The sequence below is a fragment of the Sphingomonas floccifaciens genome (assembly GCF_042681125.1).
Lineage (GTDB): Bacteria > Pseudomonadota > Alphaproteobacteria > Sphingomonadales > Sphingomonadaceae > Sphingomonas > Sphingomonas floccifaciens.
Genome location: NZ_JBHUFC010000001.1, coordinates 492367 through 603221 on the forward strand (window position 1 = coordinate 492367; position 110855 = coordinate 603221).

Annotated in this window: 119 protein-coding genes and 1 pseudogene (1 of these 120 running past the window's edge); 81 read left to right on the top strand and 39 right to left on the bottom strand. The window is 65.9% G+C overall.

Annotated features, from left to right (window positions below; genetic code table 11):
• Positions 1–2083, top strand: the 3' portion of a protein-coding gene (locus ACFSC3_RS02255; RefSeq protein WP_380938306.1) for a TonB-dependent receptor domain-containing protein. The gene continues 944 nt to the left of window position 1, outside the view; the window shows 2083 of its 3027 coding nt (coding positions 945–3027); its start codon lies beyond the left edge, outside the window; its stop codon occupies positions 2081–2083.
• Positions 2084–2167: 84 nt separating this feature from the next.
• On the opposite strand, the gene ACFSC3_RS02260 is transcribed toward ACFSC3_RS02255, so the two are convergent.
• Complete coding sequence (locus tag ACFSC3_RS02260) at positions 2168–3070, bottom strand: LysR family transcriptional regulator (RefSeq protein WP_380938308.1); 903 nt, start codon at positions 3068–3070, stop codon at positions 2168–2170.
• Positions 3071–3244: 174 nt separating this feature from the next.
• On the opposite strand from ACFSC3_RS02260, the gene ACFSC3_RS02265 reads away from it, so the two are divergent.
• The 6 genes from ACFSC3_RS02265 to ACFSC3_RS02290 all read left to right on the top strand — a co-directional run bounded on the left by ACFSC3_RS02265 (position 3245) and on the right by ACFSC3_RS02290 (position 7406).
• Positions 3245–3985: a pirin family protein gene (locus tag ACFSC3_RS02265; protein ID WP_380938310.1), complete on the top strand. Its 741-nt coding sequence runs from the start codon at positions 3245–3247 to the stop codon at positions 3983–3985.
• 69 nt (positions 3986–4054) lie between these two features.
• The gene (gene wrbA / locus ACFSC3_RS02270; RefSeq protein ID WP_380938312.1) at positions 4055–4657 is read left to right on the top strand and encodes an NAD(P)H:quinone oxidoreductase; all 603 of its coding nucleotides are present in this window, start codon (positions 4055–4057) and stop codon (positions 4655–4657) included.
• A gap of 255 nt (positions 4658–4912) precedes the next feature.
• The gene (locus ACFSC3_RS02275) at positions 4913–5704 is read left to right on the top strand and encodes a dioxygenase family protein (RefSeq protein ID WP_380938314.1); all 792 of its coding nucleotides are present in this window, start codon (positions 4913–4915) and stop codon (positions 5702–5704) included.
• Between the two features lie 26 nt (positions 5705–5730).
• Positions 5731–6381, top strand: coding sequence for an RluA family pseudouridine synthase (locus tag ACFSC3_RS02280; RefSeq protein ID WP_380938316.1), 651 nt, complete (start codon positions 5731–5733; stop codon positions 6379–6381).
• The gene (gene arfB / locus ACFSC3_RS02285) at positions 6378–6773 is read left to right on the top strand and encodes an alternative ribosome rescue aminoacyl-tRNA hydrolase ArfB (protein ID WP_380938318.1); all 396 of its coding nucleotides are present in this window, start codon (positions 6378–6380) and stop codon (positions 6771–6773) included. The genes ACFSC3_RS02280 and arfB overlap by 4 nt, the downstream gene beginning before the upstream one ends.
• Positions 6774–6920: 147 nt before the next feature.
• Positions 6921–7406: a GAF domain-containing protein gene (locus tag ACFSC3_RS02290; protein WP_380938555.1), complete on the top strand. Its 486-nt coding sequence runs from the start codon at positions 6921–6923 to the stop codon at positions 7404–7406.
• 280 nt (positions 7407–7686) lie between these two features.
• On the opposite strand, the gene ACFSC3_RS02295 is transcribed toward ACFSC3_RS02290, so the two are convergent.
• The gene (locus tag ACFSC3_RS02295) at positions 7687–8142 is read right to left on the bottom strand and encodes a universal stress protein (protein WP_205496842.1); all 456 of its coding nucleotides are present in this window, start codon (positions 8140–8142) and stop codon (positions 7687–7689) included.
• A 137-nt stretch (positions 8143–8279) separates the two neighbouring features.
• Here ACFSC3_RS02295 and ACFSC3_RS02300 point away from each other — a divergent pair, with 137 nt between their 5' ends.
• From ACFSC3_RS02300 to lpdA, 5 genes are read left to right on the top strand one after another with little or no spacing between them, the layout of a single operon-like run.
• Positions 8280–9611, top strand: a complete 1332-nt coding sequence (locus ACFSC3_RS02300; protein ID WP_380938320.1) for a pyruvate dehydrogenase complex dihydrolipoamide acetyltransferase — start codon at positions 8280–8282, stop codon at positions 9609–9611.
• Between the two features lie 29 nt (positions 9612–9640).
• The gene (locus tag ACFSC3_RS02305; protein ID WP_380938322.1) at positions 9641–9844 is read left to right on the top strand and encodes a hypothetical protein; all 204 of its coding nucleotides are present in this window, start codon (positions 9641–9643) and stop codon (positions 9842–9844) included.
• Positions 9837–10226 (top strand): acyl-CoA thioesterase, encoded by a 390-nt coding sequence (locus ACFSC3_RS02310; protein ID WP_380938324.1) that lies wholly within the window; start codon positions 9837–9839, stop codon positions 10224–10226. The genes ACFSC3_RS02305 and ACFSC3_RS02310 overlap by 8 nt, the downstream gene beginning before the upstream one ends.
• Positions 10223–10639 (top strand): hypothetical protein, encoded by a 417-nt coding sequence (locus ACFSC3_RS02315; RefSeq protein ID WP_380938326.1) that lies wholly within the window; start codon positions 10223–10225, stop codon positions 10637–10639. Before ACFSC3_RS02310 ends, ACFSC3_RS02315 begins: the two co-directional genes overlap by 4 nt.
• A gap of 16 nt (positions 10640–10655) precedes the next feature.
• Complete coding sequence (gene lpdA, locus ACFSC3_RS02320) at positions 10656–12056, top strand: dihydrolipoyl dehydrogenase (RefSeq protein ID WP_380938328.1); 1401 nt, start codon at positions 10656–10658, stop codon at positions 12054–12056.
• Between the two features lie 111 nt (positions 12057–12167).
• Here the strand turns inward: lpdA and ACFSC3_RS02325 are convergent, their stop codons facing one another.
• Positions 12168–12350 carry a hypothetical protein gene (locus tag ACFSC3_RS02325; protein ID WP_380938330.1) on the bottom strand — a complete coding sequence of 61 codons (183 nt, stop codon included), beginning with the start codon at positions 12348–12350 and terminating at the stop codon, positions 12168–12170.
• A 293-nt stretch (positions 12351–12643) separates the two neighbouring features.
• On the opposite strand from ACFSC3_RS02325, the gene rpsL reads away from it, so the two are divergent.
• The 47 genes from rpsL to ACFSC3_RS02560 all read left to right on the top strand — a co-directional run bounded on the left by rpsL (position 12644) and on the right by ACFSC3_RS02560 (position 47736).
• Positions 12644–13015, top strand: a complete 372-nt coding sequence (gene rpsL, locus ACFSC3_RS02330) for a 30S ribosomal protein S12 (RefSeq protein WP_028969180.1) — start codon at positions 12644–12646, stop codon at positions 13013–13015.
• Between the two features lie 93 nt (positions 13016–13108).
• Positions 13109–13579 carry a 30S ribosomal protein S7 gene (gene rpsG, locus ACFSC3_RS02335; protein WP_380938332.1) on the top strand — a complete coding sequence of 157 codons (471 nt, stop codon included), beginning with the start codon at positions 13109–13111 and terminating at the stop codon, positions 13577–13579.
• A gap of 192 nt (positions 13580–13771) precedes the next feature.
• Positions 13772–15865 carry an elongation factor G gene (fusA, locus tag ACFSC3_RS02340; protein ID WP_380938334.1) on the top strand — a complete coding sequence of 698 codons (2094 nt, stop codon included), beginning with the start codon at positions 13772–13774 and terminating at the stop codon, positions 15863–15865.
• A 227-nt stretch (positions 15866–16092) separates the two neighbouring features.
• On the top strand, positions 16093–17289 hold the full coding sequence (gene tuf, locus ACFSC3_RS02345) for an elongation factor Tu (RefSeq protein WP_380938336.1): 1197 nt from the start codon (positions 16093–16095) through the stop codon (positions 17287–17289).
• Between the two features lie 209 nt (positions 17290–17498).
• Complete coding sequence (locus tag ACFSC3_RS02350) at positions 17499–17999, top strand: hypothetical protein (protein WP_380938338.1); 501 nt, start codon at positions 17499–17501, stop codon at positions 17997–17999.
• A 138-nt stretch (positions 18000–18137) separates the two neighbouring features.
• Complete coding sequence (gene rpsJ / locus ACFSC3_RS02355) at positions 18138–18446, top strand: 30S ribosomal protein S10 (protein ID WP_056423578.1); 309 nt, start codon at positions 18138–18140, stop codon at positions 18444–18446.
• Positions 18447–18884: 438 nt separating this feature from the next.
• Positions 18885–19622 carry a 50S ribosomal protein L3 gene (gene rplC / locus ACFSC3_RS02360; protein WP_380938340.1) on the top strand — a complete coding sequence of 246 codons (738 nt, stop codon included), beginning with the start codon at positions 18885–18887 and terminating at the stop codon, positions 19620–19622.
• A gap of 2 nt (positions 19623–19624) precedes the next feature.
• Positions 19625–20251, top strand: a complete 627-nt coding sequence (gene rplD / locus ACFSC3_RS02365; protein WP_380938342.1) for a 50S ribosomal protein L4 — start codon at positions 19625–19627, stop codon at positions 20249–20251.
• On the top strand, positions 20244–20558 hold the full coding sequence (locus ACFSC3_RS02370; protein ID WP_380938344.1) for a 50S ribosomal protein L23: 315 nt from the start codon (positions 20244–20246) through the stop codon (positions 20556–20558). The genes rplD and ACFSC3_RS02370 overlap by 8 nt, the downstream gene beginning before the upstream one ends.
• A 5-nt stretch (positions 20559–20563) precedes the next feature.
• Complete coding sequence (gene rplB, locus ACFSC3_RS02375; protein WP_380938346.1) at positions 20564–21397, top strand: 50S ribosomal protein L2; 834 nt, start codon at positions 20564–20566, stop codon at positions 21395–21397.
• Positions 21397–21675, top strand: coding sequence for a 30S ribosomal protein S19 (gene rpsS, locus ACFSC3_RS02380; RefSeq protein ID WP_056423586.1), 279 nt, complete (start codon positions 21397–21399; stop codon positions 21673–21675). Before rplB ends, rpsS begins: the two co-directional genes overlap by 1 nt.
• On the top strand, positions 21675–22052 hold the full coding sequence (gene rplV / locus ACFSC3_RS02385) for a 50S ribosomal protein L22 (protein WP_380938348.1): 378 nt from the start codon (positions 21675–21677) through the stop codon (positions 22050–22052). The genes rpsS and rplV overlap by 1 nt, the downstream gene beginning before the upstream one ends.
• On the top strand, positions 22052–22762 hold the full coding sequence (gene rpsC / locus ACFSC3_RS02390) for a 30S ribosomal protein S3 (RefSeq protein ID WP_205496807.1): 711 nt from the start codon (positions 22052–22054) through the stop codon (positions 22760–22762). The genes rplV and rpsC overlap by 1 nt, the downstream gene beginning before the upstream one ends.
• 10 nt (positions 22763–22772) lie before the next feature.
• On the top strand, positions 22773–23204 hold the full coding sequence (gene rplP / locus ACFSC3_RS02395) for a 50S ribosomal protein L16 (RefSeq protein WP_056423592.1): 432 nt from the start codon (positions 22773–22775) through the stop codon (positions 23202–23204).
• 4 nt (positions 23205–23208) lie between these two features.
• Entirely contained in the window at positions 23209–23409 is a 201-nt protein-coding gene (gene rpmC / locus ACFSC3_RS02400) for a 50S ribosomal protein L29 (protein ID WP_205496805.1), read from the top strand.
• 12 nt (positions 23410–23421) lie between these two features.
• Positions 23422–23712: a 30S ribosomal protein S17 gene (gene rpsQ / locus ACFSC3_RS02405; protein WP_380938351.1), complete on the top strand. Its 291-nt coding sequence runs from the start codon at positions 23422–23424 to the stop codon at positions 23710–23712.
• A gap of 151 nt (positions 23713–23863) precedes the next feature.
• Positions 23864–24232 carry a 50S ribosomal protein L14 gene (gene rplN / locus ACFSC3_RS02410; protein ID WP_056423598.1) on the top strand — a complete coding sequence of 123 codons (369 nt, stop codon included), beginning with the start codon at positions 23864–23866 and terminating at the stop codon, positions 24230–24232.
• The gene (rplX, locus tag ACFSC3_RS02415; protein WP_380938354.1) at positions 24232–24549 is read left to right on the top strand and encodes a 50S ribosomal protein L24; all 318 of its coding nucleotides are present in this window, start codon (positions 24232–24234) and stop codon (positions 24547–24549) included. Before rplN ends, rplX begins: the two co-directional genes overlap by 1 nt.
• Complete coding sequence (gene rplE, locus ACFSC3_RS02420) at positions 24542–25129, top strand: 50S ribosomal protein L5 (protein ID WP_294290188.1); 588 nt, start codon at positions 24542–24544, stop codon at positions 25127–25129. Before rplX ends, rplE begins: the two co-directional genes overlap by 8 nt.
• 16 nt (positions 25130–25145) lie before the next feature.
• Positions 25146–25451: a 30S ribosomal protein S14 gene (gene rpsN / locus ACFSC3_RS02425; RefSeq protein WP_056423604.1), complete on the top strand. Its 306-nt coding sequence runs from the start codon at positions 25146–25148 to the stop codon at positions 25449–25451.
• A gap of 10 nt (positions 25452–25461) precedes the next feature.
• Complete coding sequence (gene rpsH / locus ACFSC3_RS02430) at positions 25462–25857, top strand: 30S ribosomal protein S8 (protein WP_056423606.1); 396 nt, start codon at positions 25462–25464, stop codon at positions 25855–25857.
• Complete coding sequence (rplF, locus tag ACFSC3_RS02435) at positions 25857–26390, top strand: 50S ribosomal protein L6 (protein WP_380938357.1); 534 nt, start codon at positions 25857–25859, stop codon at positions 26388–26390. Before rpsH ends, rplF begins: the two co-directional genes overlap by 1 nt.
• The gene (gene rplR / locus ACFSC3_RS02440) at positions 26390–26746 is read left to right on the top strand and encodes a 50S ribosomal protein L18 (RefSeq protein WP_380938359.1); all 357 of its coding nucleotides are present in this window, start codon (positions 26390–26392) and stop codon (positions 26744–26746) included. The genes rplF and rplR overlap by 1 nt, the downstream gene beginning before the upstream one ends.
• A 1-nt stretch (position 26747) precedes the next feature.
• Positions 26748–27515 (top strand): 30S ribosomal protein S5, encoded by a 768-nt coding sequence (gene rpsE / locus ACFSC3_RS02445; protein ID WP_380938361.1) that lies wholly within the window; start codon positions 26748–26750, stop codon positions 27513–27515.
• 6 nt (positions 27516–27521) lie between these two features.
• A complete protein-coding gene (rpmD, locus tag ACFSC3_RS02450) occupies positions 27522–27701 on the top strand; it encodes a 50S ribosomal protein L30 (RefSeq protein ID WP_380938363.1) in 180 nt (59 codons plus the stop codon).
• Between the two features lie 161 nt (positions 27702–27862).
• Positions 27863–28384, top strand: a complete 522-nt coding sequence (rplO, locus tag ACFSC3_RS02455) for a 50S ribosomal protein L15 (RefSeq protein ID WP_380938365.1) — start codon at positions 27863–27865, stop codon at positions 28382–28384.
• A 242-nt stretch (positions 28385–28626) separates the two neighbouring features.
• The gene (gene secY / locus ACFSC3_RS02460; RefSeq protein ID WP_380938367.1) at positions 28627–29973 is read left to right on the top strand and encodes a preprotein translocase subunit SecY; all 1347 of its coding nucleotides are present in this window, start codon (positions 28627–28629) and stop codon (positions 29971–29973) included.
• A 50-nt stretch (positions 29974–30023) separates the two neighbouring features.
• Positions 30024–30677, top strand: a complete 654-nt coding sequence (locus tag ACFSC3_RS02465) for an adenylate kinase (protein WP_380938369.1) — start codon at positions 30024–30026, stop codon at positions 30675–30677.
• A 470-nt stretch (positions 30678–31147) separates the two neighbouring features.
• Entirely contained in the window at positions 31148–31312 is a 165-nt protein-coding gene (locus ACFSC3_RS02470; RefSeq protein ID WP_380938371.1) for a hypothetical protein, read from the top strand.
• A 291-nt stretch (positions 31313–31603) separates the two neighbouring features.
• On the top strand, positions 31604–31972 hold the full coding sequence (gene rpsM, locus ACFSC3_RS02475; protein ID WP_380938373.1) for a 30S ribosomal protein S13: 369 nt from the start codon (positions 31604–31606) through the stop codon (positions 31970–31972).
• A gap of 103 nt (positions 31973–32075) precedes the next feature.
• Positions 32076–32465, top strand: a complete 390-nt coding sequence (gene rpsK / locus ACFSC3_RS02480; protein ID WP_066486290.1) for a 30S ribosomal protein S11 — start codon at positions 32076–32078, stop codon at positions 32463–32465.
• A gap of 101 nt (positions 32466–32566) precedes the next feature.
• Positions 32567–33628 (top strand): DNA-directed RNA polymerase subunit alpha, encoded by a 1062-nt coding sequence (locus ACFSC3_RS02485; RefSeq protein ID WP_380938376.1) that lies wholly within the window; start codon positions 32567–32569, stop codon positions 33626–33628.
• Positions 33629–33837: 209 nt separating this feature from the next.
• Positions 33838–34254, top strand: coding sequence for a 50S ribosomal protein L17 (gene rplQ / locus ACFSC3_RS02490; RefSeq protein WP_380938378.1), 417 nt, complete (start codon positions 33838–33840; stop codon positions 34252–34254).
• A gap of 129 nt (positions 34255–34383) precedes the next feature.
• Complete coding sequence (locus ACFSC3_RS02495) at positions 34384–36510, top strand: prolyl oligopeptidase family serine peptidase (protein ID WP_380938380.1); 2127 nt, start codon at positions 34384–34386, stop codon at positions 36508–36510.
• A 108-nt stretch (positions 36511–36618) separates the two neighbouring features.
• Entirely contained in the window at positions 36619–38175 is a 1557-nt protein-coding gene (gene guaA, locus ACFSC3_RS02500) for a glutamine-hydrolyzing GMP synthase (protein ID WP_380938382.1), read from the top strand.
• Positions 38172–38726: a GNAT family acetyltransferase gene (locus tag ACFSC3_RS02505; RefSeq protein ID WP_380938384.1), complete on the top strand. Its 555-nt coding sequence runs from the start codon at positions 38172–38174 to the stop codon at positions 38724–38726. Before guaA ends, ACFSC3_RS02505 begins: the two co-directional genes overlap by 4 nt.
• Before the next feature lie 70 nt (positions 38727–38796).
• Positions 38797–39219, top strand: coding sequence for a DUF4279 domain-containing protein (locus tag ACFSC3_RS02510; RefSeq protein WP_380938386.1), 423 nt, complete (start codon positions 38797–38799; stop codon positions 39217–39219).
• Positions 39220–39296: 77 nt separating this feature from the next.
• Positions 39297–39644 (top strand): ArsC family reductase, encoded by a 348-nt coding sequence (locus ACFSC3_RS02515; RefSeq protein WP_380938388.1) that lies wholly within the window; start codon positions 39297–39299, stop codon positions 39642–39644.
• 67 nt (positions 39645–39711) lie between these two features.
• Positions 39712–40152 (top strand): hypothetical protein, encoded by a 441-nt coding sequence (locus tag ACFSC3_RS02520; RefSeq protein WP_380938390.1) that lies wholly within the window; start codon positions 39712–39714, stop codon positions 40150–40152.
• 323 nt (positions 40153–40475) lie between these two features.
• Positions 40476–41336, top strand: a complete 861-nt coding sequence (gene panB, locus ACFSC3_RS02525) for a 3-methyl-2-oxobutanoate hydroxymethyltransferase (RefSeq protein WP_380938392.1) — start codon at positions 40476–40478, stop codon at positions 41334–41336.
• Positions 41337–41410: 74 nt separating this feature from the next.
• Positions 41411–42112 carry a tetratricopeptide repeat protein gene (locus ACFSC3_RS02530; RefSeq protein ID WP_380938394.1) on the top strand — a complete coding sequence of 234 codons (702 nt, stop codon included), beginning with the start codon at positions 41411–41413 and terminating at the stop codon, positions 42110–42112.
• A complete protein-coding gene (locus ACFSC3_RS02535; protein WP_380938396.1) occupies positions 42109–43440 on the top strand; it encodes a PQQ-binding-like beta-propeller repeat protein in 1332 nt (443 codons plus the stop codon). The genes ACFSC3_RS02530 and ACFSC3_RS02535 overlap by 4 nt, the downstream gene beginning before the upstream one ends.
• A gap of 201 nt (positions 43441–43641) precedes the next feature.
• Positions 43642–45012: a ribosome biogenesis GTPase Der gene (gene der, locus ACFSC3_RS02540; protein ID WP_380938557.1), complete on the top strand. Its 1371-nt coding sequence runs from the start codon at positions 43642–43644 to the stop codon at positions 45010–45012.
• Positions 45012–45242 carry a sulfurtransferase TusA family protein gene (locus ACFSC3_RS02545; RefSeq protein ID WP_380938398.1) on the top strand — a complete coding sequence of 77 codons (231 nt, stop codon included), beginning with the start codon at positions 45012–45014 and terminating at the stop codon, positions 45240–45242. The genes der and ACFSC3_RS02545 overlap by 1 nt, the downstream gene beginning before the upstream one ends.
• 47 nt (positions 45243–45289) lie before the next feature.
• On the top strand, positions 45290–45703 hold the full coding sequence (locus tag ACFSC3_RS02550; protein ID WP_380938400.1) for an Hpt domain-containing protein: 414 nt from the start codon (positions 45290–45292) through the stop codon (positions 45701–45703).
• Positions 45704–45790: 87 nt separating this feature from the next.
• On the top strand, positions 45791–46093 hold the full coding sequence (locus ACFSC3_RS02555; RefSeq protein WP_380938402.1) for a DUF485 domain-containing protein: 303 nt from the start codon (positions 45791–45793) through the stop codon (positions 46091–46093).
• Positions 46090–47736, top strand: a complete 1647-nt coding sequence (locus tag ACFSC3_RS02560) for a cation acetate symporter (RefSeq protein ID WP_380938404.1) — start codon at positions 46090–46092, stop codon at positions 47734–47736. Before ACFSC3_RS02555 ends, ACFSC3_RS02560 begins: the two co-directional genes overlap by 4 nt.
• Before the next feature lie 256 nt (positions 47737–47992).
• Here the strand turns inward: ACFSC3_RS02560 and ACFSC3_RS02565 are convergent, their stop codons facing one another.
• Positions 47993–49567: a family 43 glycosylhydrolase gene (locus ACFSC3_RS02565; protein ID WP_380938406.1), complete on the bottom strand. Its 1575-nt coding sequence runs from the start codon at positions 49565–49567 to the stop codon at positions 47993–47995.
• A gap of 159 nt (positions 49568–49726) precedes the next feature.
• Complete coding sequence (locus tag ACFSC3_RS02570) at positions 49727–53041, bottom strand: TonB-dependent receptor domain-containing protein (protein WP_380938408.1); 3315 nt, start codon at positions 53039–53041, stop codon at positions 49727–49729.
• A 243-nt stretch (positions 53042–53284) separates the two neighbouring features.
• Between ACFSC3_RS02570 and ACFSC3_RS02575 the strand changes: the two genes are divergently transcribed.
• Positions 53285–53452 (top strand): hypothetical protein, encoded by a 168-nt coding sequence (locus ACFSC3_RS02575; RefSeq protein ID WP_380938410.1) that lies wholly within the window; start codon positions 53285–53287, stop codon positions 53450–53452.
• 4 nt (positions 53453–53456) lie between these two features.
• Here the strand turns inward: ACFSC3_RS02575 and ACFSC3_RS02580 are convergent, their stop codons facing one another.
• Positions 53457–54746 (bottom strand): MFS transporter, encoded by a 1290-nt coding sequence (locus ACFSC3_RS02580; protein ID WP_380938412.1) that lies wholly within the window; start codon positions 54744–54746, stop codon positions 53457–53459.
• A gap of 154 nt (positions 54747–54900) precedes the next feature.
• On the opposite strand from ACFSC3_RS02580, the gene pgsA reads away from it, so the two are divergent.
• Genes pgsA through ACFSC3_RS02595 form a run of 3 tightly spaced genes read left to right on the top strand, consistent with a single transcriptional unit; the run spans position 54901 to position 56161 of the window.
• Positions 54901–55470, top strand: coding sequence for a CDP-diacylglycerol--glycerol-3-phosphate 3-phosphatidyltransferase (pgsA, locus tag ACFSC3_RS02585; protein WP_380938414.1), 570 nt, complete (start codon positions 54901–54903; stop codon positions 55468–55470).
• Positions 55470–55727, top strand: a complete 258-nt coding sequence (moaD, locus tag ACFSC3_RS02590; RefSeq protein WP_380938416.1) for a molybdopterin converting factor subunit 1 — start codon at positions 55470–55472, stop codon at positions 55725–55727. The genes pgsA and moaD overlap by 1 nt, the downstream gene beginning before the upstream one ends.
• Positions 55724–56161: a molybdenum cofactor biosynthesis protein MoaE gene (locus ACFSC3_RS02595; protein WP_380938418.1), complete on the top strand. Its 438-nt coding sequence runs from the start codon at positions 55724–55726 to the stop codon at positions 56159–56161. The genes moaD and ACFSC3_RS02595 overlap by 4 nt, the downstream gene beginning before the upstream one ends.
• A 207-nt stretch (positions 56162–56368) precedes the next feature.
• On the opposite strand, the gene ACFSC3_RS02600 is transcribed toward ACFSC3_RS02595, so the two are convergent.
• Together ACFSC3_RS02600 and ACFSC3_RS02605 are read right to left on the bottom strand one after the other, a co-directional pair.
• Positions 56369–57265, bottom strand: a complete 897-nt coding sequence (locus tag ACFSC3_RS02600; protein ID WP_380938420.1) for a hydrogen peroxide-inducible genes activator — start codon at positions 57263–57265, stop codon at positions 56369–56371.
• A gap of 28 nt (positions 57266–57293) precedes the next feature.
• Entirely contained in the window at positions 57294–58058 is a 765-nt protein-coding gene (locus ACFSC3_RS02605) for a sulfite exporter TauE/SafE family protein (protein WP_380938422.1), read from the bottom strand.
• Between the two features lie 157 nt (positions 58059–58215).
• Here ACFSC3_RS02605 and epsC point away from each other — a divergent pair, with 157 nt between their 5' ends.
• Positions 58216–58887, top strand: a complete 672-nt coding sequence (epsC, locus tag ACFSC3_RS02610) for a serine O-acetyltransferase EpsC (protein WP_380938424.1) — start codon at positions 58216–58218, stop codon at positions 58885–58887.
• Positions 58887–59228: a DUF2794 domain-containing protein gene (locus tag ACFSC3_RS02615; RefSeq protein ID WP_380938426.1), complete on the top strand. Its 342-nt coding sequence runs from the start codon at positions 58887–58889 to the stop codon at positions 59226–59228. The genes epsC and ACFSC3_RS02615 overlap by 1 nt, the downstream gene beginning before the upstream one ends.
• A gap of 142 nt (positions 59229–59370) precedes the next feature.
• Here the strand turns inward: ACFSC3_RS02615 and ACFSC3_RS02620 are convergent, their stop codons facing one another.
• The 11 genes from ACFSC3_RS02620 to ACFSC3_RS02670 all read right to left on the bottom strand — a co-directional run bounded on the left by ACFSC3_RS02620 (position 59371) and on the right by ACFSC3_RS02670 (position 70508).
• Positions 59371–60444, bottom strand: coding sequence for a hypothetical protein (locus ACFSC3_RS02620; RefSeq protein ID WP_380938428.1), 1074 nt, complete (start codon positions 60442–60444; stop codon positions 59371–59373).
• Positions 60445–60514: 70 nt separating this feature from the next.
• Entirely contained in the window at positions 60515–61411 is an 897-nt protein-coding gene (locus tag ACFSC3_RS02625) for an SDR family NAD(P)-dependent oxidoreductase (RefSeq protein ID WP_380938430.1), read from the bottom strand.
• Positions 61412–61611: 200 nt separating this feature from the next.
• Positions 61612–62115 (bottom strand): hypothetical protein, encoded by a 504-nt coding sequence (locus tag ACFSC3_RS02630; protein ID WP_380938432.1) that lies wholly within the window; start codon positions 62113–62115, stop codon positions 61612–61614.
• Between the two features lie 254 nt (positions 62116–62369).
• Positions 62370–63065 (bottom strand): phosphate regulon transcriptional regulator PhoB, encoded by a 696-nt coding sequence (gene phoB / locus ACFSC3_RS02635; protein WP_380938434.1) that lies wholly within the window; start codon positions 63063–63065, stop codon positions 62370–62372.
• Entirely contained in the window at positions 63062–63757 is a 696-nt protein-coding gene (gene phoU / locus ACFSC3_RS02640) for a phosphate signaling complex protein PhoU (protein WP_380938436.1), read from the bottom strand. The genes phoB and phoU overlap by 4 nt, the downstream gene beginning before the upstream one ends.
• A 110-nt stretch (positions 63758–63867) precedes the next feature.
• Positions 63868–64635 (bottom strand): phosphate ABC transporter ATP-binding protein PstB, encoded by a 768-nt coding sequence (gene pstB, locus ACFSC3_RS02645; RefSeq protein WP_380938438.1) that lies wholly within the window; start codon positions 64633–64635, stop codon positions 63868–63870.
• Positions 64632–65933 (bottom strand): phosphate ABC transporter permease PstA, encoded by a 1302-nt coding sequence (gene pstA, locus ACFSC3_RS02650; protein WP_380938440.1) that lies wholly within the window; start codon positions 65931–65933, stop codon positions 64632–64634. The genes pstB and pstA overlap by 4 nt, the downstream gene beginning before the upstream one ends.
• A complete protein-coding gene (gene pstC, locus ACFSC3_RS02655) occupies positions 65926–67302 on the bottom strand; it encodes a phosphate ABC transporter permease subunit PstC (protein ID WP_380938442.1) in 1377 nt (458 codons plus the stop codon). The genes pstA and pstC overlap by 8 nt, the downstream gene beginning before the upstream one ends.
• Positions 67299–68315, bottom strand: coding sequence for a substrate-binding domain-containing protein (locus ACFSC3_RS02660; RefSeq protein ID WP_380938559.1), 1017 nt, complete (start codon positions 68313–68315; stop codon positions 67299–67301). Before ACFSC3_RS02660 ends, pstC begins: the two co-directional genes overlap by 4 nt.
• A 256-nt stretch (positions 68316–68571) precedes the next feature.
• Positions 68572–69759, bottom strand: a complete 1188-nt coding sequence (locus ACFSC3_RS02665; protein ID WP_380938561.1) for a sensor histidine kinase — start codon at positions 69757–69759, stop codon at positions 68572–68574.
• 80 nt (positions 69760–69839) lie between these two features.
• On the bottom strand, positions 69840–70508 hold the full coding sequence (locus ACFSC3_RS02670) for an HAD-IA family hydrolase (RefSeq protein ID WP_380938444.1): 669 nt from the start codon (positions 70506–70508) through the stop codon (positions 69840–69842).
• A gap of 61 nt (positions 70509–70569) precedes the next feature.
• Between ACFSC3_RS02670 and glmU the strand changes: the two genes are divergently transcribed.
• Genes glmU through glmS form a run of 3 tightly spaced genes read left to right on the top strand, consistent with a single transcriptional unit; the run spans position 70570 to position 74112 of the window.
• Positions 70570–71925 carry a bifunctional UDP-N-acetylglucosamine diphosphorylase/glucosamine-1-phosphate N-acetyltransferase GlmU gene (gene glmU, locus ACFSC3_RS02675; protein WP_380938446.1) on the top strand — a complete coding sequence of 452 codons (1356 nt, stop codon included), beginning with the start codon at positions 70570–70572 and terminating at the stop codon, positions 71923–71925.
• Positions 71922–72233: a hypothetical protein gene (locus tag ACFSC3_RS02680; RefSeq protein ID WP_380938448.1), complete on the top strand. Its 312-nt coding sequence runs from the start codon at positions 71922–71924 to the stop codon at positions 72231–72233. The genes glmU and ACFSC3_RS02680 overlap by 4 nt, the downstream gene beginning before the upstream one ends.
• A 55-nt stretch (positions 72234–72288) precedes the next feature.
• Positions 72289–74112, top strand: a complete 1824-nt coding sequence (gene glmS / locus ACFSC3_RS02685) for a glutamine--fructose-6-phosphate transaminase (isomerizing) (protein ID WP_380938450.1) — start codon at positions 72289–72291, stop codon at positions 74110–74112.
• A gap of 473 nt (positions 74113–74585) precedes the next feature.
• On the opposite strand, the gene ACFSC3_RS02690 is transcribed toward glmS, so the two are convergent.
• The 7 genes and pseudogenes from ACFSC3_RS02690 to ACFSC3_RS02720 all read right to left on the bottom strand — a co-directional run bounded on the left by ACFSC3_RS02690 (position 74586) and on the right by ACFSC3_RS02720 (position 80524).
• The gene (locus ACFSC3_RS02690; RefSeq protein WP_380938563.1) at positions 74586–75809 is read right to left on the bottom strand and encodes a TnsD family Tn7-like transposition protein; all 1224 of its coding nucleotides are present in this window, start codon (positions 75807–75809) and stop codon (positions 74586–74588) included.
• Positions 75810–75818: 9 nt separating this feature from the next.
• A pseudogene (locus ACFSC3_RS02695) lies at positions 75819–76031 on the bottom strand (TniQ family protein); the annotation flags it as partial.
• Positions 75956–77221, bottom strand: coding sequence for a Y-family DNA polymerase (locus tag ACFSC3_RS02700; protein WP_380938452.1), 1266 nt, complete (start codon positions 77219–77221; stop codon positions 75956–75958). The pseudogene ACFSC3_RS02695 and the gene ACFSC3_RS02700, both read right to left, overlap by 76 nt.
• Positions 77218–77646, bottom strand: a complete 429-nt coding sequence (locus ACFSC3_RS02705) for a LexA family protein (RefSeq protein WP_380938454.1) — start codon at positions 77644–77646, stop codon at positions 77218–77220. Before ACFSC3_RS02705 ends, ACFSC3_RS02700 begins: the two co-directional genes overlap by 4 nt.
• Positions 77647–77719: 73 nt before the next feature.
• The gene (locus ACFSC3_RS02710) at positions 77720–78343 is read right to left on the bottom strand and encodes a type II CBASS E2 protein (protein ID WP_380938456.1); all 624 of its coding nucleotides are present in this window, start codon (positions 78341–78343) and stop codon (positions 77720–77722) included.
• Positions 78340–79491, bottom strand: a complete 1152-nt coding sequence (locus ACFSC3_RS02715; RefSeq protein WP_380938458.1) for a nucleotidyltransferase domain-containing protein — start codon at positions 79489–79491, stop codon at positions 78340–78342. Before ACFSC3_RS02715 ends, ACFSC3_RS02710 begins: the two co-directional genes overlap by 4 nt.
• 1 nt (position 79492) lies before the next feature.
• The gene (locus tag ACFSC3_RS02720) at positions 79493–80524 is read right to left on the bottom strand and encodes a CBASS cGAMP-activated phospholipase (RefSeq protein ID WP_380938460.1); all 1032 of its coding nucleotides are present in this window, start codon (positions 80522–80524) and stop codon (positions 79493–79495) included.
• Between the two features lie 115 nt (positions 80525–80639).
• Here ACFSC3_RS02720 and ACFSC3_RS02725 point away from each other — a divergent pair, with 115 nt between their 5' ends.
• Positions 80640–80954 (top strand): helix-turn-helix domain-containing protein, encoded by a 315-nt coding sequence (locus tag ACFSC3_RS02725; protein WP_380938462.1) that lies wholly within the window; start codon positions 80640–80642, stop codon positions 80952–80954.
• On the top strand, positions 80951–81814 hold the full coding sequence (locus ACFSC3_RS02730) for an ImmA/IrrE family metallo-endopeptidase (RefSeq protein ID WP_380938464.1): 864 nt from the start codon (positions 80951–80953) through the stop codon (positions 81812–81814). Before ACFSC3_RS02725 ends, ACFSC3_RS02730 begins: the two co-directional genes overlap by 4 nt.
• A 141-nt stretch (positions 81815–81955) precedes the next feature.
• Here ACFSC3_RS02730 and acs read toward each other — a convergent pair whose 3' ends face one another.
• The 3 genes from acs to ACFSC3_RS02745 all read right to left on the bottom strand — a co-directional run bounded on the left by acs (position 81956) and on the right by ACFSC3_RS02745 (position 86412).
• Positions 81956–83881 (bottom strand): acetate--CoA ligase, encoded by a 1926-nt coding sequence (gene acs, locus ACFSC3_RS02735; protein ID WP_380938466.1) that lies wholly within the window; start codon positions 83879–83881, stop codon positions 81956–81958.
• Positions 83882–83947: 66 nt separating this feature from the next.
• Positions 83948–85351, bottom strand: a complete 1404-nt coding sequence (locus ACFSC3_RS02740; RefSeq protein ID WP_380938468.1) for a porin — start codon at positions 85349–85351, stop codon at positions 83948–83950.
• A 107-nt stretch (positions 85352–85458) separates the two neighbouring features.
• The gene (locus ACFSC3_RS02745) at positions 85459–86412 is read right to left on the bottom strand and encodes a PQQ-dependent catabolism-associated beta-propeller protein (RefSeq protein WP_380938470.1); all 954 of its coding nucleotides are present in this window, start codon (positions 86410–86412) and stop codon (positions 85459–85461) included.
• Positions 86413–86528: 116 nt separating this feature from the next.
• Here ACFSC3_RS02745 and pedF point away from each other — a divergent pair, with 116 nt between their 5' ends.
• The 4 genes from pedF (at position 86529) to ACFSC3_RS02765 (ending at position 90425) form a co-directional block, all read left to right on the top strand.
• Positions 86529–86984, top strand: a complete 456-nt coding sequence (gene pedF, locus ACFSC3_RS02750; protein WP_380938472.1) for a cytochrome c-550 PedF — start codon at positions 86529–86531, stop codon at positions 86982–86984.
• Positions 86981–87832 carry a substrate-binding periplasmic protein gene (locus tag ACFSC3_RS02755; protein WP_380938474.1) on the top strand — a complete coding sequence of 284 codons (852 nt, stop codon included), beginning with the start codon at positions 86981–86983 and terminating at the stop codon, positions 87830–87832. The genes pedF and ACFSC3_RS02755 overlap by 4 nt, the downstream gene beginning before the upstream one ends.
• A gap of 140 nt (positions 87833–87972) precedes the next feature.
• Positions 87973–89703: a methanol/ethanol family PQQ-dependent dehydrogenase gene (locus ACFSC3_RS02760; protein ID WP_380938565.1), complete on the top strand. Its 1731-nt coding sequence runs from the start codon at positions 87973–87975 to the stop codon at positions 89701–89703.
• An 86-nt stretch (positions 89704–89789) separates the two neighbouring features.
• Positions 89790–90425 (top strand): response regulator, encoded by a 636-nt coding sequence (locus tag ACFSC3_RS02765; protein WP_380938476.1) that lies wholly within the window; start codon positions 89790–89792, stop codon positions 90423–90425.
• 52 nt (positions 90426–90477) lie between these two features.
• Here the strand turns inward: ACFSC3_RS02765 and ACFSC3_RS02770 are convergent, their stop codons facing one another.
• From ACFSC3_RS02770 to adh, 4 genes are all read right to left on the bottom strand, one after another.
• Positions 90478–92694 (bottom strand): hybrid sensor histidine kinase/response regulator, encoded by a 2217-nt coding sequence (locus tag ACFSC3_RS02770; RefSeq protein WP_380938478.1) that lies wholly within the window; start codon positions 92692–92694, stop codon positions 90478–90480.
• Positions 92691–93845: an FIST N-terminal domain-containing protein gene (locus ACFSC3_RS02775; protein ID WP_380938567.1), complete on the bottom strand. Its 1155-nt coding sequence runs from the start codon at positions 93843–93845 to the stop codon at positions 92691–92693. Before ACFSC3_RS02775 ends, ACFSC3_RS02770 begins: the two co-directional genes overlap by 4 nt.
• A gap of 20 nt (positions 93846–93865) precedes the next feature.
• Entirely contained in the window at positions 93866–94267 is a 402-nt protein-coding gene (locus tag ACFSC3_RS02780) for a DUF779 domain-containing protein (RefSeq protein WP_380938480.1), read from the bottom strand.
• A 104-nt stretch (positions 94268–94371) separates the two neighbouring features.
• Entirely contained in the window at positions 94372–95892 is a 1521-nt protein-coding gene (adh, locus tag ACFSC3_RS02785) for an aldehyde dehydrogenase (RefSeq protein WP_380938482.1), read from the bottom strand.
• Between the two features lie 178 nt (positions 95893–96070).
• On the opposite strand from adh, the gene ACFSC3_RS02790 reads away from it, so the two are divergent.
• Together ACFSC3_RS02790 and ACFSC3_RS02795 are read left to right on the top strand one after the other, a co-directional pair.
• The gene (locus tag ACFSC3_RS02790; protein ID WP_380938484.1) at positions 96071–96508 is read left to right on the top strand and encodes a pseudoazurin; all 438 of its coding nucleotides are present in this window, start codon (positions 96071–96073) and stop codon (positions 96506–96508) included.
• A 19-nt stretch (positions 96509–96527) separates the two neighbouring features.
• Complete coding sequence (locus ACFSC3_RS02795) at positions 96528–96827, top strand: EthD family reductase (protein WP_380938486.1); 300 nt, start codon at positions 96528–96530, stop codon at positions 96825–96827.
• A gap of 45 nt (positions 96828–96872) precedes the next feature.
• Here the strand turns inward: ACFSC3_RS02795 and ACFSC3_RS02800 are convergent, their stop codons facing one another.
• Complete coding sequence (locus ACFSC3_RS02800) at positions 96873–98939, bottom strand: TonB-dependent receptor (protein WP_380938488.1); 2067 nt, start codon at positions 98937–98939, stop codon at positions 96873–96875.
• Entirely contained in the window at positions 98936–99484 is a 549-nt protein-coding gene (locus ACFSC3_RS02805) for a rhodanese-like domain-containing protein (protein ID WP_380938490.1), read from the bottom strand. Before ACFSC3_RS02805 ends, ACFSC3_RS02800 begins: the two co-directional genes overlap by 4 nt.
• A gap of 52 nt (positions 99485–99536) precedes the next feature.
• Here ACFSC3_RS02805 and ACFSC3_RS02810 point away from each other — a divergent pair, with 52 nt between their 5' ends.
• The 3 genes from ACFSC3_RS02810 (at position 99537) to ACFSC3_RS02820 (ending at position 103832) form a co-directional block, all read left to right on the top strand.
• Complete coding sequence (locus ACFSC3_RS02810) at positions 99537–100322, top strand: quinoprotein dehydrogenase-associated SoxYZ-like carrier (protein WP_380938492.1); 786 nt, start codon at positions 99537–99539, stop codon at positions 100320–100322.
• Positions 100319–101263, top strand: a complete 945-nt coding sequence (locus ACFSC3_RS02815) for a quinoprotein relay system zinc metallohydrolase 1 (protein ID WP_380938494.1) — start codon at positions 100319–100321, stop codon at positions 101261–101263. Before ACFSC3_RS02810 ends, ACFSC3_RS02815 begins: the two co-directional genes overlap by 4 nt.
• Before the next feature lie 106 nt (positions 101264–101369).
• On the top strand, positions 101370–103832 hold the full coding sequence (locus tag ACFSC3_RS02820) for a TonB-dependent receptor (RefSeq protein WP_380938496.1): 2463 nt from the start codon (positions 101370–101372) through the stop codon (positions 103830–103832).
• Here the strand turns inward: ACFSC3_RS02820 and ACFSC3_RS02825 are convergent.
• Both ACFSC3_RS02825 and ACFSC3_RS02830 read right to left on the bottom strand, forming a co-directional pair.
• On the bottom strand, positions 103829–104500 hold the full coding sequence (locus ACFSC3_RS02825) for a response regulator transcription factor (RefSeq protein ID WP_380938498.1): 672 nt from the start codon (positions 104498–104500) through the stop codon (positions 103829–103831). The genes ACFSC3_RS02820 and ACFSC3_RS02825 overlap by 4 nt on opposite strands.
• Entirely contained in the window at positions 104497–105735 is a 1239-nt protein-coding gene (locus ACFSC3_RS02830; RefSeq protein ID WP_380938500.1) for a sensor histidine kinase, read from the bottom strand. The genes ACFSC3_RS02825 and ACFSC3_RS02830 overlap by 4 nt, the downstream gene beginning before the upstream one ends.
• Before the next feature lie 458 nt (positions 105736–106193).
• Here ACFSC3_RS02830 and ACFSC3_RS02835 point away from each other — a divergent pair, with 458 nt between their 5' ends.
• Positions 106194–107504: a TnsD family Tn7-like transposition protein gene (locus tag ACFSC3_RS02835; protein ID WP_380938502.1), complete on the top strand. Its 1311-nt coding sequence runs from the start codon at positions 106194–106196 to the stop codon at positions 107502–107504.
• A 158-nt stretch (positions 107505–107662) separates the two neighbouring features.
• Here the strand turns inward: ACFSC3_RS02835 and ACFSC3_RS02840 are convergent, their stop codons facing one another.
• Together ACFSC3_RS02840 and ACFSC3_RS02845 are read right to left on the bottom strand one after the other, a co-directional pair.
• Positions 107663–108640: a diguanylate cyclase domain-containing protein gene (locus ACFSC3_RS02840; protein ID WP_380938504.1), complete on the bottom strand. Its 978-nt coding sequence runs from the start codon at positions 108638–108640 to the stop codon at positions 107663–107665.
• Positions 108641–108750: 110 nt separating this feature from the next.
• Entirely contained in the window at positions 108751–109839 is a 1089-nt protein-coding gene (locus ACFSC3_RS02845) for an alpha/beta fold hydrolase (protein ID WP_380938506.1), read from the bottom strand.
• Positions 109840–109919: 80 nt separating this feature from the next.
• On the opposite strand from ACFSC3_RS02845, the gene cysD reads away from it, so the two are divergent.
• A complete protein-coding gene (cysD, locus tag ACFSC3_RS02850) occupies positions 109920–110819 on the top strand; it encodes a sulfate adenylyltransferase subunit CysD (RefSeq protein WP_380938508.1) in 900 nt (299 codons plus the stop codon).
• Positions 110820–110855 lie beyond the last annotated feature (36 nt).

A 110855-nucleotide genomic window follows, 5' to 3' on the forward strand; every position in this document is an offset into this window, starting at 1 on the left:
CATCAATGTGCTCGACCTGCCGAACGGGGCAGGTTGTACGACGATGGACGGCGGCCTGGCTTATGATGAACAGCTGTGGAACGCGCCGGGTGCGCGCTTCGCCTGCGCGTGGGACACGGGGCGTGCGGCGGTGCTCCAGCAGCCGCTGGAAACGCTCACCTATTTCGGTCGCGGCGTGCTGCGGCTCGGCGGACGGCACGACATTTCGCTGGAAATCACCGGTTCCGACGCAAGCTCGGCGAAGCGGTTCTCGAACGCGCAGATCAGCGGCAACACCAGCAATCTGCAGGTCGCCTATCCGCTGAACGACATCACGCGGTCGACCTACAACGCGGTCTACGACCAGATTGCCGCGGTATTCCCCGCAATCGGCGCGGTGGGTGACCGTACGGTGGATGCGGTCGGCAACTACGGCAAGCCGATCGCCTACCGCTGGCGCTGCATCGAATGCGGGCCGCGCGAATATAATACCAACACCAAGACCTTCCGCGCTGCACTCGGTTTCGAAGGGCCGTTGTTCGGCGACTGGGATTATCACGCCGGCGCGTCCTATGCGCGCAGTTCGGCCCAGTCGACGCTCGGCACGGGCTATTATTACCGCGGCACGACGACGACGAACGCGGTCGATCCGACGGCGCCGACCGCGCCGGGCGCAAGTGCGCCCGGCCTGCTCGGCCTGCTGAACAGCGGTATCATCAATCCGTTCAGCGTCGAACAGTCGGACGCGGCCAAGCGCGGTCTGGCCGCGATCTCCGCGTTCGGAGCGACGCTGTATGGTGGCAAATATGAAGTAAAGCAGCTCGACGCTTCGTTCGCCGGCGGCCTGTTCCCGATCTGGGGACGGGAGATCAAGGCGGCGGTCGGCGTCGATTATCGGCGCGAGACCTATTCGTTCAACGGCGCCCCGGCGTCGGCCACCGGCCCGGTCATCTTCCTCGCTGCCTTCGATGCGGTGAATGCGCTGACGCCGAAGAACCGCGATGTGAAGGCTGCCTTCGCAGAAGTGCTGATCCCAATCGGCCAGCCGCTCGAAGTTACCGTCGCCGGCCGCGTGGACGAATACACGGGCTTTGGCAGCACCTTCAATCCGAAGGTCTCGGTCAAGTTCACGCCGACCGACTGGCTGCTGTTCCGCGGGTCGTACAACACCGGCTTCCGTGTGCCGTCGTTCAACCAGATCTTCAACGGCGTCACCGATTCGCCCTACGCCGGCAGTGACCTGGTCGATCCGATTCGCTGCCCCACCTTCACGCCCAATACGACCAATCCCAATTGCGCTTTCATCCGTCCGGACATCCTGACCGGCGGCAATCTGGTGCTTGGACCGGAGACGACCAAGCAATTCAGTGGCGGCGTCGTCTTCACGCCGTCACGTCTGTGGTCGGCCTCGGTCGATTTCTGGAGCGTGGCCGTCGACAACACGATCACCAGCTTGACGCTGACGCAGTTGATCCAGAATGCCGCGCTGTTTCCGGAACGCTTCATTCGCGATCCGGCGACTAACGTCATCACCGACCTCGACAACCGCTTCATCAACGCAGGCGCACGCCGGACCCAGGCGCTCGACATCACTGCGCGCGGCGGGTTCGATGATGTGCTGGGCGGCCGGGTGAACTTCGGGATCGAAGGCACTTATCTGCTCAAGAAGCGCGAGAAGCTGACGCAGACCGCGCCCTACGGCCCCAGCCTGATCGGCGTGTTCACCTTCGCCGGTGATCTCGGCCTGAAGTGGAAGCATACCGCTTTCGTCAACTATACGCAGGACGACTTCGGCATCACGCTGACCCAGATCTACCGTGACGGCTATCGCAACGGCGCGCTGCCCGGCATCGCGGCGGGGACGGTGACGCGGCCGAATTACAATCGGTTCGTGAGCGAGTATATCGTCTACAACCTGTCGTTCGCCTACACGGGGCTCAGTCCGGACTTCAAGATCACTGCCGGTATCCGCAACCTGTTCGACACCAAGCCTCCGTTCGCCGTCACCTATGACGGCAACACCGGGGCTGGCGGATCGTGGGAGCCGCGTGTGGCCGATCCGCGGCTGCGGTCGTTCACGCTCGGGATCGAGACGAAGTTCTGAAGCTGACCGGTTCGGTGCCAGCGACGCTGGCGCCGAACTTGGGGTCGGCCACGGAGCGTGGTGCGTCGTACGGCAGGCGGGGGCCTACCGACCCGTACACAACTCCCGGAACCGCTCCGCCAGGAAGTCGATCACCACCTCGACCCGCGCCGGCCGCAACGGGCTCGGCGGGGTCAGCAGGTGGAGGGCGATGCCGGCGCTCGGCCATTCGGGCAGGATCTCGACCAGGCGTCCGGCGGCGAGTTCGGGATCGACAATGAAGTCGGGCAGGCGCGCGATGCCGAGGCCGGCGCACAGCGCGGGCAGCATCGCATCGCCATTGTCGGTGATCAGCGGCCCCGCCGGGCGCACCGCCGCTTCCTCGCCGTCCGGCCCGCGGAAATGCCAGGTGCCGATCGCATTGGCATAGGCGAAGCAGGCGTGGGTCGCGAGCTCGGCGGGGTGGCGCGGCGTGCCGTGCTTCGTGAGATACTCGGGCGCGGCGACCACGCGCACCGTCACCGGCGCCAGTCGCCGCGCGCGCAGCGAACTGTCCGGCAGGTCGGCGATGCGCAGCGCGATGTCGAAATTCTCGGCAACGATATCGACCCGCGCGTCCGACAGGCGCAGGTCGATCTCGATCCCCGGATGCGCCCGGATCAGGTCGGCGACGGCGTCTGCCACGAAGCGGATACCGAAGGTGATCGGCGCGGCGACCCGCACAAGCCCGGTCGGCGCACTGGCGGCGTCGCGCGCGGCCTCCTCCGCTCCCCGCGCCTCGACCAAGATTCGCGCTGCCCGCTCCGCCAGCGCCTGGCCGCTGTCGGTCAGCGCGAGCCGGCGCGACGTGCGATGAAACAGGGTGGTGCCAAGCGACGTCTCCAACCGCGCGACGGCCTTGCTGACGGTCGCCTTGCTAACCCCGATCGCCTCGGCGGCGGCGGTAAAGGACCGGTGCTCGACCACACAGGCGAACATCGCCCAGGCTTCGAAATCTGGCAGGCGCATCAGACGTCATCCTGACGAAAGTCAGAGTCCAGAGTCACAGACGATGTCGCCCGTGGCTCTGGATCCCGGATCAAGTCCGAGATGACGTTAGCAGGGAAACAATCCGTTTCCAACGTTTCCATTTACGCGACCCCTCAAGTCACCCACATTGCGGACAACCAAGGAGTTGTCATCATGCTCGACACCACCACCAAGACGGTCGGCACCAAGACGATCGACCGCCGCCCGTTCGAAACGCTCGGCCACGCCAACCACGGCTGGCTGGATGCGCGGCATCACTTCAGCTTCGCCAATTATTATGAGCCCGCCCGCATGGGCTGGGGCGCGATCCGGGTGTGGAACGACGATCTGATCGCGGCCAACAGCGGTTTCCCGCCGCACCCGCACCGCGACATGGAGATCATCACCTACGTCCGCACGGGTGCGATCACGCACCAGGACTCGATGGGCAACCAGGGCCGCACCGGCGCGGGCGACGTGCAGGTGATGTCGGCGGGCAGCGGCGTCCGGCACGCCGAATATAATCTCGAGGCCGAACCGACGACGCTGTTCCAGATCTGGATCGAGCCGCGTACCAGCGGCGGCGCGCCGTCCTGGGGTGCCAAGCCGTTCCCGAAGGGCGACCGCTCGGGCAGCTTCCAGACGCTCGCCAGCGGCTTCGCCGATGAGATCGCCGCCGGCGCGCTGCCGATCCGGGCAGAGGCACGGGTGCTGGGTGCGACGCTGAAGGCCGGCGAGGCGCTGACCTATGACCTGGGGGCGGGGCGTCATGCCTATCTCGTCCCCGCGACCGGCGGGCTCGACATCGACGGGGAGGCGATCGCCACCCGCGACGGCGCGGCGCTGCTGGGTGGCAAGACCTATACGATCACCGCCACCGACGACGCAGAGATCGTTCTCGTCGACAGCGAATGAACTTCCCCCGGCCCGGGGCGTAACCTCCCGCGACCCCGGGCCACCCAATTCAGATCAAGGAGCAGATCCATGGCGAAAGTCCTCGTCCTCTATTACTCGTCCTACGGCCACATCGAGCAGATGGCCGAAGCCGTCGCGGAAGGCGCGCGTGGCGCGGGTGCCGAAGTCGATATCCGCCGCGTCCGCGAAACCGCGCCTGACGAGGTGGTGAAGAGCGCCGGTTTCAAGACCGACACCGCGCATCCGGTGCTTAGCGACCCGAACGAACTCGCCAACTATGATGCGATCATCGTCGGCTCGCCGACCCGCTTCGGCCGCATGTCGAGCCAGATGGCGGCCTTCTGGGACACCGCCGGCGGCCTGTGGTACAAGGGCGCATTGAACGGCAAGGTCGGTGCGGCCTTCACTTCAACCGCCACCCAGCATGGCGGGCAGGAGACGACGCTGTTCAGCATCATCACCAACCTGCTTCACTTCGGCATGGTCGTGGTCGGCTTGGACTATGGCTATGAAGGCCATACCGGCGTGAAGGAAGTCCACGGCACCACGCCCTATGGCGCGTCGACCATCGCCGATGGCGACGGCAGCCGCCAGCCGAGCAGCGTCGACCTCGACGGCGCGCGCTATCAGGGCCGCCGGGTCGCCGAAGTCGCGACGAAGCTGGTGGGGTAAAGAGCTGACGGCGCGTCCTTCCCGAGAGCGCTCGCTGATCTTCACACGCCGTCATCCTGACGAAAGTCAGGATCCAGAGCCAAGCACTTCAGAGCTTGGAGCAGAGAAACCCTGGATTTCGGCTTTCGCCGGAATGACGGAAAGGAAGGCGGTGCGCGATCAACGCGCCAATTTTCGTTCGTCCCGAGCGAAATCGAGGGATCACCCGGACCGCGTGCCTCGACTGCGCTCGGCACGAACGGAGAAGTGTAACCGATGTCCGCACTCCCCAGCCTCTTCCTGTCCCACGGCTCCCCGATGATCCTCATCGAGCCTAGCCCGGCCCGCGATTTCCTCACCACTCTCGGCGCCCGCTTTCCGCGCCCGAGCGCGATCGTCGTCGTCTCCGCCCATCACGACACGCGCGAGGCCGTCGTCACCGCGACCGCCCAGCCGGAGACGATCCATGATTTCGGCCGCGGCTTTCCGCAGGCACTGTTCGATGCCCGCTATCCCGCGCCCGGCGATCCGGCGCTGGCGGAGCGGATCGCGGCCCTTGTCGCGGATGCAGGCATGCCGGTCGGTCTGGATACCGCGCGCGGGCTGGATCACGGCGCTTGGGTGCCCCTGATGCTCGGCTGGCCCGATGCCAATGTGCCGGTCGTGCAGCTGTCGATCAGTAGCCACCACCCGCCGTCGCGGCATCACGCCATCGGCCGCGCGCTCGCGCCGCTGCGGGAGGAGGGCGTGCTCGTCATCGGCTCCGGCAGCCTCACGCATAACCTGCGCGCGATCTTCGTCGAGGGGCGCGACCATGACGCCGCGGTTCCCGACTGGGTCGCTCAGTTCGCCGATTGGGTTCACGACCGCGCCGCCGCGGGTGAGGAGACCGCGCTGCTCGACGCGATCGACCGCGCGCCGCACGGTCGCGCCAACCATCCGACGCCCGACCATCTGCTGCCCTTCTTCGCCGCGATGGGGGCGGACGGGGCGGTGCTAAATGCCGAGCGGCTGCATCACAGCTACACCTATGGCGTCCTGGCGATGGACGCCTACGCCTTCCACTGAACGTCGGTCGGTGGCAGAGGATGGGAATGATCGCAGACCGCATCCTCTTCCTCGATGGCGAGGCGATGATCCTCGACAAGCCCGCCGGCCTGCCGGTCGATAGCCCGCGCGATCGTTCCCCCAGCGTCGAATCGATGCTGCACGAGCTGACGTTCGGCTTCCACCGGCTGCCCCAGCCGGTCCACCGTATCGACCGCGACACCAGCGGCTGCCTGTTGCTCGCGCGCAATCCCGGTGCCGCGAAGCGCTTCGGCCAGGCGTTCGAGGCCGGTCAGGTGGAAAAGCGCTATCTCGCGATCCTCGACGGCGTGCCGGAGGGGGAGGGCGGGACGATCGACCTGCCGCTCGCCAAGGTCAGCACGCGCGAAGAGGGCTGGCGTATGGTCACGCGCGACGACGGCAAGGCGGCGCGCACGCACTGGACCCTATTTCAGGTGAAGGAAGGCCGTGCCCTCATCGAATTTCGGCCCGAAACGGGGCGCACCCATCAGCTGCGCGTCCACGCCGCGACCGGGCTGGGCGTGCCGATCGTCGGCGACCCCGTCTATGGCAACGGCGGGGCGGGGGGCATGATGCTCCACGCGGCGTCGTTACGTTTGGTGCGCGCAGGCAAGCCGCCGGCGGAGGCGGAAGCCGACCTGCCCGATCGCTTCGCGGCGCTCGGCTTCGCACGGTGATCCCCGACGCGGCGATCATCGAGGAGAAGTTCCTCGCCGCGACCGGCCCCGGTGGGCAGAACGTCAACAAGGTCGCGACCGCGGTCCAGCTTCGGATCGATGTCTTCAAGCTGGGCCTGCTACCGCACGCCTATGCCAAGTTGAAGCTGCTTGCCGGTAGCAAGCTGACCGCAAGCGGTGAACTGCTGATCACTGCGCGCCGTTTCCGTACCCAGGACGCCAACCGCGAAGACGCCCGCGCGCGCCTGTCCGAATTGATCGCCGAGGCGCATGTCCGTCAGGCCAAACGGGTGAAGACCAAGCCGTCGCGTGCGGCGAAGGCCAAGCGGGTGGATGAGAAGAAGGGCCGGAGCGCGGTCAAGGCGGGACGGGGGAAGGTACGGGTGGACTAAAGTCTATCCTCCCCTGCAAGGGGAGGTGGCAGGCCGCAGGCCTGACGGAGGGGTGTCACCCTCTACGGATAGCGGAACACCCCTCCACCATGACCTACGGCCGCGGTCCCCCTCCCCTTGCAGGGGAGGAATGGTTATGTGAAGCCCATGTACGACTTCACCATCGCCGACGGCACCAAATCCGACCTCTACCGCGACCTCGCGTCCGCGCTCGATGCGCTGACCGCGGACGAACCCGACGCCATCGCCAACATGGCGAATGTCGCCGCGCTGATCTGGCAGTATCTGCCCCATCTCAACTGGGCCGGCTTCTACCGGAATGTGAACGACGAACTCGTGCTCGGCCCGTTTCAGGGCAAGGCGGCGTGCATCCGTATTCCCTTCGGCAAGGGTGTCTGCGGGACCGCGGCCGAGACGCGCGAGACGCAGCTGGTCGAGGATGTTCACGCCTTTCCCGGCCATATCGCCTGCGACGCTGCGAGCCGCTCCGAACTGGTCGTGCCGATCGTCAGCCAGGGCGTGCTGATCGGCGTGCTCGATCTCGACAGCCCGGAGCCGGCTCGGTTCGATGCGGGCGACGCGGCCGGGTGCGAGGCGCTGATGCGGATCCTCGCGCCGCGCATCGCGGGCTGACCTGCCCCGATACGGGATTCGGGCGACCGCCGTTTAGCGTTCAAAATGCGGGATTTTGTGCTTAGTCTCGGGTTAACGGGATGCTTCCGGCGTCGGACCGCCGGCGCGTATCGTCCAAGATTATCAGCGGCTCTACGATCCAGAGCCTTTGATTCCGCCTAGGGCGGGGCCGGCCTACACCCACGGTCCCGCCCGACCCCATCGGTGCTCCCGAGCGACGCGGGAGCACCGAACCGGGGCGTGCGTGCGAAGGGGAGGGCGATGCGCCTTCCCGCGCGGGTCAACTCACCCGGTCGATGTCCTCGCGGCTCAGCGATCCGGGAATCAGCATCACCGGCACGCTTAGCGCTCCCGCATCGGTTCCGGCGAAATGGCTGACCAACGGTCCCGGTGCGCCGCTGGAGGCTGCGCCGAGCACCAGCGCGGCGATGTCGGGGTTCGCGTCGATCATTTCGCGGACGATCTTCGGCCCGTCACCTTGCCGCACCACGATCGACGGCGTCACCCCCGATTCGGCAAGCAGCGTCCCGGCCGCGCCGGCGACGATCGCCTCGGCATGCAGCCGCGCCTCTTCCTCGATCGTCGCCTGGACGCCGCCCCATTGGACGAACTCGGACGGCGGGATGAGGGCGAGGATCTCGACGCCCCCGCCGGTCTTCACCGCACGCCGCGCCGCGAAGCGCAGCGCATTCTCCGCCTCCGGGCTGTCGTCGACCACGACCAGATAGGTCCGCATTTCAAATATCCCCGCCTTTTCCCGCAACTGAGTGCCGCCTTGACGATGCCAACGCAAGCATCGCCCGCAGAAGCTTGGCCTTGACCGCGGGCGGTACGGGCGCAAGAGAGGGCGCCCTAACGGAAACAGGACCCGTCATGGCGATCGATCTGAAAATGCCCGCGCTCTCTCCGACGATGGAGGAGGGTACGCTCGCCAAGTGGCTGGTCAAGGAAGGTGACGTCGTGAAGGCGGGCGATCTGCTCGCCGAGATCGAGACCGACAAGGCGACGATGGAATTCGAAGCCGTCGACGAAGGCACGATCGCCAGCATCTTGGTCGCCGAGGGTACGGACGGCGTGAAGGTCGGCACCGTCATCGCGACGATCGCCGCCGAGGGCGAGGATGCCTCCGCTGCCGCCGCACCGAAGGCTGAAGAAAAGAAGGCCGAGCCCGAAAAGCCCTCCCCCCCTCGGGGGGAGGGTTTGGGAGAGGGGGGAGCCTCGCAGAGTGCTCCGCCCGCGGATAGGCCCCTCTCCCAACCCTCTCCCCAGCGGGGGGAGGGCTCCAGGGTGAAGGCGTCTCCGCTCGCTCGCCGTATCGCCGCGGAAAAGGGTGTCGAGCTATCGGGCGTGGCCGGCTCCGGCCCCAACGGTCGCATCGTCAAGGCTGATGTCGAGGGCGCGAAGCCCGGTGCGGCTCCGGCCAAGACCGTCGAAAGCGCGTCGGCACCCGCCGCAAGCGAAGCGCCGGCCGCTGCCGCGCCCGCCGCTCCGGCCAAGGTCTGGTGGGACGAGAGCATCCCGCATGAGGTTGAGAAGCTCACCAACATCCGCAAGACCATCGCACGCCGCCTGACCGAATCGAAGCAGACCGTTCCGCACATCTATCTGACGGTCGACATCCGCCTCGACGCGCTGCTGAAGCTGCGCAGCGACCTGAACAAGGCGCTCGAGGCCCGCGGCGTGAAGCTGTCGGTCAACGACCTGCTCATCAAGGCGCTCGGCGTCGCGCTGGAGGCGACGCCCAAGTGCAACGTCACCTTCACCGGCGATTCGCTGGTCAGCTACAAGCGCGCCGACGTGTCGGTCGCGGTGTCGACGCCGACCGGCCTGATCACCCCGATCATCCGCGACGCCGCCAACGCCTCGCCGTCGAGCATCTCGACGCAGATGAAGGAGCTTGCCGGCCGCGCCAAGGAAGGCAAGCTGAAGCCCGAGGAATATCAGGGCGGTACCGCCTCGCTCAGCAACATGGGCATGTTCGGCATCAAGCAGTTCGAAGCCGTCATCAACCCGCCGCAGGGCATGATCATGGCGATCGGCGCGGGCGAGAAGCGGCCGTACATCGTCGACGACGCGCTGGGCGTCGCGACCGTCATGTCGGCGACCGGCAGCTTCGATCACCGCGCGATCGACGGTGCGGATGGCGCGCAGTTGATGAAGGCGTTCAAGGAACTGGTCGAGGCACCGCTCGGCATGATCGCTTGAGCCAGCGGGCACTTACGGAGGACAGGGGCGTGCCGAAGCACACGGCCATAGAATTGTTCTTCGTGGCCACGGGCCTAGCCGCGACGCTGATCATCGTCAGCGTCGCGGCCTGGGCCTATCCGCTGGCTCGCCGCGAGATCGAGGTGAGCGGCTGGGTCATCGCCGCCATCGTCGTCGCGCTCGGCATCGCGCCCGTTCGCCGGGCCTGGTTGAAGGATCGTCATCATGGATGAGGCGCGGATCGGCCAGCCGGCGCAGCAACCCGCCATCCGCGTCACGACGATGCCCGCCGACGCCAACCCCTATGGCGATATCTTCGGCGGCTGGCTGATGAGCCAGATGGACATGGCCGCCGGGCTCGTCGCGTCGCGCCATGCCCATGGCCGCGCGGTGACGATTGCGGTTGAGGGCATGAAGTTCCACGCGCCCGTCGCGGTCGGCGACGAAGTGTCGGTCTATGCCGATCTGGTGAAGGTCGGTCGCACTTCGATGACGATCGACGTCCAGGCGTGGCGCCGTGGCCGCCACGTAGAGGAAAGCTGCCTCGTCACCCAGGCGCAGTTCGTCTTCGTCGCGATCGACGAACATCGCCAGCCGCGCCCCGTCGCGGGATGATCCCGGCGCTCGCCTATCCGATCGCGATCGCTGCCGCGCTGCCGACGACGCTCGTCGTGCTGGCGCTGTGGGTGGCGCGCAGCCGGCTGGTCGATCACGACAGCGTCGACAGCGTACTGCTGCCGCTCATCTTTCTGCTCGTCCCGCTCATCTTCTTCGTCTCGATCGTCGGCAATGTCGCCGGTGTCGCGGCAGGGCAGGTGGCGGGCCTCGTCGCGCCGGTCGCGGCGCGGCTGGTCGCGGTGCTCGCGGCCGGCGCGTTTTGCGCGCTCGCCTGCGTCTGGACGCAGCGCGGCACCTTCGGCCGTCGCTCGACGCCGGTGTCCGGCAGTGCGGTCGTGATGCTCGCGGTTGCCGACATGCTCATTCTCGCCGGCGGGCTCAGCCTGCTGCCTGGCGAACCCATCCTCTGACTGGAGTTGTCCCGACATGGCCGAAACCTATGACCTGATCGTGCTGGGCTCCGGCCCCGGCGGCTATGTCGCGGCGATCCGTGGCGCGCAGCTGGGCCTGAAGGTCGCGATCGTCGAGCGCGAATTGCTCGGCGGCATCTGCCTCAACTGGGGCTGCATCCCGACCAAGGCGCTGCTGCGCTCGGCCGAGATCTTCCACTATATGCAGCACGCCAAGGATTACGGCCTGGCCGCGGAGAAGATCTCCGCCGACCTCGACGCCGTAGTGAAGCGCTCGCGCGGGGTGTCGAAGCAGCTGAATCAGGGGGTTACGCACCTGATGAAGAAGAACAAGATCGCGGTCCACATGGGCACCGGCAAGCTGACCGGTAAGGGCAAGCTGACCGTCACCGACAAGGACGGCAAGGCGACCGAACTGACCGCGAAGAACATCATCGTCGCGACCGGTGCGCGGGCGCGCGACCTGCCGGGCCTGCCGGCGGACGGCAAGCGCGTCTGGACCTATCGCCACGCGATGGTCCCGACCGAAATGCCGACCAAGCTGCTGGTCATCGGATCGGGCGCGATCGGGATCGAATTCGCCAGCTTCTACAACGACATGGGTGCGGACGTGACGGTCGTCGAGATGATGGACCGCATCGTGCCGGTCGAGGACGCCGATGTGTCGGCCTTCCTCGAAAAGGCGCTCAAGAAGCAGGGGATGAACATCCTCACCGGCGCCGGCGTCAGCGATATCAAGGCGACCGACACGGGCGTGACCGCCAAGCTGAAGGACAAGGCGGGCAAGGTCACCGACGCCGAGTTCAGCCATGTCATCGTCGCGATCGGCATCGTGCCGAACACCGCCGACATCGGCCTGAAGGAATTGGGCGTCGCGATCGATGACCGCGGCTTCCTTAAGACCGACGCGATGTGCCGGACCAACGTCGAGGGGCTGTGGGCGATCGGCGACATCACCGCGCCGCCGTGGCTCGCGCACAAGGCCAGCCATGAAGGCGTGATCGCCGCCGAAGCCATCGCCGGCAAGCACCCGCATGCGATGGACCCGAAGAACATCCCGGGCTGCACCTATTGCCACCCGCAGGTTGCCAGCGTCGGCCTGACCGAGGCCAAGGCGAAGGAAGCCGGCTACGAACTGAAGGTCGGCACCTTCCCCTTCATCGGCAACGGCAAGGCGATCGCGCTGGGCGAGGCGGAGGGCTTCATCAAGACGGTGTTCGACGCCAAGACCGGCGAACTGCTCGGCGCGCACATGGTCGGGGCGGAAGTGACCGAGTTGATCCAGGGCTACACGGTCGGCAAGACGCTGGAGACGACCGAGGCAGAGCTGATGGAGACGGTCTTCCCGCACCCGACGCTCTCCGAAATGATGCATGAGAGCGTGTTGGCCGCTTACGGGCGGGCTCTCCACATTTAAGCGCAACCCTACCGTTCGTGCTGAGCTTGTCGAAGTACCGTTCTTTGAGCCGCCGTCGATGAGCGTGTGGATCAAAGTACGGCCCTTCGACAAGCTCAGGGCGAACGGTTCTCAGTCCAACTCCGCCCGTGCGACAGCGGCGTAGTAGCGTGCCGCGCCCTCTGGGGTAATCGTCTGCCACCCGCTCCACCCGAACGGCACGTTGTCGTTCGCCGCGCGCCGGCTCCAGTCGCGCAGCATCAGCGCCGGGCTGCGACGGAGCGTCGGACGGGCGGGAGAGGGCGGGTGGGCCATGCCGCCCTCTACCCCGGCACCCGTTTCAACGCGGTTAAGCCCCTGAGGCCATTCAGCCGCCCCGGTTGACCGAAATCCCCCTTCTGCTATAGGCGCCCGCGTTCCGGCATGTGACCGAAGGGGCGAATCCGCCTCGCCGCTCGCGCCGGGACAGAGCTGAACGTTGCTGGAGACTGACCGGGCCCGGGGGGCGATATGCTTCCCACGGCCCGTTCCGCTGTTTCGAGAAACATCAAGGGCTCCAGCAAAGTAACCGCCGGAATTCGCCGGTAAACACAAAGGTGAAGGGCTTCATGCCAACGATCAACCAGCTGATCCGCAAGGGTCGCGAACCGCAGAAGGCCAAGTCGAAGGTCCCTGCGATGGAACAGAACCCGCAGAAGCGCGGCGTCTGCACGCGCGTCTACACGACGACTCCGAAGAAGCCGAACTCGGCGCTCCGCAAGGTCGCCAAGGTCCGTCTGACCAACCAGCGCGAAGTCATTTCGTACATCCCGGGCGAAGGCCACAACCTGCAGGAGCACTCGGTCGTGCTCATCCGCGGTGGCCGTGTGCGCGATCTTCCCGGCGTTCGCTACCACGTCCTGCGCGGCGTGCTCGATACGCAGGGTGTGAAGGACCGCCGCCAGTCGCGTTCCAAGTACGGCGCCAAGCGTCCGAAGTGACCGAGCGGGGCCGTGGCCCCGCGTAGAGTCATCCCCGCGTAGGCGGGGATCCAGGGCGCCAAGCGCTCCGCAGGTTTTGTAAAGGAAGAGCACATGGCTCGTCGTCGTCGTCCCGAGAAGCGGGAAATTCTGCCTGATCCCAAGTTTGGTGATGAGGTCCTGTCGAAGTTCATGAACAGCGTGATGCTGGACGGCAAGAAGGCCGTGGCGGAAGGCATCGTCTATTCGGCGATGGAAACCGTCGAGCAGCGCGCGAAGAAGGATCCGGTCGGCGTGTTCCATGACGCGCTGAACAACATCAAGCCGGGCATCGAAGTCCGCAGCCGCCGCGTCGGCGGTGCGACCTACCAGGTTCCGGTCGAAGTCCGTCCGGAGCGTGCGCAGGCGCTCGCGATTCGCTGGCTGATCACGGCCGCGCGCAACCGCAGCGAGCACACGATGTCGGCGCGTCTGTCGGGCGAACTGCTCGACGCGTCGAATAACCGTGGCAATGCGGTCAAGAAGCGCGAAGACACGCACCGCATGGCGGAAGCGAACCGCGCGTTCAGCCACTACCGCTGGTAATTTCGGTTACTATATGGGGGCGAGGCGAAAGCCTCTCCCCCAACGCGTTCGCCCTGAGCTTGTCGAAGGGCTGCTCTTCTTCTTCGGAAGAAGGAAAGACAGGGCTTCGACAGGCTCAGCCCGAACGGCTGGGGCGCGAGGCCCTAAAGACTATTTAGCCCCGCCGCACAGTCGGCACAGGAGTGAACGATCATGGCCCGCAGCCATCCGCTCGAGCGTTACCGCAATATCGGCATCATGGCGCACATCGACGCCGGCAAGACGACGACGACCGAGCGCATCCTTTATTACACCGGCAAGTCCTATAAGATCGGCGAAGTGCACGAAGGCACCGCGACGATGGACTGGATGGAGCAGGAGCAGGAGCGCGGCATCACCATCACCTCGGCGGCGACCACCTGCAAGTGGCGCGCGGCAGAGGGCAAGGGTGAAGAGCACCTGATCAACATCATCGACACCCCCGGCCACGTCGACTTCACCATCGAAGTCGAGCGTTCGCTGCGCGTGCTCGACGGCGCGGTCGCCTGCTTCGACGGCGTGGCCGGCGTCGAGCCGCAGTCGGAAACCGTGTGGCGTCAGGCCGACAAGTACGGCGTGCCGCGCATGTGCTTCGTCAACAAGCTCGACCGGACCGGTGCCGATTTCTATTACTGCGTCGACACGATCATCGATCGCCTGGGCGCCAAGCCTGCCGTGCTGTACCTTCCGATCGGCATCGAGGGTGGCTTCAAGGGCCTGGTCGATCTGGTCGAGAACCGCGCGATCATCTGGCTCGAAGAGTCGCTGGGCGCGAAGTTCGAATATCAGGACATTCCGGATGACCTGAAGGAAAAGGCTGCCAAGTATCGCAGCGACCTGATCGAACTCGCCGTCGAGCAGGACGACGAGGCGATGGAAGCGTATCTGGAAGGCAACGAGCCGGACACCGCCACCCTCAAGAAGCTGATCCGCAAGGGCACGCTGGCAATGGACTTCGTGCCGATCGTCTGCGGTTCGGCGTTCAAGAACAAGGGCGTGCAGCCGCTGCTCGACGCCGTCGTCGACTATCTGCCGAGCCCGCTCGACATTCCGGACGTCCAGGGCGTGAAGCTCGACGGCGAAACCCCGGATTCGCGCCCCGCGTCGGACGATGCGCCGATGTCGCTGCTCGCGTTCAAGATCATGAACGATCCGTTCGTCGGCTCGCTCACCTTCGCCCGCATCTATTCGGGCACCCTCACCAAGGGTCAGTATCTGAACTCGGTGAAGGACAAGAAGGAAAAGATCGGTCGTATGCTGCTCATGCATGCGAACAGCCGTGAGGACATCGATGAGGCGCGTGCGGGTGACATCGTCGCCATCGCGGGTCTCAAGGAAACGACGACCGGCGACACGCTGTGCGATTCGTCGAACCCGATCATCCTGGAGCGCATGGAGTTCCCGGAACCGGTGATCGAGCTGTCGGTGGAACCGAAGACCAAGGCCGACCAGGAAAAGATGGGCATCGCGCTCAACCGCCTGGCCGCCGAGGACCCCTCGTTCCGCGTCTCGACCGATCACGAATCGGGCCAGACCATCATCAAGGGGATGGGCGAACTCCACCTCGAGATCCTGGTCGACCGCATGAAGCGCGAGTTCAAGGTCGAGGCGAACGTCGGTGCGCCGCAGGTGGCGTATCGCGAATACCTCAAGAAGCCGGTCGACATCGACTACACGCACAAGAAGCAGTCGGGCGGTACCGGCCAGTTCGGTCGCGTGAAGGTGAAGCTGACGCCGGGCGAGCGCGGTGCGGGCATCATCTTCAAGGACGAGATCAAGGGCGGCAACATTCCGAAGGAATATCTGCCGGCGATCGAAAAGGGCTTCCGCGAGACGGCTGCCACCGGTTCGCTGGTCGGCTTCCCGATCATCGACTTCGAGATCGTGCTGTATGACGGCGCGTACCACGACGTCGACTCGTCGGCGCTGGCGTTCGAAATCACCGCGCGCGGTGCAATGCGTGAAGCGGCCCAGAAGGCCGGCATCACGCTGCTCGAGCCGGTGATGAAGGTGGAAGTCGTGACGCCGGAGGATTATCTGGGCGACGTCATCGGCGACATGAACAGCCGCCGCGGCCAGATCCAGGGCACCGACACGCGCGGCAACGCGCAGGCGGTGACGGCGATGGTCCCGCTGGCCAACATGTTCGGCTATGTGAACTCGCTGCGCTCGTTCACCCAGGGTCGCGCGAACTACTCGATGCAGTTCAGCCACTATGATGAGGTTCCTCAGAACGTGGCCGACGAGGTGAAGGCGAAAATGGCATAAGCCATTCCGTCACACTTCCTCCCGTTCGTTTCGAGTAGCCGTCGAGCGTGTCGAGACGGCGTATCGAGAAATCCGTCTCGATATGGTCTCTCGGCTTCGCTCGATCCCTACTCGACACGAACGGTGGGGTTGGGGCTGGAATTACGGGAAAACACTCGCTAAGGGGCCGCGTCCACTCCGCGGCGCCGCTCGCGAACAAGACAATTCAGACCAGAAGGTAGGAAACAATGGCCAAGGCAAAATTCGAGCGGAACAAGCCGCACCTCAACATCGGCACCATCGGTCACGTCGACCATGGCAAGACCTCGCTGACCGCAGCGATCACCAAGATCCTGGCCGAGAACGTCGCGGGCAACGCCGCGGTCGACTTCGCCAACATCGACAAGGCGCCGGAAGAGCGCGAGCGCGGCATCACCATCTCGACCGCGCACGTCGAGTATGAGACCGCCAACCGTCACTACGCCCACGTCGACTGCCCGGGCCACGCCGACTATGTGAAGAACATGATCACCGGCGCGGCGCAGATGGACGGCGCGATCCTGGTCGTCGCCGCGACCGACGGCCCGATGCCGCAGACGAAGGAGCACATTCTGCTCGCCCGTCAGGTCGGCGTGCCGACGATGGTCGTCTTCCTCAACAAGTGCGACCTGGTCGACGACGAGGAAATCCTCGAGCTGGTCGAAATGGAAGTCCGCGAAGAGCTCAGCAAGCGTGAGTTCGACGGTGACAACATTCCGATCATCCGTGGTTCGGCGACCGCCGCTCTGAACGGCACCGACGAGAAGCTGGGCAAGGACGCCGTCCTCGCGCTCATGGCCGCTGTCGACGAGTCGATCCCGCAGCCGGAGCGTCCGCTGGACAAGCCGTTCATGATGCCGATCGAAGACGTGTTCTCGATCTCGGGTCGTGGTACGGTCGTGACCGGCCGCGTCGAGACCGGCGTGGTCAAGGTCGGTGAAGAAGTCGAGATCGTCGGCATCCAGGAGTCGGTCCGCAAGACCACCGTCACCGGCGTCGAAATGTTCCGCAAGCTGCTCGACCAGGGCCAGGCCGGCGACAACATCGGCGCGCTGATCCGCGGCGTCGGCCGTGAAGAAGTCGAGCGTGGCCAGGTTCTCGCCAAGCCGGGTTCGATCAAGCCGCACACCGACTTCAAGTCGGAAGTGTACGTGCTGTCGAAGGACGAAGGTGGCCGTCACACGCCGTTCTTCGCCAACTATCGTCCGCAGTTCTACTTCCGTACGACGGACGTGACCGGCACGATCGAGCTGCCGGAAGGCACCGAGATGGTCATGCCGGGCGACAACGTCGCTCTGGGCATCAAGCTGATCGCTCCGATCGCTATGGACGTCGGTCAGCGCTTCACGATCCGCGAAGGCGGCCGCACCGTCGGCGCCGGCGTCGTCGCGACGATCGAGAAGTAAGCTTCGCCCGTAAGGGCTGAGTTCGAAGAGCCCGGCTTCCCGACAGGGAGGCCGGGCTTTTTCGTTTTGGGGCTGGTAGGGCGGGCGTGCCACCGCCCATCGCCCGTTCGTGCTGAGCTTGTCGAAGCACCGTACTACGATACACTCGCTGCGACCTTGCGGCACTAAGAGCGGTGCTTCGAGAAGCTCAGCACGAACGGGGAGGGGGCGTGGCGGTGGTCCGAAATCGAACGTTCATTGCCATAGCACTGGCGTCCCTCGCGGCCTGCCAGCCCGCCCCAGCGCCGCCGCCGCCTGACGTCGCCTTCGATGGCCTGCCGGTCACCGGCACACGCGCCTTTGCCGAGCGACTCAGCTTTACCCATTGTGCCGACACCGGAAGCGCGCTGCGGTGCCGCCGGGACGGCGTCCGGCTGCTCGGCACGGGGCCGTATCAGGCGGCCGTCGATGTCGCGCGGCGGCAAGAGTCGGGCTTCAATCAACTCACGCTCTGGCACGACACCGACCAATCCGCCGTCTTCAAGGCGACCGAGGCGCTCGCTGCTCGGGGCTGGCGGCGCTGCCGCACGGGGTCGGAGAACCAGGGCGATCAGGAGATATGGACCAAACCCGGCGCGCCCGTCCGCGTCTCGATGGACCTCAGCTACTGGGGCAAGCGCCGCCTGCGCGTCCTTCCCGAAGCCGGGCAACCGACCGGAAAATGCTGGTGAGGCACTCGACCATTCGTCGCTTTTTCGCGCGTCGGGCTTGATCCGCGCCCAAGTCGCCTGTAAGGGCGCGCCTTCGAATTTCACCGCAACAGCAAGAACCCCGGCAACGGGGTCCGCTCTTTCGCATCGGTAGGGTACATGGACAATAATATCCGCATTCGTCTGAAGGCGTTCGACCACCGCGTGCTCGATGCCGCGACCGGCGAGATCGCCGACACCGCGCGCCGCACCGGCGCCCTGATCCGTGGCCCGATTCCGCTTCCGACCAAGATCGAGAAGTTCACGGTCAACCGTGGTCCCCACATCGACAAGAAGAGCCGCGAGCAGTTCGAAGTGCGCACCTACAAGCGCATGCTCGACATCGTGCAGCCGACCGCCAACACGGTCGACGCGCTGATGAAGCTCGACCTGGCCGCCGGCGTCGACGTCGAGATCAAGCTGGCGTAAGTCAGTCTGCCTCTAGCCCCGGCGAAGGCCGGGGTCATGAATTCCCCTCCAATCGTCATTCCCGCGAAAGCGGGGATCTAGGGCCAAGCAACCCAGCGTTGCGCGAGATAACCCTGGATCCCGGACCAAGTCCGGGAAGACGCTGGAATGCTGATGGTCCTGTTGACGGAAGCAGCCGCTTCCACTAAGGGGCCATCTCCCGCATCGGGTTGAACCCGCTGCGTGCTGAGAATCGCTTCGGCGATCCTCACGAAAGCAGGGATACCGGTCAGTCTACGGGCTGGCGCCTGAGTCCCCGTCTTTCGCTTTATGATGAAGCGAAAACGCTAGCCCTGACGGGGGCACTTGGAATTGGGCTGGCCCTTCGACGTAGTCGGGGGGTCTTTTCGTTGGCACGCTCCTGGGAACGGGAGCCTCTGTTTGGAAGGAATACGCATCATGCGCACAGGCGTGATCGCGAAGAAGTTGGGCATGACCCGGCTGTTTCAGGACGATGGGCGCCACGTGCCCGTGACCGTCCTGCAGCTTGATGGTCTCCAGGTCATCGCACGCAAGGAAAACGACCGTGACGGCTACGTCGCGGTGCAGCTGGGCGCGGGCAGCGCCAAGGCCAAGAACGTCGCCAAGCCGCAGCGCGGCATGTTCGGCAAGGCCGAGGTCGAGCCCAAGGCGATCCTGGCGGAATTCCGCGTGACCGAGGATAACCTGCTCGACGTCGGTGCCGAGATTTCGGCAGAGCATTATGTCGCTGGCCAGATGGTCGACGTCCAGGGCACGACCCAGGGCAAGGGCTTCGCCGGCGCGATGAAGCGCTGGGGCTTCGGCGGTCTGCGCGCGACGCACGGCGTGTCGGTCTCGCACCGTTCGCACGGTTCGACCGGTAACCGCCAGGACCCGGGTCGCGTTTTCAAGAACAAGAAGATGGCCGGGCACATGGGCGCCCGCACCCGCACCCAGCAGAACCTCGAGATCGTCTCGACGGATGCAGAGCGCGGCCTGATCTTCGTGAAGGGCTCGGTGCCCGGCTCGAAGGGTGGCTGGCTGCTCGTCAAGGACTCGGTCAAGCTGAAGCCGAATGCCGACGCGCCGCGTCCGGCAGGGCTGAAGCAGGCCGCCAACACCAATACCGCTGACGCTGCTCCGGCAACGCCCGCGACCGACGGCCAGGAGGGCTGAACGTGAAGGTCAAGGTTCAATCCTTCGCCGGGACCAACGCAGCAGACGTCGAGCTGAACGACGAGGTCTTCGGCCTCGAGCCGCGCGCCGACATTCTGCACCGCGTCGTCACCTGGCAGCTCGAGAAGCGTCGCGCGACTGCACGCGGTACGCGTGAGCGTGCTGATGTCGCTCGTTCGGGCAAGAAGCTCGGTCGCCAGAAGGGCGGCGGTACGGCTCGTCACGGCGATCGCCGCGCTCCGGTGTTCATCGGCGGTGGTAAGGCGCACGGCGCCCGCGTCCGCGACTTCAATCCGTCGCTGAACAAGAAGATCCGCGCACTCGGTCTGAAGATGGCTCTGTCGAGCCATGCCAAGGCCGGCACGCTGGTCGTCATGGACAGCCTGACGGTCGACGGCAACAAGACGAAGACGCTGAAGGGCGATCTGACGAAGCTCGGCTTCGGCAAGACCGCTCTCGTCATCGACGGCGACACGATCGACACGAGCTTCGCGCTGGCCGCTGGCAACCTGCGTCAGGTCAACGTCCTGCCGGCGATGGGCGCCAACGTGTACGACATCTTGAAGCATGACACGCTGGTGCTGACCCGCGCCGCTGTCGAGAAGCTGGAGGCGCGCTTCAATGGCTAAGCCGCAGAAAGCCGCGGTCGCGAACCGCCACTACGACGTCATCCTGGCGCCGCACATCACCGAGAAGTCGACGCTGGTCAGCGAGGCGAATGCGGTGGTGTTCAAGGTCGCCAACGACGCATCGAAGCCTGAGATCAAGGCTGCCGTCGAAGCGCTGTTCAACGTCACCGTCACCGGTGTGAACACGCTGGTCCAGAAGGGCAAGACGAAGCGCTGGAAGGGCACGCCCTACAGCCGCAGCGACATGAAGAAGGCGATTGTCACGCTGAAGGACGGCGACTCGATCGACGTCACCACGGGGATCTGAGGGCCATGGCACTTAAGAACTACAACCCCACTTCGCCCGGCGTCCGCGGCCTCATCCTGGTCGACCGCTCGGGCCTGTGGAAGGGCCGTCCGGTCAAGTCCCTCACCGAGGGCAAGACCAAGACGGGTGGCCGTAACAACAAGGGCCATGTGACCTCGCGCGGCATCGCCGGTGGTCACAAGCAGCGCTATCGCATCATCGACTTCAAGCGTCGCACCTGGGACGTCGAAGGCACGGTCGAGCGGATCGAATATGATCCCAACCGCACCGCCTTCATCGCGCTCGTCAGCTACGGCGAAGGTCAGCAGGCCTATATCATCGCTCCCCAGCGCCTCGGCGTCGGCGACAAGGTGATCGCGGGCAAGAAGACCGACGTGAAGCCGGGCAATGCGATGGAGCTGGGCTCGGTGCCGGTCGGCACGATCGTCCACAACGTCGAGATGAAGCCGGGCAAGGGTGGCCAGATCGCCCGTTCGGCAGGCACGTACGTCCAGGTCGTCGGTCGTGACCGCGGCATGGTCATCGTCCGTCTGAACTCGGGCGAGCAGCGCTACATCCATGCGAACTGCATGGCGACCGTTGGCGCGGTGTCGAACCCCGACAACCAGAACCAGAACCTCGGCAAGGCCGGCCGCAATCGCTGGCTCGGCAAGCGCCCGCTGACCCGCGGCGTTGCCAAGAACCCGGTCGACCACCCGCACGGCGGTGGTGAAGGCCGGACCTCGGGCGGCCGTCACCCGGTCACCCCGTGGGGCAAGCCGACGAAGGGTGCGCGCACCCGCCACAACAAGGCGACGGACAAGATGATCATCCGCAGCCGCCACGCGAGGAAGAAGTAATGGCTCGCTCCGTATGGAAGGGTCCGTTCGTGGACCTGAACCTTCTGAAGAAGGCCGAAGCCGCTCAGGACGCCGGCACCCGTGCCGGTGCGATCAAGACCTGGTCGCGTCGTTCCACCATCCTGCCGCAGTTCGTCGGCCTGACCTTCAGCGTCTACAACGGCCGCAAGCACGTGCCGGTGTCGGTCAACGAAGACATGGTCGGCATGAAGCTCGGTGAGTTCGCGCCGACCCGGTTCTTCCCGGGCCACGCCGCCGACAAGAAGGGCAAGCGCTAATGAGCAAGCCAGCAGCAGGTCGCCGCGTTGGCGACAAGGAAGCGCTGTCGGTCGGCACGCAGATCCGGGGTTCGGCGCAGAAGCTGAACCTAGTCGCGGGCCTGATCCGCGGCAAGCCGGTCGGCCAGGCGCTCAACATCCTCGCCTTCTCGAAGAAGGCGATGGCGGTTGACGCGCGCAAGGTGCTCGCCTCCGCGATCGCCAACGCCGAGAACAACCACAACCTCGACGTCGACGCGCTCGTCGTCGCCGAGGCGTCGGTCGGCAAGTCGATCACCATGAAGCGCTTCGCGACGCGCGGCCGTGGCAAGTCCACCCGCATCCTGAAGCCGTTCAGCCGTCTGCGCATCGTCGTGCGCGAGCAGGAAGAAGCGTAATGGGTCACAAGAGCAACCCCATCGGTCTGCGTCTGCAGATCAACCGGACCTGGGATAGCCGCTGGTTCGCAGAGGGCGCCGATTACGGCCGCCTGCTGCTCGAGGATCTCAAGATCCGCCAGTACATCCTGAAGACGCTGCCGCAGGCCGCGATCTCGAAGGTCGTGATCGAGCGTCCGGCGAAGCTCGCCCGCATCTCGATCTACGCGGCTCGCCCCGGTGTCATCATCGGCAAGAAGGGCAGCGACATCGAGAAGCTGCGCAAGACGCTGAACGGCATGACCTCATCGGAAGTCTCGCTGAACATCGTCGAGATCCGCAAGCCGGAAATCGATGCCAAGCTCGTCGCGCAGGGCATCGCCGATCAGCTCGAGCGTCGTATCGCCTTCCGCCGCGCCATGAAGCGTGCGGTGCAGTCGGCGATGCGCCTTGGTGCCGACGGCATCAAGGTGATGTGCGGTGGCCGTCTGGGCGGCGCCGAAATCGCGCGCACCGAGAGCTATCGCGAAGGCCGCGTGCCGCTGCACACGCTGCGTGCGCACATCGACTATGCAGAGGCCCAGGCGCACACCGCCTATGGCGTCTGCGGCGTGAAGGTCTGGGTCTTCAAGGGTGAAATCCTGGGCCATGATCCGCTCGCGCAGGAGCGGCTGATGATGGAAGCGCAGACCTCGGGCGTTCGCCCGATGCGCGACGATCGCCGGAACTAAGGGCTAGATCATGCTGCAACCGAAAAAGACCAAGTTCCGCAAGCAGTTCAAGGGCCGCATCCATGGTGTGGCCAAGGGCGGCACGGACCTGAACTTCGGCTCGTACGGGCTTAAGGCGATGGAGCCGGAGCGGATCACCGCACGCCAGATCGAAGCGGCCCGCCGCGCGATCACGCGCCACATCAAGCGCCAGGGTCGCCTCTGGATCCGCATCTTCCCGGACGTCGCGGTTTCGTCGAAGCCGGCCGAAGTCCGCATGGGCTCGGGCAAGGGTGCGCCGGAATATTGGGCCGCCCGCGTCAAGCCGGGTCGCATCCTGTTCGAGCTCGACGGTGTCGCGGGTCCGCTCGCCGCCGAAGCGTTCGAGCGTGCGGCCATGAAGCTGCCGATCAAGACCAAGGTCGTCGCGCGCCTCGGCGACACGTCGCACCTGGAAGGATAAGACAATGACGAAGGCAACCGATCTTCGCGCCAACAGCGACGATCAGCTGAACGAGCAGCTCGGCCAGCTGAAGCGCGAGCAGTTCAACCTGCGCTTCCAGGCGGCGACCAGCCAGCTCGAGAAGCCGAGCCGCGTCCGCGAAGTCCGTCGCGACATCGCACGCATCAAGACCCTGCAGGCGCAGCGCGCCGCAGCGGCCAAGTAAGGACTGAGAGACATGCCGAAGCGCGTGCTGACCGGGGTGATCGTCTCGGACAAGACCGACAAGACGGTGGTTGTGAACGTGGAGCGCAAGGTCAAGCACCCGCTCTACGGCAAGATCATCCGCCGCTCGAAGAAGTACCACGCCCATGACGAGGCGAACGAGTACAAGCAGGGCGAGACCGTGCGCATCGAAGAGACTGCGCCGATGTCGAAGCTGAAGACGTGGAAGGTCGTCGAGCGGGTCAACACCCACGCGACCCCGGAACGCGTCGAGCTGTCCGGCGAAGAAGCCGCAGCTGCTTAAACGCAACGTCGTCATCCTGACGAAAGTCAGGATCCAGAGCCAGGGGCGGCATCGCTCGTGACCCTGGATCCCGGATCAAGTCCGGGATGACGAAATCCAAGGCGGGCTCCGGTCGGTATCGGGCCCAGAAGAGAGAGAAGGATACGGATCGATGATCCAGATGCAGTCCAATCTCGACGTCGCTGACAACAGCGGCGCGAAGCGGGTGCAGTGCATCAAGGTGCTGGGCGGGTCGAAGCGTCGCTTCGCCGGCGTGGGCGACGTCATCGTCGTCAGCATCAAGGAAGCTGCACCGCGTGGCAAGGTGAAGAAGGGTGACGTGCATCGCGCCGTCATCGTCCGCACCGCCAAGGACGTTCGCCGGGCCGATGGCTCGGTCATTCGCTTCGACGGCAACGCCGCCGTCCTGGTCAACAAGAACGAGGAGCCGATCGGCACCCGTATCTTTGGCCCGGTCGTCCGCGAACTGCGCACGAAGGGTTTCATGAAGATCATCTCGCTCGCGCCGGAGGTGCTGTAATGGCTGCCGCGAAGATCAAGAAGGGTGACCGCGTGATCGTCCTGTCCGGCAAGGACAAGGGCAAGGTCGGCGAAGTCACCGCTTCGCATCCGAAGGACGGCAAGGTCGTCGTGGCCGGCGTGAACATCGCCGTGCGCCACACCAAGCCGACCCAGGGCGACCCGCAGGGCGGCCTGAAGCGTTCGGAAGCGCCGCTGCACATCTCGAAGGTCGCGCACGTGACCGCCGACGGCAAGCCGACGCGCGTCCGTTTCGAGACCAAGGACGGCAAGAAGGTCCGCGTGGCCGTGAAGACCGGGGAGGCGATCAATGGCTGATTCGTACAAGCCGCGCCTGCGCAAGCAGTATGACGACAGCATCGCCAAGGCGATGCAGGCCAAGTTCGGGTACAAGAACCCGCTCGAAGTGCCGCGTCTCGACAAGATCGTGATCAACATGGGCGTCGGTGAGGCGACCCAGGACAAGAAGAAGGTCGACCAGGCTGCCTCCGAAATGGAGAAGATCGCCGGCCAGAAGCCTGTCATCACTAAGGCGAAGAAGTCGATCGCGCAGTTTCGTCTGCGTGAGGGCATGCCGATCGGCGTGAAGGTCACCCTTCGCCGCGAGCGCATGTACGAATTCCTCGATCGTCTCGTGACGATCGCGATGCCGCGTATCCGAGATTTCCGTGGTCTGAACCCCAAGTCGTTCGACGGCCGCGGCAATTATGCGATGGGTCTGAAGGAACAGCTGATCTTCCCGGAAATCAGCTATGACAGCGTGGACAAGATCCGCGGCATGGACATCATCGTGACCACCACCGCGAAGACCGACGAGGAAGCGCGCGAGCTGCTCCGTCTGTTCGGCTTCCCCTTCATCGGCATGGTCGGCGACCAGGCCGAGAAGCAAGCGGCATAAAGAGAGCTTAAGTCCAATGGCGAAACTGAGTTCGATCAACAAGAACGAGAAGCGCAAGCTGCTGGTGAAAAAGTACGCCGGCAAGTATGCGAAGCTCAAGGCGACCGCGAATGACGAGAGTCTCGACGAGACTGAGCGTCTGATCGCCCGCCTGAAGATGGCGGAAATCCCGCGCAACGGTAACCCGACGCGCATCCGCAATCGCTGCGAGCTGACGGGGCGCCCGCGCGCCTATTACCGCAAGTTCCGCCTCGCCCGTGTGATGCTGCGTGAACTGGCCAACAAGGGCCAGATCCCGGGTCTCACGAAGTCGAGCTGGTAAGGGTAGCAAGATGGCATTGACCGATCCCCTGGGTGACATGCTCACCCGCATCCGCAACGGACAGCGTGCCCGCAAGGACAGCGTGCTGACCCCGGGTTCGAAGCTGCGCCAGCGCGTGCTCGATGTGCTCCAGCGCGAAGGCTACATCCGTGGCTACAGCGAAGAGCAGATGGGCCCCGCCGCCGGCATCCGCATCGAACTGAAGTATTTCGAGGGCCAGCCCGCAATCAAGCACGTCGCGCGTGTCTCGAAGCCGGGTCGCCGCGTCTATTCGGGTTCGACCGAACTGCCGCGCGTCCGCAACGGCCTTGGCATCACGATCGTCTCGACGCCGAACGGCGTTCTCTCGGACGCGGAAGCGCGTGAGCAGAACGTCGGTGGCGAAGTGCTGGCGGAGGTGTTCTGATGAGCCGCATCGGCAAGAAGCCGGTCACCGTACCGGCAGGCGTCACCGCCTCGATCGACGGCAAGACGCTGAACGTGAAGGGGCCGAAGGGCACCCTGGCGCTCGCGATGCGTGACGAGATCAGCTACACGCTCGAAGACGGCGGCATCTCGGTGCAGCCGGCCAACGACAGCAAGTCGGCGCGCGCCTTCTGGGGCATGCAGCGGACGATGGTGCAGAACCTGGTCACCGGCGTGACCGAGGGCTTCTCGAAGAAGCTGCTCATCACCGGCGTCGGCTATCGTGCGAGCACGCAGGGCAAGAAGCTGAAACTGCAGCTGGGCTATTCGCATGACGTCGACCTCGACGTGCCGGAAGGCATCGAGGTGAAGACTCCGGATCAGACCACGGTCGAGATCTCGGGGTCGGACAAGCAGGCGGTCGGCCAGTTCGCCGCGGAAATCCGTCGCTGGCGTAAGCCCGAGCCCTACAAGGGCAAGGGCATCAAGTACGACGGCGAGTTCATCTTCCGCAAGGAAGGGAAGAAGAAGTAATGACCAAGGGTCTCTCCCTCTTCGAGAAGCGGCGTCGCCGCAACCGTACCGCGCTGCGTGCGCGTTCGGGTACTCGCCCTCGTCTGAGCGTGCATCGCTCGGGCAAGCACATCTACGCACAGGTCATCGACGACGCCGAGGGCAAGACCCTCGCTGCCGCTTCGACGCTGGGCAAGGACAATGCCGGCAAGACCGGCGCGACGATCGACGCCGCCAAGGCCGTTGGTCAGCGCGTGGCCGAGGCGGCGAAGGCCGCGGGCGTCACCCAGGTCGTCTTCGACCGCGGTGGCTTCCTGTTCCACGGTCGCGTCAAGGCGCTGGCGGAAGCCGCGCGTGAAAGCGGATTGGAGTTCTAAGATGGCCGACGAGAACAACACGCCGGAAACCGGCGCGCCGGTCGATGCTTCGGCTGCAACCAACGACGCTCCGCAGGGCGGCTACCAGGGCGGCTACCAGGGCGGTGGCCGTGGTCGCGGCGGTCCGGGCGGTGGTCGTGGTCGTGGTCCGGGTGGCCCGGGCGGCAATCGTGGTGGTCGCGACGGTGGTCGTGGTCGTGACGGTCGCGGTCGCGGCGGTCCTGGCCAGGACGACGGCGGCGAAGAGCTGATCGAGAAGCTGGTTCACATCAACCGCGTCTCGAAGACGGTGAAGGGCGGCAAGCGCTTCGGCTTCGCGGCGCTGGTCGTCGTGGGCGACGGCAAGGGCCGCGTTGGCTTCGGTCACGGCAAGGCGCGCGAAGTGCCGGAAGCCATCTCCAAGGCGACTGCCGCCGCGAAGAAGGCCATGGTCCGCGTTCCGCTGAAGGACGGCCGCACGCTGCATCACGACGGCAACGGCCACTTCGGTGCCGGCCGCGTGACCATCCGTACGGCGCCTGCCGGTACCGGCATCATCGCCGGCGGCCCGATGCGCGCGATCTTCGAATCGCTCGGCGTCCATGACGTCGTGACGAAGTCGGTCGGCACGTCGAACCCGTACAACATGATCCGTGCCACCTTCGAGGCGCTGACCGAACAGACTTCGCCGAAGTCGGTCGCCCAGCGTCGCGGCAAGAAGATCGCCGACCTGCTCGGCCGCGGTGGGTCGCAGACCGCCGAGGCGGATGCAGCTGCGATCGCGGAGTAAGCGACAATGGCTACCATCAAGATCAAGCAGATCGGTTCGCCGATCCGCCGCACCAAGGATCAGCGCGCAACGCTGATCGGCCTGGGCCTCAACAAGATGCACAAGGTCAGCGAGCTCGAGGACAGCCCGGAGGTCCGTGGCATGATCCGCAAGCTGCCGCACATGGTTGAAGTCGTCGAAGGCTAAGCCTTCATAGCCCTCTCCCCATCGGGGAGAGGGTTGGGAGAGTGGCCTTGCAATAGGCTCCGGTCTCTGCGAGACGCCGCCCCTCACCCAAACCCTCTCCCCAGCGGGGGGAGGGCTTTATTGTTTTTCCAGCGCGAACATAGCGAAAGCGAGTGCACGACATGAAACTGAACGATCTCCGCGACAATGCAGGCGCCCGTCACCGCAGGATGCGGGTCGGCCGTGGTATCGGCTCGGGCAAGGGCAAGACCGCAGGTCGCGGTGTCAAGGGTCAGAAGAGCCGTGAAGGTGTTTCGATCAATGGCTTCGAGGGCGGTCAGATGCCGCTCCACATGCGTATCCCGAAGCGCGGCTTCAACAACATCTTCGCCAAGGATTATGCCGAGGTGAACATCGGCGCGATCCAGAAGGCGATCGACGCGGGCAAGCTCGATGCGTCCGCGGCTCTGGACCAGGCAGCGCTCAACGCAGCCGGCCTGACCCGTGGTGGCAAGGACGGCGTCCGTCTGCTCGGCAAGGGCGAACTGACCGCGAAGCTGACCCTTACCGTCGCCGGTGCGTCGAAGTCGGCGATCGAAGCGGTCGAAAAGGCCGGCGGTTCGGTCACGATCCCGGAAATCGTTCCGGCAGCCGACAAGGCGAAGGCCAAGCACCGCACCGGCCGCGCCGCGCCGAAGGCGTAAGCGCGCCATTATCTCACGTTCGTTTCGAGTAGCCGTCGAGCGAAGTCGAGACGGCGTATCGAGAAATCTGTCTCGATACGGGCTCTCGACAAGCTCGATCCCTACTCGACACGAACGGTGAGATTATTTGGCGACAGGAAAGCGACGCCACGCATTAGACAAGCGCCCAATGGCGCCTATATGAGCGGCGGGGCGGGTCACAACGCATCCCGCCGTCTTTGTTTCCGGGAAACTCATCACCCATGGCATCCGCAGCCGACAACATGGCCTCCGGGCTCAACCTGTCGAAATTCGGCAAGGCGACCGACCTCAAGAAGCGTCTCTGGTTCACCATCGGTGCGCTGATCGTGTTCCGCCTGCTGAGCTATGTGCCGCTGCCGGGCGTCGATGCGACGGGTCTCGCCGCGCTCGCCAACCGTTCGCGGGGCGGTGTGCTCGATTTCTTCAACACCTTCTCGGGCGGTGCGCTGGAACGTGCGTCGCTGATCGCGCTCGGCGTGATGCCGTACATCACGGCGTCGATCGTCGTGCAGCTGGCGACGTCGCTCAGCCCGCAGCTCGCCGCGATCAAGAAGGAAGGCGAATCGGGCCGCAAGAAGCTCAACCAGTACACGCGCTACGGCACGGTGCTGCTGACCGCGATCCAGGGCTATTTCATCGCGACCGGCTTCGAAGCCGGCGGCGCGGTGGTCGAGCCCGGCATGGTCTTCCGCATCACTGCGATCATCTCGCTGATCGGGGGCACGATGTTCCTGATGTGGCTGGGTGAGCAGATCACCAGCCGCGGTGTCGGCAACGGCATTTCGCTCATCATCATGGCGGGTATCGTCGCCCATCTGCCGCGCACGCTGATCCAGCTGTTCGAGGGTGGCCGGTCGGGTTCGCTGAATCCGCTGTCGGTCGCCGCGATCATCGTCGCGGTCGTCGCGCTCGTCCTGTTCATCTGCTTCATGGAGCGCGCCCAGCGCCGCATCCTGATCCAGTACCCGAAGCGCCAGACGGCACGCGGCGTCCAGGCTGAGCGCAGCCACTTGCCGCTGAAGCTCAACACCGCGGGCGTGATCCCTCCGATCTTCGCCTCGTCGCTGTTGCTGCTGCCGCTGACGATCACGCAGTTCGCCGGCCAGCGCGTCGCGGGCGAGAGCGCGTTCGGCGATTTCGTCATTACGCTGAACCAGTATCTGACGCACGGGTCGCCGGTGTACATGGCGCTCTACGGCGCGGGCATCATCTTCTTCTCGTTCTTCTACACCGCGGTGGTGTTCAATCCGGAAGAGACGGCCGACAATCTGAAGCGCTACGGCGGGTTCATCCCGGGCATCCGTCCAGGCAAGAACACCGAAGCCTATTTCGATTACGTCCTGACCCGCATCACCGTCATCGGCGCGGCATATCTGACGGTCATCTGCCTGTTGCCGGAATATCTGGTGTCGGCGCTGAGCATCCCGTTCTATCTGGGCGGCACGAGCCTGTTGATCGTCGTCAACGTGACGATGGACACGGTGACGCAGATCCAGTCGCACCTGCTGGCGCACCAGTATGGCGATCTCATCAAGAAGGCCAAGCTGAAGGGGGGACGGCTCCGCTGAGCCCGACCCACCTTCTCTGACACCCAATCGCGACAGGGGAGCCGCGAGACGTGAACATCATCCTTCTGGGGCCTCCGGGCGCGGGTAAAGGCACGCAGGCGAGCCGCTTGGAGAACGACCGCGGCATGGTTCAGCTGTCGACCGGCGACATGCTGCGGGCGGCGGTCAAGGCGGGGACGCCGGTCGGGCTGAAGGCGAAGGCGGTGATGGAGGCGGGCGAGCTCGTCTCCGACGCGATCGTCTCGGCGCTGATCGGCGAGCGGCTCGACATGGCCGATACCGAGAAGGGCGCGACCTTCGACGGCTATCCCCGCACCGCTGCCCAGGCGGACGCGCTCGACCTGCTGCTCGACGAGCGGGGGCGCAAACTCGACGCTGTCATCGAACTGGCGGTCGACGAGGATGCGCTGGTCGATCGCATCACCGGACGCTTCACCTGTGCCAAGTGCGGTGCCGGCTATCACGACAGGTTCAAGCAGCCGAAGGTCGATGGCGTCTGCGACGTCTGCGGGTCGGAAGAGTTCAAGCGCCGGCCCGACGACAATGCCGAGACGGTCCGCACCCGCATGGCCGAATATCGCGCCAAGACCGCGCCGATCCTGCCGATCTACGAAGCCCGTGGCATTGTCCACCGCGTCGACGGCATGGCCGACATCGCGCAGGTGACGGCCGAGATCGAAGCGATTCTCGACCGGTTGGGATAAAGGGCAGGGGCGTCGCGGCGCCCGCGATTCGTCTATCTGATTTGAGACGTAACTTTGCTCCGGCGCAGGCCGGAGCCGTGGCAGTCGAAGCCCTTATGATCGCCTAAACCGGATGGACATTTAACGTCGATCCTCCCCTGCAAGGGGAGGGGGACCGCGCGCGCAGCGCGGGGTGGAGGGGCGTCTCGCTATCGAAAGCGCGACACCCCTCCGTCAGTGCTTCGCACTGCCACCTCCCCTTGCAGGGGAGGAAGATGCGAATGTCGATCCGCCTCGCGCTTCGGCGTCCGCCGGAGCGCGATGATCCAAATAGATGGGTCGAGCTATCATCGGCCGCCCGCCCGGCCGCATACCGCCCCATCAAAATGACGCTTTTGTAACCTCCCCGCCACCGGGCCGATGGGGGCGGGGGTGCATAGCGTCTCTCGGAACGGCGATACGCCGAGCCGTGAAGAGATGGAGAAGTGGTGATGAACCGTCTGCTGCTGTCGACCGCCGCCCTCGCGATGATCGCGACGCCTGCGCTGGCCGCGACCAAGCCCGTTACCGCCGCGCCGGCAAAGGCCGCGACGCACAAGGCCGCGACCGCGAAGGTGGTCAAGGTGACGAAGACGACGACCAAGAAGACCAGATAAGCGTTTCGACATAAGCCTTTCGGTGAAGCTATCCCCCTGCTTCCCCGATCGACGCGGCCGGAGAGGGATACTCCCGCCCTCCCGGCCGCGTTTCGCCTGTCTGTCTGTGGAGACGCCTATTCACGCCGGTTGACTCGACCGGGGACGCGGCGTAATAGCACACCACTTCGAACCACCGGCCCACCGGCGGCGCTTTTGGCGCACGTCGGTATTCGTGCGTTTCGGAGCACATCAACGCGTTGAGATGCGTCGGCGGCCATGCCGGCGTGTGGAGCTGGGAGACCAAATTTCATGGCACGTATTGCGGGCGTCAACATCCCGACCAACAAGCGCGTGATCATCGCGCTTCAGTATATCCACGGCATCGGCCCGTCGAAGGCCAAGGAACTGACCGAGAAGCTGGCGATCGCGCCGGAGCGTCGTGTCCAGGACCTGACCGATCAGGAGGTCCTGCAGATCCGCGAGGCGATCGACGCCGGTTACACCGTGGAAGGCGACCTGCGTCGCCAGACCGCGATGAACATCAAGCGTCTGATGGACCTGGCCTGCTACCGCGGCCTGCGTCACCGCAAGGGCCTGCCGGTCCGCGGTCAGCGTACGCACACCAACGCGCGCACCCGCAAGGGCAAGGCGAAGCCGATCGCAGGCAAGAAGAAGTAATCGCTGACGCGATTACTTCTCCCGCCGGAAGCGGGGAAGCGCGCTTAGGCGTGAACTTCGTGAACTTCCGGCGCCTCTTGAGATATAAGGTCAGGAATACCACATGGCACAAGCACCGCAGCGCCTTCGCCGTCGCGAGCGCAAGAACATTACCGCCGGCGTCGCGCACGTGAACGCCAGCTTCAACAACACCATGATCACCATCACCGACGCCCAGGGCAATGCCATTTCGTGGTCGTCGGCCGGCATGATGGGCTTCAAGGGCTCGCGTAAGTCGACCCCTTATGCGGCGCAGGTCGCAGCCGAAGACGCCGGCAAGAAGGCCGCCGAACACGGCGTCCGCACGCTGGAAGTCGAAGTGAAGGGTCCGGGTTCGGGTCGTGAATCGGCTCTCCGCGCGCTCCAGGCGGTCGGTTTCCAGATCACCTCGATCCGCGACGTGACCTCGATCCCGCACAACGGCGTGCGTCCGTCGAAGCGCCGCCGCGTCTGATTACCGTTCGTCGGTCCGCGCGCGGTTGATCGCGCTGCGCGGACCGAATTTTTTTACGGCGCCAGCCCGATCAGCCGGCGTCCAAGAGCAAGGGGTAGCCCGTGTCCGTTAATCCCAAGAACTGGCAGGAACTCAAGAAGCCCAACGGCCTCGAGAAGAAGGGCGGCGATGGCAAGCGCAAGTCGACCTTCGTCGCCGAGCCGCTGGAGCGTGGCTTCGGCCTGACGCTCGGCAACGCGCTGCGTCGCGTTCTGCTGTCGAGCCTTCAGGGCGCCGCCGTCACCTCGATCAAGATCGAGAACGTGCTGCACGAGTTCTCGTCGCTGGCCGGCGTCCGTGAGGACGTGACGGACATCGTCCTGAACGTGAAGCAGATCGCGCTGAAGATGCAGGGCGAGGGGCCGAAGCGCCTCCAGCTCAGCGCCACCGGCCCGGCCGAAGTGAAGGCGGGCGACATCGCGGTGTCGGGCGACATCGAGGTGATGAACCCCGATCTCGTCATCTGCCATCTCGACGACGGCGCGACGCTGAACATGGAACTGACCGCCGACACCGGCAAGGGTTACGTTCCCGCCGCGAACAACCGTCCGGCCGATGCGCCGATCGGTCTGATCCCGGTCGATGCGCTGTATTCGCCGGTCCGTCAGGTGTCGTACAAGGTCGACCCGACCCGCGTCGGCCAGGACCTCGACTATGACAAGCTGACGCTGACCGTCGAGACTGACGGGACGGTGACCCCGGAAGACGCGGTGGCCTATGCCGGCCGCATCCTCCAGGACCAGCTCGCGCTGTTCGTCCACTTCGACGATTCGAGCGTCACGCGTTCGGCGCCGATCGGCGTGGCCGTGCCGTCGGCCGCTCCGGCGGAAACCGGCGACACCGCGACGATCAACCGCTTCCTGCTGAAGAAGGTCGACGAGCTCGAACTGTCGGTCCGCTCGGCCAACTGCCTCAAGAACGACAACATCATCTACATCGGCGATCTGGTCCAGAAGACCGAAGCCGAGATGCTGCGCACGCCGAACTTCGGCCGCAAGTCGCTTAACGAGATCAAGGAAGTGTTGTCATCGATGGGTCTTCGTCTCGGGATGGAAATCCCGGGCTGGCCGCCTGAGAACATTGAAGAGATGGCGAAGAAGTTGGAACAGGAGATCCTCGGCTAAGCGCACCGGAATAGCGCGCGCTATTCCGGAGACGCTGCCGGGCGGACGGCGGGGCTTCGGCCCCGTCCGACGGCGCGGCTTTGCCGCGGCGGGCTTCGCAGAGATAGGGTCTCGGGCAACTGAGGCGACGGTTTGGAAGGTGGGCCACCGTCCCCACCAGGCTCGGGGTTCCGTGAGACGGCCCCCTGACGAACTGAGAAGGACTTTTTATGCGTCATCGCGTCGGCGGCCGTAAGCTGCAGCGTACCTCGGCCCATCGTATTGCGCTGTTCCGCAACATGTCGGCCGCGCTCATCAAGCATGAGCAGATCACCACCACCGTCGCCAAGGCGAAGGAACTGCGTCCCTACGTCGAGAAGCTGATCACGCTGGCGAAGAAGGGTGGTCTTTCAAATCGCCGTCTGGCCCACGCCCGTCTGCTCGATGATGCGCAGCTGACCAAGCTGTTCGATGTCCTGGCGTCGCGCTACGCCGACCGCAACGGTGGCTACACCCGCATCATCAAGGCCGGCATCCGCGCGTCGGACGCGTCGCCGATGGCGATCATCGAATTCGTCGACCGCGACGTTTCGGCCAAGGGCCAAGACTCGGGTCCGGTGATGACCGAGGAATTCGAAGAGGCGTAAGTCTCTTTTCCTCCCAGTCGTTTCCAGGAACGGTTGGTAGGGATAGCGCTGCACTTCGCAGCCTAAGCGCTTGAAGGGGAGGCCACACCGGCTACGGTGTGGCCTCCCTTTTCGTATCCGGAGATACCGATGCGTCGCGCGTTCCTCGTCGCCCTGCTTGCCGCTACCTCTCCCGCCATCGCCCAGGATGCCATGCCGAAGCTGACCTATCCGCAGACCGAACGCGGCACGACCGTCGACGAACAATTCGGCATCAAGGTCGCCGATCCCTATCGCTGGCTGGAAGCCGATGTGCGCAGCGACGAAAAGGTCCGCGCCTGGGTGTCCGCGCAAAACGCTGTGACCGACGCCTATCTCGCGACGCTGCCCGGCCGCCAGATCTTCAAGGATCGCATGAAGGCGCTCTACAATTACGAGCGCTTCGGCTTGCCGTCGAAGAAGGGGGGCAAGTATTTCTACTCGCGCAATACCGGCCTCCAGAACCAGTCGGTGCTTTACGTCCGCGACGGGCTTAACGGCGAGCCCCGTGTGCTGATCGACCCAAACGCCTGGGCCAAGGACGGCGCGACGGCGCTTGGCGGCTACACCGCGTCGCATGACGGCACGAAGCTGCTCTATTCGATCCAGGACGGCGGCACCGACTGGCGCACGCTGAAGGTGATGGACGTCGCGACCGGACAGGACACCGGCGACCAGCTCGAATGGGTCCGCGGTCTCGGGGATTGGATGAAGGACGGGTCGGGTTTCTTCTATACCCGTTACCCGGAGCCGCCGGCGGGGCAGAAATATCAGGCCCTGACGCTGAATTCGAAGGTCTATTTCCACAAGCTCGGCACGCCGCAGTCGGCCGATCGCCTGGTCTATGAAACGCCCGACATGCCCAAGCGCGGGCATTATGCCGGCGTCAGCGACGACGGCCGCTACCTCATCATCTACACCAGCGAAGGCACCGACAACCGTAACGAGGTGTCGATCGTCGATCTCCAGTCGGCCGATTGGAAGCCCCGCAAGCTGATCGACGGGCTGAACAACGAATGGTCGGCGTTCGGCAACGTCGGCACCAAATTCTACTTCAAGACCAACAAGGACGCCCCGCGCGGCCGCGTCGTCACGATGGATATCGCGGCGGCCAACCCGCAGCCGGTCGAAGTCATCGCGCAGGACAAGGCGGTGCTCGATGGCGTCAGCATTATCGGCGGGATGATGCTGGCCGACTATATGGCCGACGTGAAGAGCGACATCCGTCGCTACGCGATGGACGGAAAGCCGGCCGGCAAGGTCACGCTGCCCGGCATCGGCTCGGCCGGTGGCTTCGGCGGCGATCCGGAGGATAGCGAGACCTTCTTCGCCTTCACCAGCTTCGCCACGCCCTCGACCATCTATCGCTATGACGTGAAGACCAACCAGGCGACCGTGTGGGCGGCGCCGAAGGTCGCGTTCGATCCGGCGAACTACGAAGTCAAACAGGTCTTCTACCCGTCGAAGGACGGCACGAAGATCCCGATGTTCATCGTTCACAAGAAGGGGCTGAAGGGGCCGGCGCCGACGATCCTCTATGGCTATGGCGGGTTCAACGTCTCTCTGCTGCCCAGCTTCTCGGCGACGCGCATCGCGTGGATGGAGCAGGGCGGGGTGATCGCCCAGCCGAACCTGCGCGGCGGCGGCGAGTACGGCAAGGCGTGGCATGACGCCGGGCGCCTCGCCAACAAGCAGAACGTGTTCGACGACATGATCGCCGCGGCCGAGTATCTCGACAAGACCGGGATTTCATCGCCGCAGAAGACGGTCATCCAGGGCGGATCGAACGGTGGCCTGCTGGTCGGCGCGGTCATCAACCAGCGTCCCGACCTGTTCGCCGCCGCGCTGCCGGCGGTGGGCGTCATGGACATGACCCGCTTCGACCGCTGGACCGCCGGCCGCTACTGGGTCGACGATTACGGCTATCCGTCGAAGGAAGCCGACTTCAAGACGCTGTACAAATATTCGCCCTACCACAACGTCCAGTCGGGCAAGACCTACCCCGCGATCCTCGCGACCACCGCCGACACCGACGATCGCGTGGTCCCCGGCCACACGTTCAAATACACCGCGGCGATCCAGAATGCGGACATCGGCCCCAAGCCGCACCTCGTCCGCATCGAAACCCGCGCCGGCCATGGCTCCGGCAAGCCGACCGACAAGATCATCGAGGAAGCCGCCGACCTTTGGGCGTTCTCGGCGAAGTGGACGGGGATGGACGTGAAGCCGGTGAAGTGATGCCTTTGGTGGCCGAGCGAATGATCGCGCGGCCACCATCTGCTGCGGTGGGGTGAGGATCGGCAAAGCCCACCCTTGCCCCACGCGCCCGACCCGCTAGATGGGCGCATGGTCGACCATCCCGATTCCATCCTCATCGTCGATTTCGGCAGCCAGGTAACCCAGCTGATCGCGCGCCGCGTGCGCGAGGCGGGGGTCTACAGCGAAATCGCACCCTTCACCTCCGCCGAAGCCGCCTTTGCGCGGATGAAGCCTAAGGGCGTGATCCTGTCGGGCGGCCCGGCTTCGGTCGTCGATGAAGGCTCGCCCCGCATTCCGCAGGCGATCCTCGACGCGGGGCTCCCGATGCTCGGCATCTGCTATGGCCAGCAGGCGCTGACCGCGCAGCTGGGCGGGACAGTCGAGAAGGGCAACAGCGGCGAATTCGGCAAGGCGTTCGTCGAAGTCTCCGACAGCTGCGGGCTGTTCAACGGCTTGTGGGCCGAAGGTGACACGCATCAGGTGTGGATGAGCCACGGCGACAAGGTGATCGAGCTCGCGCCCGGCTTCCGCGCCGTCGCCTCCAGCCCCGGCGCGCCCTACGCCATCATCGCCGACGACGCGCGGCGCATCTACGCGATGCAGTTCCACCCCGAAGTCGTCCACACGCCCGACGGCGGCAAGCTGATCGCCAATTTTGCGCGCCATGTCGTGGGGCTGACCGGCGACTGGACGATGGCCGAATTCCGCCAGACCAAGATCCAGGAAATCCGCGCCCAGGTCGGCAAGGGCCGGGTGATCTGCGGCCTGTCGGGCGGCGTCGACTCGGCGGTCGCCGCAGTGCTGATCCACGAAGCGATCGGCGAGCAGCTGACCTGCGTCTTCGTCGATCACGGCCTGATGCGCTCGGGCGAAGCCGATCAGGTCGTCAGCCTCTTCCGCGGCCACTACAACATCCCGCTGGTCCATGTGGATGCCTCCACATTGTTCCTGTCGGGCCTGGCCGGCGTCACCGACCCGGAGGCCAAGCGCAAGTTCATCGGCAAGACCTTCATCGACGTGTTCGAGGCCGAGGCGAAGAAGATCGGCGGCGCCGAATTCCTGGCGCAGGGGACGCTGTATCCAGACGTGATCGAAAGCGTCAGCTTCACCGGCGGGCCGTCGGTGACGATCAAGAGCCACCACAATGTCGGCGGCCTGCCCGAGCGCATGGACATGAAGCTGGTCGAGCCGTTGCGCGAGCTGTTCAAGGACGAGGTCCGCGACCTGGGCCGCGAACTGGGTCTGCCCGACGTGTTCGTCGGCCGCCATCCGTTCCCCGGACCGGGCCTGGCCATCCGCATCCCCGGCGAAGTGACCCGCGAACGCTGCGATATCCTGCGCAAGGCCGACGCGATCTATCTCGAGGAAATCCGCAACGCCGGCCTCTACGACGCGATCTGGCAGGCGTTCGCGGTGCTCCTGCCGGTCCGCACGGTCGGCGTGATGGGCGACGGTCGCACCTATGACAGCGTGCTGGCCCTGCGCGCTGTAACCTCGACCGACGGCATGACGGCGGAAGTGTTCGGCTTCCCCGGCGACTTCCTGCCGCGCGTCGCGACGCGGATCGTGAACGAGGTGAAGGGCGTGAACCGCGTGACCTACGACTATACGTCGAAGCCGCCCGGGACGATCGAATGGGAGTGACCGGGACTCGGGATCGCGCGGGGCGCGAGCCCGGCCCGGTCGCTCGGCAGCAAACAGCTGCCGTAACGCCTGACTCGAAACCCTCCGGGGGAGGGTTTCGGCAGCGTCACTCGGCGGCGACAGCCGCCGCGCCGTGCATCGAAGCCGCAACGGCCTACGACCGCGAGGCAGTTGTCGCCCTATGGCGCGCCTGCGACCTCACGCGGCCCTGGAACGACCCCGACCGCGACTTCCTCCAAGCCGTCAGCGGCGCGACCTCGGCGGTGCTGGTCGTCCGCGACGGCGGGGGCGTCATCGGATCGATCATGGTCGGCTTCGACGGCCATCGCGGATGGGTCTACTACGTTGCCGTCCACCCCGAAGCCCGCCGCGGCGGCCTCGGCCGCGCGCTGATGGCGGCGGCGGAAGACTGGTTGACCGCGCGCGAGGCGCCGAAGATTCAGCTGATGGTGCGCGAAGGGAATGAGGCGGCGGCTCGGTTCTATGAAGCGCTCGGTTTAGAGCGGCAGGCGGTCGTGACCTACGGGCGGTTCTTCGGTCACGCGACGTAACGATTGTTGTCGATCAACCTCCCCTTAGAACCAGAATTGCTTTCGTAGATCGCGAACATCGTGACATGTAATGCCGATGAGCATTTTGTTTATGTCGACGGTTAGTATCGGCTTCTATGGCGACGATCTCGAGCCTGAGCAGATTACCATAAGCTTAGGAGATGAACCGACGGTCGGGGTTAAAAAGGGTGAAGCGTGTCCATCCGCGACCGGAGCTTCTAACCCTGCCCGGACTGGTTCATGGCGTGTCAGCAGCGAAAACTGTCAGCCCGGCGATGTCGACGGTCAAATTAACGCGTTGTTTGACGGTCTTTCAAACAACCTCTCGGCGTGGAAAGCCTTTGCACAGCGATATCGTGGACGAGTATTTTGTGGGATTTTTCTTGGCAGCGGCAATGAAGGCTTGACGCTACGGCCCGAAACACTGCTTCGCATCGGCGAACGCGGGCTGCTCGTTGACCTGGATATTTATGAGCGAGACGTGACGGGCTGACGTTTCGAATTGAGGCGCGGCAGGCATTCTTCGGTAATATCCGCGTCCTTATCGACAATCTTCAGAGAGGATGGAGAATGACGCTAGTCCTTTACGGCATCCCCAACTGCGACACCGTGAAGAAAGCCCGCACCTGGCTCGACACGCACGGCATCGTCTACACCTTCCACGACTATAAGAAGCTCGGCGCCGATCGCGACAAATTGACTGCATGGGCCGGCGAAGTCGGTTGGGAAAAGCTGCTCAACCGCGCGGGCACGACGTTTCGCAAGCTGCCGGACGCCGATCGTGTCGACCTGACCGAAGCCAAGGCGATCGCGCTGATGGTCGCGCAGCCGTCGCTCATCAAGCGGCCGGTGGTGGAGGGGGCGGGGGCGTTGCTCGTCGGGTTCAAGCCGGAGGTGTACGCGGCCGCCTTTGCCTGATCCGCGGCGGGATGGTCGAAACGCTTGCGTTTCGATAGCTTGCCGGCGGAACTTGGGGAGGGATGCGATGACGGTGACGGTTCGCGCGAAGGCGCCGGCGTGGTTCTGGATCGTGGCGGTGGTGCTGGTGCTGTGGGGCGCGATGGGCGTGTTCGCGTGTGTCCAGCAGTTCCGGCTCGGCGCCGATGCAATGGGGCCGGCGGATGATTATTATCGCGCGCTCTATGCAGCGCTGCCGGCGTGGTACAACATCGTCTATGCGGTGGCGACGGGCGCGGGATTGCTGGGGAGCATCGCGCTGCTGATGCGCTCGCGGTCGGCGCGGCCGCTCTACATCGTCTCGCTGATCGCCGTCGTCATCCAGTTTGGCTGGCTGTTCGCGACGACCGACATGATCGCGGTACGCGGTTTTGCGGTCGCGGCGGGGTTTCCGATTTTCATCCTGGTCGTGGCGCTGGCGCAGGTTTGGCTGGCCGGGCTGGCGATGCGGCGGGAATGGATCGGGTGAGCGCGGGTGGTGCAGAAACACGTTCGCCCTGAGCTTGTCGAAGGGCCGTTCTGCGATACGCCTGCTCACCGCTCGCGGCACGAAGTACGGTGCTTCGACACGCTCAGCACGAACGGGGGAGGGCGCGGCGTAGAAACCATTTTCCTACACGCCCGCAATTTGCTTCACCCTGTCGGATGATTCCGAAACGCACCTCTTTCGGCCTCGCGTCGCCAAAAGTGACAAAAGTGACGAAGGCTGACGAATTGACCGCAGTATCGCAACTTTTGGGGTCGGCGCAGCCCGCGCTGGACCCGGCCGCCCCCCGAGCCTAGGTCAGCCCCATGTCCACGACCTTCACCCTCGACACCGCCACCAGCCGCGCCACCCCTACGCCCGCGCCGATGAAGCGGCTGACCGTGCCGGCGATCCAGGCGCGCAAGGGTTCCGAGCCGATCGTGATGCTGACCGCGTACACCGCGCGGATGGCGCAGCTGCTCGATCCGCAGTGCGACATGCTGCTGGTCGGCGACAGCCTGGGGCAGGTGATCTACGGCCTGCCGTCGACGCTGGCGGTGACGCTCGACATGATGTGCGCACATGGCGCGGCGGTGGTGCGGGGCAGCTATCACGCGGTCGTCGTCATCGACATGCCGTTCGGCAGCTATGAGGCGTCGCCCGAGCAGGCCTTCGCGAGTGCTGCGCGGATCATGGCGGAAACGGGCGCGGCGGCGGTGAAGCTGGAGGGGGGGGCGGCGATGGCGCCGACCGTCGCCTTCCTGTCGCAGCGCGGCATTCCGGTCTGCGGTCACGTCGGCCTGACCCCTCAGGCGGTCAACGCGCTCGGCGGCTATGGCGCGCGGGGACGCAGCGACGCGGAAGCCGCCAAGATCCTGTCGGATGCGAAGGCGATTGCGGAGGCCGGCGCCTTCGCAATGGTCGTCGAAGGTGTGATGGAGAGCCTGGCCAAGGAGATCGTCGCCGCGGTGCCCTGTCCGGTCATCGGCATCGGCGCATCGGCCGATTGCGACGGGCAGGTGCTGGTGACCGAGGACATGCTCGGCCTGTTCGAGCGGACGCCGCGCTTCGTGAAGACCTATGACGACATCGCCGGCCGCATTTCCGCCGCGGTCGGCGCCTATGCCGATGAAGTGCGGGCGCGCAGCTTTCCCGGCGACGCGCAGGTGTACCGTCCCAAGGCCTGAGCAGGCGCCGCTTCCGTTTCCCCTTTTCCGCGGCTAAGGCTGCGCGCTGTTTGTCGTATCGGAGTGTGTCTGACGTGGCGTTGACCCCGCAATCGAACGAAGCCTTCCTGCGCGAGGTCGACGAGGAACTGCGTCGCGACGAGGCGATGAAGCTGTGGAAGCGCTGGGGCGTGCTCGGCATCGCCGTCGTCGTGGCCGGGCTGGTCGCGCTCGCCGGCTATCTGTGGTGGCAGTCGAACAGCCGCAATGTCGCCGGCGAACAGGGCATCAAGTTCAATGAGGCGATGAACGCGCTGGGCAACCAGCAGCCGGCCAAGGCCGAGCCGATCCTGGCCGAGCTGGCGAAGAGCGGCAGCGAGGGCTATTCGGCGCTCGCCAAGTTCACCCAGGCCGCTATCGCCCTGCAGAAGCCCGACCTGAAGACCGCCGCGCGCCTGTTCGCCGAAGTCGCCGGCGACAGCGGCACCGCGCAGCCGCTCCGCGACTTGGCGCTCGTGCGCCAGACGCTCGCCGAATATGACAGCCTCCAGCCACAGGTCGTGATCGACCGGCTGCGGCCGATGGCGGTGAAGGGCAATCCCTATTTCGGCACCGCCGGCGAGATGACGGCGATCGCCCATCTCCGGATGGGCCGCCGCGATCTGGCCGGGCGGATGTTCGGCGAAATGGCGCGGGACGAAACCGTCCCTGCATCGATCCGTCAACGCGCGGTTCAGATGGCGGGTGTTCTTGGCGTCGATGCCGTCGACCAGACTGAGGAAAAGAAGGCAGGATGAAGTCCTATGTTCGGACCACCGCGGCGATCGCATTGATCGTCAGCCTAAGTGGCTGCGGCATCTTCAAGGGTGGTGCCAAGAAGACGCCGGTGCTGGGCGACCGCGTGCCCATCCTGATGACCGAAAACTCGATCGGCATCGACCGCACGATCGCGAACATCGATGTCGTGGTGCCGCTGGCGACCGCCAATGATTCGTGGAACCAGCCGGGCGGCAACTCCGCCAAGGCGATGGGCCATGTCGCGCTGGCCGAAGCGCCCGCCCGGGCGTGGGAAGTTCGCGTCCCCGGCGGTGACAAGCGCACCCGCCTGGCGGCCGCGCCGGTGGTCGATGCCGGCAAGCTCTACGTCACCGACACCGAAGGCGCGGTCCATGCCTACGCCGCGGATACCGGCGCGGTGCTGTGGACGGCGCAGACCGTCAAGGACGATCCCAAGAACCGTGCCCGCTTCGGCGGCGGGGTCAGCGTCGAGGCCGGCCGCGCCTATGCGACCAACGGCCTGGGCGATGTCGTCGCGTTCGACGCCAACACCGGCGCCGAGCTGTGGCGTGTGAAGCCGGGCGGTCCGCTGCGCGGCGCACCGACGCTCGCCAACGACCAGGTCTATGTCCTCAGCCAGGACAACCAGCTGTTCGCGCTTAACCAGTCGGACGGCAAGGTCGCCTGGACTTCGTCGGGCAGCCTGGAGACGCAGGGCGTGTTCGGAGTCGCCGCTCCCGCCGTCGCGCAGGGGACCGTCGTCGCCGGCTTCTCCAGCGGCGAGCTGAACGCCTATCGCTACGAGAACGGCCGCACGCTCTGGGCCGACGCGCTGTCGCGCTCCAGCATGTCGACCAGCGTGTCGGCGCTGTCGGACATCGATGCCGAACCGGTGATCGACGAGGGCAAGGTCTATGCGATCGGCCAGGGCGGCCGCATGGTCGCGCTGGAGGTGTCGACCGGCCAGCGTCTGTGGGAACAGAATCTCGCCGGCATCTCGACGCCGTGGGTGTCGGGTGAGTGGATCTTCGTCGTGACCGACGACGCGCGGCTGATCTGCCTGGCGCGTGCGTCGGGCAAGATCCGCTGGATCAGCCAGCTGCGCAAATATCGCGTCGAAAAGAAGAAGACGCAGAAGGACCCGGTGTCGTGGATCGGCCCGGTTCTGGCGGGCAACAAGCTGTGGCTGGCCAATTCCTTGGGCGAGATCGTCGCGGCGTCGGTCGCAGACGGCACCGTCCAGACGACGATGATGTCGAAGAAGGCGGTGTTCAGCCTGTCACCGGTCGTCGCCAACCAGACGCTCTATCTGCTCTCGGATGAAGGCACGCTGGTCGCCTATCGGTGATCTGCCCGCCCGCTTGATTTTTGCGAACCCCGGTTGCGAGAGCGACCGGGGTTCGTCCATTTTCCGTTCGTGCCGAGCTTGTCGAAGCACCGTTCTTTGATCCGCAAGCAATTCGCGCGGGTATCGTAGTACGGTGCTTCGACAAGCTCAGCACGAACGGTGTAGGGTGCGATTGCACTCGCTATCGGATAGTTGTTGACCATGCCTCTTCCCACCGTCGCCATCATCGGCCGACCCAATGTCGGCAAGTCGACGCTCTTCAACCGGCTCGTCGGCAAGCGTCTTGCGCTGGTCGACGATCAGCCCGGCGTGACCCGCGATCGGCGTGAGGGGGATGCGACGCTGATCGGCATGGACTTTCGCGTCGTCGACACCGCCGGTTTCGAGGACAAGGATGTCGCGACCCTGCCTGGCCGAATGCGGTTGCAGACCGAGGCGGCGGTCGAGGACGCCGATGTCGCGCTGTTCATGGTCGACGCCCGCGCCGGCGTCGTCCCGCTCGACGAGGAGATCGCGCGCTGGCTGCGTGGCACCGACACGCCGATCGTGCTCGTCGCCAACAAGGCCGAGGGGCGCGCAGGCGAGACCGGGGTGATCGAGGCGATGGCGCTCGGCTTCGGTGAGCCGGTGCAGCTGTCGGCGGAGCATGGCGAAGGCGTGGTCGAGCTGTTCGAGGCGCTGCGCCCGCTGATCGAGCGCGAAGACGGCGACGAGGCGGTCGAGGACGACTCCGAAGCGCCCGACGCACCGCTGAAGCTGGCGATCGTCGGTCGTCCGAATGCGGGCAAGTCGACGCTCATCAACCGCATCCTCGGGCAGGACCGGCTGATCACTGGGCCTGAGGCCGGCATCACCCGCGATTCGATCGCGATCGACTGGACATGGGAGGGGCCGGATGGTCCCCGCCCGGTGCGGCTGATCGACACCGCCGGCATGCGCAAGAAGGCGCGGGTGCAGGAGAAGCTGGAAAAGCTGTCGGTGATGGACGCGCTGCGTGCGGTCGATTTCGCGGAGGTCGTCGTGCTGATGATCGACGCGACCCGCGGGCTGGAGGTCCAGGACCTGAAAATCGCTGACCGGGTGTTGCAGGAGGGGCGTGCCCTGGTCATCGCGCTGAACAAATGGGACGTGGCGGAGAATGCCTCCAGCCTGTTCAACGGCGTGAAGGGCGCGCTCGACGAGGGGTTGTCGCAGGTCAAGGGCGTGCCGCTGCTCACCGTATCAGGGGCGACCGGCAAGGGCATCGACGTGCTGATCCGCGTCGCGTTCGAAACGCGCGAGGCGTGGTCGCGGCGCGTGTCGACCGGCCAGCTCAACCGCTGGTTCGAACGCGCGATCGAGGCGAACCCGCCGCCCGCGCCCGGCGGCAAGCGGATCAAGCCGCGCTATGTGACCCAGGTGAACACGCGCCCGCCCAGCTTCGTCCTGTTCGGCACCCGCGTCGACCTGTTGCCGGAAAGCTATCGCCGCTATCTGGTCAACAGCCTGCGCAAGGAGTTTGATTTCGGCGCGGTTCCGGTCCGGCTGTCCCTGCGCGCGCCGAAGAATCCGTTCGACCACAGCAAGTCCTGATGCGGATCGACGCGCGCGGCATGCGATGCCCCTGGCCGGCGCTCAGGCTGGCCAAGGCATTGCGTAACGCGGACGATGCCGTCGAGGTGCTGGCCGACGATCCGATCGCGCCGCGCGAGCTGGAAAATGTCGCGATTGCAGCGGGATGGACGTTCGAAACGATAGCTCCCGAACATTTTCGTGTTGCACGCGACCCCAAAGTCAACGGCCTGTTTACCCGCACACCCTAAAACGGTGGAAATGGAAGGGGCGTGTGGTGCGCCGCGGAGTGGGTGATATGGCGGTCGGAATTTCGGACGCGACGGTGATCGACTGGACGGCGCTGTCGGCGGCTCGGGTCGAGCTGGGAGCGAACTTCGTTCGCATTCTCGGCTATTTCCGCGAAGACGGTGAGAAATCGGTCGCTGCGATCGAAGCGGCGATGCGCGCCGGAAACGCTGCGGCGATGGTCATTCCCGCGCACACGCTGAAGGGCGAATCGGCACAGTTCGGGGCTGAACTGCTGTCGGCGCATGCCGAAGCCATCGAGACGATCGCCCGCGACTGCGTCGAAACGCATGACGCGCCGGAAGAGGCGCTGCCGCATGTGGTGGGCTTGCGCGCGCTGTTCGAACAGACGCTCGCGCTGCTGGAGCGGGAAACCAGCCCGCTGGTCGAGCGCCGCCCGCACTTCGGCCGCCGCGCGATATAGCGAAACTTTTGTTCATCATGTGGTGAAACTTCTTTCCCCGCCGCCGCCGCACGCTATCGTCCGGCGAAACGACGGCGGGGCAGAGCGATGGACGGACATCAGGCGATTGCGCAGGACCCGCGCTACCTGGCTCTGCTGCGAAAGCGCGGGCGCTTCGCCTGGACGCTGACCGCGATCATTCTGGTCGTCTATTTCGGCTTCATCGGACTCGTCGCCTTCGACAAGCCGCTGCTTGCCGCCTCGCTTTCGGGCGGGGCGACGTCGGTCGGGATACCGATCGGCCTGGGGATCATCCTCGCGTCGATCATCCTGACCGGGCTCTACGTCCGCCGCGCCAATGGCGAGTTCGACGCCGAATTGGCCGCGATCCGTGCGGAGCATGGCGCATGAAGCGCTGGCTCGTCGCATCGGCGATCATCTGCACCGGCACGGCCGCTTCCGCCCATGTCGTCGGCCCGGCGGTGCAGCAGGCGACCAACTGGACCGCGATCGCGATGTTCGCCGCCTTCGTCGTCGCCACGCTCGGCATCACCCGCTGGGCGGCGGGCAAGACCAGGACCGCAGCCGATTTCTATACCGCCGGTGGCGGCATCACGGGCTTCCAGAACGGTCTGGCGATCGCGGGCGACTATATGTCGGCGGCGTCGTTCCTCGGCATCTCCGCGCAGATCTATGCCGATGGCTATGACGGGCTGATCTATTCGATCGGCTTCCTGGTCGGCTGGCCGATCCTGTTGTTCCTGATGGCGGAACGGCTGCGCAACCTCGGCCGCTTCACTTTCGCCGATGTGGCGTCGTTCCGGTTCGCGCAAGGACCGGTTCGCAGCTTCGCGGCGATCTCCACGCTGGCGGTCGTGCTGTTCTACCTGATCGCGCAGATGGTCGGGGCGGGGCAGTTGATCAAGTTGCTGTTCGGCCTGCCGTACCCCTATGCCGTCGGCATCGTCGGTGTGCTGATGACCTGTTACGTGCTGTTCGGGGGCATGACTGCGACGACGTGGGTGCAGATCGTCAAGGCGGCGCTGCTGCTGGGCGCGGCGAGCTTCATCGCCATAGCGGTGCTGTGGCGGTTCGATTTTTCGCCGGAAGCGCTGTTCGCGCGGGCGGTCGAGGTGAAGGGATCGTCGGCGATCATGGGGCCGGGCGGGTTCATCAAGGACCCGATTAGCGCGATTTCGCTCGGCATGGCGCTGATGTTCGGGACGGCCGGACTGCCGCATATCCTGATGCGCTTCTTCACCGTGCCCGATGCCAAGGCGGCACGGACGTCGGTGCTATGGGCGACCGGGTGGATCGGCTATTTCTACTGCCTGACCTTTATCATCGGATTCGGCGCGATCGTGCTGGTGGCGACCGATCCGGGCTTCCTCGAAGCGGACGGTGCGCTGAGGGGCGGGAGCAACATGGCGGCGATCCATCTGGCGCAGGCGGTCGGCGGCAACCTGTTCCTGGGGTTCATCTCGGCGGTCGCATTCGCGACGATCCTGGCGGTGGTCGCAGGGTTGACGCTGTCGGGCGCGTCGGCGGTGAGCCACGATCTCTACGCCAGCGTGTTCAAGCGTGGCGCAGCGGATACGGCCAAGGAACTGCGCGTGTCGCGGATCACGGTGCTGGTGCTGGCGGTCATCGCGATCGCGCTGGGCATCGCGTTCGAAAAGCAGAACGTCGCCTTCATGGTCAGCCTGGCCTTCGCGCTGGCGGCGTCGGGCAACTTCCCGGTGCTGCTGCTGTCGCTGCTGTGGAGCGGCTGCACGACGCGCGGGGTCGTCGCGGGCGGGCTGGCGGGCGTGGTCTTGGCGTTCGTGCTGACCGTGCTGTCGCCGGCGGTGTGGGTGAAGGTGCTCGGCTATCCGGACGCGATCTTCCCCTATGGTTCGCCGGCGATCTTCTCGATGCCGGTCGCCTTCTTCGTCATCTGGCTGGTGTCGGTCACCGATCGCAGCGGGCGGGCGGCGGTCGATCGTGCGGGCTTCGCGGCGCAGCAGGTGCGGCAGGAGACGGGGATCGGAGCGGCAGGAGCATCGGCGCATTGATCGTGGACCGTCAAAAGTTGCGATAACGCGGTCAATTGGTCAGCCTTCGTCACCTTTGTCACTTTTGACACTTTTGGCCGCGGGTATCCTGGCAAGCGGGGCATGGACGATATCAAGGAGCGGGGATCGGTCGATCCAGCTCCGGCTGAGCAAATGGCGTCCAACATTGCAATACGCCGCGCGTCGGCCGCGGGGGCGGTCGAGACGATGTCGCCCGTAACTCTGGGCTCCCGCCTGCGCGGGAGCCCGGCGCGATTTATAGCGCGCGGAACTTGAAATCGCGGAATTTGGCTTCGCCCGCGCCGGCCGAGTAGAGGCCCGGACGGAGCATCAAGAAGCCGCCACGGACATTGTGGTGGTAGCCCGAGACTTCCATGCCGCGGTCGAACCGTGTCCACGTCCGCCCGTCGTCGGCGCTGGTGTGGAAGCTGACGATATGGCGGTTGTTGGTCACGCGCATCCGCATCCGCCGGCCATATGGGTTCGCCGGGCGTCCGCGTTCGATGCCATATTGGTGCGTCACGAACCGCGTTTCGTCGAAGCCCAACCCGCAATAGAGTTTTTCATCATAGAACAGGATCAGGCCGGCGGTGCCGCCGGGCGCGATCTCGATATCGCACTCGAATTGATAGGCCTGGTCGCCGGCAATCAGCAGGAGCGGGGAGGAGGTGGAAGGCGCCACGCCCCGCGCTTGGAGCACTAGCGCGCCGTCCTCGACCCACGCGCGGCTACGCTCGTCGGCGGCGGGCTTGTAGAAATTCCATTTGCTGCCGAGTTTCAACTCGCGGAAGTCGTCGGACAGGGCAAGGCCATGCGCGCCGACCTTCGTGCCGCCCCTGGGCTTGGGCATGGGTTGCGACAGGTCGCCGCCTTTCATCCGGAACCAGCCATCCGCGGTCCACTCGACGGGATCGAGCAGGGTCTGGCGGCCGAGCGTCCAATATCCGTTCTCATAGCCGTGATAGACGCTCCACCAGTCGCCTGCCGGCCCTTCGACCAGGGTCGCGTGCCCGCGCGACCACCATTTCTCGTTGAGGTCGGTCGTGCGGACGAGCGGGTTGCGTGGGCAGTTCTCCCAAGGGCCATGGATCGAGCGCGAGCGCGCGGCGATGACCATGTGGCCGGTCGGCGGACCCGCCGTCCCGCCGACCGCGAGGATCAGGTAGAACCAGCCCTGGTGGCGCAGCACCTTGGGGCCTTCGGGACTGAAGCCCTCGACATCCCAGTCGTTTGGATAATGCCAGGGGTCATAGACATGCTCGGGCTCGCCGATGCGCGACAGGCCATCGGCAGAGAGACGGACGCGGTCGCCGCCCGAGAGGAACAGCCAGCGGCTGCCGTCCTCGCCCACCGCATGGCCGGGGTCGATGTGCGCGGGGAGCTTGAGGTCGATCGGCTCGCTCCACGGCCCACGAATGTCGTCGGCCCAGATCACCCAGTTGGTCGTCGGATTCTTGGTCGGGATGTACAGGAAATAGCGGCCGTTGTGCTTGGCGAGCTCCGGCGCCCAGACCGAGCCGATGTTAATCGTCAGCGCAGCCGTGATCGGCACCCAGTTGATGAGATCGCGCGAGTGCCAGATGACCAGACCCGGATAGGAATCGAAGGTCGAGAAGGTCATGTAATAGTCCGCCCCATCCTTCAGGATGGTCGGATCGGGATGGTCGCCCGCCATGATCGGGTTGAGGAACCGGCCGTCGCCCAGATCGGCGATCCGCTGATTGTCGAACCCGCGTTCCCAGTCGGGGGCGGAGCGGGTGGTCGCCAGCACGGGCGACGCGACCGCGGCGGCGAGAGGGAGCCCGAAGGCGGATCGCCGCGTCAGTCGCATGTCTCTATCCTCATCGTTCGATTCGCTTCCTATCCTCCCCTGTAAGGGGAGGGGGACCGCCGCGAAGCGGTGGTGGAGGGGTGTCCCGTCATCGAGAGGGCGACACCCCTCCGTCAGGCCTGCGGCCTGCCACCTCCCCTTGCAGGGGAGGATGAAGGATTAAAACGTCATCCGCACGCCGGCGGTGATGATGCGGCCGGTGCTGGCATAGGTCTGGGTCACCGGATTGGCCGCGTACATCGTGCGATACTGGGCATTGTTGGTCAGGTTGCGCCCTTCCAGCGACAGCTTCACCCAATCGGTCAGGTTGAAGCCCATCGCGAAGTCGATGTTCAGCTGGCTCTCATTATAGCCGAAATCCGCGACCACCGGCGAGTTGCAGGCCGCACCCGCATTGGTGTTCGTGCCGACCGAGCAGGTGCCCGAGGCGAGCGGGAAGCGGTTGACGTAGCGCGTGCGATACGCACCGGAGATGCGCGCCGAAAACACCTTGTTCTCGAAATACAGCGTCGCGTTGAAGGCGTCGGGCGAAGTGTTGAGGAACGGCCCCTGCGCGAACGTATTGACCGCGGTCGATGCCGATGCGCCCTGCACGGTCGAGAGGACGGTGCCGGTCAGATAGTTCAGCTTCGACGCGATATGCGTGTAGTTGGCGGTCACGCCGAACTGGTCGAAGGGGGCGGGCAGGAAGAAGAAGTTCGACTGCACATTCACTTCGACGCCGCGGATGGTGCCGCCCGGCGCGTCGTTGAACTGGCGCACCGCATAGACGCCGTTCGCCAGCGTATAGTCGCGCAGCGGCTGGTTGGTGATCGAATTGACGATCGCCTGATAGACGGCCGGTTCGAACACCGACGACAGCGGGACTTCGCCGGCGATCTGCTGCGGGAAGCTGTCGATGTTCTTGCTGAAGAGGGTGACGCCGATCAGGCCGCCGCGACCGAAGTATTTTTCGAAGCTCAGGTCGAAGTTCGTCGCGCGGAATGGGTTCAGATAGGGATTGCCGACCGTCACCGACGGTGCCGAGCCGTTGGTCGCGAGACCAGTGGGGAAGGCGGTCGTGCCGGGCGTCAGGCTGGCCAGCTGCGGCCGGGCGATGACCTTCGCCGCGGCGAAGCGGATGAGGAGGTCGCGGGCCGGTTCCCAGGTCAGGTTGGTCGAGGGAAGCCAGTCGAAATACTGGTTGGTCGCGGTGACCGGCAGGCCCTGCACGCCGTCACTGCCACCGACATTGCCGAAGCCGCGGACGCGGGTGCGGGCGACGCGCATGCCGACGTCACCGCGCAAGGGCGCCCCGAACACGTCGAAGTTGAAATCGACCTGGAAGAAGCCCGACAGATCCTGTTCGGTGACCGCGGCCCGCTGGCGTCCGTCGACCACGGCGCGATAGTCGCCCCATTTGTTGACGCAGTTGCAGTCGATGCCGAAGGTGTTGATGAACTTGTTGAGGTCGGGCGCATAGAAGCTGGTCGGCGTGCCGGCGCTGACCTCCAACCCCTTGCCGAAGCCGACCGTCTGGCCGAGGTCGGTGATCTGGAGCTTTGCCTCCGCCAGCGTCGGATTGATCGCCTCGATAGACTGATTGCGGCGGCCCTGGTCGCTGTCGAAGTCGAACTTTTTCCACGTCGCGCCGAAGCGCAATGTCAGCTGGTCGGGAATGGCATCCAGCGCGAAGTTCAGGCGGCCGACGCGATATTCGTTGCTGACGATGTTGGTGAAGTAGCGGATCGTCGACAGACCCTTCACCAGCGACCAGTTGTTGGGGGTCGCCACGTTGAAGCCGGGGTTGAACACCGGCATGATGCCGTCGCCGCGTTCGTCGAAGGTATAGCCGTCCTGATCGATCGCGTTGAATTCCGCGAGCAGGCCGGTCGCGTTGAACGTCGACTTCGAATAGCCAAGCGTCAGGTCCGCGCGGAAGCGGTCGGTGATTTCCTGGGTCACGTTCAGCGTGCCCTGGTAGAAATCGGTCTTGCCGAACTGCGCGTCGGCGAAGCTGCGCCAGTCGACGTCGTCCAGTACCAGATAGTCCGCCTGGCCCGCGCTGTTGACGTTGGCCGAGCGGATCTTGGTGTTCGGACGGCCGATCAGCTCGTTGTAATAGGCGATCGACTGGGCATTCGCGATATAGCCCGGCGAGATCGTTGCGTTGTAATAGTCGTACGGGTTCAGGTTGTTGGGATTGTAGCTCGACTGCGTGCCCGGCAACACGGTCGTGCTGCCCTGGCTGCCCGCGCAGCTGACGACCGCCGACGGCACGCAGTTGGCATAAAGTGCCAGGCGATCGGCGAGGCCGTTGGCGGTGTTCGCCGCGCGCAGCGTGTTCTGTGCGACGCGGGCGTTGGTGCCGTTGCGGTTCAGGCCGATGGTTGTGATGCCGTAGTTGGTGCTGTCCTGCTTGTAGCGCGAATAGACGCCGTCGAGGATGATCTCGGTCCGGCTGGTCGGGCGCCACTGCGCGGTCGCGGTCGCGCCCAGACGCTCATAGGCCAGCTCCTGCCGCCCGATCGAGGGCAGGGCGGGGATGATCGTCGTCGGCGTGATCAGGCCGTAGGCGGTCGGGTCGGAGCCGAAGGTGGCGCCGGTGCCGGCGCTCGACGGGCGCGCGAAGCCGTAGGTCGCGGGCGTCACGCCGTTCAGCTGCGACCCGCGATAGGCATATTCGAACGCGCCGATGTTGCGGCGATAGCTGTCGATCTGCTGTTCCTGCTTCTGGTAGGCGACCGATGCGAGGATACCGAAATTGCTGCCGATCTTCTGCGAGATCAGCGCAGTGAGGCGCGGATTGATCGACTTGCCGTTCTCGCGATACTCGGCCTCGCCGCCGATCGCATAGCGGCTTTCCTTGTAGGAGAGCGGGCGGCCGGTGGTCAGGTCGATGATCGCGCCGAGCGACCCTTCGTCGTTCACCGCTGCGACCGACTTGGTGATCTTCACGCCGCCGAACAGTTCGGAGGCGAAGGTGTTGAAGTCGAAGCCGCGCGAGCGGTTGGCGCCGCTGTCCGAATTGCTGCCGCCCGCCGCCGACTGTGCATCGACGCCGTTCAGCCGCGTCTGCTGGAAGTCGCCGCCGAGACCGCGGACAGTGATCGTGCGGCCCTCACCATTGTCGCGGTCGATCGAGACGCCGGGCAGGCGCTGGATCGATTCGGCGAGGTTCGCGTCGGGGAAGTCGGCGATGTCTTCGGCCGTGATCGCGTCGATGATCTGGTTCGAATTGCGCTTCAGGTCGAGCGCGTTCTCCAGGCTGGCGCGGAAGCCGGTGACGACGATCTCGCTGGCTTCGACACCGTCCGCGGCGTTTTCCTCCGGCGCGATCGCCGAGGGCTGCTGGTTGGCGGGGTTGGTCGGCGCGTTGGGGGCGGGCGGCGGCGCGGTCTGTGCCCAGGCGGGCGTGGTGCCGACCAGCGCGGCGACAGCCAGCGCGGTTACGGAGACGCCATTCGCGCGGCGGATGAATGTCGAGAACGTCATGAAAACCCCTCCCAGATCGTCTGCTCGGCCACGACGTCGTTGCGTCGAAGCTCGTGGTTGCGGTGATGACACCGGTATCAGGAACGAGACATATTCGGCCGACCGAGGTTCGGCAAGTGCAAATCGCGAGGGCTGGGAACGCGGGCGGGCGCGGCCGTTAACCGTCAGACGTTTCGAAATCGGACGGGCGTTAACCGCACATTAGGGATGACCAATTCGTAAACGGCGCGTTAACATCGCGTTATGAAAAGACGATATCTGGTCCTCACGGACGAAGCCCGCCAGCATCCCTTCCGCCAATCGCTGCCCCGCCAGCGCGTGATGGAGGCGAAGAACGACGACAAGGACGTGAAGCTCTTCGCGTTGAGCTTCGCCGCCTTCTTCATCTGCTTCTACACGTTCCTGATTTAAGGAATCAGTCGCAGGCGCGGTGGAGCTTCTGCGCCAGCCAGGCGGAGAACAGGCACATCGCGGCGACTAGCAGCAGCATGTCCTGCGGTGTCACGCCCAGGTCGGTGATGATGACGACCATGACGGCGCCAACCGTCATCGCGCCGGCATTCACCACATTGTTCGCTGCGACCGTGCGCGCGGTCTGGTCCTTGGTGACGGTGGTCGTCAGGAAGGCGTAAAGCGGCACGACGAAGACGCCGCCCGACACCGCGATCGCGAACAGCGTGGCGGCGATCAGGGCACCCTGCGGGTGCAGGACGAAGTCGGCGATGCCATAGAATTGCCCGGCCGGCGCCGGCTGGAACATCCGCGCCTCGAACGAGAAGGCGACGACGAACACCGCCATCAGCAACACCGCAGCCGGCGAATAGCGTGCCGAGATGTTGCCGCGCAGCAGCGCGTTGATGACTACCGAGCCGATCGCGACGCCGACCGAGAAGATCGCGATCGCAAGGCTTGCGACACGTTCGTCGGCCGTCAACACGTTCTTCACCAGCACCGGGAAGATCGCGATCAGTACCATGCCGATCATCCAGAAGAAGCTGATCGCCAGGATCGCGAGGAACAGCCGCCGGACGTGCATGGTGGCCGCGACCAGATGCCAGGACGCGGTGAACGGGTTGTAGTTGATCGACAGCTTGGCGCCGAGCCGCGGGGCGGGGGGGACCATGCGGCCGGTGAACCAGCCGACCAGTGCGACGACGATGACGAGCGCCGCCGCCGCCTCGACCGATATGAAGCCCGCGAGGATCGTGCCCAGCAGGATGGACAGATAGGTCGCAGCCTCGACCAGGCCGGTACCGCCCAGCACTTCGTCGTCCTTCAGATGCTGCGGCAGGATCGCGTATTTGATCGGGCCGAAGAAGGTCGAATGGGTACCGAGCATCAGCACTGCGCCCAGCATCATGCCCAGGCCGAGATTGACGTACCCCGCCTTCGCCGCCAGCAGTCCGGCCGACCCGAACACCATGATGAAGATTTCCGCGGTCTTCACCAGCCGGATGATCCGCGACTTGTCATAGGTATCGGCCAACTGGCCGGCGAGCGCGGACAGCAGGAAGAACGGCAGGATGGCAAGCGCGCTGGAGAGCGCGTTGAAATGCTGTTCCATTTTCGGGTCGTTGAAGACCGCATAGGTAGCGAACAGCACCATCGCGGTCTTGAACAGATTGTCGTTGAACGCGCCCAGGAACTGGGTGACGAACAGCGGCAGGAACCGCCGTTCCTTGAGAAGCCCGAGGGCATTGAACATGTTACGTGGCGCCTCGAAGCCGTTGTCCCCGCGGGCGGCAATAGCCGAGCGTGGGGGCGGGCGGCAATGTCCTTCGCGCCTGATCCCTGTCAGCCCTGTCCGCCTATCCCCGGTTGCCCCGGCGGCATGCCGGGCGTAAGCCCGTTCAACTCCAATGCTTACGCTTCCGAACCTCCTGACTCTGTCGCGCATCGTTACCGTGCCGCTGCTCGTCGCGCTGCTGTGGTGGCCGCAGTGGGAGGCGGGTTACGCGATGGCGTTCGCGCTCTACTGCCTGATGGGCGTGACCGATTATTTCGACGGCTATCTGGCGCGCGCGCAGGGGACGGTGTCGAAGCTGGGCCAGTTCCTCGATCCGATCGCGGACAAGATCATGGTCGCGGCGGTCATCCTGATGCTGGTCGGAACCCGGTTCGAGGACCGGGCGATCATCACCGGCATCCACCTGATCGCGGCGATGGTGATCCTGCTGCGCGAGATCATGGTCAGCGGCCTGCGCGAGTTTCTGGGCGGTATCCAGGTGTCGGTGCCGGTGTCCGCGCTCGCCAAGTGGAAGACGACGTTGCAGCTCGTGTCGCTGGGCGCGCTGATCCTGGCGGGGGCGCTGCCGGGCATCGCCTTCGTCAAGCTGGTCGGGCTCGCCAGCCTGTGGGGTGCGGCGGTGCTGACGCTGCTGACGGGCTGGGATTATCTGCGCGTCGGCCTGCGCCACATGGACAGCTGATGGCGATCGAGCTGCTCTATTTCGCCTGGGTGCGCGAGGCCGTGGGCGTCGGGAGCGAGCGGGTCGATCCGCCGGCCGGCGTCGCGACCGTCGCCGGATTGCTCGATTGGCTGGCGACGGACAGCCCGGCGCATGGCGCGGCGTTCGCGAATCGTGCGAAGCTGCGCGCGGCGGTCGACCAGAAGTTCGTGCCCCTCGACGCATCGATCGCGGGTGCGCGCGAAGTGGCGATCTTCCCACCCGTGACCGGCGGATGATCCGCGTCGTCGTCCAGCGCGAGCCTATCGATGTGGCGGTCGCGCTGGCCGAGATCGAGGCGGACGGTGCGGGGGCGGTCGCGAGCTTCACCGGGCTGGTCCGCGCGGACGACGGGGTCAGCATCCTCGACCTCGAACATTATCCCGGCATGACCGAAGCCGCGCTGACGGCGCTGGCGCAAGGGGCGGCGGTGCGGTGGGAGCTGCTCGCCGTCACCATCGTCCACCGCGTCGGGCCGATGGCGCCGGGCGAGCGGGTGGTGTTCGTCGCGACGTCGGCCCGTCACCGCGCCGCCGCGCTGGAGTCGTGCGCGAGCCTGATCGACCGGTTGAAGACCGAGGCGCCATTCTGGAAACGGGAAGTGACCGCTGAGGGAAGCCGATGGGTCGAGGCGCGCGGCGGGGATGAGGATGCGGCGGCGCGGTGGCGGTAGCGCCCTAGGGTCGGTTTCGATCAGCTTTGTTCAACCGTTCGTGCTGAGCGAAGTCGAAGCACATTGCGGAGAGCTGCCCTTCGACTTCGCTCAGGGCGAACGGGGGTGAACAAAGCTGATCGCTCCCGGCTCCAGAAACCGTCATCCCCGCAAAGGCGGGGATGACGGATGTGAGGGGGGGGACGCGAGGGCGAGCGCCCTCGGCTCCTATCGCTCCGCCAGTACCTTCGCCATCAGGCGGAAGTCCTTTTCCCGCGGGCTCGCCTTGCGCCACACCAGCGCGATGTTGCGGGACGGGTTGTCGGCGGCCAGCGGGGCGGAGGCGATGTGGGTGCGCTCCAGAATGCCGGCATCGAGCGCCATTTCGGGCAGGATCGTCATGCCGAGGCCATTGTCGACCATCTGCACAATCGTATGCAGCGAGGTGCCGAGCATCGTCGCCTCCGCGCGGATTTCGGGCCGGTTGCAGGCGGCCAGTGCATGGTCCTTCAGGCAATGGCCGTCCTCCAGGAGGAGCAGCCGGCTCTCGTCGATCTCGCTCGGGCGGACGCCGGCGGCGGGCGGCGACAACTCGCCCTTAGGATAGGCGAGGAACAGGCGGTCTTCGAACAGCCGTACCGATTCGACATCGCCGCAGCCGAAGGGGAGGGCGAGCAGCACGCAGTCGGTGCGCCCCTGATGCAACCCTTCACAGGCCGCGCCGCTGGGTTCCTCGCGCAGGTACAGCTTCAGGTCGGGATAGTCGCGGCGCAGGCGGGGCAGGATCTGCGGCAGCATGAAGGGCGCGATGGTCGGGATGACGCTCATCCGCATTTCGCCCGATAGCGGCTGACCGGCGGCGCGGGCCATGTCGCCCAGTTCCTCCGCCTCGCGCAGCACGCGCCGCGCCTTGTCGGCGATGCGCTCGCCCAGCGGCGTGAAACGGACCACGCGGCGGGTACGCTCGACCAGGGTGATGCCGATCAGCGTCTCCAGCTCGCGGATGCCCGCCGACAACGTCGACTGCGTCACGAAACACGCCTCAGCCGCGCGGCCGAAATGACCGATATCGCGCAGCGCGACGAGATATTGCAGCTGCTTGAGCGTTGGGAGGTAGGTGGTCACGCCCTCCCGTCTACGCGCGGCCAGCGCATCAGACCAGAGTGCGATACAGGCTGAACGCGCTGGTCGCGGTCAACACCACGCCGACCAGCACGAGCAGCGTCTTGGTTGGCACGCGCTTGGCGATGATCGCGCCGAAGGGGGCGGCGATGACGCCGCCGATCAGCAGGCCGACGACCGCCGTCGTGAACGCGGCGAAGCCCAGGCTGGCGATGAAGGTGATCGAGACGGTCAGCGTCAGGAAGAATTCGACGCTGTTGACGGTGCCGATCGTGGTGCGCGGCTGCGCGCCCTGGACCAGCAGGTTGGAGGTGACGACTGGTCCCCAGCCGCCGCCGCCCGCCGCATCGAGAAAGCCGCCGGCCAGACCCAGCGGCTCGATGATCTTCGGCTCGCGGTGCTGTTGCGTCGGAAAGCGCAGGCCACGCCAGAGCAGGTAGAGGCCGATGCCCGCGAGATAGGCCATGACGAACGGGCGCGTGACCGAGGCGTCGAGCGCGGTCAGCAGATAGGCGCCGCTAACGCCGCCGATGACGCCGGGCACCAGCAGGCGAAAGAACAGCCGCCAGTTGACGTTGCGGTGGATCGCATGGCTGATCCCCGACACGCCGGTGGTGAAGCATTCGACCAGATGCACGCCCGCCGACGCGCTTGCCGGGGGGACGCCCAGCACGCTGACGAGCAATGTGCTGGAGATGACACCGAAGGCCATGCCGAGCGCGCCATCGACGATCTGGGCGGCAAATCCGACCGCCACGAACGTCCAGATCGCGGACCAGTCCAGAGTTTCGAGCATTCAATATTTCCCGTTCGCGATTGCCCCTCAGCATAGAGGCCGGGGGAATGCCCACAAGACAGATAGGCTTTAACCCGGACAAGGTGGGGCGCTTGCACGCTGGAATTGGCGCGATGCGCGTCCTACATCGGGCGCGATAAGGGGACCGGTTACCGCCATGTCAGGGCTCATCGACTATCTCGATTCGATCAAGGCACGCGACCCCGCGCCTCGGTCGCGCTGGGAAATCCTGTTGTATCCGGGTGTCTTGGCGCTCGGTCTTCATCGTGTCGCGCATTGGCTGTTCCAGGCGGATATGTTCTTCCTGGCGCGCTTCGTGAATCATTTCTCGCGCTTCCTGACCGCGATCGACATCCATCCGGGCGCGAAGATCGGGCGCAATTTCTTCATCGACCACGGCTTTACCGTCATCGGCGAGACCGCGGAGATCGGTGATGACGTCACCATCTATCAATGCGTCACGCTGGGCGGGACCAGTCCGGACAACGGCGTTGCGGGCAAGCGGCATCCGACGCTTTCCGATGGCGCGATCATCGGTTCGGGCGCACAGGTGCTCGGCCCGATCACGGTCGGCCCGCGCGCGCGGGTCGGGGCGAATGCGGTGGTGACGAAGGATGTGCCCGAGGGCGCGGTGATGGTCGGCATCCCGGCACGGCCGGTGCTGGTCGAGGTCGAAACCTATCAGCGCGACTTCGTACCCTATGGGACGCCGTGCCGCGAGATGAGCGAGGCGAGCATGACGCGCTTCGACCAGATGGAGCGGGAACTGGCCGCGCTGCGGTCGGAGGTGCAGTCGCTGCGCGACGGCGAGGCGCGCGACCGGGCCTGATGGGCACCGTCACGCCCTTTCCGCTGGGCGCCAAGCCCAACCAGATCGGGTTCGACCGGCTGGAGCTGACGCGCATCCTGGACCTTTACGGCCGGATGGTCGCGGCGGGGCATTGGCGTGACTATGCGATCGAGCTGGGGCGGGACGCCGCGATCTTCGCAGCTTTTCGCCGGTCGGCGGAGCGGCCCGAATATCGGATCGAGAAGCGCCCGGCGCTGCGCCAGAAGCAGGGCGAATGGGCGCTGATCGGCGAACATGGCGCGGTGCTGAAGCGCGGGCACGACCTCGGCCCGGTGCTGGCGCCGGTAGAGCGGCGGCTGATGAAGCTGATCGAGGAGTGAGTAGAGCCTGAGGCGATCAGCTTCGTCCACCCCCGTTCGCCCTGAGCCTGTCGAAGGGCTGCCCTTCTTCGTGCATCGCTAAAGGCGGCACGAAGAAAGGACGGTGCTTCGACAGGCTCAGCACACACGGAACAGGTGAGCCTCAGGCCATCGCGACGCGGGGCTGGTTCACCGGCGGCAGGCGATCGGCCAGCCCTCCGGTCAGCCCGACGACCAGCGCTCGCCCTTTGTGCCAGAAGGCCGACAGCAGCAGCAGCGCGGAGCCGATGACCAAGCCGGTGAACGCCGCCGACAGCTCGACCGCGCCCGCCGTCTTGAACAGCGACAGCAGCGCGTAGAGGACATAGGCGAGGCTCGACACCAGCAGCGCGCGGCGATCGACCGCGAGAGCCACGGCGGCGAAGACGACGTAGAGCGCGATCACCAGCAGTGCGGTCGGCACGCCGATCGCGGCGTCGAACACGCCGAGCATGTGGAACACCGAATGCGCGATCATCGGTGCCGCGGCGAGGTGGAGCCAGAAGGCGACGTCGCTGCGCCGGGTCGTCCGCTCGCGATCGCTCATATCCCAGCGCATCGCGAAGGCGAACATGCCAAGTCCCGCGGCGAACACCAGCGGGAAGACCGCGTCCTTCGCACCCGGCACCAGCCCGATCACCAGCGAGAGCGCGACTCCGACCACCGCCACGGCCCCCGCGGCGACGGTGATCGGCACCATGAAGCGGCGCCAATGGACCCAGGCCGCGAGCGCGGTCAGCGCCGCGATGATCGCCGCGACTCCGCCTGCGATCGCGATCTGGACCTGTTCGGACTGGAAGCTCTTCAGCCAGGGCTCGATCGTCTCGGCATTGTCGGCGATCATCCCGCCCAATGCTGCCGCCACGCCGCCGACGAAGGCGAGCAGCAGCAGGATGCTGGGCAGCGCCATGCGCCGCTGTCGCGTGAAATATTCGGCAAGCCCCCATGCCGCCGCCGCCACCGCGACACCGCCCAGCGGCGTCCAGACCGACGCCCCGATCCAGCCGATCGCGCTGAGCAGCAGCGCGCTGGCGATCGCGACGAAGATGTCGTTGAACCCGGTCAGCAACCGGAAATGTTCCTCATCCACGGTCGGCGTCGCGCGCACCGCGGCGACGTGGTGCCTGAGCGCGGCCGCGGCCTCGGGCGATATCGCCCCGGCCTGGACGGCGGTCAGCAGATCCTGTTCGCTGTACATAGACTGTCCTCCTGTTGGGGGCAGTCTATCCTACGTGTATTGCCGTATCAATACACCAAATGTCGTCGGTTTATCGCTGCAAGGTGCGCAGGATCGTCATCGCCTGTTCGGCCCCCGATTGCGGCACCGTCTCGTTCGTCCGATCCGTGATCGCCGCCCACTGCGCCGCGACGCCCTCCGCCGACAGGTCTTCGCCGCGTAGCGCCACGCCGGGCGTCAACGTGACATAAGCCGCCTGGAACACGCCCGCGCCGGCACCGACGATGGCGTTGGTCGGCGCATCCTCGCTGACCAGATAGACGGCGGCGGGGGCGACGGCCTCGGGCGTGAACAGCGCGAAGGCTTCGGCCGGGAACAGGTCTTGCGTCATGCGGGTGCCGGCGGTCGGCGCGATGGTGTTGACGCGGATATTATATTTCGCCCCTTCGATCGCGAGCGTCTTCGTGAGTCCGGCAAGGCCCAGCTTCGCCGCGCCGTAATTGGCTTGGCCGAAATTGCCGAACAGGCCGGTCGACGATGCGGTCATCAGGATGCGGCCGTAATTCTGCTCGCGCATCAGGTCCCACACCGCCTTGGTGCAGTTCGCCGAGCCGTTCAGGTGGACGTCGATGACGAAGGCGAAGTCGGCGGGCTCCATCTTGGCGAAGCTCTTGTCGCGCAGGACGCCGGCGTTGTTGATGAGGATGTCGACGCGGCCCCAGGCGTCCTTTGCCTGCGTGACCATGTCGACCATCTGGGCATAGTCGGTGACGCTACCGCCGTTCGCCATCGCCGTGCCGCCCGCCGCCGCGATTTCCGCCACCACCCGTGCCGCTGCGTCCGAGGTCCCGGTGCCGTCGCGCGATCCGCCAAGGTCGTTGACCACGACCTTCGCCCCGCGCCGGGCAAGATCGAGCGCATAGGCCCGGCCGAGCCCACCGCCTGCACCGGTCACGATCGCCACCTTGCCCTCGAACGAGATCGTCATGCTGTCCTGCTCCTGCGTGATTATAGGGCCGTTGCTTAGACCGTTCGCCCTCAGGCTGTCGAAGGGCTGTCCTTCCTCGTCACGGAAAAAGCAGTGCTTCGGCAAGCTCAGCACGAACGGGAGAGGCGAATCGCGAAACGGAAAGGGCGCGACCTCCGTGGGGAGGCCGCGCCCGTTCGTGTCGGGTCAGTCCAGTCCTATCAGCCGCCGCGCTGGCGGCACTTGTCGGTCTGACCCTTCTTGCAGATCGGATAGCTCTGCAAAGGCGCCGGGGCCGGATAGGCTTGGGCGACCGGCGGCGCGGGGACGAACTGGACCTGCTGGCCCGGCTGCGCCATGCCGGCGACCGGCGGGTTGGCGGGCATGTAGCCGCCGGCCGATTCCTTGGCCTGGAAGCCGTCCGGCGCAGTCATCGTCGACATCTGGCCGCCTTGGGCGGGTGCCATCGGCATCTGTCCGTTCGGCGCAGGCGTCATCGGCGCGCCCGGCATCGGGGCGGGCTGTGTCGTCGGTGCGGTCTGGCCCATCGGCGCAGGCGCGGCCGGATCGGTAGGCGGCGGAGCGGCAGGGTCGGCCGGCGGCGGCGTCATCGGCTGAGTCTGCGCGGCGGGATCGGCCGGCGGGGTGGTGGTCGTCGTGTCCTGCGCGATGGCGGAGCCGCCGAACGCGAGCGCGCTCGCGAGCAGCAAGGTCTTGAAGGCCATGATCGGGTCCTCGAAATGGGGCGCACCTGTGCGTGCGTCGGCATGGGTAACGCCGCACGAGCGGAGTCGTTGCCCGTCCGAGCCTAATCCCGATCAATTGCTCGTATGGGGAGGGCATCGCTAAGCCCAGAGCCGTTCGCCCTGAGCTTGTCGAAGGGCTGCCTTTCCTGGTGCCGCACGCTGCTCGGCAAGAAGAACCAGGTCAGTGCTTCGACAATATCCAGCACGAACGGGAAGGGCCGAAGCGGTTTGCCTCACCCGCCCGAATCGAGTGCGTAGCCGGCCGAACGGACGGTGCGGATGATATCGGGCTTGTCGCCGACGTTGATCGCCTTGCGCAGCCGGCGGATGTGAACGTCGACGGTCCGTGCCTCGATATCCGAATCATGGCCCCAGACCGCGTCGAGCAGCCGTTCGCGGGAGAACACCCAGCCGGGATGTTCAAGGAAATGCTTGAGCAGGCGGAATTCGGTCGGGCCGAGCGCGACCGTCTCGCCGCCGCGCTTCACCTTGTGGCCGACGGTGTCCATCTCGAGATCGGCATAGCTCAAGGTCTCGCCGGCCAACGCCGGGCGGACGCGGCGCAGCACCGCGCCGACGCGGGCGATCAGCTCGCGCGGAGAAAAGGGCTTGGTGACGTAATCGTCGGCGCCGGTTTCGAGGCCACGGACGCGGTCCTCCTCTTCGCCGCGCGCGGTCAGCATGATGATCGGCACGTTCTGTGTGGCGGCGGTACGGCGCAACTGGCGGCAGACCTCCAGGCCGGAGATCGGCCCCTCGATCATCCAGTCGAGCAGCACGATGTCGGGCGTCGCTTCGCGCGCGAGCAGCAGCGCTTCCTCGCCATCGGGGGTGTGGCGGACCTCGAAATCCTCGCGGCGGAAATTCCACGATACCAGTTCGGCCAGCGCAGGATCGTCCTCGACCAGCAACATCGTCGCGCGGCTCATGCGCGTCCCTCCAGGCTATCGCGATCGGCCAGATATTTGCCGGTCGCGGCGAAATAGACCATTTCGGCGACGTTGGTCGCGTGGTCGCCGATCCTCTCAAGATTCTTGGCGACGAACAACAGGTGCGCGACTTCGCTGATCGTCTTCGGATTTTCGACCATAAAGGTCAGGAGGACGCGGAAGATCGAATTGTAGAAATCGTCGAGCGCGCGGTCGCGGCGGCAGACCTCCAGCGCGGCTTCGGCATCGCGGCTGGCGAAGGCGTCGAGCACGTCGCGGACCATGTCGCTGGCCAGGTTCGCCATCGCCGGCAGGATCGAGATCGCCTCGATCCGGTCGGGGCCGGTGTGGATCGACGGCACGCGCTTGGCGATGTTCTTCGCGTAATCGCCGATGCGTTCGATGACCGCGGCAATCTTCAAGGCGGCGACGACCTCGCGCAGATCGTCGGCCATCGGCGCGCGCAGCGCGATGACGCGGACGGCGAGCTTTTCCACCTCGGCTTCGATCAAGTCGATCGCCTTGTCCTTGCTGCGGACCTGCTTAGCGAGTTCAGCGTCGCCGCGTGAAAGCGCGGTCATCGCGTCCGCAATGGCTTCCTCGGCAAGCCCGCCCATCTGGCTGATGAGGCCGCGCAGGTGACCGATGTCCTGGTCGAACGCCTTGACGGTATGTTCCTGGCCGGTGGGCATGTCAGTTGTTCCTTCCAACCGTGCTCCCGCGGAGGCGGGAGCCCAAGGTAACGGAGCGGGTCGTTTGTGACTCTAGGCTCCCGCCTGCGCGGGAGCACGGCGTATTTGGATCACCCATACCGCCCCGTAATATAATCCTTCGTCCGCGGCTGGCGCGGCGCGGTGAAGATCTCGTCGGTCAGGCCGTATTCCACCAACTCGCCCAAGTGGAAGAAGGCGGTGCGTTGCGACACGCGGGCGGCTTGCTGCATGTTGTGGGTGACTATGACGATCGCATATTTGCCGCGCAGGTCGGCGATCAGTTCTTCGATCCGCGCGGTCGCGATCGGGTCGAGCGCGGAGCAGGGTTCGTCCATCAGGATGACTTCGGGATCGACCGCGATCGCGCGGGCGATGCACAGCCGCTGCTGTTGGCCACCCGACAGCGCGGTGCCGCTGTCGTCGAGGCGATCCTTCACCTCGTCCCACAGGCCGGCGCGCTTCAGCGAGCGTTCGACGATCTCGCCCAGTTCGGCGCGGCCGCTGGCAAGGCCGTGAATGCGCGGGCCATAGGCGACATTCTCGAAGATCGACTTCGGGAAGGGGTTGGGCTTCTGAAACACCATGCCGACGCGGGCGCGCAGCTGCACGACGTCCATCGACGGGGCGTAGATATCCTCGCCGTCGAGCAGGATTTCGCCCGATACCTTCGCCGACGGGATGGTGTCGTTCATGCGGTTCAGCGTGCGCAGGAAAGTCGACTTGCCGCAGCCGCTGGGGCCGATGAACGCCGTCACCTCGTCCATCGACATGGTGATCGACACGTCGCGCACCGCCTGTTTCGCGCCGTAATGGACGCTGACGTTCTGTGCCGAAAGCTTGGGAGTCTGAAGCGTCACCAGCGGGTCTCGAACTTGTTGCGGAGGTAGATGGCGAGCGCGTTCATCGCCAGCAGGACGGCGAGCAGCACCAGGATGGCGGCCGACGTCTTCTCGACGAAGCCGCGCCCGACCTCGTCCGACCAGAGGAAGATCTGCACCGGCAGGACGGTCGCGGGATCGCTGAACCCTTCCGGCGGGGAAGCGATGAAGGCGCGCGTGCCGATCATCAGCAGCGGTGCCGTCTCGCCCAGCGCGCGCGCCATGCCGATGATCGTACCGGTCAGGATACCGGGCAGGGCGAGCGGCAGGACGTGGTGGAACACGACCTGGATGCGGCTGGCCCCAATGCCGAGCGCGGCGTCGCGGATCGAGGGGGGGACGGCCTTGATCGCGTTACGCCCGGCGATGACGATGACGGGCATGATCATCAGCGCCAGCGTCATCCCGCCGACGATCGGGGCCGACCGCGGCAGGCCGAGCGTGCCGAGGAAGACGGCAAGCCCGAGCAGGCCGAAGATGATCGACGGCACCGCAGCGAGGTTGTTAATCGATACCTCGATCAGGTCGGTCCAGCGGTTCTTCGGCGCATATTCTTCGAGGTACACCGCCGACAGCACGCCGACCGGGAAGGCGAGCAGCAGCGTGATCGCCATCGTCATCAGCGAGCCCTTGAGCGCGCCCCAGATGCCGACGGCGCCCGGATCGGTCGCATCGGCGCGGGTGAAGAACGGCCAGTTGAAGCCGGTCGAGATGAGCTTCAGCCCTTCGAGCCGGGCCACGACGGCTTCATCGGCGGGCTTGCCTTCGCCGCGGGCGGCCAGGTCGATGCCGGTGGAGGCGGGGACTTTGATGGCGGTGCGGGTCTTCAGGATCGCCGGATCGGCCTTGATCGCATCGCGGACGCTCAGCCAGGCGGTGTCGGCGATGAAGCCCGATCCGCCCGGGCCGAACGCGGCTTCCGCCGCGCCCGAGACCTTGTCCTGCAACTCGGCGCCCGCCAGCGCGAGGTCGGCGCCCGGCCCGGCAAGTTGGGCAGGCGTGACGGGCAGCGCCATCGCCTGGAAATCGAGCGACAGCGTGACTTCGGTGCGCTGGAACCCGCGCAGCCCGCTCGCCATCATCGTGACCAGCAGGAAGGCGAGGAACGCGCCCGACAGCACCACCGCAGCCAGCCCCATCAGCCGGAAGCGGCGTTCGGCGGCGTAGCGGCGGCGGATGCGGCGCTGCATCGCGTCCGTCCGCCAATCGGTCGGCGCGCGGCGGGCGGGCTCGGTGCCTTGCGCGGGCACGCCGACGACCAAGGTGGCGCTATTCATAAGCCTCCCGGTATTTTTTCACGACGTTCAGCGCGACGACGTTCAACAGGAAGGTGATCGCGAAGAGCGTGAGGCCGAGCGCGAAGGCGGCGAGCGTCTTCGGGCTTTCGAACTCCGCTTCGCCGGTCAGCAGGTCGACGATCTGCTTGGTGACCGTCGTCGCGCTTTCGAACGGGTTGAGCGTGATCGTCGCGGCACCGGATGCGGCCATGACGACGATCATCGTCTCGCCGATCGCGCGGCTGACCGCGAGCAGGACGCCTGCGACGACACCGGGCAGGGCGGCGGGCAGCAGCACCTTGCGGATCGTCTCGTTGGTCGTGGCCCCCATCGCCAGGCTGCCGTCACGCATCGAGGTCGGAACGGCGGCGATCGAATCGTCGGCCATCGACGACACGAACGGGATGATCATCACGCCCATGACGAGGCCGGCCGACAGCGCGCTCTCCGACGATGCATAGGGCATCCCCAGCATCACCGCGACCTGGCGGATCGCCGGCCCGACCGTCAGCGCCGCGAAATATCCGTAGACGACGGTCGGCACGCCGGCGAGCATCTCCAGCGCCGGCTTCATCCAGCGGCGGAAGCCGGGCTTGGCGTATTGCGTCAGGTAGATCGCGCTCATCAGTCCGAACGGGATGGCGACGATCATCGCGATCACTGCGCCGATGAAGAAGGTGCCCCAAAACAAGGGCACCGCCCCCAGCGACGCGCCGGGGTCCTTCGCGCTGATGATCTGCGGGCTCCAGTGCGTGCCGAACAGGAATTCGGTGACCGGCACGACGCGGAAGAAGCGTACGCTTTCGAAGACGAGGCTGAGAAAAATACCGAGCGTCGTCAGGATCGCGATCAGCGAGGCGACGAGCAGGATCAGCATCACTCCGCGCTCGACCCGGGTGCGGGCGCGCAGGCTCGGCGACACCCGGCTGTAGGCGAAGGCGCCACCGGCGAAGGCGAGCAGAAGCGCCACGATCGCGCCGATCCAGCGGAACTTGGCCATCGCCGCGGCAAAGGCGGGGGCGAGCGCTTCGGACTGGGTGAAGAAGGCGCCATAGGCGCTGCCGCCCGCTAGGCTGCGTGCCTCGTTCAGGATCATCTCCCGCTCGTAGCCGCTCGCCGGCAGGACGTTGGCGGCGGGGTCGGCCAGTGCGGTCGAGGTGACGAGCGACGGGCTGAGCGCCGACCAGATCACGAGAAATGCGAGGGCCGGCAACACCGTCCAGAGCGCGACGTAGAAACCATGCTGGCCCGGCAGCGAATTGGGCCGCACCGGGCTGGTCGCCGCCTGCGCCAGAGCGCGGGTCCGGGCGGTCAGCCAGCCGATCAGGCCAAGCCCCAGGATGACGAAGAACAGCGCGAACGGCGTCATTTCAGGTCACCTGCGGTGAGGATGGTGCCCTCCGCGATGATCCAGGCCGACGCGGCGCGAACGTCGGCCGATGCGGCGATGAGGCCGCGGCGGGTCAGCTGCCCACCGGGGTTCCAGGCCTTGGCATAGTCCGACACGAACTCGCGCAGCCCCGGCACCGCGCGCAGATGCGCCTTCTTCACATAGATGAACAGCGGGCGGGCGCCGGGATAGCTGCCGTCGGAAATCGTCTGATAGCTGGGCGCGACGCCGTCGAGCGGCACGCCGTGCAGCCGGTCGGCGTTTTCCTCCAGATAGCTGTAGCCGAAGATGCCGATCGCATTCGGGTTGGTCGTCAGGTTCTGGACGATCAGATTGTCGTTCTCGCCCTTGTCGACATAGGCGCCGTCGTCGCGCAACTTGGTGCAGAGGTTGGCGAAGGCGTCGGGGTCCTTGTCCTTCAGCGCCTTGGCCTGCGGATTTTCCGCCTCGCACGCCGGCACCAGCACCAGCTCGGCAAAGGCGTCCCGAGTGCCGCTGGTCGAGGGCGGGCCGTAGAACTGGATCGGGATCGCCGGCAGCGCGGGGTTCACATCGGCCCAGGTGCGGCGCGTGTTCGGCTTGCCGTCCGGCGCGGCGGCGAGTGCGTGATAGACGTCGGCGCGGGTCAGCTTCAGCTTCGGGCCGCTGTTCGATTCGGCGAGCGCGATGCCATCGGTGCCGATGCGGATTTCCAGAATGTCGGTGACGCCGTTCTTGCGGCACGTCTCATATTCGGCCGGCTTGATCCGGCGGCTGGCGTTCAGCACGTCCGGGTGTGCCGGACCGATGCCGCCGCAGAACAGCTTCACGCCGGAGCCGGTGCCGGTCGATTCGATCACCGGCGGCTTCAGGCCGCGGCTGTTCACGAAATTCTCGGCGACTGCGGTGGTGAAGGGATAGACGGTCGACGACCCGACGATGCGGATCTGATCGCGCGTCGTGCCGCCGTCGCAGCCGGCCAGCGCCAGCAGCACCGCGCCCATTGCCGCCATCGATCGCACCGGTGCTTTCACGTTCCCCCAAGGCTCCCCGGCGCGACTCAGCGCGCGCCGATACGTCCCCTGTTGCGGTTTCGTTACGTGGTGATGACAGCGCCTTGCCTTGGATTAGGGGGGATCTTGAATCCTCCCCTGCAAGGGGAGGTGGCGCGCGGTACGCGCGACGGAGGGGTGTCACCCCTATCCGGATAGCTGGACACCCCTCCGTCAGGCCTGCGGCCTGCCACCTCCCCTTGCAGGGGAGGATCAGTTACGGCCGCACCGCCGCCGGGATCAGCGCGGTCACCGTCGTGCCTTCGCCGACCGCGCTGTCGATCCGCAGTCGCCCGCGGTGGCGCTCGACGATATGTTTGACGATGGCGAGGCCCAGGCCCGTGCCGCCGACCGCGCGGCTGCGGCCGGGATCGACGCGGTAGAAGCGCTCGGTCAGGCGCGGCAGATGTTCGGGCGGGATGCCGTCGCCCTGGTCGGCCACCGCGATCCGCACCATCGCCTCGCCATCCGGGGCGACCGTGATCGTCACCGGCGTGCCCGCACGGCCGTATTTCATCGCATTGCCGATCAGATTGTGGAGCAGCTGCGACAGTTGGATCCGGTCGCCCAGCACCTGCGCGGGCTCGGTCACGTCGAGCGTCAGGTCGGCGGCGCGGGGACCGCCTGCGGCCGACAGTTCGCGGCACACGTCGCGGCCGAGGTGGGCGAGGTCGACCGGCGTCTCCGGTATCCGGAATTTCTCGGCCTCGATCCGGCTGAGGCTCATCAGGTCGCCGACCAGCCGCTCCATCCGCCGCGCTTCGTCGTTCATCACGCCGAGGAAGCGGTCGCGAATGGCGGGTTCTTCTCCCGCGCCCTCGCGCAGCGTCTCGATGAAGCCGAGCAGCGAGGCGAGTGGAGTGCGCAGTTCATGGCTGGCGTTGGCGACGAAATCGACGCGGATGCGATCGGCGGCGGCGCTGGCGGTGCGGTCCGACAAATGGATCAGCCGGTGCTCGCCCGCGGTCTTCACCCGCATCGCCCAATGCTGGTCGCGCGCGCCCAGCCCGACGAGTTCGATCATCCCGTCGTCGGGCGACACCTGCAACAGGCGTTCGGCGGCGGCGGGGTGGCGGATGGCGAGCCGCACGTCCTCGCCCGCGATATGGTCGCCCAGCAGCGCGCGTGCGGCGCGATTGGCGCGGACGACGCGGGTTCCTGCGATCACCACCACCGGATCGTCGAGCGCATCTAGCAACATGTCGGCATCCGGCCCGTCGCTCTTGCGATCGTCATCCGGCGGACGATAGGCGGGGGCGGGGGCACTGGCGGCGACGAGCACTGCGGCGATGCCGAAGACGAGCATGATCGCTGATGCCGACGCATCACGCGTGACGACGCCCATCGCGGCCGTGGCGACCACGACCAACGCCATCGCGAGCAGCATCGGCAGGCGGCGCCCCATCCCCATGACCGCGTTCGATAGCCGAGATGGGCGCCCGCGGCCAAGCGTTCGATTGCGGAGACGTCAGTAGTGACGATCGATTAGAGACGGTCGAGTGTCGGAATAAGCTGGTCGTAGCGATCGATGACGGCATCCGCGCGCAGATCTCCGACCGGTCCGGCGAGGAAGCCGAACGACACCGCGACTGCCGGCACGCCAGCCGCCTGCGCCGCACGAACGTCGTAGATCGAATCGCCGACGAACGCGGCGCGTCCACCGCCGCAGCGATCGATCATCGCCAATATGGGCTCGGGCGACGGCTTGGTCTTGCCGGGGCCGAGCGTGTCGCCGCCGATGATGCAGGCGAAGCGGCTGGTCATCCCCAGCGCCTCCAGCAACGGCAGGGCGAAGCTCTCCCGCTTGTTCGTCACCACCGCCAGCCTCGTGCCCTGCGCCGCCAGCGTATCGAGCGCGGCCAGGCAGTCGGCGAAGGGGCGGCTGGCGACGCACAGGTGCCCGGCATAATAGTCGAGCATCGTCGGCATGACCGTATCGAGCAACGCGTCATCGCCGCCACCCGTCGCGGCCAGCGCCTGACCCATCATATGGCGACCGCCAAGCCCGATCATCGGGATTACCTGCCGCACGTCCAGGCGGGGACGCCCAAGCCTGTCCAGCGCATGGTTGACCGCCGCCGTCAGATCGGCACTGGTGTCGATCAAGGTGCCGTCCAGGTCGAAGCCGACGATATCGAAACATGGCTGCTGCATGACGCAGACTTAATCGGCGATGCTATGGAATTGGCAAGGCTTTCATGGCAGGGCCACGCCCATGACCACGCGCCCGCTCGCCGCGATCGTCCTGGCCGCCGGCCAGGGCACGCGGATGAAATCCGATCTGCACAAGGTGCTCCATCCCATCGCCGGCCGCCCGATGCTCGGGCATCTGCTGGCGAGCGTCGGCGAACTCGCGCCTGCCCGCACGATGGTCGTCGTCGGCGCGCGACGTGAGCAGGTCGAGGCTTTCGCGACGCCGCTGGGCGCGGAGATCGTCGAGCAGCGTGAGCAACTGGGCACCGGCCATGCCGTCGCGCAGGCCGAGGCAGCGCTGGGCGGATTCGCCGGCGATGTGCTGATCCTCTACGGCGACGTGCCGCTGGTCCGCGCTGACACGATGCGCGCGATGGTCGAGCGGCTGCACGGCGACGACGCGCCCGCCGCGGTCGTGCTTGGCTTCCGCCCCGCCGATCCAGGCGCCTATGGCCGCGTGATCGCCGACGCGAGCGGTCGTATCGCCAAGATGGTCGAGTATAAGGACGCCTCGTCGGACGAACGCGCGGTCGACCTGTGCAATTCCGGGCTGATGGCGGTGCGCGGCGAGGATCTGTTTGCGCTGCTCGCGCGCGTCGGCAACGCCAATGCAGCGGGCGAATATTATCTGCCCGACATCGTGATGCTCGCCGAGGAAGACGGACGCCACTCCGCCGTCATCGAAACGGGAGTCGCCGAAGTGACCGGGGTCAACAGCCGCGGGGAACTGGCCGCGCTGGAGGGGCAGTGGCAGACGGCGCGGCGGGCGCAGGCGATGGTCGACGGCGCGACGCTGATCGCGCCCGATACGGTCTGGTTCTCGCATGACACGAAGATCGGTCGCGACGTGACGATCGAACCGAACGTCGTCTTCGGTCCCGGTGTCACGGTGGCCGACGGCGCGACGATCCATGCGTTCAGCCACCTCGAAGGCGCGACCGTCGGCGCGCGTGCCGACGTCGGCCCCTATGCCCGCCTGCGCCCCGGCGCGGTGCTGGGCGAGACGGCGCGGGTCGGTAATTTCGTCGAGGTTAAGAATGCGACGCTGGGCGTCGGCGCCAAGGCGAACCATCTGAGCTACATCGGCGATGCCGAGGTCGGCGCGAAGGCGAACATCGGCGCAGGCACGATCACCTGCAATTACGACGGCTTCTTCAAATATCGCACGAGCATCGGGGCAGGGGCGTTCATCGGCTCCAACTCCGCGCTGGTCGCTCCCGTCTCGATCGGCGCGGGTGCGATCGTCGGTGCGGGGTCGACCGTGACGCAGGACGTGGAGGGCGATGCCCTGGCGCTGGTGCGCGCGCCGCAGACCGCCAAGCCCGGCTGGGCCGCCCGCTTCCGCCAGATGATGGCCGCACGAAAGGCCGCGAAATGAGTCCGCGACACGAAGGCAAGCCGCTGCTGCGCCTGCTGGACGGGTACGTCATGGACGCGATCGGCAAGCTCGACCCGGCCGAGGCGGCCGAGCTCAAGGCGATGGAGCCGCAGTTGCGCCGCGATTGGGGCGGGACGGGCGACTGGCGTGCGCTGTGCGCGGCCCAGATGCGCTTTCCCGACGGCATGGCGGGCGCCATCCGCGAGGTGTGGGAGAAGGGGCGCGACAAGTTTCTGGCCAGCGAAGGCTATGAACCCAGCGCCGAGCAATTCACCCGCTCGTTCGTCGACAGCAAGTTTCCGCGGTAATTTGATTTAACGGAGGGCTCAGAGGCGACACGCCCGGGCCGAGGAGAAGACTGACATGTGCGGCATCGTAGGAATTCTGGGCACCGACTCCGTCGCCGAACGCCTGTTCGAGGGGCTGAAGCGCCTTGAATATCGCGGCTATGACTCTGCCGGTATCGCGACTTTGGTCGACGGCAAGATCGAACGCCGCCGCGCCGAGGGCAAGCTGGCCAACCTTGCCGCCAAGCTGGCGAGCGACCCGCTGCCCGGCACGATCGGCATCGCTCACACCCGTTGGGCGACGCACGGCGCGCCGACCGAGGACAATGCCCACCCGCACATCGTCGGTGACGTGACGATCGTCCACAACGGCATCATCGAAAACTTCAAGCCGCTGCGCGACGAGCTGATCGCCGAAGGCCGCGAGTTCAAGTCGCAGACCGATACCGAGGTGGTCGCCCATCTGGTCGACCGCGAGCTGAAGGCGGGCAAGTCCCCGCGCGACGCGGTCGCCGCCGTCCTGCCGCGCCTGCACGGCGCCTTCGCCCTCGCTGCGCTGTTCGCGGGCGAGCCGGACCTGCTGATCGCCGCGCGCCTCGGTGCGCCGCTGACGGTCGGCTACGGCGATGGCGAGAATTACCTGGGATCGGACGCACACGCGCTTGCCGGCCTGACCCAGCGGATCGCCTATCTCGACGAGGGCGACTGGGCGGTGCTGACGCGCGAGAGCATCGAGATTTTCGATCGCGACAACAATCCCGTCACCCGCCAAATTGTGGCGTCGGGCGTGTCGCCTGCCGCGATCGAAAAGGGCAACCACGCCCATTTCATGCTCAAGGAAATCTATGAGCAGCCGGTCGTCGTCGCTCAGACGCTGCGGAGCTACCTGCGCGCGGTCGAGCAGCGCGTCGCGATGCCGCAGATGGATTTCGACCTGGGCGCGATCGAACGTGTCGTCATCATCGCCTGCGGCACGGCCAGCTATGTCGGGATGATCGGCAAATATTGGATCGAACGCTTCGCCCGCCTGCCGGTCGAGGTCGATGTCGCGTCCGAATATCGCTATCGCGACCCCGTCCTGCCGCTGAACACGCTGGGCGTCGTCGTCAGCCAGTCGGGCGAGACCGCCGACACGCTGGCGGCGTTGCGCCACATGAAGGCGAACGGCGTGACGACCGCGGGCATCATCAACGTGCCGACGTCGAGCATGGCGCGCGAGGTCGACCTTCTGCTCTCCACCCATGCCGGGCCGGAGATCGGCGTCGCGTCGACAAAGGCGTTCACCTGCCAGCTCGCCGTCATGGCCGCGCTCAGCGTCAATCTGGCGCGTGCGAAGGGCAAGCTGACGCCGGAGGAAGAGGCCGACATCGTGACGCAGCTGACCGAAAGCCCGGCGGCGATCAACGCGGCGCTGGCGCATGATGACGAGATCAAGGCGATGGCGGGCACCATCGCGGGCGCACGCGACGTGCTCTATCTAGGGCGCGGGCCGGACTATCCGCTGGCGCTGGAAGGCGCGCTGAAGCTCAAGGAAATCAGCTATATCCACGCCGAAGGCTATGCCTCTGGCGAAATGAAGCACGGTCCGATCGCGCTGATCGACGATTCCGTGCCGCTGATCGTGCTGGCGCCGTCGGGGCCGTTGTTCGACAAGACTGTCAGCAACATGCAGGAAGCGCAGGCGCGCGGCGCGCAGGTCGTGTTGATCAGCGACGCGGCCGGCATCGCCCAGGCGGGCGAGAACACCATTGCGACGATCGAGATGCCCCAGGTCCACCCGCTGATCGCGCCGATTGTCTATGCGGTGCCGGTCCAGCTGCTGGCCTATCATGTCGCTGTCGCCAAGGGCACAGACGTCGACCAGCCGCGCAACCTGGCGAAGTCGGTCACCGTCGAATGACGAAGCCGACCGGCCGGGGCGCGTCTGTGGAGACTGAAAAGAGCTTTTCCGTTTTGAATAAAGTCTTTCCAAACTAGAGTTTTTCCATTTTCGAACTCAGCGGTTCTGAAACGAAGATTTTCCAGTCCTGACGCTCGCGAAGTTTTTTAGCCTCTGTGTCGGCTGGTGCCCGCCAGGCTCGAGGGTCAAGACACTTCCGAAAGATCGAGATTGGAAAATCTTTATTTAAAAATTTCCGTTGGGGATGTCGCAGCGTTCAAGTGGTTTTGGAAAAACTCGGCTCGTCGCGCTCGTTAACCGTCGTAAAATAGCTTTTCCGTTTCTGGTCGTTTGGTTCGCGGCCGGTTCGAGCCGGCTAAAATAGTCCTTCCATTCTGAAGCGACCGCGCCGTTCGATATGACTTCCGCCGGAATAGAGTTTTTCTGCGGTGAGCAGCGCTATAGCGAAGGCCTTCTCCCTTGCGGGTATGCCGTCACCCCTCAATTGGCCGACTCAGGGTCGCCATCTCCTCGCGGACCATGGGCAGGCATCCTGCCTTCAGCCCGGCGGCGCGGGCGACCCACCAAGGCTTGAGATCCGCGCCGTAACGCGAGATCAGATGACGCACCCGGCGACGCTGAAACGTCTCAACGTCCTCAGCAAGCTGATCGAGCAAGGCGGACGAACGCGGGAGCTTGGCCTTACGCTTCGCGAAGTACCCCGGCTTCGCGACGCGCCGCTCGAGTTCAGCCCGGCTTGCCCGGACGAGCGGCTCCAATGAGTAGATGACGGATAACGACGTTTTCAGCTGCGCGGCGATCTCGCGATCGATCGTCTGCCAGTCGCGTCGGGGGCGACGTGCGCGCGACGCACGCCTACTCCGGCCGGTCGCGGAACGTGCGGTTGGCCCGGCCGGGAGGCCGGAAGGTTTCGTCGACCAAGGGACAGCGATGCCGGCGGCGAGGGCTTGACGCACCACCGTCTTGGGATCCAGCCCGACTTCCCTGGCGACCGCACGGAGCTTCGCGCCGGGCTTCACCAGCCGCCGGAGCGCCGGAACCAGCAGAGGCCCCGCATCGCGCAAACGGGGTTCGCCGATCGTGCCATCGGTCCGCACCGAGCGGGTGAACGAATAGCCGCATCCGCATTCGAACGTCGCAACTCTGCCATAGCGCTCCCTGTGCATCGAGAGGGTCATGCCGGTGGCCAAGCCGAAGTGCTTCGCCAGCGGGTTGCTACAGAGCCAAGGCCCTCGACCGAACGGATTAGTGATGACCGACGTCGTGTCGAGAGACCCGAGTACGCCATCCAGCATGAGGTGATGGAGCGGGTGGAAGGCTTTTCTGTGCGTGCGGACGATCGATGCCAGCCAACCCCCATCGTCAGGCACGTCGCACGCTGAGGGAAGATAGGGGATGGCGGCGCCCCAGTGGGTGCGGAACGCCTCCACTAGGCCGACGACGTCCGCCTTTTCGAACGACCGCATCAGTCCGACGTCGTCGAGCTGCCTGCGGTAATCATCGCGCCTGTCGACGAAGTCCATCGGCACCGGCGTCGAGATCAAAAGCGTTTCGACCGCACCGGCGATTTCGCAGAGTCGTTTTCCGGCCAGACCATCCGGCATCGGTGTCGCTTCGATCGCGCGGGCGGCGCCATCGGGCATGAGATAGCCGTGGCGACCTGCGGATGCCCTCGTGACGTTGCTCGTCTCGATCATGCAGCGATGGACGGGGCAGACCACGACCCCCGGGGCCTGATGCAACGTCAGCCAAGTCGGCTCTCCGATCCGCTCAATCTGCGTCCGCAGGCATTCCGGGCAGAAGCGAAGCGCATCATGAGGACGGATGGCCGACCGTCGGGGCGTCACGCCTTCACCACCGGCACTTCGGCGATCCTCGTCGTCCAAGCGGGGGATTTGTTCTCCGCGCGCATCCGCCACTCCCGCTTGAACCCCTGCGCGCCGGGCACCGCGGTGAACCGACCGAACCTGCCGTTCACCTCGTCGAGCGCTGTCATGAGCCGGGCACGACGATCGACATCGCCTTCGAACAGCGTGCGCGGACGCAGCTGGGCCGTAACGAGGTCGTCCAGGATGATGCCGGCCTTAGTATAGGCGAAGCCGTCGCGCCACGCGGCCTCGACGCCACGCCGGGCGGCCGCGAGCAGCTCGAGCGAGTCGTCGGTCATCGGATGGAGCGACAGGCGACGGGTACCGTGATGCTGCGGACGGTCGCGCTTGTGCGTGTTGGTATGGAAGAACACGGTCAGCTGTCCGGCCACCAGGCCATGCGACCGTAGTTTCTCGCCGGCGCGCATCGCATACTGCGCGACCGCACCCATCAGCGTCTCGCGGTCCGTGACGGGCGTGCCGAACGAGCGCGTCACCGCCATGCCCTTGCGCTGGGGTTCGACCATCTCGACGACGCTTGCCGCGACGCCCTGGAGTTCGGCCACCAGGCGCTCGAGCACGACCGTGCCGAGACCCCGCGCCTGTTTCATCTGCATGTCTCGCAACTGGCCGGCGGTGCCGACGCCCAAACCGGCCAGCTTCGCCGCGGTGGCGCGTCCGATTCCCCAGACGTCGGCGACAGGGAAGCGGTCGAGGACAAAGCTGCGGATCGTCTCGTCGCGCAGATCCGCTACGCCGTCGAACAAGGGGTTCTTCTTCGCGGCCGCGTTGGCGAGCTTGGCCAGCGTCTTCGTCGGGCCGATGCCGACGCAGGTCGGGATCGTCGTCCACCGCCGAACCTGGTCACGCATGCCGTTGGCGTGTCCGACCAGGTCGCGGTCGGCGAAGGGCGTCAGGTCCAGGAACGACTCGTCGATCGAGTAGATCTCGACCTCGCTGGCGAACTCGTCCACGGCGGCCAGGATGCGCCGCTGCATATCGCCGTAGAGCGTATAGTTCGACGAGCGGACCACCACGCCGTGGCGGTCAAGCCGGTCGCGGATCAGGTGGATGGGATCGCCCATCTTCACGCCCAGCGCCTTCGCCTCGTTCGACCGCGCGATGGCGCAGCCGTCGTTGTTGCTCGCCACCACGACGGGGACGCCGACCAGCTTCGCGTCGAACGCGCGCTCGCAGCTGACGTAGAAATTGTTGCAGTCGATGAGCGCGATGGCGGTCACGCGCGGTAACGGCGCGCGAGGGCGACGACCACGCCCCAGATCTCCACGTTCTCGTCGATGCGGATGGCGTCGTAGCCCTCAGCCTCGGGGACAAGCCAGAGCCGGTCGCCCCGGCGGCGCAGGCGCTTCATCGTGCGTTCCCCATGGACGAGCGCCACCACGATGTCGCCGTTACGCGCCTCGACGGCTCGGCTCACCACAACGAGGTCGCCGTCGCTGATGCCGGCGCCCTCCATCGAATGACCAGCGACCCGCATCACGTAGCTCGCGGCCGGATGGTCGATCAGCCACCCCGCCAGATCGATCGGCTCCTCCATGTCGTCCTGAGCGGGCGAGGGGAAGCCGGCGGGCGTCGTGCAGACGAATAGCGGCAACTCGCTGGCTATCGCGTCGAAGGGCACGTCGTGCAGGATCAGGGTAGTCATTTCAACGCTTCCAAAATCTCTTCGGCATGCGTTGTAGGACGACATGAACAAATTGGGAACAAACTTCCCCGCGTCAGTCCTTCAGCAGATAAGCGAAGCTCCGCATTACGGGTGCATCGATATGGGGGCGTGGCGAGGCGGCACGTCCTCGCCTTGTCGACCCCTGACGGGTAACGGGGACGGCCCCGTGCTCCGCCTCGTCACCGCCCCACAAGCCGGTGACGAGCCACATCTCGTAGTAAAAGAGCCATTCGGCGGTCCACGGGACGATCGACTCGGCGAGCAGCATGTCGTCGGTCCAGTCCCGACTCCGCGGATGGAAAAGACACAGGTCGGCGCCGCGCGGGTCGTCGTGCGGTCCGTAGATGTGGGGGATCGGCAAGTCGGGCGCTTCCGGGCGCCGCGCGATCGGCGTCAGCAGACGCGCGCTCGGCCACGGGCTCGTGAAGCGGAAGCTGCCGTCGTCCATTCCTCTGTGATCGACGATCCGCACCCGGTAGGGCTGCGACAGCGGCGTGAGTTCGCCTTCCCATATGGTTACCCAAAGTAGATCCAGCACGACCTTCAACGTCGGGAAGCGCTCGGTCATGGCGCGGATCTGCATGTCGGCGAAGAAGCGCGCGACGCGCGGGCGCCAGCCGGTCGAGCCGGCCGTGCACAGCGGTGCCGACCAGCTCGAGCCGACGTCGGCGATCATCGCGCGGCGCCCCCGTAGAATTTGTGCGTCGGCGCCGCCGTGCTTCCCTTCGGCACGATGCCGGAGAAGCTGACGGCACCGGTCCCGGCAGCCGCGAATTGTCCCGAACGGCTTTGCATGCCTGCACGTTCACGCGCCTGATTATAGCCGTCGCGGGCCGCGTTCTCGCCGAAGAGGTCCATCAAAATGTCGCGCTTGCGCACCTGCGTTCCATCAGCGCGGACCAGTTCATCAAGACGATCGACCAGGACGCCGAGGTCGGCGGCGAAGCGGCGGTTCGAACCCGGCCTCTTCGGCCAACGGTCGGACAGGACATCTTCGCGGCACGCGGGGTTCTCGATGTGGAGATCGTCCGCCGACACGACCTGCGCCACATGCAAGGCGGCGCTGCGAAGGTCGGAAACCAGACCCGCCCCCGGCTGCGCGTCCGCTGCGATGCATGACAGAAGCACCGACGGACAGCGGTCATAGTCCCCGCGATCGCATCGGATGTCACGGAACCGCTTCAGCAGCTGAACGGCCAACAGCCGATCGGGCTTGTCCTCCGCCGGCGTCTGCTGCGGAACCGGCACGATCTGGGCCCGGACCTTGCGCTCGTCGATCATCACGCGCGGACGGACGCGGCCGTCGAACCAGCGCGCGAACCCTTCGGGATTGGCCAGCGCGTGATCCGGCCGCTCGGGATGGCGGTCGAAGATCGAGACGACGCGCGGGATGCGGCCCGGGATCAGCACGGCGGGCGTCACATCCAGATGCATGTTGGCATAACCCAGCGTGACACAACGCTTCTTGATCTCGCAGGTGGTGAATTTCAGTCGACCCTTGCCCGCCTGGAGCGAGCGGGCAACGAGCTGAAGGACGGCGTCGGGATCCGCCCGCGGATCGAGCGCCAACTCGAGGATCAGGTCGATGTCGTAGTCCTCGCGGTCATCATATGCCGAGATCGTCGACCCCATGCGGAACGAGCCCTGCGGATAGATGACGGGCGAATAGTCCGGAAAACCGCTATCGTGCTCGTCGAGATACCGGCTGACGGCATCGAAGTGGGCGACGGCCTCCTTGTAGGCGGTCGGCGTCAGCTGAATACGACGCGCTACGTCGGCGAGCAGGTCGTCGTAGAAGCGGTCGACGGGTTTGGCGTGGAGCATTTCAGTCGTCCTTTCCTGGATGGAACGGGACGAACGGCTCCCGTGTGCCGATGAAGAAGCACCTCTCGATTTCCGGAAGGTGCGACCGGGCGCTGGAGACGCCCATGCCGATGAGCGTCTCGATCTTCGACGCGTCGTCGAGCGACGCGAAGCCCGGCTCGACCGTCTGATTGATCCGGCGCAGGTGCGGATTGGTGTGGGGATGCCCGAGCAGCAACTTGGCGGTCGCATGACTCAGCCGATCCTGACCCTGGAACATGAGGTCGAGGAGCCACTTCACGTCCTTCATGCCCGCCACCGCCTTCACGGGCTGGACGATGTCGGTGCAACCGAGCGACAGCAATCGCACGTCCTCCATCGGCCACTGGAGCACGGCGGCGGCCTCGATCGCGGCCGAGCCCATGGGATTGTTCGCCCAGATGCCGCCGTCGAGGAGATGCGACGCGCCGTCGAAGCTGTGCGAAGGCAGGAACGACGGCGCGGCCGCGGTCGCCAAAGCCGCGTCGACCGCACTGCGTTCGTGATCCACGCGGAAGCGTTCGTGGTGGGCCGTCTTGAAGACGTAAGGTCCCCGGTTGACCGAGTCGTAGGCCGGAATGACGAGACGGGTGGCGCTGTCACCGATGCGACGGGCGCCGAACACATCCTCCAGTGCGCGCTTCAACTCGGTTGCGTCGTACTTCGCCGTGCGGAGGTGCCGGGCCGAGCGACGCCAGCCGCGCAGCCATGATCGCGTGCCGGCGAACGCGCCGGTCAGCGGTGCCTGGTCGAAAATGGTCGGTCCTCGCTCGCGATAGAAGCGAAGGATCTCTGCGGCGCTGATACCGAGACCGAGGCCCAGCGCGATGATGCCCCCAGTCGACGTGCCCGCGATCAGGTCGAACTGATCGACCACCCGCTTGCCCGTGACGCGCTCGAGTTCGGCGAGGAACGCCGCCGGTAGGGCGCCCTTCAGTCCGCCACCGTCGATCGTCAGAATCCGGCGGGGCAGACCCTCGGCCCGTGCATCCTGCGCTTGCGACTCCACCGACATGTGCTGCCCTTTCCTACATCCCGTAAGATATAGTGAACGACAAGAAACTTGCAAACCGCAGCAGCCGGTGCGTAAGATCAATCAAACGACGCCTAGCGCGTCAGGAGGAACGAACGTGTCACTCGCCATCAGGCTGAAGGAGCTGCGCACGCGAAGCCGTCAGTCGCTGCAGCAGGTCGCCGACGACGTCGGCGTGTCGAAGGCGCACATCTGGGAATTGGAGACGGGCAAGAGCCGGAATCCCGGCATAGAGCTTGTAAGAAAGCTCGCCGAGCATTTCTCGGTCAGCATAGCGTTCCTGACCGGCGACGGTGAAGGCGGCGAGCAGGACCCGGCGGCGCTGCAGTTCTTCCGCGAATTCGGGGGTGACCTGTCCTCGCGCGATTGGGAAACGCTGCGGACCGTGGCGGAAAGGCTGAAGGACCGGTGACGGTCAACGAGGCGCTTCTGATGGACCTCGCTGACTGCGGGTCCCCGGAACGCCTCCTCGGCGTCATTCTCGATCATCACCGGGACTGGAAGCCGCCGGTCGACATCGAGACGTTCGCACGCACGGTCGGCATTCTCGAATTCCGCGACCTCGAGGTCGATGGCTTCGTCGGCGCGCTGATGACGGACCTCGAAAAGACAAAGGGCATCATCCTGTCGGCGGCCGGTCTACCCGCGGTACGCCGACGCTTCACCGTCGCCCACGAACTCGGGCATTTCCTGATCGCGGCGCATCGTGGCGACAAGCAGTGCACATCGAAGGACCTGATGGAGACGCGGCGCGAGACGCTGCACCAGAAGGAGGAGGTGCAGGCCAACCGCTTCGCCGCGGGGTTGCTGATGCCCAAGCCATGGTTCGTCGCACAGACGGACGACCTTGGGCCTCCCGCGCTCGAGCACCTTCGCATCCTCGCCGCCACCTACTCGGTCAGCCTCGAGGCCGCCGCCAACCGGTACGCGGAACTGACTGCCGAGGCGTGCGCCTTCGTGTTCCTTCGTGGTGGACGGATCAGGTACGCACGCCCGTCCCGGTCGTTTCCGACGCTTTCCGTGCGACCGGGGGATCATGCTCCGACCGACTGCATCCGGGCCGCAGTCACCCTCGGGGGCTGGAGTAACGCCGCCGCCGCCGCATGGCTGCGCGCCGATGCACGATCACGACTGCCGCAAATGCGCATTCAGGTCATGAACCAGCGGGACACGTTTCAAACGGTGCTGCTGCATATCGAAGAGATCGCCCGCGCTGAGGAGGACGAGCTCGACGATTTGATCGAAAGTTACACGCCCCGTTTCGGCCGGTGATGAAGTCGACCGAGGAGGCCTGTGCTACGCCGGGGATGCGAACCGATGGTTACCAGCCGTCCGAAGCCTTCGCCGCCCGGGCATCCGTTGCGCGCGGCCGAGCGCGTCACAGGTGAATTCGCAACAGCCCCATGACTGGCTTCAATTCTTGCAACCGCCAAGGAGCTTGTCGAGTATCGTCGGGTCAGCCAACGTCGACGTATCGCCGATCGCCGCAGTGTCTCCTTCTGCGATTTTCCGTAGAATGCGACGCATAATCTTGCCTGACCGCGTCTTCGGAAGGCTCGGCGTGAAGTGCAACGCATCCGGCGTGGCGACTGGTCCGATCTGCTTTCGGACCCATTGACGTAACTCATTTTGAAGCGCGTCCGTCGAAGTTTCGCCGACCCGCAGGGTGACGAAGGCGTAGATGCCCTGTCCCTTAACCTCGTGAGGCATACCGACGACAGCGGCTTCGGCGACCCTGGGATGGGCGACCAGCGCGCTCTCGATCTCCGCCGTGCCCAAGCGGTGGCCGCTAACGTTGATGACGTCGTCGACACGGCCGGTGATCCAATAGTCGCCGTCGTCGTCCCGGCGGCATCCGTCGCCGGTGAAATATTTGCCCGGATAGGTGGTGAAATAGGTTTGAATAAAGCGGTCGTGATCGCCCCAGACCGATCGCATCTGCCCCGGCCAGCTATCGGTCAGCACCAGATTACCCTCCACTGCACCGCTCAGCACCGCGCCTTCGGAATCGACGATCTGCGCCTGGACGCCGGGCAGCGGCTTGGTTGCCGCACCCGGTTTCGGGTCGGTCGCGTGCGGCAGGGGGGAAATGAGGATGCCGCCGGTCTCGGTCTGCCACCAGGTATCGACGATCGGGCAGCGGCCATCGCCGACGACGCGGTGATACCAAGCCCAAGCCTCCGGGTTGATCGGTTCGCCGACGCTGCCCAGCAGGCGCAGGCTGGCGCGACTGTGGCGCGTCACCCAGTCGTCGCCTTCACGCATCAGCGCACGGATCGCGGTGGGCGCGGTATAGAGGATCGTCACCCCGAGACGATCGACCGTCTCCCATAGTCGCCCGTGGTCGGGATAGTTGGGCACGCCGTCGAACATCACCGTCGTCGCCCCATTGGCCAGCGGGCCATAGACGACATAGCTGTGCCCGGTGACCCAGCCGATATCGGCCGTGCACCAGAATACGTCGCTGTCGCGGTGATCGAACACGTCGCGGAACGTCTTGGCGACCCAGAGAAGATAGCCGGCGGTGGTGTGGAGCACGCCCTTCGGCTTGCCGGTCGATCCGCTGGTGTAGAGGATGAACAGCGGGTCTTCCGCTTCCATCGGTTCGGGCGGGCAATCGGCGGACACGTCCGCCATCGCCGCGTCGAGCCAGACGTCGCGACCGGGTGTCATCCCGACATCGCCGCCGGTGCGGCGTAGGACCAGCACATGCTCGACGCCCTCGCACCGCTCGAGTGCGGAATCGACATTGGCTTTGAGCGGAATGCGCCGTCCACCACGGCAGCCTTCGTCGGCGGTGATGACTAGGCGCGACCCGCAGTCGCGAATCCGGTCGGCGAGCGCCTCGGGGGAGAAGCCGCCGAAGACGATCGAATGAATCGCGCCGATCCGGGTGCAGGCCAGCATCGCCGCCGCGGCATCGGGCACCATCGGCAGATAGAGCGTCACCCGGTCGCCGCGCCCGATCCCTTTCGCTTTCAGGACGTTTGCGATGCGACACACCCGATCGTGCAGCTCGCGATAGGTGATCCGCGCCCCTTCGCCCGAAGCATCGCCTTCCCAGATGATCGCCACCTGGTCGCCGCGCGTCGCCAGATGGCGGTCGAGGCAATTGGCCGAAACGTTGATCTGCCCGCCGTCGAACCAGCGGATACGGAAATCCTCCGCTGCAAAGGACACGTCCTTCACCGTGTCGAATGGCCGGATCCAGTCGAGAGCGGTCGCCTGTTCGCGCCAATAGGCGTCGGGGCTAACGAGCGCCGCCTGACATTGCCGATCATAGTCCGCGCGGTCGATGCCGCCGGGCCGGGCAGTGGGCGCAGGGGCGATATCGAGCATGGGGGCGCCTTTCGTGATGCGGGCCGCGCACCGGTGTCGATGCGCGGCCCGATGGTGCGGTTAGGATCAGAAGAACAGGATCGCGCCGAGCGCCAGCGCGTCCGAATTCGCGTCGTTGCCGTTGTGCGCCTTCGACCGGGTGTGGGTGTATTCGCCGATTAGCGTTACCCAGCTGTTCAGGCCATAGCGGGTCTGTCCGACCCAGCTCGAATTGCGGCTGACGAGGGTCGATACCGCTTCGCCGTTCGCGCGCGACAGGGTGCTGGCGCCGTAGCTGGCCCCGAACGTCAGCTTGCCGATGCCGTACGTGCCCTGGACGTAGAAGCCGTCGCTGTCGCGCTTGCGGCCCAAGGCATCGGTCGACAGCAGGAACAGGCCGATCGTACCGACGCCGGTCCCGGTGTAGTAATAGCCCGTCAGGCTGGCCGGGCCGTAGGACAGCTTGGCCCCGAAATCGATCGCGCGGCCAGTGTAGGCCGGTAGGGCGCCGATCGCGTCATGCCCCTGGATCAGCCCGCCGACCCACACATGCGCGCCGAAGCCGCCATCGGTCGGCACCAGATCATAGGTCGCCTTGGCCTGGAACCCGATCGTCTCGTTCGTCTCCGTTCGGCCAATCGTCGTTAGGGGCTGGAAGACGCCGGCAGCGAACTGGAACCCGCCGAACTTGGGTGACGAATAGGTGATCTGCGGCTGGAAGTCGGTGTAGAGATAGCCGAGGCCGATCCGGCCGAGCGAGGTGTTCGACGGCGCGCCGTTGCCGGCGGCCGTGCCGACCGACAGCAGCGTGATATCGTTCAGGATCGCATCCGACCCGAACAGGCCGATGTCGCGGCCGATCTTGATCTCACCGAAGCCGCTGCGGCCGAAGGTCAGATAGGTCTGGCGGAAATCGATGCCCGAGGTCTGTAGCGCCTGCGGGGCGCCCGCGCCATTTGCGCCCGAATTGCCGAGGCCCGAATTGATGCCGGGGTACATGCCGAAATGCGCGCCGACGTCCCAGCCACCCTGGGTGGTCGAAACGTCGACTTTCAGGAAGCCGGGCAGCAGGCCGTTGCGCACAGCCGACGAGTCATTGCCCACGCTGGCGAGGCCGCCTGCGACGGTGTTGGCGGCAATCGCCGCGTCGGCGTTGTCATGGACGTAGAAGCCGTTGACCGAGCCCGAGAATTTAAGCGCCACGTCACCGATCATCAGCCCGACGCCGCTGTCGGCCATGCGTACCAGCTTCTTGTCGTCCAGCCGTTCGGCGGCGGCCTGTTGCGGGGCTTCGGCGGTGTTGGAAGGCGGGACGGCGGTCGGCTGCGACGCCTTGCGAGCGAGAAGCGTCTGATATTCGTCCTCGGTCAGGATGCCCTTTTCCTTCAGCTTCAGCAGCAGCGCATCGCTGGCGTCCTGCGCGGCCGCCGGGCTGGCTACGGCGACGGACGCGAGCGCGACGGCGCCCAGCAGGCGGGCAACAGCTTTCATGCGGATCCTCCCCTTTGTTCGGCCCGTGGCGTCGGGCTCGTGTCGGGAAGGCTGAGCGAGACGGGCGCGTCGCGAAATTGGACTTTCGATCTTGGACCAAAGTGCAGTCAGGGCGCGACGACGACGCCCCAGGGCGCGCGACCGACCACTACTTTGCCCATAGGCTTCGCGCTGGCGATGTCGACCACGGTGACCGTGTCGGACAGGCCGTCGGTGGAAATAGCCCGGCGTCCGTCGGGCGTGATCGCAACGCCCCACACGCGGGGGCCGACTGGAACAATCGCGCGGGTCTTGCGGGTGGCCGCATCGATGATGGCAATCGCATTGCCTCGGCCGAGCGCGATCACCGCCTGCCGGGCATCGGGTGTAAAGCGGATCTGCACCGGCATGACCTTTTCCGGCGGGATGCCGGGTACGGTGAAGCGTAGCGTGTCGATGACCTTTCGGCTGGCGACGTCGATCACCTGCACGCTGTTGCCCAATTCCGCCGACACCCAGAGCTGCTTGCCGTCGGCGGTGAATTCGGCGTGGCGCGGCCGGTCCTCGGTCGCAGTCGTCGCGACGACCTCGCGCCGGGCGATGTCGATCCAGTGAACCGCATTGTCGGTTTCGGACGTCGATACCGCGAACCGTCCGTCCGGGCTGACCGCCATGCCTTCGGGTTCGACGCCGACGACGACCTGGAATGCTACCTTGCGGCCGGGCACGTCGATCGCCGTTACCGTCGCATCGCGTTCGTTCGAGGCGAACAGCAAATTCCCGTCGGGGGACAAGGCGAACGTTTCCGGGTCCTCGCCCGATGGCAGGTCGGCGACGACCTTGCCGGTCGCGAGGTTGATGACCTGCACCGCATTCTCGTCGCTGGCGCAGACGTAGAGTTGCTTGCCGTCGCGCGACAGGACTATGCCGCGGGGGCGGCGGCCGACCGGCCAGGTCGCGGTGACCTTCATCGTCGCGGCGTCGATGACGCTGATCGTGTTGGCACGTTCGTTGGAGACGTAGATCGTCTCGGCCGAGGCGGGCGCGGCGGCAAGGGCCGCGAGCAGAAGCAGGCGTCGCATCGCGCCATCCTAGCTGATCCCGGCGAGCAACCCCTTCGTACCAAAGTCCAATAAGGCCGATGCGGTCAGCGGGCTACTGTCCCGCCAAAGCCGCTCGGACGGCATGTTCGGAAAGGATGTTGTCGGTGAAGGGTTCGCGTATCGCACTTGTCTGTTCGTCGCTGATCTTCGCGACTTCGGCCGGATACAATGTTTGGGCGCATGGCAATGTGACGCCGCAGGCGGTCGACACCAGCAAGCTGCCAGATATCAAGCCCGACAATAAAACGTGGCTGACCAAGAATCCGTATCGTGACGACCCCAAGGTCTACGCTATCGCGCAGAAGATCGGCGAGAGCGCCTATGGCGGCAATTGCGCACGCTGCCACGGGCTGGAGGCGATCTCCGGCGGCATCGCGCCTGATTTGCGTTACCTCGACAAGGGCGAGGCGGGCGACGAGTGGTATATCCAGCGCTTCCAGCACGGCTCGTCGCGGGACGGCAAGGTGTACATGCCGCCGATGGGCGAGGCGCTGGGCCAGAAGGCCGGTTGGGCGATCCGCTCCTGGCTCGATACGAAGCACGAGGAATGAGCGCACCGACCCGCCGCGCCGTCCTGGCCGGCGCGATCGTCGCGGCGCTGGTGCCGTATCGCGCCGCAGCGCGGGGGCTGGATCGGATTGCGGCCGAAGGTGTCGTCCGCATCGCGGTCTATCGCGATTTCGCACCCTGGTCGTGGAAGGGCGCCGACGGAGCCGTGACCGGTATCGACGTGGACCTGGGCCATGCCATCGCCAAGGCGTTGGGCGTGCGCGCGCAGATCGTCGACTTCATGGCGGACGAGGATGTCGGCGACGACCTGCGCAACATGGTGTGGCGCGGGTCGCTGGTCGGCGGCCAGACTTGCGACATCATGATGCATGTGCCGGTCGACCGGCAGCTCGCGCGGGCCAATGATCGCGCGGTGATCGGCGCGCCCTATTACCGCGAAGGTTTTTTGATGGCCTGCGGGGTCGAGACGGATTGCGAGGTCGCGCCGCCCGCGTTCAAGGGCAAGCGGCTGGTTGCCGAACTAGATAGCGTGCCCGATTTCTATTTCTCCGGCAGTTTCGGTGGCGTGCTGCGCAGCGACACGCGGCATGTGATGAGCGGGGCTGCAGCGGTCGATGCGGTAAAGGCGGGCGAGGCCGATGTGGTGCTCGCCACCCGCGCGCAGATCGAACACGGCCTGTCCGCCGGCGCCTTACGGGTGAAGACGCGCAAGGGGCCGCTGCCGGCGTTGCCGAGCGCGGGATGGGACGTAGGGCTGGCGGTCAAGGACGACAGCCGCGACCTGGCGGACAAGCTCGACCAGATCGTCGCGGGGCTGCGCGCAGACGGCACCATCGCGGCGACCCTGGCACGCTACGGTGTCACGCCTCGCGAGCCGCTGGCGGGTTGATCGAAGGTCCAATGCCACGATCGCGAATCTGAGATTACGCTCAGCATCGTCAACCAAGGTCGCATTCAAGACCATATGGAGGGGAGACCAGATCGATGACGACGATTGCGACCCGAATTGCCGTGCTGCTGGCCGGCACGATGCTGGCGACGGCGACGACCGCGCATGAGAACAAGGATCCGGTGACGACGCCCGCGGTGGCGACGGCTGCGTCGGTGGTCGGGCCGACCGATGCCGACCTGATGAACGATGCCGCGACGCCCGGCGACATCCTGACCTATGGGATGGGGCCGCGCGGACAGCGATTCAGCACGCTGACCCAGGTCAACGCCGCCAATGTCGCCAAGCTGGTGCCGGCCTTCTCAGCGAGCCTGGGCGGCGAGAAGCAGCGCGGGCAGGAGGCCCAGCCGATTGTCTATGACGGCGTCATCTACGTGACCGGCAGCTACAGCCGCCTGTTCGCCTTCGATGCGCGGACGGGCGAGGAGCTGTGGCAGTACGACGCACGGCTGCCTGATGGGATCATGCCGTGCTGCGACGTCGTGAACCGCGGCGCCGCCATCTATGGCGACAAGATCATCTTCGGCACGCTCGATGCGCATATGGTCGCGCTCAACCGCAAGACCGGCAAGGTGATTTGGAACAAGACGCTCGCCCCCTATGACGCCGGCTACAGCTTCACTGCCGCGCCGATGATCGTGAAGGGCAAGGTGATCTACGGGAATTCCGGCGGCGAATTCGGTATCGTCGGCAAGGTCGAGGCGCGCGACGTCAACACCGGCGAACTCGTCTGGTCGCGGCCGACGATCGAAGGCCACATGGGCCAGCTGAACGGCAAGGACTCGACCATGACCGGCAAGCTCAATGCGAGCTGGCAGGGCGATCAGTGGAAGACGGGGGGCGGCGCGACCTGGCTGGGCGGCACCTACGATCCCGAAACCAACCTCGTCTATATGGGCACCGGCAATCCTGCGCCGTGGAACAGCCATCTGCGGCCCGGCAACAACCTCTACACCTCGTCGACGCTGGCGCTGGATCCCGACACGGGCGAGATCAAGTGGCATTACCAGACGACGCCGCACGATGGCTGGGACTTCGACGGGGTGAACGAATTCATCCCCTTTGACATGGACGGCAAGAAGCTGGGCGCGAAGGCCGATCGCAACGGCTATTTCTTCGTCCTCGACCGTACCAACGGCAAGTTCCAGTCGGCCAACCGCTTCGTCACCCGGACGGACTGGGCAACCGGCTTCACCAAGGACGGCAAGCCGATTTACGACCCCGCCAAGCGGCCCCCGGCGCCGAGCGCGGAGAAGGGATCGAGCGTGTTCGCTGCTCCCAGCTTCCTGGGCGGCAAGAATTGGATGCCGATGGCGTACAGCCAGCAGACCGGCATGTTCTACATCCCCAGCAACGAATGGGGCATGGATATCTGGAACGAGCCGATCGCCTACAAGAAGGGCGCCGCGTACCTGGGCGCGGGCTTTACCATCAAGCCGCTCTACGAGGATCACATCGGCGTGCTGCGCGCAATGGACCCGAAAACGGGCAAGATCGCGTGGGAATACAAGAACAAGGCTCCCCTGTGGGGCGGCGTCCTGGCGACCGCGGGCAACCTAGTCTTCACCGGCACGCCGGAGGGGTTTCTGAAGGCATTCGATGCCAAGACCGGCAAGGAACTGTGGAAGTTCAACACCGGATCGGGCGTCGTCGGATCGCCGGTCACCTGGGAACAGGACGGCGAACAATATGTCGCGGTCATGTCCGGCTGGGGCGGTGCGGTGCCGCTGTGGGGTGGTGAAGTCGCCAAGGCGGTGCAACACATCAACCAGGGCGGCGCATTGTGGGTGTTTAAGCTGCCCAAGGCGTAAGGGCGTTGTTGGGAGCGTCGTCCGGTGCGACGCTCCCTTCGCATTCGACGGGCGTGCTGCTAGCATCGTCTGCGGGGAGAGGGGACGTGGAACGAGTGCTGATCGCGGACGATCATCCGCTGGTACGCGACGGCCTGCGCACCGTCATTGCCGTCGCCTTCGACCAGGCCGACCTGTTCGAGGCGTCGTCGGTCGCCGAAGCGGTCGAGATCGTCGATCGCGAGGGGGATTTCGACCTCGTCCTGCTCGATCTCAACATGCCGGACGCGCGCGGCTTTTCCGGCTTGCAGACACTGCGCGACCGCTTTCCCGCCCTGCCGATTGTGATGGTGTCGGCGGCTGCGGACAGTCAGGTGGTCAACGGCGCGATCGCCAATGGCGCGGCGGGCTTTATTCCCAAATCGCTGAAGCGCAGTCAGATCGTCGCCGCGATTCAGTCGATCCTGTCGGGCAACATCTTCATTCCCGACGCTTTCAGCTCGCCGTCGGACGCCGAAGCCGAGATCGGCAGCATCCGCAGCCGCATCGATACGCTGACACCGCAGCAGCGCGTCGTGCTCGGGCTGGTCGTCGCGGGCAAGCTGAACAAGCAGATCGCCTTTGAACTCGACGTGTCGATGACGACGGTGAAGGCGCATGTATCCGCGATTTTGTCGAAGCTGAACGTATACAGCCGCACCCAGGCAGTGATCCTGGTCAATAAGGTCGGGCTGGGCGCCTGAACGTCGATTCACGCCGGTGGAGCGTGGATGTGTCAAACCCGTAGATCAGACGTCAGCGTACGCTCGCCAGCAGCGCGCGCAACTGCGCTGGCTTCACTGGCTTCTGCAGCACGTGCAACCCCGATGCGATCAGCCGTTCGCGAAGGTCGGGCATGCGGTCGGCGGTAATGATGGCGGCGGGGATTTCCGCACCGATATCCGCGCGCAGGGTCGCCACCGCGACGTCGCCCAACGTTTCCGACCCGAGGTGATAGTCGGCCAGGATGACGTCCGGCCGCAGCCGCGATCGCCGGACAATCGCGCGCGCGTCGTCCAGGCTGGCGGCGGTGCGGACCCGGACGCCCCAGCCGCCGAGCATCGCCTGCATGCCCGCCAGGATCGATTCCTCATTATCGAGCACCAGCACCGTGGACACGCCGATACCGCGCGTCGGCGTCGCCGTGGCGGGCAGGCGGAGGATACCGCTCGCGGCGAGGGGCGCTTCGATGGAAAATGTCGCGCCGGCGCCCAACGCGCTGCTGAGCGTAATCGGATGACCGAGCATCCGGCTGGCGCGCTGGACGATCGCAAGACCCAGGCCGATGCCCTGCGACGCACCGGTGTCGAGCCGGCGGAATTCCTCGAAAATCTCGGCATGATGGGCGGGGTCGATGCCCGGTCCGGTGTCGGCGACGGTGATCGCAACCGATCGTCCATCGTGTCGCGCCGACATCGTGATGCTGCCGTGCTGGGTATAGCGGACCGCGTTGGACAGGAAGTTCTGGAGCACGCGGCGCAGCAGGCGCCGGTCGGAATGGACCCATAGCTGCGTGGGTAAGACGTTCAGCATCAGGCCGCGTTCGGCAGCGACCACTGCGAATTCGGCGCGCAGTGCAGCGAACATTTCGTCGAGCGCAATATCGCCCAATTCGGGAGTGATCGCGCCGGCGTCGAGCTTGGAGATTTCGAGCAGCGCTTCCAACAGCCCCTCTATTGAATCGAGCGCGGACGCGGCCTGATCGACAATCTTGCGGTTGCTCGCGGCCAGGCGTCGGCCGGCGAGCGCGGAGACGAACAGCCGCGCGGCGTTGAGCGGCTGGAGCAGGTCGTGGCTGGCGGCGGCAAGGAAGCGGGTCTTCGAAAGATTGGCCTGTTCCGCCGCGGTCTTCGCTGCGCGCATTGCGAGTTCGGCCGCGTGACGCTCGCGAACCTCCAGCTCTAGCTGTCGGGTCCGGGCCGCCACCCGCTGTTCGAGCGCGTCCGCGGTGCGCAAGCGTTCGGTCACGTCGTCGAAGCTCATCACCATGCCGCCGTCCCCCATCGGCTGGCGGCGGATTTCGATCGAGCGGCCATCGGACAGGCGGCGCACTGCAACAACCTCCGCCCGGTCCGCTGGGTCGGCACCGGTCGTATCGATCCAGCCGAGCGTATTGGCCGCATCGGCGCGGGGCAGCTTCGCCTTGCACCATTCGAGCAAGGCCGTGTGATCGAAGATCCTATGCCGCGCGCGCTGCGGCGGTAGGTCAAGCAGGGTGAGTAGCGGGTCGTTCCAGGCGACCAGCGACCGATCGGGCGCGAACACGCAGACCCCCTGCGGCATGGCGTCCAGCGTGCCCTGCAACACCACTGCACGCTCGGCGAGTTCGCGGGCGCGCTCGCGCGCGTCCTCCGCCTTGATATCGGTGATGTCGGTATAGACGCCGACGATGCCGCCTTCGCTGGTGCGCTGTTCGTTGACCTGTATCCACCGGCCGTCGGCAAGCAGGATGACCTGTCCGCCGTCCGCCACTTGATGGCGACCGATGCGCTCCGATACCCAGCGCGCCGGGGATACCAGCGGGCCGAGCGTCGAGCCGACCTCGCAGATCGCCCCGGCGATCTCGTCGAAGGCGACGCCCGGCTGGATACGATCGGCGATCGTCGGCCAAAGCGACAGATAGGTGCGGTTGCAGAGCACCAGCCGGTCGTCGGCGTCAAAGATCGCGAAACCTTCGTCCAGCGCCTCGATCGCGTCGCCCAGTCGGCGCCGCGCGGCGTCCGCGGCGTCGCGAGCATGGGCGAGCGCGGCGTTGCTTGCGGCAAGATCGTCGAGTGCCCGTTCCAGGTCGGCCGTGCGTTCGCGCACCTTGCTCTCCAGCGCGATCGCGGTTTCGAACACGGAGAAGGCGTTGCCCTGAAGGTCGGTCGACCGTTCGACGCGGTCCATCAGCGAAACGTTGATCCGCTCCAGCTTGGCGATCCGCGCTTCCAGCGCGGCAATGGTGGCGGCCTCGTCGGTGCGGTTGGTCATGGCCGCCCGATCGCCAGGCCTGTGAAAGTCTGATTGACGTGCAGCGCGCGAAACTGCTCGCCATAGGTGTTGAACCCGACGACGCCGCGCCGCGCGTAGAGCTCGGACACGGGTCCGCGCAACTGACGCTGCTCGATCTCGACGGAATTAAGCACGCAGTCGAAACCCAGCACCCGGTCGATCCCGCCGACGTCGGCATCGAGTCGATCGAACAGGCTGCCCAGACCGGCGATGATATCGTCCGCCTCGCCCAGCGTAAGCACGATGCCCTCGTCAATCGCGCAATAGAAGGTCAGGCTGCCGTCCGGATTGGCTGACTGGATCGACCGGACGTAATATTCGCCGCCGGCGCGCACCATCGGCGGGTGGCCGGCGAACACAGGCAGGCCGAGCTGATCGATGGTGGTGCCGACCAGCCGGGCATACTCGGCGGCGGCGGGTTCGGCGTTGATCTCGTGCACGATCCGCCGCGTCGTGTCGGCGGCGGTGATGACCATCTTCGTCGCACCGGGGCGGTAATGCTGGGTACGGAATACCGTCATCGGCCGGGTGGTCGACAAGATGGCGATGACCGCGGCATCGCGACGGAAGGCGCCATTGTAGAGAACGAACGTCTCGCGGAAGTCGAGTCCGTCGCCCGAGGATCCGCCGATCAGCGGCACGTCGCCCAGTGCATCCTGAAGCGTCAGCGTCAGCATCTCCTCGCGGTGGGACAGGCCATCAACCAGGAAGATCGCGGCATGATTGACGCGTCCGCCGAAATGCCGTGTTTCCTCGTTCGCTTGCGCAACCATCGAGCGCACCCGCTGTTGAGCATCGCCGGCGTCGAAATGGTCGAGGTCGGTGAAGCAGGCGGCGGTTAGGCGAAAGTCGCTGGCCGGAAAGCCGATCGCGGTCAGCGTTCCCTCGCCCAATCCATCTGGCGTCAGTTCGCCCGACGATGTGCAGCCCACGACGGTCAGCCCGTCGCTGCGGTCCGCGATCGACCGCGCCAGTGCCTCCAGCGGATAGCGGCTGGAGCAGAACAGCAGAATGCCGGACAGTTCGGGCACGTCGAGTTGGCGAAACAGCGCGCGGATCGCCAGTTCCGGGTCATGCTCGCGCGTCGCGGCGACGCGAAGGGGCGTAAGAGTCGGCACATCGCCAATGATGACAGTGGTTAGTGCAGGCGTCACGCCCCATCTCCGCGTGGGGGCGGGGCAGCGGCGTCCAGCGCATCGACCTCGGCATCGTCGAACACGCGGCTGCGCACGATGAAGCGCACTCCCTCCGGCCCTTCGAGCGAAAAACCGGCGCCGCGACCGGGCACGACGTCGATCGTAACTTGGGTGTGGCGCCAATATTCGAATTGCGCGGCACCGATCCACACCGGAATACCGCGATCCGCGCCGACGTGGCCGAGCAGGACATCTTGCCCACCAACACGAAATTCGCCCGCCGGATAGCACATCGGCGCCGACCCGTCGCAGCATCCGCCCGACTGATGGAACATCAGTGGCCCATGGCTGGCGGTCAGCTGCGCCATGATCGCGTCGGCCTGAACCGTAGAAAGCACGCGGGGCGGGGCAATCATCGGCGGTCTCCGAAGAAGGGAACGGCGACCCCCGCCAAGAGGGCCGCCGTCCGAGGATGCGAGAGGCTTTTAGGAGAGTGTCGGTCGCCTCCCGCGGGCAGGGGTCAGAAGAAACCGAGCGCCTTGGGCGAATAGCTGACCAGCAGATTCTTGGTCTGCTGATAATGGTCGAGCATCATCTTGTGAGTCTCGCGCCCGATACCCGACTGCTTGTAGCCGCCGAACGCCGCGTGTGCGGGATAGGCGTGGTAGCAATTGGTCCAAACACGGCCTGCCTGGATGGTGCGGCCGGCGCGATAGGCGATCGTTCCGTCGCGCGACCAGACGCCTGCGCCCAGGCCGTAGAGTGTGTCGTTGGCGATCGCCATCGCGTCGTCGAAGTCCTTGAACGTCGTCACCGCGACGACTGGTCCGAAGATCTCCTCCTGGAACACCCGCATCTTGTTGTGGCCTTCAAGGATCGTCGGCGTGACGTAATAACCCGCGTCGAGCTCGCCGCCCAGTTGCGCTCGGGTGCCGCCGGTCAGCACCTTAGCACCTTCCGCCTTGCCGATGTCGATGTACGACAGAATCTTCTCGAGTTGGTCGTTCGACGCCTGCGCGCCGATCATCGTCGTGGCATCTAGCGGGCTACCCTGCTTGATCGCCTGGACCCGCGCGATCGCCTTTTCCATAAAGCGGTCATAGATCGATTCATGGATCAGCGCGCGGCTGGGGCAGGTGCAGACTTCGCCCTGGTTCAGCGCGAACAGCGCGAAGCCTTCCAGCGCTTTGTCGAAGTAGTCGTCGTCGGCGTTCATCACGTCGGCGAAGAAGATGTTCGGGCTCTTGCCGCCCAGCTCCAGCGTCACCGGAATCAGGTTTTCGGTAGCGTATTGCATGATGAGGCGGCCGGTCGTCGTCTCACCAGTGAAGGCGATCTTCGCGATCCGCTTATTCTGCGCCAGCGGCTTGCCCGCTTCGACGCCGAAGCCGTTGACGACGTTAAGCACTCCGGGTGGCAGCAAGTCGCCGATGATATCCATCAGTACCATGATTGACATGGGCGTTTGCTCGGCGGGCTTCAGCACCACGCAATTGCCGGCGGCGAGAGCGGGGGCGAGCTTCCATACCGCCATCAGCAGCGGAAAGTTCCATGGGATGATCTGGCCGACCACGCCCAGTGGCTCGTGATAGTGATAGGCGACCGTGTCATGGTCGATCTCCGCGATTGAGCCTTCCTGCGCGCGCAGGCAGCCGGCAAAATAGCGGAAATGGTCGATCGCCAGCGGCAGGTCGGCGTGGGTCGTCTCGCGGATCGGCTTGCCGTTGTCGATCGTCTCGACGAGCGCGAGAAGGGGCAGACGCTCTTCCATCCGGTCGGCGATCTTGAGCAGGATGCGCGAGCGTTCGGTCGCGCTCATTCGGCCCCAACCGTCCTTCGCCTTGTGCGCGGCGTCGAGCGCCAGTTCGACGTCCTCGGCCGTGCCGCGCGCAACCGAACAGACAGTCTTGCCGGTGACCGGCGAGGGATTGTCGAAATACTGCCCACGTACCGGTGGGACCCAGTCGCCGCCGATGAAATTATCGTAGCGCGGGCGGATCGCGATCTGCCCTTTCAGCTCGTCTAGCGCCTGTTGCAGCATGGTCTTCTCCTATGGACCGCGGGTCGGTCGCCGCGTCGTCTCGATGGGGGAGTGTCTGCCTTCCCCCCGCCGCGCGCCATTGCACCAAAGGGTAATTGCAGCGCGTGCATCGATGCGGGCACCTCGCCGCAATCGGCGCCGATCCTGTGCGCGGGTCCGCAAAAAGAGGAGTATCAGTATGTTCAGGCTCGTCATCGCAGGCGCCGTGGCTGTAGTAGCCTTCGCCAACCCGGCTGTGGCTCGCGACATCGTCGTGCAGATGAAGAACCAGGGCGCAGGCGGCGCGATGGTATTCGAGCCCGCGTTCATCAAGGCGCAGCCGGGCGACACCATCCGCTTCAAACCGACCGACCCCAGCCACAATGCCGAGACGATCCCGACCATGCTGCCCGCGGGCGTCGCGCCGGCGAAGGGCGCGATGAACAAGGAATTCGTCCTGCCAGTGACGGTGCCGGGCCTCTACGGCATCAAGTGTATGCCGCATTATTCGATGGGCATGGTCGCGCTGATCCAGGTCGGCAAGGGGCCGTCGTCCAATCTGGCCGCCGCCCGCGCCGTCAAGCTGCCACCGTTCGCCGCCAAGCGGATGACGCCGATGCTGGCGCAGGCGAAGTAAGCGGGTCGGGGACGCATCGATGCCGGCCGCGCTGATGGTCGCCTATCCCGCCGGGGACGGGGCGCATTTCGACCGCGATTATTATGTCGCGACCCACCTGCCGCTCGTGCGCCGCGCGTTCGCGTCGCAGGGGCTGACCGACGTCGCCGGCTACTTCCCCGACGCCTCGGGCGATCTGCTGGCGGTCGCCATCCTGACCTTCACCGATGCCGCGCGCCGGGATTCCGCGCTCGCATCCGCGGAGGCGGCCCCCGTGTTCGCCGACATCGCGAACTTCACCACGGCATCGCCGATCCCGATGCCGATGACGGTGGCTTGACCGCACCCAATCGTGCTCCCGCCTGATGCGGGAGCACGATTGGGTTCAGCCTGTCCGCAGCGTCAGCCCGACCCACAGGGTTCGCGGCGTCGAGCGTTCGACGATATTGGCGCCGCTGATCCCCGCCTCGACCCGCGCATCGAACAGATTCTCCGCCCGCAGCTCGACCCCGAGCGCGGGGGTCAGCGGAAGCGCCGCATAGCCGTCGACCGTCGTCGCGGGCGCCAGCGAGCGGCTGTTCTGGTCGTCCTCGAACTGGCGGGCAGCGTGGCGCAGCGTCGTCGAGATCGCGGCCCCGCCCTTTCGCCAGCCGAGCGAGGCGGACACCATGTCGCGCGGGGTCTGGGCCGGTCGCAGTCCGTCGAGTGCGGCGGCGGCCCCGCTGGCGGCCACGCGGGGATCGACATGGCTCCACGACGCCTGCGCCAGGATCGGCCCGCTCTGCCACCGCGCATCGAGTTCGAGCCCCGTGGAGCGGATTGCGTTCAAATTCTGGCGAACGCGGTAGATGCCGTTGGCCGCGACGAAGCCGACGCCGGGGAACGTTCCCGGACCGCGACCGGCGGTGACGTTGGCGATCGCACCGTCAAGTTCGTTCCAGAACACCGACGCGGCAAGCGACAGTCCGGCGGCTGGGGTTAGCATGATGCCGGCATCGATGCCCTGCAGACGTTCTGGAGACAGCATCGCATTGGCCGCGGTCGCATCCGCCCCGACGCGGAACGGGCGGTAGAGTTCGTTGAGCGTCGGCAACCGCCAGCCGCGATAGGCCGACGCACGCAACGTCACCGGCGTTACCGGGGTCACGGCGATGCCCGCCCGCCCTGTCCACTCGGTTCCGGACCGCTCCGGGAACACGGCGTTGGTCAGCGATGCGCCCGTCGCCAACACGGCCTCGCGCAACATGCCGTCCGACAAGCGCCAGCGGTCGACCCGTCCGCCCAGCGTCAGCGTCGCCGGGCCGGTCGTCAGGCTGGCGTCGGTGAACAGGCCATAGGTCAGCGCGGTGCCGCCCGACACGCGGCGCCGCGTCGGCACGGCCGCGACATAGGTATAAGCCTCCTGCGTCTGCCCGGCGACGCGGCGGACATCCGCCCCTATACGCAGGTCGCGACCTTCGCCGACCGGTGGTACGACCTCGATCCGCCCACCCACGCCGGTCGCGGGGGTGTTGTACTGGTCCAGCGTCTGCGTCGCGACCGTCCGTGCGGCATCGACGCTGGCGAATTGCGACGCGAAGGCGCGAGTCTGAAGATAGGCAAGCGCCGACCAGTTCCACTCACCGCGGCCGATCAGGCGCAGGCTGGCGTCAGCACCTTCGCTGCGATTGCGGGTGAAGGCGGTGCCGCGTTCGCGCGTATCGGTGAAGCCCGACAGGTTGGCCTGAAGCTCGGTCCGCCCGTTCAGCGCGATCACGCCGCGCGCAGCGGCGGAGAATTGTTCGAAGGGCGCCGGACGGTCGGCCGGGCCGCGGCTCTCCACGACCGTGGGAATGAAGCCATCACCGCGGCTGTACGCCGCCGAAAGCGTGGCAAAGCCGCCGGGGCGCGCCAGCAGCCCGGATGCGGCTGCAGATACCGAATCGCGGGTGCCATAGGACAAGTCGGCCGCCAGCGCCGGCTGGCCGGCCGGATCGGCGCTTTCGATCTCGACCGTGCCCGCCAGCGCGCCCGGGCCGAAATAGCCGCTGCCGCCGCCGCGGGTGACGCGGATCAGCCCGATGCGGTCGGTGGCATAGGCGGGGAAGGGCACCCAACCGCCGAACGGGTCGGACTGCGGCACACCGTCGAGCACCAGCAGTGCGCGGCTGGAGGCGTTGCCGCCGATGCCGCGCAGCGAAATGCCCTGGCTGGTCGGATTGGCCGATCGCGAATCGCTGCGGCGGAACTGCTGGAGCCCGGCGACGTCGGCCAGCACTGTCTCCAGCCGTCCGCTGGCGCTTTCCTGAATTCGCGCGGCGTCGATCGCCACCACGTCCGCGGTGCGGTCGCCAGGACGGGCGCGCAGGCCGCGACCGATCACCACCACGTCGGCCGTGGCGGCGGGGCGATCCTGGGCCGCGGCCGGAGTGGCGGTGCCCGACAGTATCAAAGCGATGGCGCGAACGGTCATAGGGGCTCCGGATAAGGGGTCATCGGTACCAGAGGGCGGCCGAGGTCGCGCCAGCCGTCGGCACCTTCGGCGAACCACCGCACTTGCGCATAGCCCGCCCGCTTCAATCGCCATGCGGCATTCCAACTCATCCAGCAATCCGCCAGACAGAAAACGATCAATGTGCGGCGCGGCTCCGCGGCATGAAGCCGAGCGACGCCGGCCAGAAACCAGCGTTCGATTGCGGGGTCGACCCGCCCGCGCCCAGCCTCCGGAAACCAGGCCGCGCCGGGGATGCCGCGCTGTTCGCGGGCCAGCCGCCATCGCCCGTTCGCTTCCCGCACCGCGCCCTCGGCCGGAACCACGTCGACCAGCGTCGCGCGGCCGGTATCGACCAGTCTCGCGACCGCTGCCGCATTGATCCGACGCACGCCGGGGGGCGGCTCGGGAATGATGCCGCGATACTCGGCGATACGATAGCCGGTCTGCGGATCGAACCGTGCGTCCGGTACGGTCGCCGCGCCGGCCGCCAAGGCCAAAAGGCAGAAGGGGAGATAGCGTGTCATCCTACCAAGGTGTCATGGTCGTGGCCGCGCGGAATGCCTACGAGACTTAGGGATGAGGATCGCATCAGGCTCGTTCATTGCGGCACTTGCGCTAGCCGCTGCCTCGGCTTCGGCCGCAACCCTGCCGGCCGATCCGCTGGCGTCGCCGATGTGGGACTTCGTCGCCGACCAGGCCTTCGGCGCGGGCGCGCGGGTCGCCTTCGATCCACGGGTGAAGGTGCGCTTCCCCGGGATTGCGGAGAACCAGCGCGTCTTCCCCGTTCAGGTCGACGCACGCGGCATTCCCGACGTGAAGCGGATCGTCATTCTGGTCGACCTCAACCCGATCCAGATCCCGATCGACTATCGGCTGGACGATGCCGACGCCTTCGTCGCGACGCGGATCAAGCTCGATCAGCGCACGCCGGTCCGCGGCGCCGTGCAGCTTGCCGATGGGTCGTGGCTGGTGTCGGGCGGCTGGATCGATGCGGCCGGCGGCGGCTGTTCGGCCCCGCCTGCCAGTCGGGTGAAGGGCGATTGGGCACAGCATCTGGGCGAAGTGCGCGGCGCGCTGTGGCGCAGCGCCGGCACGACCCGCGCGCAACTCGCCTTCCGGCACCCGATGGACACGGGCTTCGTCAACAATATCTCGAGCTATTACGTCGACGAACTGGCATTGACCGGCGCCGATGGCCGGTCGCTCGGCAAGGTCAAAATTCAGGCCGCGGTGTCCGAAGACCCAGTGCTGACGATGCTGCCGCGCGCGCGGGCGGGCGAAGCGGTGCGCTTTCACGCCCGCGACACCAATGGGATCGAATATCGGGGCACGCTGACGGATCGCGCCGGCCCCGCGGCATGATCGCGCGCCGCTCGCTACTGGCCGCTGCCGGGGTCGCGCTGGCCGCACCGGTGCTGGGGCAGGCGTTGGCCTACCGTCTGGTGCCGGAAAAGGTTGGCGACGGGATTTGGCTGATCCGCGGGGCCGACGCTCCGATCGAGCGCGACAACGGCGGCGCCATCGCCAACATCACGCTGATCGCCACCGAAGCTGGCGCGGTTCTGGTCGATGCCGGCCCGTCGCTGCGCTATGGCGAGGCGTTGCAGGCGCTGGCGAAGACGCTGACCGGCAAGCCCGTGGCGCGCGTCTATCTGACCCATCTGCATCCCGATCATACCTATGGCGACGCGGCGTTCGCCCCGGCAATCATCGCCGCGACGCCTGGCCTGATCGCCGAGCTGAAGGCGGAGGGGCCAGGGTTTGCCGACGGCATGTACCGACTGCTGGGCGACTGGATGCGCGGGACCGAACTGCGCCTGCCGAGCCATGTCGTATCGACGTCGGAGGAGGTAGTCGGAGGGCGAACGTTCCGCCTGTTGCCGCTGGCCGGCCACAGCGCGAACGACCTGGCCTTGCTGGACCCGGCGACCGGGACGCTGGTCGCGGGCGACCTGGTGTTTCACGATCGCGCGCCCTCTACGCCGCATGCCGATCTGCCGGTCTGGCGTCGCTCGCTCGACACGCTCAAGGGGCTGGGACACCGCACGCTCATCCCCGGCCACGGCCCGTTCGATCCGACGCCCACTGCCGCGATCGATCAGACGCGCGACTGGATCGACTGGGTCGATGCGACGCTGCGCCGGGCAGTCACCGATGGCCTGGACATGGTGGAGGCGGGCGACCTGCCGATCCCGCCGCGGTTCGCCCATGTGGCGGCGGCGCGCTACGAACTTCAGCGGTCGGTCTCGCACCTCTATCCCGCACTGGAAGGCGCCCTGCTGCCGCGCGTCGATGCCCGCTGACGGGCGCCCCGGCCAACAGGACGAGACCAGTCTGAGAACTTCCTAAGACTTTCCCGGCGCCGCCGCCGCTATGCCTGGGGGCAACGAAACGGGGAGGATCATCGACATGCGCCATCATCTGCTTGCCTGTACGGCGCTTATAACGATGCCGGCCGCAGCGCAGACGCTTGACCCTGCGGCGCGCGACGGGGGCGCCGACGTCGTGATCGTCGCGACGCCGCTGGTCGATCCGGGCGAGGATATCGTCGGCTATCCGGCGCAGCACATCTCGGACGAACAGATCGCCGGCACGCACGCGCTCGACCTCTCCGACTATCTGCGCCGCATGGTGGGCGGCGTGTTCGTGAACGAGGTTCAGGGCAACCCGCTGCAACCCGACATCAACTATCGCGGCTTCACCGCATCACCCCTGCTCGGCACGCCGCAAGGGCTGTCGGTGTACGTGGATGGTATCCGCATGAACCAGCCGTTCGGCGACGTGGTGAGCTGGGACCTAATCCCGACCTCCGCGATCCGATCGACCACGCTGGTGCCGGGATCGAACCCGCTGTTCGGGCGCAATTCGCTGGGCGGCGCGCTGGCGATCCGCACGAAGGACGGACGGTCCGATCCGGGCATGACCGCCGACGTCAGCTACGGCAGCTTCGATCGCAAGATCGCCCGCGCCACGGTCGGGGGGCGGACAACCGCGGGTCTGCACTGGTTCGCCTCGGCCGATTACGTCCACGAGAATGGCTGGCGCGACTTTTCGCCGTCGCGCGCCGGACAGCTTTTTGCGAAGCTGGGATGGGCCAACGCCCGCACCGATTTCGCGCTGTCGGGCAGCTTTGCGGACAGCAATCTGAACGGCAACGGCCTGCAGGAGATGCGCCTGCTCGCTCGTGACCGTGCCAGCGTCTACACCCACCCCGATACCACACGGAACCGGGCGTGGTACGGCAATGCGACTCTGACGCACGACCTGTCGGATCGATTGAAGCTCTCGGCCAACGCCTTCTACCGTCGCATCCGTACGCGCACCTTCAACGGCGACGTCAACGAAGGTGCCCTGGGCGAGAATCTGTACCAGCCCAATGCCACCGAACGCGCCGCGCTGGCGGCGGCGGGCTTTGCCGGCTTTCCGGTGTCGGGAGAGACGCAGGCGAACACGCCGTTCCCGCGCTGGCGCTGCATCGCCAACGGACTGACGAACGAGGAACCGAACGAGAAGTGCAACGGCCTGGCCAATCGCACCGCCAACCGACAGCGTGAATGGGGTGGAACGGCCGAGCTGACCTGGGTGGCAGGCGCCAACCGGCTGACCATCGGTGCGGCCTATGTCGACGGGCGGGCCGACTTCGCGCAATCGTCGCAATTCGGCTATCTGACGCCGGATCGTGGCGTCGTCACGGTGACGGGGCCGGGCGCCTTTGCCGATGGAACGCAGGATTCGGAGAACGCCTTCGACGCGCGCGTCGATCTTCGCGGCGGCACCCGCGTCTTCAGCGCCTATGCGCTCGATGCGATCGACCTGACGTCGACGATCCATATCGACCTGTCGGGGCGGTTCGACCGCACGGTGGTGCGCAACCGCGACCGCATCACGCCCGGCGGCGGGCTGGGCTCGCTCGACGGCGATCATCGTTTCCACCGCTTCAACCCGGCAATCGCCGTGCGCTGGACCCCGACCGCGGCGGTCGCGCTCGACGCGGCGCTGGCGCAGACCAGCCGCGCACCGTCCGCGATCGAGCTTGGCTGTGCCGATCCGCAGAGCCCGTGTCGCCTGCCGAACGCGTTGGCCGGCGATCCGCCGCTGAATCAGGTGATCGCGCAGACGGCGGAGGGCGGCGTGACGCTGGCGACCGGACCGCTTCGTCTGCGCGCCGGCGCATTTCGTACGGTCAGCCGCGACGACATTCTGTTCGTCGCCAGTGATCAGACCGGCTTCGGCTATTTCCGCAATTTCGGCCGAACCCGCCGACAGGGTGCCGACGTCGACCTGTCCGCGCGAACAGGGGCGCTGGGCGTGACGCTGCATTACACCTTCCTCGACGCGACCTATCGAAGCCCCGAAACCGTGGGCGGCGCCGCCAACAGCAGTAACGACGACCCCGCACCGGGCTTCGAAGGCGAGATCGACATTGCTCAGGGCGACCGCATCCCGCTCATCCCGCGGCATCTGCTGAAAGGCGCGGTCACGCTCGACGCGACGCGGTGGCTGACCTTGTCCGCCGACGTCGTCGCCAGCGCCGGCGTGATCGCCCGCGGAAACGAGAATGGCGCGCACCGCCCCGACGGTGTCTATTATCTGGGGGAAGGCCGGACGCAGCCCTATGCGGTGTTGAATGCCGGGGCCGAACTGCGGCCGACGCAGGGGGTGGCGCTCTACGTCCAGGTCAACAACCTGCTCGACAAGGCCTATGCCACCGCCGCGCAACTCGGCGCGACCGGGTTCGACGCGTCAGGCAATTTCGTCGCGCGGCCGTTCAGCGCGCCGGTGATCGATGGCGAACGGCCGCTGGTCGGCTCGACCTTCTTTGCCCCCGGCGCGCCGCGGTCGGTGCAGGCGGGGCTGCGGCTAACATTTTAGGTGGGGTCGGTCAGGCGAAAACCGGTGCCGCGGACGGTGACGATCACCGGTGCACCCGGCTGTTCGGCCAGCCGGCGGCGGACATAGCCGACATAGACGTCGAGGGCGTTGTCGCTGACCGCCTCATCTTCCCAGACTGCGGCCGACAGGCTGGCGCGGGACACGGTATCGCCGCCGTGCGCGACCAGCGCGGCGAGCAACAGATATTCCCGTCGGCTGAGCGGCACCGCCGCCGGGCCGACGCGGGCGGCATGCCGTTCGGGATCGAGTTCGAGCGCACCGAACCGCAACGGCCGCGCTACAGCGGGCGTGCCGCGCCGGATCAGGACGGCGAGGCGCGCAACAAGCTCGTCGAAGGCAAAGGGCTTGGGCAGATAATCGTCCGCCCCGACCGCAAAGCCATCCAATCGATCCTGCAAAGCGCCGCGCGCGGTCAGCATCAGGATCGGCACCACGATACCGGAACTGCGCAGCGACCGGGCGAGGTCGAGTCCGTCGCCGTCGGGCAATCCCAGATCGAGCAGGACCGCGGAAAAGCCATTGCTCGCCAGTAGCGCAGCGGCACGCGATCCGTCCCGTTCCCAGGCCACGCGATACCCCTTCGCCGCGAGCCCGCGCGTCACGAAGCGCCCGATTCCGGGATCGTCCTCGATCAGCAGGACGTTCATGCCGCCACCGGCAGCGTCAGCGTAACGACGCAGCCGCCGCCGTCGCGCTGCGCGATCGCCGCTGTCCCACCATGTCGTTCCGAAACCCAGCGGACCAGCGCTAGCCCGAGCCCGGTTCCACCGCGCGCCCGACCTTCGGCGCCCTGGTAATAGGCGTCGAAGAGCCGCGGCAATGCGTCCGGCGACACGCCGAGCCCGCGGTCGGCGACCGAGAGGATTGCATGGTCGTCGCGACGAACGAGTGATACCTCCACAATGTCCCCATTCGTCGAGAATTTGACCGCGTTATCGATGATCGCGACGATCGCCTGTTCCAGCCAACGGGCATCGCCCATCGCGTACAGCGGAGCAAGCATACCAGCGGTCAGCCGAACGCCGTTCGACCTGGCGAAGCGCTCCGCCGCCGCCATCGCCCGCTGCGTCGACACCGGCAGGTCGATTGAGGCCGACCTGAGTTCCAGCGCCCCGTCATCGGCTTTGGACAGGGCCAGCAGTTCGCCGACCCGCCGGTCGAGCTGTTCGCTTTGCACCACCACTTCCTCAAGCGCGGCGGTGAGAGCCGATGGATCGTGCGCCGCGGTCGCTAGAGCCACTTCCGCCTCGCCGCGCACGACGGTGATCGGCGATCGCAGTTCATGACTGATCTTGGCGAAGAACAGCCGACGCGACGCATCGATGGCCATAAGCCGACGGGTACGGTCGGTGACGGCGCTGGCCAGTCGGCGATTTGCTGTGACCAATCCCGCCGCCCCACCCACCGCGGCAAAGATTGCAATCGCAGCCAAAGCCAGGGCGTAGCGGCGACTGCGGGTCCGCAGATCCTCTATTGCGGTCGCCATCGCTGCGGCTTCATCACGCTCACGGACCGAAGCGGCGGCGACCAGGCGCGTGATGCGAGGGATGTCCAATGGACGTCGCGTCGCAAGCACGGCCATTTCTTGCGCCTCTGCAATTTCCTCCCGCTGTTCCGGTCGCGTGTCGCGCCCGACCTGCGCTACCTCCGCGTCAATGCCCGCACGATAGCGCGCAATCGCAGCGGATAGCTCGGCCTCTTCACCACTCCGCATCGCACTTTGCAGTGCCATCACATCGGTGAACTGCGATTGACTGATCTCCGCCCGACGGAAAACGGTCACCGCCTCGTCCACCGTCCGCAACAGCAACAACGCCGGCGTCAGGATCGCCAGCAGCAAGGCGAGCGCTGCGAGGTGCAGCGCGAGGGTTGGACGGCTCATTCTGAGACGTCGGATCAGGGGTGTTCTAGCCATCGTCGCGCTACAATCTTTTTCTGATCGAACGGTCGTTGACCATTGCCAGTTAGCACCATTAGGCGTTCGTCGCCGAAGGTGCTTGAATGTACGTGAGGCGGTCAACGCACATCGGCTGTGATCAGCGATCGCCAATGTGGGGGGCTTGCCGGCTGGCAAACTAATTAGCCACGGAAAAGGCTCGGTTTGTCCTCGGGCGGCCGATACGCGCGAACGGCACTGGGTCGCGTGCCGTCAGTCTGCGCTGCGATTTTTTCGCTTTACCGTATTGATATTGGAGCCGCGAACACTGGGGCGAACTTCCGGCATTTGGAAGCCAAGGCGGGGGGAGCTTAGTCGGTGCTCACCCGCGTCACGGAAGGGGCGTGGTGATGACCGTTGTTAACGGTTTACTATTCATATTATACCCGTGGCAACCACAACTGATGCAGACGGCACTCATGAGTGGCGCCCTACCGGCCAAGTTGGCGGTCTTTCCCGAACCATATCCGGGAGAGCTGCTTCACAGCATGATGGCGCGCTACCGCTTTTACACCGGCCAAAGCCATTGCACTGTGTCGGACGAGTTGTTTGGTCAGTCGCACAGATCAAACCCGGTCGATCTTCCGTTCAGGCTTGCGGATCTTGCTCTGCGGTTGCCGCGCAGGGTTGGTCTCGATGGGGACATGCTGCTGGATCGGCATACCCTCTTTCCGTACTACTCGGCGTTCCTGGATGCTGAATATTTATCTGAAGCGCGAGTGGCGGCACTAGGATCAAGCGGCCTGGTCGGTAACCGCGTCGGGAAGGGCATCAAACCAATTCCCCCGATCAAATTTCTCCGCTTCTGTCGAAAATGTCTGCAGGATGCGCGGGAGAAGGGTCGCGATCCGCATTGGCTACGCGCGCACCAGCTTCCGATTATGACCTTCTGCACCATTCACGACGAGCCTCTGCGCAACAGCAACTGCCGGGTCAGCACGTCGATGCGGCTGGACGTCCCATCCAGCCGCTCATGCCCCGCAGACGCCCCGTTGGTTCTTCCCAAACACGCCGCTTGGGACCTGCTGAAGCGGTTGTCGCTCGACGCGGTATCGCTATTGGAGGGTACCTATCCTTTCGACATCGGATCTGACGGCCATATGGGCCTCAGGACCGCGTTCGCGGAAAAGGGATTGGTTAGAACAGGCGGCGATCTCGACTGGCCCAGCATCGCCGACAGCACTGCTGACCTGATCGATGGTCTCGCTCCCGCCTTTCCGGCGATACGTGCTCTCAGTCGGAAGGAAGGTGGTTGGCTGGCCTACGCTTTGAACCCGAAGCGTCGAACAAGTACGGATGCAGTGCTTTTGGCCGGGCTTCTTCTAGAGGGCATTTGTCCACGACCAGTATCGGTCGTGGTCACGACGTCTACGCAGGGGCCATGGCGCTGCGAGAACCCCTTGGCCGCCCATCACGGTGAGGCGATCGTCACCGAAGTGGTAAGAACAGAAAAAGTCTATCATCGTGGGAAGGGCGAATTCCGGCACCTTCGCTGCGCCTGTGGTTACGAGTACTCGATCGTCACGCGCGAGGATGGAAGCAGCACCAAGCCGTTCCGCTTGAGGTTCGGGCCATCGCTCGCCCGCTTCATCCTCGAGACGTCGCTCGCCGGCGTCCCTTTCTGGAAAGCGGCGAAGACTGCGAAGTCCGATCCCGCCTCTTTGAAGAGAATCATCGCCGAAGAAGGCATCCCTCACCATTGGGACATCGCATAGACGAGGCTTGACGGTCCATCCGCATGCAAATGGAAAATCTGTATTAAATCTTCGACGATGGGTAGATCGGAAATAGAAAAACTCTATTTAGGCGATCTCTTTGAGATGCGGTGAGGTTTTGGAAAGCCTCTATTCACTACGCTCAGCGTCCCCGGCGGTCAGGTCTCGAGGCGATTGCCGCCCAGTCCCGCCGTGTCGGCCAGTCGCGCCCGCGCGCGGGCCAGCACATCTTCGCCGGACTCGCCGCGCGCCGTCAGCAGCGCGGCGGATGCGGTGACGGTGCCGATATATTCCCCGCTGTCGCGAAGCCGCAGCCGCCGCTTGGCGAGCGCATCCAGCGCCTCGCGCAGCTGGGTGCGCACGACGGTGACAGCCGTGTCGAGGATGACGATCACGAATTCGTTGCCGCTCCACCGGATCAGTTCCTGATCGGGGAAATGCTGTCGTAGCGTCGACACCAGCGCGCTGAGCACATTGTTGCCGACCGACTGGCCATACCGCTCGTTGATCGCGACCAGCCCATCGAGCTGGACCAGGATCAGGGCGAAGCCGCGGTCGTAATGGGCCAGCTGCGCCAGCACCGCTTCGGCCCCGCGCCGGGTCAGCGCATCGGTCAGCGTGTCGATGACGGGGTCGGCCAGCCGGTCCGATGCGCCGCCGCGTCCGGCATCGGTGGCGGGCGCCGCAATGCGGCTGCGCAGGGCGGAAATCTCGCTGCGCATGTCGGCAAGCTCGCGCTCCGCCTGGCCGAGCCGGTCGGAAAAGACGGTCGCGCTGTCCGGCCAGCTCGCCTGATCCGCCGCGAACGCACCGACGTCGCGCCCCAGTGCGCTCGTCAGTTCATGCGCGCCCGATGTCAGCGAACTCAGCTGTGCGGTCTGTTCCGACACTGCCTGTTCGCGCGCGCCGATCGATGCGGGGGTGCCGTCGTCGGCAAAGCTCGCGATCAGCAGCGCCGCCTGTTCGCCGGTCAGCCGCAATCCGCCATCGGTGTAAGCAGCAATCTGGCGGCCGAGCGGACCGGTCGGGTCCGCCAGATAGCGCAGGGCCAGGTCGTAATGGGCCGGCGTAGGGGCGATCTGGTGCGATTCCAGAAACGCGAGTGCCGCACGAGCGCGGTCGAAGACGGCCTTCATCCGTTAGTCCACATTGCGTACTCCAAGCGTCTGATCCTACAAGCCGCTGGCTGCGGCAAGGGGGCTGGCAATTCTACCGGGGTGGAGCCGTCGAAACGGCGCCGCGGGTATCAGCGTGTCCGGGCGAGGAACGCGGCCAGATCTGCCTTCCAGAAGCTGGCCGCGGTATGCGTGCCATGGCCGCGGGTCGTCTCGCTTTCCGGGATCATGCGAAAGGTTGCGCGGCGCATCCGCTTCACCGCCTGCTCCGGGAAGGGCAGGCCGCGCGGGTTGATGAAGTCATCCGCCGAATTGATCCACAGGACGGGTGCGGTGATCGCCTCCAACTTGCTCCACGGATCGTAATCGCGCGAGGCGTCGAGCTGATAGATCATGTCGTTGGCGTCGCGCGTCGCCATGTCCCTCGCTAGCCGGTCGCGGACGTAGGCGGTCGCGGCATCGCGGGTCGGATAGGTCTTTTGCAGCGCCAGCGGCGCGGCTCCTGCGACGATCAGCAGCGAGCTGGCGGTGCGCAGGCCCTGCATCGGCTGGGTTGAGTAATTGCCGCCGGCGTAGGTCGGATCGGCCTTTACCGCATCGATCGCCATCTGCCGCCACATGCGGTTGAGGCCGGCGATCTGCACCGGCTCGCACGCCATGGGCATCAGCGCGGCCGCCGCGTCCGGATAGGTTTCGCCCCAGACGAAGGCGTGCATGCAGCCCATCGATGTGCCGAAGATCAGCCGCAGCCGCTTCACGCCCAGCGCCTCCGTCACCAGCCGGTGCTGGAGTGCGACCATGTCGGTATAGCCATAGTCCGGAAACGCGGCCCGCATCCCGTCCGATGGCTTGGACGACGCGCCGTGGCCGATGTTGTCGGGCAGGATGATCCAGTATCTCGTGATGTCGAACGGCTGGCCCGGCCCGTAGAGTTCGTCGGCGAAGATCGGGTTCAGGAACTGCTTTCCCGTGCCGCCCGTACCGTGCAGGATCAGCACGGCATTATCGATCTCGCCCGTCGCGTTGCGGTGTGGCTGTCCCAGCGTCGTATAATGCATCCGGACGTCCATCGTCCGGCCGCCGGTAAAGCGATGCGCCTTCGCCACATAATCCGCTTCTCGCGTCGGCCACGTCTTTGCCGGGGCTGGCGCTTGCGGCGCGGGGGAGGGCTGGTTTGGGGCGGTCGCCTGGAGCAGCAGGGCGAGGAGGGCGGTCAGCATGGCGCGCAGGCTCGCACCTATTTCCGCGGCAAGCAATTGTTTGCGGCAGAGCGCGAGCGCGTGGCTAGATAGACGCGATCATGTCCCGCCTGACCCATCTCGACGCGCTCGAAGCCGAATCGATCCACATCCTGCGCGAAGTCGTCGCCGAGGCCGAAAACCCGGTGATGCTCTATTCGATCGGCAAGGATTCGGCGGTCATGCTGCATCTGGCGAAGAAGGCGTTCTATCCCGCGCCGCCGCCGTTCCCGTTGCTCCACGTCGACACGACGTGGAAATTTCGCGCGATGTACGAGCTTCGCGACCGTGCGGCAGCGGCGGCGGGGATGGAATTGCTGGTCCATCGCAACCCGGAAGCGGAGGCGCGCGGGATCAATCCGTTCGACCATGGCAGCCTCCACACCGATCTGTGGAAGACTGAAGGGTTGAAGCAGGCGCTGACGCTCCACGGCTTCGACGCGGCGTTCGGCGGCGCGCGTCGCGACGAGGAAAAGAGCCGCGCGAAGGAACGCGTCTTCAGCTTCCGCTCCGCCGCGCACCGCTGGGACCCCAAGGCGCAGCGGCCCGAGCTGTGGCGGCTGTACAATGCGAAGAAGGCGAAGGGCGAAAGCATCCGCGTTTTCCCGATCAGCAACTGGACCGAGCTGGATATCTGGCAATATATCCTGCGCGAGGGGATCGAGATCGTCCCCCTGTATTTCTCCGCCCCCCGGCCGACCGTCGAGCGTGACGGCATGCTGCTGATGGTCGACGACGACCGCTTCCGTCTGCGCGAGGGCGAAGTCCCGGTGGAGCGCTCGATCCGCTTCCGCACGCTCGGCTGCTATCCGCTGACCGGCGCTGTCGAGAGCGAGGCGGCCACGCTGAGCGAGGTCATCCAGGAAATGCTGCTGACGACCACGTCCGAGCGGCAGGGGCGAGCGATCGACCACGACCAGGCGGCGAGCATGGAGAAGAAGAAGGCGGAGGGGTATTTCTGATGGCGACCGTCAACATCCTCCCCGCCACGGGGAGGG

Excerpts from the sequence above, each read along its gene's own strand:
- ACFSC3_RS02545 (WP_380938398.1), top strand. The coding sequence starts at position 45,012 with ATGCGGATCGACGCGCGCGGCATGCGATGCCCCTGGCCGGCGCTCAGG.
- ACFSC3_RS02690 (WP_380938563.1), bottom strand. The coding sequence starts at position 75,809 with ATGATCGAGACGAGCAACGTCACGAGGGCATCCGCAGGTCGCCACGGC.
- moaD (WP_380938416.1), top strand. The coding sequence starts at position 55,470 with ATGGCGATCGAGCTGCTCTATTTCGCCTGGGTGCGCGAGGCCGTGGGC.
- rpsL (WP_028969180.1), top strand. The coding sequence starts at position 12,644 with ATGCCAACGATCAACCAGCTGATCCGCAAGGGTCGCGAACCGCAGAAG.
- rpsM (WP_380938373.1), top strand. The coding sequence starts at position 31,604 with ATGGCACGTATTGCGGGCGTCAACATCCCGACCAACAAGCGCGTGATC.
- wrbA (WP_380938312.1), top strand. The coding sequence starts at position 4,055 with ATGGCGAAAGTCCTCGTCCTCTATTACTCGTCCTACGGCCACATCGAG.
- ACFSC3_RS02535 (WP_380938396.1), top strand. The coding sequence starts at position 42,109 with ATGAAGTCCTATGTTCGGACCACCGCGGCGATCGCATTGATCGTCAGC.
- glmS (WP_380938450.1), top strand. The coding sequence starts at position 72,289 with ATGTGCGGCATCGTAGGAATTCTGGGCACCGACTCCGTCGCCGAACGC.
- ACFSC3_RS02470 (WP_380938371.1), top strand. The coding sequence starts at position 31,148 with ATGAACCGTCTGCTGCTGTCGACCGCCGCCCTCGCGATGATCGCGACG.
- rpsS (WP_056423586.1), top strand. The coding sequence starts at position 21,397 with ATGGCTCGCTCCGTATGGAAGGGTCCGTTCGTGGACCTGAACCTTCTG.
- ACFSC3_RS02510 (WP_380938386.1), top strand. The coding sequence starts at position 38,797 with ATGCCGATGAGCATTTTGTTTATGTCGACGGTTAGTATCGGCTTCTAT.
- rpsN (WP_056423604.1), top strand. The coding sequence starts at position 25,146 with ATGGCGAAACTGAGTTCGATCAACAAGAACGAGAAGCGCAAGCTGCTG.
- rplV (WP_380938348.1), top strand. The coding sequence starts at position 21,675 with ATGAGCAAGCCAGCAGCAGGTCGCCGCGTTGGCGACAAGGAAGCGCTG.
- ACFSC3_RS02550 (WP_380938400.1), top strand. The coding sequence starts at position 45,290 with ATGGCGGTCGGAATTTCGGACGCGACGGTGATCGACTGGACGGCGCTG.
- ACFSC3_RS02720 (WP_380938460.1), bottom strand. The coding sequence starts at position 80,524 with ATGTCGGTGGAGTCGCAAGCGCAGGATGCACGGGCCGAGGGTCTGCCC.
- ACFSC3_RS02810 (WP_380938492.1), top strand. The coding sequence starts at position 99,537 with ATGAGGATCGCATCAGGCTCGTTCATTGCGGCACTTGCGCTAGCCGCT.
- pstA (WP_380938440.1), bottom strand. The coding sequence starts at position 65,933 with ATGAATAGCGCCACCTTGGTCGTCGGCGTGCCCGCGCAAGGCACCGAG.
- rplE (WP_294290188.1), top strand. The coding sequence starts at position 24,542 with ATGGCTGATTCGTACAAGCCGCGCCTGCGCAAGCAGTATGACGACAGC.
- rplQ (WP_380938378.1), top strand. The coding sequence starts at position 33,838 with ATGCGTCATCGCGTCGGCGGCCGTAAGCTGCAGCGTACCTCGGCCCAT.
- ACFSC3_RS02595 (WP_380938418.1), top strand. The coding sequence starts at position 55,724 with ATGATCCGCGTCGTCGTCCAGCGCGAGCCTATCGATGTGGCGGTCGCG.
- pedF (WP_380938472.1), top strand. The coding sequence starts at position 86,529 with ATGTTGTCGGTGAAGGGTTCGCGTATCGCACTTGTCTGTTCGTCGCTG.
- ACFSC3_RS02325 (WP_380938330.1), bottom strand. The coding sequence starts at position 12,350 with ATGGCCCACCCGCCCTCTCCCGCCCGTCCGACGCTCCGTCGCAGCCCG.
- guaA (WP_380938382.1), top strand. The coding sequence starts at position 36,619 with ATGGTCGACCATCCCGATTCCATCCTCATCGTCGATTTCGGCAGCCAG.
- ACFSC3_RS02260 (WP_380938308.1), bottom strand. The coding sequence starts at position 3,070 with ATGCGCCTGCCAGATTTCGAAGCCTGGGCGATGTTCGCCTGTGTGGTC.
- ACFSC3_RS02615 (WP_380938426.1), top strand. The coding sequence starts at position 58,887 with ATGGGCACCGTCACGCCCTTTCCGCTGGGCGCCAAGCCCAACCAGATC.
- rplN (WP_056423598.1), top strand. The coding sequence starts at position 23,864 with ATGATCCAGATGCAGTCCAATCTCGACGTCGCTGACAACAGCGGCGCG.
- ACFSC3_RS02300 (WP_380938320.1), top strand. The coding sequence starts at position 8,280 with ATGGCGATCGATCTGAAAATGCCCGCGCTCTCTCCGACGATGGAGGAG.
- rplX (WP_380938354.1), top strand. The coding sequence starts at position 24,232 with ATGGCTGCCGCGAAGATCAAGAAGGGTGACCGCGTGATCGTCCTGTCC.
- rpsH (WP_056423606.1), top strand. The coding sequence starts at position 25,462 with ATGGCATTGACCGATCCCCTGGGTGACATGCTCACCCGCATCCGCAAC.
- ACFSC3_RS02760 (WP_380938565.1), top strand. The coding sequence starts at position 87,973 with ATGCTGGCGACGGCGACGACCGCGCATGAGAACAAGGATCCGGTGACG.
- glmU (WP_380938446.1), top strand. The coding sequence starts at position 70,570 with ATGACCACGCGCCCGCTCGCCGCGATCGTCCTGGCCGCCGGCCAGGGC.
- rpsJ (WP_056423578.1), top strand. The coding sequence starts at position 18,138 with ATGGACAATAATATCCGCATTCGTCTGAAGGCGTTCGACCACCGCGTG.
- ACFSC3_RS02555 (WP_380938402.1), top strand. The coding sequence starts at position 45,791 with ATGGACGGACATCAGGCGATTGCGCAGGACCCGCGCTACCTGGCTCTG.
- rplC (WP_380938340.1), top strand. The coding sequence starts at position 18,885 with ATGCGCACAGGCGTGATCGCGAAGAAGTTGGGCATGACCCGGCTGTTT.
- rplO (WP_380938365.1), top strand. The coding sequence starts at position 27,863 with ATGAAACTGAACGATCTCCGCGACAATGCAGGCGCCCGTCACCGCAGG.
- pstC (WP_380938442.1), bottom strand. The coding sequence starts at position 67,302 with ATGACGCCGTTCGCGCTGTTCTTCGTCATCCTGGGGCTTGGCCTGATC.
- panB (WP_380938392.1), top strand. The coding sequence starts at position 40,476 with ATGTCCACGACCTTCACCCTCGACACCGCCACCAGCCGCGCCACCCCT.
- ACFSC3_RS02575 (WP_380938410.1), top strand. The coding sequence starts at position 53,285 with ATGAAAAGACGATATCTGGTCCTCACGGACGAAGCCCGCCAGCATCCC.
- ACFSC3_RS02830 (WP_380938500.1), bottom strand. The coding sequence starts at position 105,735 with ATGAGCCGTCCAACCCTCGCGCTGCACCTCGCAGCGCTCGCCTTGCTG.
- ACFSC3_RS02605 (WP_380938422.1), bottom strand. The coding sequence starts at position 58,058 with ATGCTCGAAACTCTGGACTGGTCCGCGATCTGGACGTTCGTGGCGGTC.
- adh (WP_380938482.1), bottom strand. The coding sequence starts at position 95,892 with ATGCTGCAACAGGCGCTAGACGAGCTGAAAGGGCAGATCGCGATCCGC.
- ACFSC3_RS02800 (WP_380938488.1), bottom strand. The coding sequence starts at position 98,939 with ATGACCGTTCGCGCCATCGCTTTGATACTGTCGGGCACCGCCACTCCG.
- ACFSC3_RS02495 (WP_380938380.1), top strand. The coding sequence starts at position 34,384 with ATGCGTCGCGCGTTCCTCGTCGCCCTGCTTGCCGCTACCTCTCCCGCC.
- ACFSC3_RS02515 (WP_380938388.1), top strand. The coding sequence starts at position 39,297 with ATGACGCTAGTCCTTTACGGCATCCCCAACTGCGACACCGTGAAGAAA.
- rpsE (WP_380938361.1), top strand. The coding sequence starts at position 26,748 with ATGGCCGACGAGAACAACACGCCGGAAACCGGCGCGCCGGTCGATGCT.
- ACFSC3_RS02815 (WP_380938494.1), top strand. The coding sequence starts at position 100,319 with ATGATCGCGCGCCGCTCGCTACTGGCCGCTGCCGGGGTCGCGCTGGCC.
- phoB (WP_380938434.1), bottom strand. The coding sequence starts at position 63,065 with ATGAGCCGCGCGACGATGTTGCTGGTCGAGGACGATCCTGCGCTGGCC.
- tuf (WP_380938336.1), top strand. The coding sequence starts at position 16,093 with ATGGCCAAGGCAAAATTCGAGCGGAACAAGCCGCACCTCAACATCGGC.
- ACFSC3_RS02710 (WP_380938456.1), bottom strand. The coding sequence starts at position 78,343 with ATGATCGCCGACGTCGGCTCGAGCTGGTCGGCACCGCTGTGCACGGCC.
- ACFSC3_RS02620 (WP_380938428.1), bottom strand. The coding sequence starts at position 60,444 with ATGTACAGCGAACAGGATCTGCTGACCGCCGTCCAGGCCGGGGCGATA.
- ACFSC3_RS02265 (WP_380938310.1), top strand. The coding sequence starts at position 3,245 with ATGCTCGACACCACCACCAAGACGGTCGGCACCAAGACGATCGACCGC.
- ACFSC3_RS02290 (WP_380938555.1), top strand. The coding sequence starts at position 6,921 with ATGTACGACTTCACCATCGCCGACGGCACCAAATCCGACCTCTACCGC.
- rplB (WP_380938346.1), top strand. The coding sequence starts at position 20,564 with ATGGCACTTAAGAACTACAACCCCACTTCGCCCGGCGTCCGCGGCCTC.
- ACFSC3_RS02770 (WP_380938478.1), bottom strand. The coding sequence starts at position 92,694 with ATGACCAACCGCACCGACGAGGCCGCCACCATTGCCGCGCTGGAAGCG.
- ACFSC3_RS02660 (WP_380938559.1), bottom strand. The coding sequence starts at position 68,315 with ATGGCGGCAATGGGCGCGGTGCTGCTGGCGCTGGCCGGCTGCGACGGC.
- ACFSC3_RS02790 (WP_380938484.1), top strand. The coding sequence starts at position 96,071 with ATGTTCAGGCTCGTCATCGCAGGCGCCGTGGCTGTAGTAGCCTTCGCC.
- der (WP_380938557.1), top strand. The coding sequence starts at position 43,642 with ATGCCTCTTCCCACCGTCGCCATCATCGGCCGACCCAATGTCGGCAAG.
- ACFSC3_RS02625 (WP_380938430.1), bottom strand. The coding sequence starts at position 61,411 with ATGACGATCTCGTTCGAGGGCAAGGTGGCGATCGTGACCGGTGCAGGC.
- rpsQ (WP_380938351.1), top strand. The coding sequence starts at position 23,422 with ATGCCGAAGCGCGTGCTGACCGGGGTGATCGTCTCGGACAAGACCGAC.
- ACFSC3_RS02370 (WP_380938344.1), top strand. The coding sequence starts at position 20,244 with ATGGCTAAGCCGCAGAAAGCCGCGGTCGCGAACCGCCACTACGACGTC.
- ACFSC3_RS02755 (WP_380938474.1), top strand. The coding sequence starts at position 86,981 with ATGAGCGCACCGACCCGCCGCGCCGTCCTGGCCGGCGCGATCGTCGCG.
- acs (WP_380938466.1), bottom strand. The coding sequence starts at position 83,881 with ATGCTCGATATCGCCCCTGCGCCCACTGCCCGGCCCGGCGGCATCGAC.
- rplP (WP_056423592.1), top strand. The coding sequence starts at position 22,773 with ATGCTGCAACCGAAAAAGACCAAGTTCCGCAAGCAGTTCAAGGGCCGC.
- ACFSC3_RS02745 (WP_380938470.1), bottom strand. The coding sequence starts at position 86,412 with ATGCGACGCCTGCTTCTGCTCGCGGCCCTTGCCGCCGCGCCCGCCTCG.
- ACFSC3_RS02560 (WP_380938404.1), top strand. The coding sequence starts at position 46,090 with ATGAAGCGCTGGCTCGTCGCATCGGCGATCATCTGCACCGGCACGGCC.
- ACFSC3_RS02670 (WP_380938444.1), bottom strand. The coding sequence starts at position 70,508 with ATGCAGCAGCCATGTTTCGATATCGTCGGCTTCGACCTGGACGGCACC.
- rplF (WP_380938357.1), top strand. The coding sequence starts at position 25,857 with ATGAGCCGCATCGGCAAGAAGCCGGTCACCGTACCGGCAGGCGTCACC.
- ACFSC3_RS02705 (WP_380938454.1), bottom strand. The coding sequence starts at position 77,646 with ATGACTACCCTGATCCTGCACGACGTGCCCTTCGACGCGATAGCCAGC.
- ACFSC3_RS02780 (WP_380938480.1), bottom strand. The coding sequence starts at position 94,267 with ATGATTGCCCCGCCCCGCGTGCTTTCTACGGTTCAGGCCGACGCGATC.
- rpsC (WP_205496807.1), top strand. The coding sequence starts at position 22,052 with ATGGGTCACAAGAGCAACCCCATCGGTCTGCGTCTGCAGATCAACCGG.
- ACFSC3_RS02315 (WP_380938326.1), top strand. The coding sequence starts at position 10,223 with ATGATCCCGGCGCTCGCCTATCCGATCGCGATCGCTGCCGCGCTGCCG.
- ACFSC3_RS02805 (WP_380938490.1), bottom strand. The coding sequence starts at position 99,484 with ATGACACGCTATCTCCCCTTCTGCCTTTTGGCCTTGGCGGCCGGCGCG.
- epsC (WP_380938424.1), top strand. The coding sequence starts at position 58,216 with ATGTCAGGGCTCATCGACTATCTCGATTCGATCAAGGCACGCGACCCC.
- ACFSC3_RS02280 (WP_380938316.1), top strand. The coding sequence starts at position 5,731 with ATGATCGCAGACCGCATCCTCTTCCTCGATGGCGAGGCGATGATCCTC.
- rpsK (WP_066486290.1), top strand. The coding sequence starts at position 32,076 with ATGGCACAAGCACCGCAGCGCCTTCGCCGTCGCGAGCGCAAGAACATT.
- cysD (WP_380938508.1), top strand. The coding sequence starts at position 109,920 with ATGTCCCGCCTGACCCATCTCGACGCGCTCGAAGCCGAATCGATCCAC.
- ACFSC3_RS02630 (WP_380938432.1), bottom strand. The coding sequence starts at position 62,115 with ATGGCCTTCAAGACCTTGCTGCTCGCGAGCGCGCTCGCGTTCGGCGGC.
- ACFSC3_RS02275 (WP_380938314.1), top strand. The coding sequence starts at position 4,913 with ATGTCCGCACTCCCCAGCCTCTTCCTGTCCCACGGCTCCCCGATGATC.
- ACFSC3_RS02310 (WP_380938324.1), top strand. The coding sequence starts at position 9,837 with ATGGATGAGGCGCGGATCGGCCAGCCGGCGCAGCAACCCGCCATCCGC.
- ACFSC3_RS02835 (WP_380938502.1), top strand. The coding sequence starts at position 106,194 with ATGCAGACGGCACTCATGAGTGGCGCCCTACCGGCCAAGTTGGCGGTC.
- ACFSC3_RS02565 (WP_380938406.1), bottom strand. The coding sequence starts at position 49,567 with ATGCGACTGACGCGGCGATCCGCCTTCGGGCTCCCTCTCGCCGCCGCG.
- ACFSC3_RS02570 (WP_380938408.1), bottom strand. The coding sequence starts at position 53,041 with ATGACGTTCTCGACATTCATCCGCCGCGCGAATGGCGTCTCCGTAACC.
- ACFSC3_RS02295 (WP_205496842.1), bottom strand. The coding sequence starts at position 8,142 with ATGCGGACCTATCTGGTCGTGGTCGACGACAGCCCGGAGGCGGAGAAT.
- ACFSC3_RS02680 (WP_380938448.1), top strand. The coding sequence starts at position 71,922 with ATGAGTCCGCGACACGAAGGCAAGCCGCTGCTGCGCCTGCTGGACGGG.
- ACFSC3_RS02795 (WP_380938486.1), top strand. The coding sequence starts at position 96,528 with ATGCCGGCCGCGCTGATGGTCGCCTATCCCGCCGGGGACGGGGCGCAT.
- ACFSC3_RS02520 (WP_380938390.1), top strand. The coding sequence starts at position 39,712 with ATGACGGTGACGGTTCGCGCGAAGGCGCCGGCGTGGTTCTGGATCGTG.
- fusA (WP_380938334.1), top strand. The coding sequence starts at position 13,772 with ATGGCCCGCAGCCATCCGCTCGAGCGTTACCGCAATATCGGCATCATG.
- phoU (WP_380938436.1), bottom strand. The coding sequence starts at position 63,757 with ATGCCCACCGGCCAGGAACATACCGTCAAGGCGTTCGACCAGGACATC.
- ACFSC3_RS02840 (WP_380938504.1), bottom strand. The coding sequence starts at position 108,640 with ATGAAGGCCGTCTTCGACCGCGCTCGTGCGGCACTCGCGTTTCTGGAA.
- rpmC (WP_205496805.1), top strand. The coding sequence starts at position 23,209 with ATGACGAAGGCAACCGATCTTCGCGCCAACAGCGACGATCAGCTGAAC.
- ACFSC3_RS02715 (WP_380938458.1), bottom strand. The coding sequence starts at position 79,491 with ATGCTCCACGCCAAACCCGTCGACCGCTTCTACGACGACCTGCTCGCC.
- rpmD (WP_380938363.1), top strand. The coding sequence starts at position 27,522 with ATGGCTACCATCAAGATCAAGCAGATCGGTTCGCCGATCCGCCGCACC.
- rplR (WP_380938359.1), top strand. The coding sequence starts at position 26,390 with ATGACCAAGGGTCTCTCCCTCTTCGAGAAGCGGCGTCGCCGCAACCGT.
- lpdA (WP_380938328.1), top strand. The coding sequence starts at position 10,656 with ATGGCCGAAACCTATGACCTGATCGTGCTGGGCTCCGGCCCCGGCGGC.
- pgsA (WP_380938414.1), top strand. The coding sequence starts at position 54,901 with ATGCTTACGCTTCCGAACCTCCTGACTCTGTCGCGCATCGTTACCGTG.
- ACFSC3_RS02845 (WP_380938506.1), bottom strand. The coding sequence starts at position 109,839 with ATGCTGACCGCCCTCCTCGCCCTGCTGCTCCAGGCGACCGCCCCAAAC.
- rpsG (WP_380938332.1), top strand. The coding sequence starts at position 13,109 with ATGGCTCGTCGTCGTCGTCCCGAGAAGCGGGAAATTCTGCCTGATCCC.
- ACFSC3_RS02820 (WP_380938496.1), top strand. The coding sequence starts at position 101,370 with ATGCGCCATCATCTGCTTGCCTGTACGGCGCTTATAACGATGCCGGCC.
- ACFSC3_RS02580 (WP_380938412.1), bottom strand. The coding sequence starts at position 54,746 with ATGTTCAATGCCCTCGGGCTTCTCAAGGAACGGCGGTTCCTGCCGCTG.
- secY (WP_380938367.1), top strand. The coding sequence starts at position 28,627 with ATGGCATCCGCAGCCGACAACATGGCCTCCGGGCTCAACCTGTCGAAA.
- ACFSC3_RS02825 (WP_380938498.1), bottom strand. The coding sequence starts at position 104,500 with ATGAACGTCCTGCTGATCGAGGACGATCCCGGAATCGGGCGCTTCGTG.
- ACFSC3_RS02740 (WP_380938468.1), bottom strand. The coding sequence starts at position 85,351 with ATGAAAGCTGTTGCCCGCCTGCTGGGCGCCGTCGCGCTCGCGTCCGTC.
- ACFSC3_RS02665 (WP_380938561.1), bottom strand. The coding sequence starts at position 69,759 with ATGGGGCGCCGCCTGCCGATGCTGCTCGCGATGGCGTTGGTCGTGGTC.